The following is a 114,532-nucleotide window of genomic DNA, read 5'->3' as shown; positions in this document are numbered from 1 at the left end:
GAAACGCACCGGCTGGCCGTCGTCGTCGCCGTACTGCTTGATGGCGAAGGCCGTCAAGCGCTCGCGGATCTGGCGCGCCGCATCCTGCGCCGCCTTGCCGTTCAAATCCGCACCGGTCGACGCCGCCGTGGCCGACGTGTTCGACACCTTGCTGGTATCGGTCGCCGTGGCGCGGACGTGTTCCATGTCCACCCCCAGTTCATGCGCCACCACCTGCATCACCTTGGTGTTGATGCCCTGCCCCATCTCGGTGCCGCCGTGATTGACCAGCACCGAACCATCGACATACACATGCACCAGCGCGCCGGCCTGGTTCAAGTGCGTGACGTTGAAGGCGATGCCGAACTTCAGCGGCGTCAGCGCCAGCCCCTTCTTCAGCACCGGGCTGTTCAGGTTGAACGCCTCGACGGCGGCGCGGCGCGTGCGGTAGGCGCTGGTCAGCTCCAGCTCCGCCGTCAGCGCCTCGATCACGTTGTCGACGATCTCCTGGCCGTAAGGCGTGACATTGCGCTCGGTCTTGCCGTAGAAATTCAGGCGGCGGATATCCAGCGCATCGCGCCCCAGGTTGCGGGCGATTTCATCGACGATGTACTCGATCGCGATCGCGCCCTGCGGACCACCGAAGCCACGGAAAGCCGTATTCGACTGGGTATTGGTCTTGCCGCAGCCGGCGCGGATATCCACGTCCGACAAATAATAGGTGTTGTCGAAGTGGCAGACCGCGCGCGTCGCCACCGGGCCGGACAGGTCGGCCGAGTAGCCCGCGCGCAGCGTCATGTCGACCTTGGCGGCCAGGATCCTGCCGCTGTCGTCGTAGCCGACTTCATACTCATAGAAGAAGCAATGGCGCTTGCCGGTGACCAGCATGTCGTCATCGCGGTCCGCGCGCAGCTTGACCGGACGCCGCAGCTTGGCCGCCGCGATGCCGGCCGACGCCGCCCACAACGCCGACTGCGATTCCTTGCCGCCGAAGCCGCCGCCCATGCGGCGGCACTCCACCTGCACCTTGTGCGAGTGCACCCCGATCGCATGCGCCACCACGTGCTGCATCTCGCTCGGATGCTGGGTCGAGCACTGCACCAGCATGCCGTTGTCCTCCTTCGGCGTCGCATAGGCGATCTGGCCTTCGAGGTAGAACTGCTCCTGGCCGCCGACGAACAGCTGGCCCTTGAGCACGCGCGGCGCCATGTCGAACGCGGTCTGGTAGTCGCCGCGCTTGAGCTGCATCGGCGGCAGCACATACGACTGCGCCGCCTTGGCTTCCTGCGGCGTGAAGATCGCCGGCAGCTCGTCGTAGGCGATGACGGCGCGGCGCGCGGCGCGGCGCGCGTTGTCATGGCTGTCCGCGACGACGATGAAGATCGGCTGGCCGACGTACAGCACCTCGCCCTCGGACAGGATCGGATCGTCGTGGATGATGGGACCGCAATCGTTGGTGCCGACGATATCCTCGGCGGTGTACACCGCGACCACGCCGGGCGCGTTGCGCACCGGCGCCAGGTCCATCGAAGTGATGCGCGCGTGCGCCTTCGACGACAGCCCCAGCGCGGCGTGCAGCGTGCCTTGCAGTTCCGGGATGTCGTCGGTGTAGGTGGCTTGGCCCAGCACGTGCAGCTCGGCCGATTCATGCTTGCGGCAGACGCCGACCGCCTTCCATTCCTGGGCGGCGACGGTTGCGGGAGCGATAGGCTGATTCATGACGGCTCCTTTAAACGCGGCAAGCGAAGGCGTTGACGGCATCGGCCGCGAGCGGCGCGTCGGCGCGGGTTTCGAACCAGAAGCGGCGCAGCAGGTTTTGCGCGGTCTGCATGCGGTAGCCGCTGGAGGCGCGCATGTCCGACAGCGGCGCGAAGTCCTGCGCCAGCAGGTCCATCGCGGTGCGCAGATTGGCTTCGCTCCAGCGCAAGCCGGTCAACGCGGACTCCGCGCGCGGTGCGCGGCGTGACGTGGCCGCCATGCCGCCGAAGGCGATGCGCGCGTCGACGACGGTGTCGCCGTCCAGCGTGAACGCGAACGCCGCGCACACCGCCGAGATATCCTGATCGAAGCGCTTGGCCAGTTTGTAGGTCCGGAACTGCACGTCGGCGCGCGGCAGCGGCACGCGCACGGCGGCGACGAATTCGTCCGGCCGCATATCCTTCTTCTGATAATCGAGGTAGAACGCTTCCAGCGGCAGCACGCGCCGGCCGGCGGCCGATTGCAGCACCACCTCGCTGCCCAGCGCGATCATCCACGGCATCGAGTCGCCGATCGGCGAGCCGTTGGCGACGTTGCCGCCCAGCGTGCCGGCGTGACGGATCGGCAGCGACGCGAAGCGCTGGCGCATCTCGCCCAGCTGCGATGGATAGTGGCCGCACAAGGCCTGGTATGCCTCATCGAGCGATACGCCGGCGCCGATTTCCAGCATGCCGTCCTGCTCGCGCATGGTCTGCAGCGCGGCGACGTGGCCGAGATAAATGATGTCGCCCAGTTCGCGCATCTGCTTGGTGACCCACAGGCCGATGTCGGTGGAGCCGGCCAGCAGCGTCGCCTTCGGATGGGCGGCGCGCAGCGCCACCAGCTCCTCCAGCGTGCGCGGCGCGTGGAACGATGCGCCTTGCGCCGTATAGGTCGCGCCTTCGGTGCGCCGCAATGCCTGCAGCTGGCTGGTCAAGCCGGCGCGGTCGAAGCCGACCTTCGGCAATTCGGTCATGCGGTGCGCGGCGTCGATGATCGGACGGTAGCCGGTGCAGCGGCACAGGTTGCCGGACAGGCAGTCGTCGACCTCCTTGCGCTGCGCGGGTTGGCCTTCCTTGTCGAGATACATGCCCCACAGCGACATGACGAAGCCCGGCGTACAGAAGCCGCATTGCGAGCCGTGGCATTCCACCATCGCCTGCTGCACCGGGTGCAGCGCGCCGTCCGGCTGTTGCAGGTCTTCGACGGTGAACAGCGCCTTGCCGTCCAGCGTGGGCGCGAACTGGATGCAGGAATTGACCGCCTTCATTTCCAGTTCGCCGTGCGCGTTCAGGCTGCCTACCACCACCGTGCAGGCGCCGCAATCGCCTTCGGCGCAGCCTTCCTTGGTGCCGGTGCAATGCAGGTCTTCGCGCAGGTGCTGCAGCACGGTGCGGGTCGGCGCGGCGGCGGAGATTTCCTGCACCGCGCCACGGTAGTAAAAGCGTATAGGTTCGGACATCGTGGCCTCAATCTGCAAACGGGTGCGTCGTGCGCCAGTGTTCGGCGATATCGACGCGGCGGGTGATCCAGACCTTGTCGTGCTGTTGCACGTAGTCGAGGAAGCGCGCCAGCGCGGCGGCGCGCGCCGGCCGGCCGACGATGCGGCAGTGCAGTCCGACCGACAGCATCTTCGGCTGGTTCAGGCCATCCGGATCGCCCTCGGCGTACAGCACGTCGAAGGCGTCCTTCAGGTAATCGAAGAACTGCGTGCCGGAGTTGAAGCCCTGGGCGGCGGCGAAGCGCATGTCGTTGGTGTCCAGCGTGTACGGCACGATCAGCTGCGGCGTGACGACCGGCTTGCCGTCGGCGTCGGCGTGTTCGACCTTTTGCCAGAACGGCAGGTCGTCGCCGTAATGATCGGCGTCGTAGCGGAAGCCGCCGTGCTCCATCACCAGCCGGCGCGTCTGCGGCGAGTCGCGGCCGGTGTACCAGCCTTGCGGCGCGGACCCGGTCAGCTCGCGGATGATCTCGACCGCTTCCTGCATGTGGGCGCGCTCGGTGGCCTCGTCCATGTTCTGGTAGGTGATCCAGCGCAGGCCGTGGCAGGCGATTTCGTGGCCCAGCTGCTGGAAGGCGGCCACCGCCTCCGGATGCCGCTTCAGCGCCATCGACACGCCGAACACCGTCAACGGCAGCTTGCGCTCCTCGAACATGCGCAGCAGCCGCCACAAACCGGCGCGGGAGCCGTATTCGTACAGCGACTCCATGCTCATGTGGCGGTTGCTGAACGAGGCCGCACCGATGATCTCGGACAGGAAGGTTTCCGAGCCGGCGTCGCCGTGCAGCACGCTGTTTTCGCCGCCCTCCTCGTAGTTGAGGACGAACTGCAGCGCCACGCGGGCCTGGTTCGGCCACTGGGCGTGGGGCGGCTTCGGGCCGTAACCGATCATGTCGCGCGGGTAGTTGTCGTAAGTGGTCATGGGCGCGGTGTCTATGGAAGAGCGGTCTATGGGGAATATATCTGTAATCATATATGCGTCGGGCCGCGCCGGTATATGATTTGTACAATAGATACTTATCACCCACAGATATAGGACCAACCATGGGCAAGCTCAGTACCCACGTTCTTGACATCACCGCCGGCAAGCCGGGGGCCGGGGTCAGGCTGGCGTTGTATGCGGTGGGCCCGGCGGGCCGCGTCCTGCTGAAAACCGACGTCACCAACGCCGACGGCCGCTGCGCCGCGCCGCTGCTGGAGGGCGACAGCATGCAAGCCGGCAAATACGAGCTGGTGTTCAGCGCCGGCGACTATTTCGCCGCGCAGGGCGTGGAGTTGCCGGAGCCGCGCTTCATCGACGAGGTCACGCTCGCCTTCGGCATCGCCAGCGCGGAGCAGAATTATCATGTGCCGCTGGTCGTCTCGCCGTGGGCGTATTCGACCTATCGCGGCAGCTGATCAGCGCGGCTTGCCCAGGTATTTGGCGAAGAAGGTTTCCAGCCGGCGGTAGACTTCGGCCTGGTTTTCGGTGTCGTAGAAGCCATGGCCTTCGTAGTCGACGTAGTACCACTCCGGCGGATGCCTGGCTTTTTCCAGCGCTTCCTTCATCAGAAACGCGTGCTCCTTCGGCGCGGTTTTATCCTTGCCGCCGTGGATCAGCAGCACGCCGGCCTTGATGCTGTCGGCGTGCAGGTGCGGCGAGTAGCGCGCCCATTCCGCCTTGTCCTCGCCGAACGCACGCTTGTTCCATGCGATCCTGCGGCTGTTGCCGGCCACGCCCTCCTCGGTCTGCATCAGCGCGATGTCGTACACGCCGGCGTAGCCGACCGCGCACTTGAACAACTCCGGTTCGCGCGAGGCCAGCATCAACGCCGAATACCCGCCGAAACTGACGCCGTACACGCACATGCGCGAGCCGTCGACTTCGCCCTGCGCGGCCGCCCATTTCACGCCGTCGACCAGGTCGTCCATGATCTTGCCGCCCCACTGGCGATAGCCGGCTTTCTGGAAAGCGCTGCCGCGTCCGCTCGAACTGCGGAAATTCACCTGCAGCACGGCATAGCCGCGGTTGGCCAGGAATTGCACGTCCGAGTCGAAATACCAGGTATCCCGGAAGCCGTAAGGGCCGCCATGCGGGATCAGGATCAGCGGCGGCTTCTGCGCCGTCTTGAAAGGCGGCAGGGTCAGGTAGCCGTCGATGGTCAAGCCGTCGCGTGATGTAAAGCTGATCGGACGACGCTTGGCCATGTGCTCCGGTTCGATTTCGTCCATCGACGCGAACAGCATGTCGGCCTTGTTGGTCTTGCGGTCGTACAGATAATAGGCGCCGGGATCGCTGTCGCTGAGCACCCAGAACATGATCTTGCTGCGGTCGGTGGTCTGGTTGATCAGCGAGACGGTATGCTCGGGGAACTGGCGGCTCAGATCCTGGAGCAGGGCCGTATCCGGATTGGCCTGGTCCAGATAGGTGATCCGCGGCCGTCCGACCTGGGAGAAAACGGCGAACGGCGCGGACCCGGGAAGGCTGTCCAGCACCGTGCCCACATCGCCGAGCGCGTCCTCGGCCAGTACTTTGCGTTCGCCGGTCGCCATATCATGGCTGATCAGCGAGACCTTTCCACCATCCTTCGCCGACCAGGCATAAGCCTTGCTGTTGTCGGTGGAGAAGCCGTATGGCGCAAAGAGCGCGCCTTCCTTTCCCTGGCTGAACAGATCCCAGGACGTCGTGGCGGCATTGAAGCGCCACGTCGAACTGTAGCCTTCCTCGTCGGTGCCCTTGGCGAAGCGCGGCTTGCCGTCGTTATCCATGACGAAGGTGGCGTGCGGCGACTTCAGATTGGTCACCAGCTTGCGCACGCCGCTGCGGGTATCGAAATCGTACAACGCGCTCTGGTCCAGGTCCCACTGGAAGGTACCGACCAACAGATGGTCGTTGCCCTCCTTGTACACGTAGACCGGATAGGCGTAACCCTCATCGCGCCCGTAACGCGCGCCCCTGGCGCCGTAGGCCGCGATATCCCAGCCGAACAGGTAGTCCTGGCGCGTGCCGTCGAAATCCATCGCCAGCAGTTCGCCGGTCAGCTGCGGCTTCTCGCGCGAGCCGACCTCGATGCCCTTTTGCACCACCAGGCGCCGGTTGCTGACCCAGACGTAATCGGCCGGCACTTCGAACGCCTTCATGCGCACCGTGCTTTCCAGCTTCAGATCGGGCAAGCTGAAGAAGGAGACCATCGGCACCGTGCGCGGGCCGACCGGGGTGCGCACCGTCACCGCCAGGTGCTTGCCGTCCGGCGACATCAGCGGGTTGTAATACTGGTCGGCCTTGGCGAAGCTGGCAATCGGAACCAGCGGCGGCGTGGCAAGCTGTGCCAGGAGCGGCAAGGGCAAGGCAGCCAGCAGCAATGGAGCAATCAGTGGTAGGCGCATGGCGGCTCGTATAGTGATGTTGTAGGAACATTAACACGTTCAGCCGCTATCCTCAATTGCAACATTTGGAGAGAATTCGGCAAGCACGGCGCGCATCGGCTAAGATGCGCACACGATGAGTACACTATGAGCGCGACACTTACAGCATCCTTTTTGCAGCAGGCGGTGGAACTGCACCAACAGGGCCGGCTCGAACCCGCGCAGGCGCTGTATCGCCAGGTGCTGGAACTCGACCCGCGCCAATTCGACGCGCTGCATCTGCTGGGCGTGATCGCGCGCCAGCAAGGCGACGTGACCGCGGCCATCGGATTGATCTCGCAGGCGATCGCGGTCGACGGCGCGCAGGCCAACGCCCACTGCAATCTCGGCGTCGCGCTGCTGGACGCCGGCCGCGCCGAGGACGCGCTGACCAGCCACGAACGCGCGATCGAACGCAATCCGGCCTACGCGCTCGCCTGGAGCAATCGCGGCAACGCCCTGCGCGCGCTGGCGCGGCCGGACGAGGCGCTGCTCAGCTATCGCCGCGCGCTGGAGATCCAGCCGAATTACGCCGAGGCACACTGCAACCGCGCCATCGTGCTGCAGGACCAGGGCCGCTATCTCGACGCGCTCGGCGCGGCCGAGGATGCGCTGAACATCAAGGACCGCTACGCCGACGCCTGGTTCGCACGCGGCAACGCGCTGCACTGCCTGCGGCTGCTGCCGGATGCGGTGGAGAGCTTCGACCGCGCCATCCATCTGCGGCCGCAATGGGCCGAAGCCTACAGCGCGCAGGGTTCGTCCTTGCAGCGGCTGGGCGAATTCGACGCGGCGCTGGACAGCTACGACCACGCCTTGCGGCTCAAGCCCGGCTACGCGCTGGCGCACTACTATCGCGGCAACGCGCTGCGCTCGATGGCGCGCAACGACGAAGCCATCGCCGCCTACCGCGCCGCGCTGGCGCATGGCGACAATCCGGAGACCATCGCCTTCGCGCTGGCGTCGCTGGGCGTGGGCGAGACGCCGGCCGTGCTGCCGGCGGAATATGTGCGCTCGCTGTTCGACCAATACGCCAATCACTTCGACCGGCATCTGACGGAAGTGCTGGGCTACCAGACCCCGGCCTATCTGGACGCCATGCTGCGCCGCGTGGCGCCGGCGTCGGATCTGGATACGCTGGACCTGGGCTGCGGCACCGGGCTGTGCGCGTCCTACCTGAAGGCTTACTCGCGCAGCCTGGCGGGCGTCGACCTGTCGCAGCTGATGCTGGACAAGGCGGCGGAACGCGGCCTGTACGACCAGCTGGCGTGCGCCGACCTGACCGCCTATCTGGACGGCCGAAACGAAGTCTGGGATCTGGCGGTGGCGGCCGACGTCTTCGTCTACATCGGCGACCTGGCGCCGGTGTTCGCCGGCGTGTGGCGCGCCTTGCGGCCGGGCGGCCGCTTCTGCTTCTCGGTGGAGGCGGGCGATGGCGCCGACTACACGCTGCGCCCTTCCAACCGCTACGCCCATTCCAGCAGCTATCTGGAACGGCTGGCCGCCGACTGCGGTTTCGCCATCCTGGCCGTCGACGCCGTGGAAGCCCGTCAGGAAAACGGCGCGCCCATCGCCGCCCTGGCGCTGATCCTGTCCAAACCTTTCTAAACACGCAATGTTTTCCTATCCTTTTGGATAGGATGATATTTCTGTGTGGAAATTAGATAGAATTTATCGCATCCCCTCAAGCGCCCTAGCCTCTGCCGCCTGAAACCGAACAGGTTTTACCATCCAGGAGCATGCAATGAAAATCGATAACTTTAAAATTGGCTCGCGCCTGATCGCGGCGTTCGGCATCGTGCTGTTGATGCTGGCGGTGGTGGCAACGGTCGGCGTCAGCCGCATGGCCGCGATCCAGGCCGCCATGGTCGACATCACAAAAGGCAACAACGTGGAATCGGGCCTGGCGTCCGACATGCGGGTCAGCGTCGACGACCGGATGATCGCGCTGCGCAACATCGTTCTTTTGGACGATGCCGCGCAGATGCGCGAGCAGGTCGAGCGGGTCCGCGTCCAGGCGCAAAACTACGCCGATGCGGAAAAGCAGTTGCGCGCCACCTTCGCCGCCTACGGCATTCAGGACGATGAGAGCAAGCTGCTGGCCGACATCCAGCAGCAAAGCGCGCTGGCCCAGCCGCTGATCGAACGGATCCAGTCGCTTGGGCTGGAAAACAACAATGCAGCGGCGAGCAAAGTGCTGATGGGCGAACTGCGCGCCGTGCAGCGTAAATGGCAGGCCGGTCTTGCGGCGCTGAGCGCCAGCGAGAAGAAGCAGAACGAAGAAGCCACCATCGCCGCCGATGCGACCTACGTCTTCGCGCGCAACCTGATGCTCGGCATGAGCGCCGCCGCCGTGGTGTTCGGGGTCGCCCTCGCGCTGGTCATCACCCGCAGCATCACGCGGCCGATCAACCGCGCCGTGGCCATCGCGCAGACCGTCGCGGCGGGCGATCTGACCAGCCGCATCGAGGTGCATGGCAAGGACGAGACCAGCATGCTGCTGACCGCGCTGCGCAGCATGAACGCCAGCCTGGCGCAGATCGTCGGCCAGGTACGCGCGGGCACCGATACGATGTCCACCGCATCGCAGGAAATCGCGGCCGGCAATCTGGATTTGTCGTCGCGCACGGAGGAGCAGGCCAGCTCGCTGGAGGAAACCGCGTCGTCGATGGAAGAAATGACCAGCACCGTCAAGCAGAACGCCGACAACGCGCGGCAAGCCAACAGCCTGGCGGCGTCGGCGTCCGAGATCGCCGGCAAGGGTGGCGCGGTGATCGCCGACGTGGTCGGCACCATGGGCGCGATCCAGGAATCATCGAAGAAGATCGTCGAGATCATCGGCGTCATCGACGGCATCGCCTTCCAGACCAACATCCTTGCCTTGAACGCGGCGGTCGAAGCGGCGCGCGCCGGCGAACAGGGTCGCGGCTTCGCGGTGGTCGCCACCGAAGTGCGCAACCTGGCGCACCGCAGCGCCGCCGCAGCCAAGGAAATCAAGACGCTGATCGGCGATTCGGTGGCCAAGGTCGAATCGGGAACGCAGCTGGTCGATCAGGCCGGGACGACCATGAGCGAAGTGGTCGACAGCGTGCGCCGCGTCAGCGACATCATCAGCGAGATCACCGCCGCCAGCCGGGAACAGAGCATGGGCATCGAGCAAATCAACCAGGCCATCATGCAGATGGACAGCGTGACGCAGCAGAACGCCGCGCTGGTCGAAGAGTCGGCGGCCGCCGCCGAATCGCTGCAGGGCCAGGCGACGCAGCTGGCCGAGGTGGTCGGCAGGTTTGTGCTGGATCCGGCCCTACAGCAGGTGGACCGCAGCGGCGGCCGCCAGTCCTTGCAACGTGGTGTAGTGCCAAATCATCGCGCAGTTGTCCAGCGTGGCGCGGCTGGCCGGGGTCAGTTTGCCGCTCCATGAGCGCGCGCACAGATACAGCGCCAGGATCGTCAACACCACCACGTGCAAGCCTTGATAGGCCAGCATCGCGGCGACCGTCGCACCCCAGGCGTGCGCGGTCGGGTCCAGCCCGGCCAACCGCTGGCCGTACAGGTCGGCCCCGAACGAGAGCAGCATGCAGGTCATCGCGATCAGGATCGCCAGCCGCTGCGGGCCGACCCATTGCTTGCGGCGACGTACCCATTCCACCAGCATCGATCCCGCCAGCAGCAGCGCGCATGACAGCAGCGGCCAGCTAGCCTCCGGCAGGCGGCTGCCGGGCGGCGGGCAGATCTCCAGCCGCATCGCGGTGTGGATGTAGGCGAACATGAACGCCAGGAAGATGCTGGCGTCGACCACCAGCATGATGATGGTGGCCCACCACGAGTGCGACGCCGGGCCGGTGGCGCCGACCGGCAGCGTGACCTGGTCCGATACCTTGGCGGTGCGCTGCAACGGCGCCTGGTCGGTCTGCCACATCCACGCCAGCACCGCCGCCACCGATACGATGCCGCACACCCAGGCGATCAGCGTCAGCTTGATCGTCAGCAGCAGGAAGAAGCCGGCGGTGCCGACGGCGGCGACGAACGGCCACCAGCTGTCGCCCGGCAGCACTTGCAGATACAGCGGGCGCGCCAGCACCGGGCTGGTGACGATGGTTTCGCGCCGCCCGGTCGCGCTGCCCGGCAACCAGTGTCTGCCCTGCTCCACTTCCTCCGACAATTGCGGATGGTCCCACAGCGGATCGACCGACGCCACGTTGGGGATGCTGCGCGTGGCGTAGTCTTCGGCCGGCAGCCATTCCAATGTCGACGCGCGCCATGGATTGCCGGCTTCGCGCTTGGCCAGGCGCAGCACGCGCACCGCGTCCACCAGGAACAGCAGGATGCCGAGCGCCAGCACGAACGAGCCGACGCTGGAGATCAGGTTGAGCAGATCCCAGCCCATTTCGCTATCGTAGGTGTAGACGCGGCGCGGCATGCCGAGCAGGCCGGTGAGGTGCATCGGGAAGAAGGCGACGTTGAAGCCGCCGAACATCAGGCCGAAGATCCAGCGCGCCAGCCGCTCCGACATCTTGTGCCCCTTCACCAGCGGCATCCAGTAGTACATCGCGGCGAACATCGGGAACACCAGGCCGCCGATCAGCACATAGTGCAGGTGGGCGACGATGAAGTAGGTGTCGTGCACCTGCCAGTCGAACGGCAGCACCGCGACCATCACGCCGGTCAGGCCGCCCAGCACGAAGATGAACATGAAGCCGAGCAGGAACAAGGTCGGCGCGACGATGCGCACCTGGCCGCGCCACAGCGTCGCGATCCAGGCGAACACCTGCACCGAGGTGGGTATCGCCACCGCCATGCTGGCCGCCGATACCAGGCTGGTTTCCAGCAGCCCCAGTCCGGCGGTGAACATATGGTGCGCCCACAAGGCGAAGCTGATGAAGCCGACCAGCGCCAGCGCCACGATCAGCGCGCGCCGCCCCACCAGCGGCGTGCCGGCCAGCGCGGGAATCATGGTCGACACCAGTCCGGCCGCCGGCAGGAAGATGATGTACACCTCGGGATGGCCGAAGAACCAGAACAGGTGCTGCCACAGTATCGGATCGCCGCCACGTGCGGCGATGAAGAACGGCCAGTCGTAGGCGCGCTCCAGTTCCAGCAGCGCGGTGCCGGCGATGATCGCGGGGAAGGCGAACACGATCATCACCGCGACGATCAGCATCGCCCAGGCGTAGACCGGCATGCGGGCCAGCGTCATGCCGGGAGCGCGGGTGAACAGGATGCCGACGATCAGTTCGATCGCGCCGGCGATGGCGGAGATTTCGATGAAGCCGATGCCGAGCAGCCAGAAGTCGGCGTTCAGGCCGGGCGAGTATTCCTTGCCGGTCAGCGGCGGGTACATGAACCAGCCGCCGTCCGGCGCCAGTCCGGCGAACAGGCTGAGAAAGAAGCCGATGCCGCCGATGGCGTAGGCCCAGAAGGCGTAGGCGGACAGGCGCGGGAACGGCAGGTCGCGCGCGCCCAGCATGCCGGGCAGCAGAAACACGGAGATCGCTTCCACCACCGGGATCGCGAACAGGAACATCATCACCGTGCCGTGCATGGTGAATACCTGGTTGTAGGTCGAGGCGCTGAGCAGGGTGTTGTCCGGCAGCGCGAGCTGGGCGCGGATCATCAGGCCGAGGATGCCGGCCAGCAGAAAGAACAGCAGCGCGGTGCCGATGTACAGCAGGCCGATGTTGGTGTTGTTGACCGTGGTGAGGAAAGCCAGCCCGCGCGGCGTGCGCCAGATGCGCTCCAGTTGCGGCAGTTCGTCGGCGGGACGCGGCAGGGAACTTGGCAGCGGCTGCGCGGGCTGCGGCTGCGGTTGCGGTTGCGGCTGCGGCTGCGGCTGCGCGGGCTGCGGCTGCGGCTGCGGCTGCGGTTGCGGTTGCGGTTGCGGCTGCGCGGGCTGCGGCTGCGGCTGCGGTTGCGATTGCGGCTGCGCGGGCTGCGGTGGCGGCTGCGGCCCGCGCGGCGATGGGTCGGGCAGCGGATGTGGCGAGGCGGGCGTCATTTGAGCTGCTCCAGATAGGCGGCCAGCGCGCGCAGGGTGGCGCCGTCCATGTCGGCGCTGGCCGGCATGCGGACGCCGGGCTTGACGGCATGCGGATTGGCGATCCAGGCTTCCAGCGCGCCCGGCTGGTTGCGCAGCGTGCCGGCGCCCAGATACAGGCGGCTGCCGACATGCGTCAGGTCCGGCGCAATCCCGGCGGGCATCGCCTCGATGGCGGCGGCGGCGCTCGCGTCGCGTATCGTGTGACACGCGGCGCAGCGCTGTTCGGCGAAGGCGCGGCGGCCTTGCGCGATGACGGGATCGGCGGCGGCGACGTCGCGCGCCGGCCGCGCCTGCGCCGCGAGCCAGGCGCGGAATTCGGCCGGCGGCTGCGCCACCACGTGCAGCGCCATCCGCGCATGCTGCTCGCCGCAGTATTCGGCGCACTGGGCGCGATAGACACCGGCGCGATCCGCCTGCAACGTCATGCCATGCAGACGCCCCGGCACCATGTCCACCTTGCCCGCCAACGCCGGCACCCAGAAAGCGTGAATCACATCCCCACTGCTCAAGCCCAGATAAACCGGCTGCCCGACCGGCAAGCGGATCTCATTGGCCAGCACGATGTCCTCGCCGCCGTCGGGATTGGTATAGCGCACCTCCCACCACCACATGCGCGCGATCACCGCCACCTTCAGCGTATGCCGCGACGAAGGCTGGCTGAGTTGCGCGCTGCGCCAGATGCCGAACGCCAGCAAGGCGCCCAGCACCACCAGCGGCAGCAGCACGCCGGCGCCGACGATCCACACCCTGGTCCGCACCGGCCTGCCCTGCCGCAGCGCCAGCGCGCAGGCCAGCATCACGCCGACGAACACCACCCCGCCACCGATGAACAAGATCCAGCCCAACTGCGCGATGATCGCCGCATCCGGCCCGGCGGGATGCAAGGCCGATTGAGAAGTGACCGTAACGATGCTCGTCATTTGAGCGAGTACAGATAAGCCGCCATATGCCGCGCGTCCTCCGCCGACACGCCCATGGCCGGCATCGCCGTCCCCGGCTTGAGCGCCGGCGGATCGACGATCCAGCGCACCAGCGCATCGGGATAGTTCGGCAGAAAGCCCGCGACATAGCTGCGCCGGCCAAAGACATCGAGGCCCGGACCAACCATGCCGCGCGCGTTGTCCACACCGGGGATACGATGACAGGCGCCGCACTGGTACTGAGCGAGCAGCAGGCGGCCGCGCGCGACGTCGCCGCCCGCGACCCGAGGCTGCACCGGCGCGTCCGAATCGACGCAGCCGCCCAGCGCCGCCGCGCACGCGAACAGCCACCACGCCGCGCATCTGCGGGCTAGGACCGGGGCCTGCTGGGAACGGGGGAACACGCGCACGATTGAACCTGTTCAAACTGGTTGAATCGATATAATACTTGAAACATTTATTCGTTAATTTTCAATAGAACGCATGTCCACACACTCCACCCGCCTCGTCGTCAAGACCGTCGCCGCCACGCTGGCGGTGCTGGCGCTGGGGGCGGCGGTCGTGGGCGCGATCGTGCTGGAGGGCGGCTACTATCACATCGGCGCCACCAAGCAGCACTTCCAGATTGTGCACACGCTGCTGGAGAAAGGCATGCACCAATCGGTGCTGCGCCACGCGCGCGAGGTGACGCCGCCGGCCGGCTTCGAGCAACCGACGCCGCAGTTGCTGCGGCGCGGCGCCGGGCTGTATCGCGACCATTGCGTCGCCTGCCACGGCGCGCCGGGCGTGGCGCCATCGGACATCGGCAAGAGCATGCAGCCGGTGCCCGGGCCGCTGGTGGACGCGGCGCGTCACTGGTCGCCGCGCGAGCTGTATTGGATCACCCGCCACGGCATCAAGATGAGCGGCATGCCGGCGTGGGAGTATCGCCTGAGCGACGCCGACCTGTGGGCGGTGGCGGGCTTCGTCGGCAAGCTGCCGCAGTTGTCGCCGCCGGCCTACGCCGCGTTGGCCGAGGAAGCGGGTGCGCAAGCTCCGGCCGCGATGCCGTCGCGGATCGACGCCGACGCGCGGCGCGGCCAGCGCGCGCTGACGCAATACGCCTGCCAGGCCTGCCATCTGATTCCCGGCGTGACCGGACCGGAGACCTATGTCGGGCCGCCGTTGAAGGACCTGGCCGGCCGCAAGTTCATCGCCGGCAGCCTGTCCAACAACGCGGACAATCTGGCGCGCTGGATCCGCGACCCGGCCAGCGTCCACCCGCTCACCGCCATGCCGAAGATGAACGTCACCGAGTCCGACGCGCGCGACATGGCGGCCTACCTGCTCACCCCAGGTGTCAGTGCCGACATTCGGACACGAGCTGAGCCGTAATGGCCATTACGGCTCAGCTCGTGTCCGAATGTCGGCACTGACACCTGGGCCAAACTTGCATGTAGCTCATCATTGCCTTAGAATTCAAGGCTGTCGCTCTGCGCCGGCGCCGTGATGGCCGACCAGTTTCCCACGCAAGATTCTTTACGGTGACCCTTGGATACCGTGCCTTTTTGGGTGCAATTTCTTGCACTCGCCCTGCTGATCCTCTGTTCGGCCTTCTTCGCGATGGCGGAAACCGCCCTGATGGCGGCCAATCGCTATCGGCTGCGCCACCTGGCCAAACGCGGCAGCCGTGGCGCGATCACCACGCTGTGGCTGCTCGATCGCACGGATAAACTGCTGTCGCTGGTGCTGATCGCCAACACGCTGTTCAACGCCGCCGCCACCGCGCTGGTCACCTCGATCGCGATCCAGACCTTCGGCCACGACGACAACGTGATCACCGTCTCCACCGGCGCCGTGGCCTTCCTGCTGATCGTCTTCGCGGAAATCTCGCCGAAGGTCATCGGCGCCACCTTCCCGGAAAAGATCGCGCTGCCGACCGCCGTCGTGCTGAAACCGCTGATGGCGCTGTCCAAGCCGATGATCTGGTTCGTCAACCTGTTCGTCACGCTGGTGCTCAAGCTGTTCCGCATCAAGGCCGGCGCCCACGTCCACGAGGCCCGCCTGTCGCCCGAGGAACTGCGTTCGATCGTGCTCGAGGGCGGCAACTTCATCCCGCAAAAGCACAAGAGCATCCTGCTCAACCTGTTCGACCTGGAAACCATCACGGTCGAGGACATCATGACGCCGCGCTCGCAGGTCGAGGCGCTGAACCTGGAACTGACGGTCGAGGAACTGACGCGCGAGCTGACCACCTGCTACCACAACAAGCTGCCGGTCTACGAGGGCGAGATCAACCGCATCATCGGCATCCTGCACGTGCGCAAGGCGATGGCGCTGTTGCATCAGGAAGAGGAGATCACCATCGACCACTTCCGCGCGCTGCTGACCACGCCCTACTTCATTCCGCAGGACACGCGCTTGTTCACCCAGTTGCAGTACTTCCAGGAAAACAAGGAACGCCTGGGCATCATCGTCGACGAATACGGCGAGGTGCAGGGCCTGGTGACGCTGGACGACATCATCGAGGAGATGATCGGCGAATTCACCACCTCGACCCCGGCCGCCGCCCGCGCCGACACCTTCGACTGGACCGACCAGGGCGAATGCCTGCTGGAGGGCGCGACCGCGCTGCGCGACGTCAACAAGCGCCTCGGCCTGAGCTTCCCGCTGGACGGCCCGAAGACGCTGAACGGCATGCTGCTGGAATTGTTGCAGGAAATTCCAGACGCGCCGATCAGCCTCAAGGTCGGCCAGTGCATCATCGAAGTGGTGCAAGTCCACGACCAGGCCATCAAAGTCGTCAAATTGATACGCCCGGGCAGCAAACGCAGCGCCTGATACACTGCAATCGCGTGTGCTTACGCAACATTGCGGGGTACAATCGTTTCTTGGCGGCGACAAACGGCTTTACAAAAATAGTGCCTGAGAGCATTATTCCGGGATCCGCCCTCCTCCCTCGTGATTGACGCTTTTATGGCAGCTGTCCTACCCAACGCCGCGCCAGGCGCCCCGATGCCGGGGCTGGCACGGGCATTGATGCAAGCCGGCCGGCTCTCCGCGGCCCAGGCCGACACGCTGCAAAAAAAATCCATCGCCGACAAACAAGCCTTCATCGACGTGCTGCTGGCCAGCGGCGCCATCGATTCCAGGGCGCTGGCCGCGTTCTGCGCCGAGACCTTCGCCTATCCGCTGCTGGACGTCGGCGCGCTCAACATCGACGCGCTGCCGGCCAAGATCATCGACAACAAGCTGATGCAGGCGCAGCGCGTGATCGCGCTGGCCAAGCGCGGCAACAAGATGTCGGTGGCGATTTCCGATCCGACCAATCTGCAGGCGCTGGACCAGATCAAGTTCCAGACCGAGTCCAGCGTCGAGCCGGTGGTGGTGGCGCACGACGCGCTGCTGGCGCTGCTGGCGCGCATCAACAAGAGCAGCGAGCAGAGCGTCAGCGACCTGGCCGGCGACGAATCCGACATCCAGTTCGCCGAGGAGGAGGACGCCAACGCGGCGGCCAACGCGGCGGCGGCCGAGGCCGGCGCCAACGAGGTCGAGGACGCGCCGGTGGTGCGCTTCCTCAACAAGATGCTGATGGACGCGGTCAACATGGGCGCCTCCGACTTGCACTTCGAACCGTTCGAGAAATTCTACCGGGTACGCTTCCGCGTCGACGGCGTGCTGATGGAGCACGCCCAGCCGCCGATCTCGATCAAGGAAAAGCTGGTGTCGCGGATCAAGGTGCTGGCCAAGCTGGACATCTCGGAAAAACGCGTGCCGCAGGACGGCCGCATGCGCCTGATCGTGTCGCCGACCAAGACCATCGACCTGCGCATCTCGACGCTGCCGACGCTGTTCGGCGAAAAGACCGTGATGCGGATTCTGGACGCCACCCAGGCGCAGATGGGCATCGACGCGCTCGGCTACGATCCGGACCAGAAGGAATTGCTGCTCGACGCCATCCAGCGCCCGTACGGCATGGTGCTGGTGACCGGCCCGACCGGTTCGGGCAAGACGGTGTCGCTGTACACCTGCCTGAACGTGATCAACAAGCCCGGCATCAACATCTCCACCGCCGAGGATCCGGCCGAGATCAACCTGCCGGGCGTGAACCAGGTCAACGTCAACGACAAGGCCGGCCTGACCTTCCCGGTGGCGCTGAAATCGTTCCTGCGCCAGGATCCGGACATCATCATGGTCGGCGAGATCCGCGACCTGGAGACCGCCGACATCGCGATCAAGGCGGCGCAGACCGGGCACATGGTGTTCTCCACGCTGCACACCAACGACGCGCCGTCGACGCTGACGCGGCTGATGAACATGGGCGTGGCGCCGTTCAACATCGCCTCGTCGGTGATCCTGATCACGGCGCAGCGGCTGGCGCGGCGGCTGTGCACTTGCAAGCAGCCGGTCGACATCTCGCGCGAGCTGCTGCTCAAGGCCGGCTTCAAGGAAGATGAACTCGACGGCGGCTGGAAACCCTACGGCCCGGTCGGCTGCGAGCGCTGCAACGGCGGCGGCTACAAGGGCCGGGTCGGCATCTACCAGATCATGCCGATCACGCCGGCGATCGAGGCGCTGATCCTGGCGCACGGCAACGCCATGCAGATCGCCGCCCAGTCCGAGGCGGAGGGCGTCAAATCGCTGCGCCAGTCCGGCCTGGTGAAGGTCAAGAACGGCCTGACCAGCCTGGAAGAAGTGCTCGGCTGCACCAACGAATAGGACATACACTCATGGCTACATCCGGCAACGCGGGCCACCAGGTCAAGGAATCGATCTTCGCCTGGGAAGGCAAGGACAAGACCGGCAAGACGGTGCGCGGCGAACTGCGCGCCGGCGGCGAGGCGGTGGTCAACGTCACCCTGCGCCGCCAGGGCATCATGGTCACCAAGGTCAAGAAGAAGGCCTACCGCTCCGGCAAGAAGGTCACCGACAAGGATATCTCGCTGTTCACGCGCCAGCTGGCGACCATGATGAAAGCCGGCGTGCCGCTGCTGCAATCGTTCGACATCGTCGGCAAGGGCCACTCCAACCCGTCGGTCTCCAAGCTGGTGATGGACCTGCGCGCCGACATCGAGACCGGCACCAGCCTGAACCAGGCGTTCCGCAAGTTCCCGCTGTACTTCGATCCGCTGTTCTGCAACCTGGTCGGCGCCGGCGAGCAGGCCGGCATCCTGGAGGACTTGCTGACCCGGCTTGCCATCTACAAGGAAAAGACGCTGGCGATGAAGGCCAAGATCAAGTCGGCGCTGATGTATCCGGTGTCGATCCTGGCGGTGGCCTTCATCGTCACGGCGGTGATCATGATCTGGGTGGTGCCGGCGTTCAAGGAAGTATTCACCAGCTTCGGCGCCGACCTGCCGGCGCCGACGCTGTTCGTGATGGCGATCTCGGAATTCTTCGTCAAGTGGTGGTACGTGATCTTCCTCGGCTTGTTCTCCTCGATCTACTTCTTCTTCCGCGCCTGGCAGCGCTCGCTGCAAATGCAGCGCTTCATGGACAAGCTGCTGCTCAAGTTGCCGGTGTTCGGCGACGTGATCCGCAAGGCCACCATCGCCCGCTGGACCCGCACGCTGGCGACCATGTTCGCCGCCGGCGTGCCGCTGGTCGAGTCGCTCGACTCGGTGGGCGGCGCGGCCGGCAACGCGGTCTACCTCGACGCCACGCGCAAGATCCAGAACGAGGTCAGCACCGGCACCAGCCTGACGGTGGCGATGCAGAACGCCGACGTGTTCCCCAACATGGTGACGCAGATGGTCGCCATCGGCGAGGAGTCCGGTTCGCTGGACGCGATGCTGGGCAAGGTGGCCGACTTCTACGAGGAGGAAGTCGACGAGGCGGTCGGCGCGCTGGCCAGCCTGATGGAACCGGCGATCATGGTCATCCTGGGCGTGCTGATCGGCGGCCTGGTGGTCGCCATGTACCTGCCGATCTTCAAACTGGGCGCGGTGGTGTAGGTCGCAAGCCCGCTAGTCGCCGACCTCGGTGCGCGCCAGCCAGGCGCTCAGGCGGCGCCAGCGGCCCCGGCTCGGCGCCTGGTAAACCAGCTCGCCGGGCACTTTCAGGATCACCTCGGTGCCGCGCTCCGGCAGGCTCAACACTTCGATGTTGCCGCCCATGCGCTCGGCGCGTTCGCGCATGCCGGCCAGGCCGCGATAGCCGGCGCCTCCGGCCGCCGGCGCGTCGGCCATGCCACGGCCGTCGTCGCGCACGTACAGCGTGAGGAACTCGCAGCCGTACACCAACTCCAGCTCGATATGTCCGGCCTGCGCGTGCTGGAAGGCGTTGTACAGCGCCTCGCGCGCGATGCCGTAGATCTCTTCGCTGCGGTCGCCGTCGACCGCCACCGGCCGCGCCGTGACGATCATGCGGAACGGTGTGTTGAAACTTTCCTCCAGCGACTGGCCGACCGCCGCCAGGGCCTGGCTCAGGTTGTCGCCGTAAACCACCGGCATGCGCAGCGCCAGGATCTGGTGCCGGCCTTCGGCCAGCACCTCGTCGGCCTGGTCGAGGATGGCTTCGATGGTGGCGCGCTCCGGGCTGCCCTGCGGCAGGCGGTGGCTGACGCCCTGGAAGCGCAGGATCATGCCCTGCATGCTTTGCAACAAGGTGTCGTGCAGGCCGGTGGCCACGCGCTCACGCTCGGCCAGTTGCCGCAAGCGGAATTCGTAGCGGTGCCGGACGCGGCGCAAAGCAACAAAAAATACACTGGCGAACAAGGCACAGGCGGTGAGCAAGCCCAGCATCAGATACAGCGGCATTGGCGAATAAGACGACAAGAGCGGTCTCCGAGCGGAAAGCAATGGGTTCATCTTGTCATAAACTCAATACGCTTCCAATCTCCCCGACGAGAGAGAAGGTCCGAAAAACCATCCCGCAATGTTGCTGTAATGCTTTAATATGGGCCCGTGACCATCCACCTGTGCTGATTCCTCTATGTCGCAATCGACCCTGCTGTTCGCCGCCGCCGGCGACCTGCCCATCGCCCTGATCGCCGGCTTGTTCGGCTTGCTCTTCGGCAGCTTCCTCAACGTCGTGATCCACCGCCTGCCGAAAATGATGCAGCGCGAATCGGACAACTACGTCGCCGAGGAAAGCGGCAAGCCGCTGCCGCACACCGACCGCTACAACCTGATGGTGCCGCGCTCGGCCTGTCCGCACTGCAAGCACCAGATCACGGCGCTGGAGAACATCCCGGTGGTCAGCTACCTGGTGCTGCGCGGCCGCTGCAGCAACTGCAAGGCGCCGATCTCGGCGCGCTATCCGGCGGTCGAGGCGCTGACCGGCGTCTTGTCGGCGCTGGTGGTGTGGAAGCTCGGCAGCGGCTGGGCCGGGCTGGCCGCGCTGTTCTTCCTGTATGCGCTGATCGCGATGACCTTCATCGACTTCGACACCCAGCTGTTGCCGGACGATCTGACCTACCCGCTGCTGTGGGCCGGATTGCTGATGAACGTCAACGGCACCTACGTGCCGTTGCAGGAGGCGGTGATCGGCGCGGCGGCCGGCTATCTGGTGCTATGGTCCATCTATTGGCTGTTCAAGCTGGCGACAGGCAAGGAGGGCATGGGCTATGGTGACTTCAAATTGCTGGCCGCGTTGGGCGCGTGGATGGGCTGGACCATGCTGCCGACCATCATCCTGCTGTCGTCGGTGGTGGGCGCCGTGGTCGGCATCGCGCTGATCGTGTTCGCCAAGCATGGCCGCAACAACCCGATCCCGTTCGGTCCCTACTTGGCGGCGGCCGGGCTGATCGCCATGCTGTATGGCGCGCCGCTGTCCGCCTTCACCCTGAGTTTCAGCCGATAACATGACCGCTGCAGCGCCGCTTCCGCCCTTCTCCATCGGCCTCACCGGCGGCATCGGCAGCGGCAAGAGCACCGTGGCCGACCTGTTCGCCGCGCGCGGCGCCAGCATCGTCGACACCGACCTGATCGCCCACAGCCTGACCGCGCCGCACGGCGCGGCGATGCCGGCCATCGTCGCCGCCTTCGGCCCGGCGTTCGCCGACGCCGCCGGCGCGCTGGACCGCGCCCGCATGCGCAGCCTGGTGTTCGCCGACACCGGCGCCAAGGCCAGGCTGGAAGCCATCCTGCATCCGCGCATCCGCGACGCCGCGCTGGCCGCCGCCGCCGCCGCCACCGGCAGCTATGTGATCTATGCGGTGCCGCTGCTGATCGAATCCGGTACCTGGCGTGAGCGGGTCACGCGCATTCTTGCGGTAGACTGCCCGGAGGAAGTGCAAATCGCGCGCGTCATGGCGCGCAACAATTTACCGGAAAGCCAGGTCAAAGCCATCATGGCGGCGCAGGTCGGCCGCCAGGCGCGGCTCGACGCGGCCGACGACGTGATTGAAAACAGCGCCGGAATCGAGGCCTTGACGCCCCAAATCGACCGTTTACACAATTTATATCTGGCATTTTCAAAAAGAACGGCGACAATACCTTCGCAACGTTTGTAATTTTGCTTGGCTTGCTTCAAAATCACGAGAATTAATCGCGGGTCTACAAATAGAGGGATGTTATTTTGATTGTCTACGAATATCCTTTCAACGAGCGCATACGCACGTTGTTGCGATTAGAGGATCTGTACGAGAAATTCAAGTTCTTTGTGCATCAAGAACATCCTATGCAGCACCATGTCGCGCTGGCGACCATCTTCGACATGCTGGAAGTGGCCGGCCGCGCCGATCTGAAATCCGATCTGCTGCAGGAACTGGAACGCCAGCGCCAAAGCCTGCTCGGCTATCGCATGAATCCCAACGTCCAGGCGGAAACGCTGGACGCCATCCTGGCCGAACTCGACGGCGTCAGCAGCGCGCTGGTCGCGGCCCAGGGCAAGACCGGCCAGAACGTGCGCGACAACGAATGGCTGATGAGCATCCGCGGCCGCACCATCATTCCGGGCGGCGCCTGCGAATTCGATTTGCCGTCGTATTACGCCTGGCAGAAGCGCCCGGCGGAGCAGCGTTTCAACGATATCGCGACCTGGTTCGCGCCGCTGGCGCCGCTGTTCGACGCGCTGGGCCTGGTGCTGCGGCTGCTGCGCGATTCCGGCGGCCCGGTCAAGATGATCGCGGCGGCGGGCAGCTATCAGCAGATGTTGCAGGGCAAGGTCTATCAGATGCTGCGTTTGACGCTGGACGAGTCGATGGGCGCGATTCCCGAAATTTCGGCCAACAAGTACATGCTGTGGGTGCGCTTCACGACCCAGGGCGGCGACCTGAAACCCAAGCCGCTGGAAGATGATGTACCATTCGAGCTCACGCTTTGTAACTTCTAAGATTCAAATTATGGCCACCGTAGTTGACTGCCCTACCTGCTCCAAGAAAGTGGAGTGGAAGGAAGAAAATAAATACCGCCCGTTCTGCTCGGAACGCTGCAAACAGATCGACCTCGGCGCCTGGGCCGAGGAAAAATACGCGATCCCCGCCGCGCCGCCGAAAGATCCGCTCGAAGAAGAATAACCCACATCGGTGTCAGTGCCGACATTCGGACACGAGCTCAACCGTAGCGTACGCTACGGTTGAGCTCGTGTCCGAATGTCGGCACTGACACCGCTGGTTGTTACATCACCTTGACCGCTTTGCCGATGTAGAGCACCGGCCCGGTCGGTCTGCCGGTCGGAGAGCCGGTCGCCGGTTCCAGCGTGATTTCAAATAATTGATCCGGCTCCACCGGCGGCAGCTGGTCCAGTGCCAGCTTGCGCGCGCGGTCGGGCGCCACCAGCCCGAGCGATACCGGGCCATTCCAGTTCGTCCCCTTGGTCCAGAATTGCAAGGCTTTGCGGTCGGGCACGATGGTGCCGTGCAGCGGGGTCAGCGTCAGCTTGCGGTCGAGGCTGGCCTGCACCACCCAGCCGGCGCCCTGGTCCTGCGGCGCGGACAGCACCACCATGTAGGCCGGGCCCGGCGTTTCCGGTTTCACCAGCAGCAAGGCCGCCAGCACCAGGCTGGCCGCCACCGCGCCGCCGGCAAGGCCGCGCCACAGCCGCAGATCGTCCCACCAGCGGCGCCAGGCGTCGACCGTGTCCACCGCGACGGCCGGCGCGCCGCCCACTGCGGCCGCGCGCTGCATGCTGCCGTCGATGCGCGGCCATAGTCGGGCTGACGGCTCGACCGGCGGCGCCAGCTCGGTCAACGGCAGCAAGCGGCGCTCCCACGCGTCGACCTCGGCGCGCAGTTGCGGCTCGTTTGCCAAACGCTGTTCAACCTCGCGCCGCATGGCGGCCGGCAAGGTGCCCAGCACGTATTCGCCGGCCAGCTGCTGCAATTGTTCCAGCGATTCATTCATCCCATGCACTCCCGCAAAGCGGCGAGGCCGCGCTTGAGCCAGGCCTTAACCGAGCCGAGCGGCGCGTTCAGCCGCGCCGCGATTTCGCTGTGGCTGCAACCATCGACATAGGCGCAGATGATGCTGTTGCGCTTGGCGCTATCCAGGTTTTCAAGGCAGTCCTGCAAGCGCCCCATACTGGCCTGCAGTTCGAATTGTTCGGCCACCGTATCGGCGGTGTTGCCCGCCTGCGCTTCCTGCAGCGCGTCGAGCGTATCGGCGTCGGCCTGTACTTCGCGTTCGCTGCCGCGCAGCGCGTTCAACGCCTGGTGCCGCACCACGCTGAAGATCCAGCCGCGCGCCGCGCCGCGTGCGGCGTCGAAGCTGGCGGCCTTTTGCCAGATGCTGACGAAGGCGTCGTGCAACACGTCTTCGGCCATGTCGCGCCGCCGCACGATGCGCAGCGCGACGCCCAGCAAATGCCGCCCGTCCTGTTGATACAGGCGATGCAAAGCCTGCTGCTCGCCCTGGGCGCAGGCGCGCAGCACAGCATCGTAATCAAATCCGTCGGAAGCGTTGGGCATCGGCAGGTGGGTGGGTAGGGCCGCGCCCGGATGAGCGTCCGGCCGATTATAGCCGATCGCCCTGCCGTGCCGGCCTGCCCTCAGGCTGCTTTCCAGAAGATGTAGTCGGCCTGGTACTGGACCTTCTGCTTGCTGCCGGCATTGGCCGCCGCACAGGCCGAGGCCGGCGCGACGCCGCCCTTGGTGGCGACGCGCTGGATGTAGCTGACGCCGCTCATGGCGCCGCTGCCCATGGCCGGATTGGCCTTGACCAGCTGGCTCGGGATATTGCCGGCGCCGGCCGGCGCGACCGCGACCTGGGTGGCGGTGACCTTGGAGCCGTCGTTGTTCTGCCAGGTGGCCGGTGGGCCGAAGTATTTGCCGACGGCCTTGCCGCCGCGATCGCTCAACACCGCGTCCGGGCCGATGAAGGTCCATTCGAACTGGTCGGCGCTGTCCTTCTTCAGCTTGCATTCATAGGTGATGTCGCCGGCGCCGACGGTTTCCATGGCGACGCTGTGGCCGGCGGGCACCTGCACGGCGGCCGGCAACGCTTGCTGGCTGAACATGGGCGCGCTGGCGCAGGCGGACAACATGACGGCGCCGGCGACGACTACGGCGGATGGGATGATTTGCATGACGGGCTCCTGGTCGGTGGTAAGGGATCGGACAGCGAAATGGCTGCCGATACCTGTACTACCCGCCAGCGCGCCGTTTGGATGCAGCGCGATGCAAATATTTTACGGCGGGGTCAGTTCCGGCATCGTGCCACGAGCTCTGCCGTAGCGTACGCTACGGCAGAGCTCGTGGCACGATGCCGGAACTGACCCCGCCTTTAATCGCCGTAGCGCACCAGGTCCAGCCACTCCAGCAGCGGGATGGTGGCCGGCAGCAGCGGCTCGACGCCGACCGCGCCCTGCCAGGCGAAGGCCTGCCCCTCCAGGCTTTGCGGCTCGCCGCTCCAATCGCGGCTGATGTAAAAGTGCAGCCGCACATGCGCGTGCGGATACACGTATTCGACGCCGCACCATTCCTCGGCGCTGTTGATGGTCAGACCCAGCTCTTCGACGAATTCGCGCTTCAGCGCTTCCAGGATGGTCTCGCCCGGATCGACCTTACCGCCCGGGAATTCCCAATAGCCGTCGTACGGCTTGCCGGCCGGACGCTGGCCCAGCAGCACGTCGCCGTTCGGCTTCATCAGGATGCCCACCGCGACATTGACCGGCGCGGTCACAGCTGCTTTCCCGCGTAATCCTTGGCGAACTGCCAGGCCACGCGGCCCGAGCGCGAGCCGCGCTGCAAGGCCCAGCGCAAGGCGTCGGCGCGCGCCGCTTCGATCTGCGCCTCGCTGCAACCGAGCGACGACAGCCAGTGGCCGACAATCGCCACATAATCGTCCTGCTTGAACGGGTAGAACGTCAGCCACAGGCCGAAGCGCTCCGACAACGAAATCTTCTCTTCCACCGTCTCGCCCGGATGCAGGTCGCCGTCCTCGTCGTGCTTGTAGCTCATGTTGTCGGACATCCGCTCCGGCATCAGATGGCGGCGGTTGGAGGTGGCGTAGATCAGCACATTGTCCGACTGCGCCGAGATGCTGCCGTCCAGCGCCACCTTCAGCGCCTTGTAGCCGCTCTCGCCTTCTTCGAACGACAGGTCGTCGCAGAAGATGATGAAGCGCTCCGGCCGCCCGGCGACGATGTCCACGATGTCCGGCAACTCGGCCAGGTCGGCCTTGTCGACTTCGATCAGGCGCAGCCCGTCCTTGCCGAACTGGTTCAGGCAAGCCTTGATCAGCGACGACTTGCCGGTGCCGCGCGCGCCGGTCAGCAGCACGTTGTTGGCCGGCTTGCCCTGCACGAACTGGCGCGTGTTCTGTTCGATCTGCTCCTTCTGCGGACCGATGTGCTGCAAGTCGTCCAGCGCGATCGGCGAGACGTGCGCCACCGCTTGCAGATAGCTGGCGCCGCCGCCGTTGCGCTTGCGCCAACGGAACGCGAAGCCCAGCTTCCAGTCCGGCTCGCGCGGCGCCTGCGGCAGCACCGCTTCCACGCGCGCCAGCAGGGCCTCGGCGCGCACCAGGAATTGTTCGAGTGGCGTCGCCATGTTACGAACGGTAGTCGGCGTTGATGGTCACGTACTCATGCGACAGGTCGCAGGTGTAGATGGTGGCGGAGGCGTCGCCGCGCGCCAGCTTGACGCGTACGCCGATTTCGCTCTGCTGCATCACGCGCTGGCCGTCTTCTTCCTTGTAGTCCGGATTGCGGCCGCCGTTCTTCGCCACCCACACATCGTCCAGGTACAGGTTCAGCTTGCTGACGTCGAGGTCGTCGACGCCGGCGTAGCCGATCGCCGCCAGGATGCGGCCCAGGTTCGGGTCGGACGCGAAGAACGCGGTCTTGACCAGCGGCGAATGGCCGATCGAGTAGGCGATCTTGCGGCACTCTTCGACGCTGGCGCCGTCTTCGACGGTGATGGTGATGAACTTGGTGGCGCCCTCGCCATCGCGCACGATGGCCTGCGCCAGGAACAGCGACAGTTCGGTGACGGCGGCCGCCAGTTCGGCGTACTCCGGCGAATCGACCGAGTTCACTTCCAGCCCGCCGGCGCCGGTGGCGATCAGCATGAAGGAATCGTTGGTCGAGGTGTCGCCGTCGATGGTGATGCAGTTGAAGGTCTGGTCCGCCACCTGCTTGACCAGCACGTCCAGCACCGGCTGCGCCACCTTGGCGTCGAACGCCAGGTAGCCAAGCATGGTCGCCATGTTAGGCTTGATCATGCCGGCGCCTTTGCTGATGCCGCTCATGGTGACCGCGTGGCCGCCGATGCTGACCGTGCGCGAGCCGGCCTTCGGCTGGGTGTCGGTGGTCATGATGGCTTCGGCGGCGTTGAACCAGTTGTCGGCCTTGAGGCCGGCGATGGCTTGCGGCAAGCCGGCGATGACCTTGGCGGCCGGCAGCGGTTCAAGGATCACGCCGGTCGAGAACGGCAGGATCTGCGCCGCGTCGCAGCCCAGCTGCGCGGCCAGCGCGACGCAGGTCTCGTTGGCCAGCGCCAGGCCCAGCTCGCCGGTGCCGGCGTTGGCGTTGCCGGTGTTGACCAGCAGCGCGGCGATCGGCTTGCCGCTGGTCTTGGCGGCGGCCAGGTGCGCCTTGGCGACCTGCACCGGCGCGGCGCAGAAGCGGTTCAGCGTGAATACGCCGGCCACGGTGGCGGTCGGCGCGAGTTTCATGACCAGCACGTCCTTGCGGTTCGGTTTCTTGATGCCGGCTTCGGCGAAACCGATTTCGATGCCCGCGACTGGCTTCAGGGCGGAGGCGACGGGCAGAGGGGAATTGACGGCCATAGTAGTGATCTCGTGGGTGGAAAGTGGGAGCCGCTATTGTAATACCTCAACGCCCACTTGGCGCGGCCCGGCGCTGCCGGACTTGCGGTGACTTGTAGTTGCTGTATCAATCCACAAATTTGCTTAAAAACTACCGCAAGGAAGTCGTACAAGCCCCTGAATTCATGGAGTTTTTTGTATAAAAGCCACACATTAAACTTTTGTATTTCATGCCGCTTGGAAATTAGTCTAAGGTGAAGCCATATGCCCCAGCCCCGCATGTCGTAGACAACTCCCCCATTACACTTAGAATAAACTCAGGACTCTCCACATATGAAAAAGCAACTTTTAGTAGCTGCCGTGCTGGCGGCCACGGCCGCGATGCCGGCGCGGGCCGGCATCATGGACGACGGCGACCTCAGCATCAGCGGTTTCGGCACGCTGGGCGTGGCCAAGAGCAACAGCGAGCAGGCGCAGTTCGCCCGCTACAACCAGGCCGAAGGCGTGGCCGACAAGGCCCGCATCGGCCTCGACACCAACCTCGGCCTGCAGGCCACCTACAAGTTCAACGACTGGCTGTCCGGCACCGCGCAGGTGCTGACCCGCAAGAACACCAGCCCGACCTTCACCACCGACCTGACCTGGGCCTTCCTCAAGGCGCGCATCAACGACGAGACCAGCGTGCGCGTCGGCCGCGTGGTGATGCCGATCTTCCTGATCTCCGATTACCAGAACGTCGGCTACGCCAACACCATGATGCGGCCACCGATCGAGATGTACGCCCAGGCGCCGATTGAAAACGTCGACGGCGCCGACATCAACTTCCAGCGCGCCTTCGGCGATTTCAACTTCACCACCCAGGCCTTCGTCGGCGTCAGCCGCGGCAAGCTGTTCATTCCGACCGGCGGCGGTTCGGTCGCGACCTATCGCGCGCCGGCGGCCGGCATCAGCGTCGGCGGCGAATACGGCCCGTTCACGCTGCGCGTGGCGCACGCCCGCGCCGATCTGAAAAGCAACGACATCACGCCGATCAACAGCCTGACCACGACGCTGAAGACGGTCGGCTTCGCCCAGCTGGCCAACGACATCAGCCTGGTCGACGGCAAGAAGATCGCCTTCACCTCGATCGGCGCCACCATGGACTGGAACAACATCGTGGCCCAGGCCGAGTACGCCCAGCGCCGCGCCAAGGAGGCGGTCTACATTCCGGACACCAACGCCTGGTACACGATGGTCGGCTACCGCATCGGCAAGGTGCTGCCCTACTATTCGCACGCCTCGTACAGCGACGCCGGCCATTCGATCGCGCTGCCGGCCGCCTTCCCGAAAACCGGCGTGCTGGCGGCCACCGTCAACAACGTGCTGGCCTCGGCCGAGCAGACCTCGGACCTGATCGGCGTGCGCTGGGACTTCGCCAAGTCGGTGGCGCTGAAGGTGCAGGTCGACCGCATCAAGCCGGGCGCCAAGTCGGGCGCGCTGATCTTCGCGCCGGCCGCCGGCGTCAAGAGTAATGTCACCGTCGTGGCCGCCGGCCTCGACTTCGTATTCTGATCCGGGAGACAGCATGAAACATCCGATGTCCACCCTGGCACTGGCCCTGGCCGCCATCGCCGCCGCCACCGTCACCACCCGCGCCTCGGCCGAAACCGTCGTCATCGTCAGCCAGAAGAATCCGGCCACGCGCATGTTCTCGGAACAGGCGTCGCAATTTTTCCTCGGCAAATCCAACCTGTTCACGCCGGTCGACCAGCCGGAAAGTTCGCCCATCCGCGCCGACTTCTACCGCAAGGTCGCCGACAAGGATCCGGCGCAGGTAAAGGCGCTCTGGTCCAAGCTGGTGTTCACCGGCAAGGCCACGCCGCCGAAGGAATACGCCGGCAACGCCGAGGTGAAGAAAGCAGTTGCTGCCGATCCGAAGGCGATCGGGTATATTGACAAGTCGGCCGTCGACGACACCGTCAAGGTCATACTTACCCTGCCGTAATCCTCCGGTAGCCCTGACCGCCAACCGCCCTATCCGGGCGGTTGGCGCATGCGCTCCCCGCATCGCCACAAGGAGTGCACGTTTTGAGCTTATCGCTACGCGCGAAGTTTCTGCTGCTGAGCGCCGTGATCCAGGCGCTGATGATCGGCTTGCTGATCTGGAACAGCCTGCGCCTGATGGACCACGCCGTCAGCACCAACGCCGAGCGCGTGGCGCAGGAATACGCGGTCACGCTGAACGTGTCGCTCAGCCCCTACGCCACGCGCGGCCGCCTGCCCGAATTGAACAGCTACCTGGCCGAGATGCTGTCCGACCCGGACGACAGCTTCCTGCGCTATCTGACCATCCTCGACCAAAACGAACAACCGATCATTGCCGTCGGCAAGCGCGACAAGCCGCTGCCGGCCGTGCTGCGGCAAAGCGGCAAGGCCGGCGTCGCCAGCTTCCGCGGCGTGCGCACCATCATCAGCGATTCGACGCTGCACGCGCGCTCGCCGCTGCTGCTACGCGACAACCAGATCGGCTCGATCAACTTCGGCCTCACCACCAAGGACCTGAAGCAGGCGCGCGACGAGGTGATGTGGCAGGGCGGCGTGATTTCGCTGTTCGGCTTCGCCATCGGCTTGCTGCTGTTCTATGCGTTTACCCACGGCATCGGCCGCCGCCTGGAGGCGCTGACCGAGCAGTCGCAACAGATGGCGCTGGGCGACTACAGCCAGACCTTGCCGGTGCAGGGCGACGACGAGATCGCCGTGTTCGCGCGCGCGCTGAACTCGATGAGCCGCGCGCTGTGCGACCGCATCGGCCAGCTGGAGCAATCGCAGCGGCTGCTGTCGGAATCGGAGGCGCGCTTCAAGACGCTGTTCGACATGGCGCCGCTGCCGCTGACGGTGTCGGACCGCGACGGCCGCATCATCGCCGCCAACCGCGCCGTGACCTACGCCTTCGGCGTCTCCGCCACCGGCCTGATCGGCAAGCGCAGCGACCAGGTGCCGTTCTGGGCCAGCCGGCTGGAGTGCGACCGCATCTGGCGCATCTACCAGACCGAAGGCGGCGTGCACGGCTCGATCGCCGGCGTGCTGATGCACGACGGCAGCGTCGGCAGCGCGTCGATCTGGACCTCGTCGCTGACCTTGGACGGCCACGACGCCATCATCTGGGCGTTCCTCGACCTGACCGAGGAGCTCAACGCCAAGCGCGAGCTGAAGGATTTGAACGTGTCGCTGGAGAGCCGGGTCAGCGAGCGCTCGGCGGCGCTGGAACGCGCCAACGCCGACCTCAGCGCGGCGCTGGAGACCTTGCAGCGCACCCAGGACGAGCTGCTGGCGTCGGAGAAGATGGCGTCGCTGGGCTCGCTGGTGGCGGGCATCGCACACGAGCTCAACACGCCGATCGGCAACAGCCTGCTGGCCTCGACCTCGCTGCGCGACCGGGTGGTGGAGTTCGACCGCCACGTCGCGGCCGGCGCGCTGCGGCGCTCGGAGCTGATGGCGCATCTGGAGGAGGTGCGCCTGGTCAGCGAGCTGATTTCCGGTTCGCTGCACAAGGCGGCCGAGTTGATTTCCTCGTTCAAGCAGATCGCGGTCGACCAGACCAACGACCAGCGCCGCCAGTTCGACCTGTTGGCTGCGGTGCAGGACACGGTGTCGACCTACACCCCGCGTCTGAAGCGCGCGCAGTGCGAGACGGTGCTGAAGATTCCCGCCGGACTGACCTTCGATTCGTATCCGGGCGGCTTGTACCAGATCCTCAACAACCTGGTGAACAACACGCTGAGCCACGCATTCGAGCAAGGCAAGGGCGGCGTGATCACGGTGTGCGCCGAGACGGTGGACGAGGCGACGGTGGAGCTGACCTTCAGCGACAACGGCGTCGGCATGGCGGAGGATGTGCTGCGGCGGGTGTTCGATCCCTTCTTCACCACCAAGATGGGCCAGGGCGGCACCGGGTTGGGGATGAACATCGTCTACAACATCGTCACCGGCGTGCTGGGCGGACGCATCAGCATCGAGTCGGCGCCGGGCGACGGCACCACGGTGCGCATGCTGCTGCCGCGCAGCGCGCCGCAGCGCACATGAAACCGGGGTCAGTTCCGGCATCGCGTCACGAGCTCAACCGTAGCGATTGCTACGGTTGAGCTCGTGACGCGATGCCGGAACTGACCCCGGTTTTTATGCCAGCTTGCCGTGGCAGGCTTTGTACTTCTTGCCGCTGCCGCAAGGGCATGGATCGTTGCGGCCGACCTTCAGGCCCAGCTCCATCAGCTGCTCGCCGCTCAAGCCTTGCAGCTCCGGCGGCAGGCCCGAGCCTTGCGCCGGCGCCAGCAATTCTTCCGGCGCCGCGTTCGGGTTGAAGTCGGCGTGCTGGTAGCTGACGTTCTCGACGTGCGACTGCTGCATCGCCGCTTCGGCCGCGTCGATCTCTTCGCGCGACTGGATGCGCACCGTCATGATCAGCTTGACCACTTCGTTCTTGATCATGTCCAGCATCTGGCCGAACAGCTCGAACGCTTCGCGCTTGTACTCCTGCTTCGGATTCTTCTGCGCATAGCCGCGCAGGTGGATACCCTGGCGCAGGTGGTCCAGCGCCGCCAGGTGCTCGCGCCAGTGGCTGTCGACGCTTTGCAGCATCACGTTGCGCTCGAAGCCGCCGAACGATTCCTTGCCGACGATGTCGATCTTGGTCTGGTACAGCGCGTCCGCCGCGGCGATCACGCGTTCCAGGATGTCTTCGTCGTTCAGGTTCTGCTCCGACTCCAGCATCGCGCGCAGCGGCAGGTCGATTTGCCACTCGGCGGCCAGCGCCGCTTCCAGGCCCTTGATGTTCCACTGTTCCTCGACCGATTCGGCCGGCACGTATTCGCGCACCAGGTCGGTGAAGGCGCCGTGGCGCAGCGACTGGATCAGCTCCGAAATATCGGTCGCTTCCAGCAGCTCGTTACGCTGCTGGTAGATCACTTTGCGCTGGTCGTTGGCGACGTCGTCGTATTCCAGCAACTGCTTGCGGATGTCGAAGTTGCGCGCTTCCACTTTGCGCTGCGCCGACTCGATCGAGCGCGAGACGATGCCCGCTTCGATCGGTTCGCCTTCCGGCATCTTCAGGCGGTCCATGACGGCGCGCACGCGGTCGCCGGCGAAGATGCGCAGCAGCTGGTCGTCCAGCGACAGGAAGAAGCGCGACATGCCCGGATCGCCCTGGCGCGCGGCGCGGCCGCGCAGCTGGTTGTCGACGCGGCGCGATTCGTGGCGCTCGGTGCCGACGATATGCAGGCCGCCGGCGGCGACCACCTGCTCGTGCAGCGCCTGCCAGCCGTCGCGCAGCGCCTGCGCCTTGGCGGCTTTTTCAGCGTCGCTCAGCGCCGGATCGGCGTCGATGAACTTGATCTGGCTTTCGACGTTACCGCCCAACACGATGTCGGTACCGCGACCGGCCATGTTGGTGGCGATGGTGATCGCTTTCGGCGAACCGGCCTGGGCGATGATTTCCGCTTCGCGGGCGTGCTGTTTCGCGTTCAGGACGTTGTGCGGCAGGCCGCCCTTGGTCAGGATGGACGACAGCAGTTCCGAGTTTTCAATCGAGGTGGTGCCGACCAGCACCGGTTGGCCGCGCTCGTAGCATTCGCGGATTTCCAGCATCATGGCGTTGTACTTCTCGGCCGACGATTTGTAGACCTGATCCTGGCGGTCCTTGCGCTGCAACGGACGGTTGGGCGGGATCACCACGGTTTCGAGGCCGTAGATTTCCTGGAATTCGTAGGCTTCGGTGTCGGCGGTGCCGGTCATGCCCGCCAGCTTGGCGTACATGCGGAAGTAGTTCTGGAAGGTGATCGAGGCCAGCGTCTGGTTCTCGTTCTGGATCTTGACGCCCTCTTTCGCTTCGACCGCCTGGTGCAGGCCGTCCGACCAGCGGCGGCCCGTCATCAGGCGGCCGGTGAATTCGTCGACGATCACCACTTCATTGTTCTGCACCACGTAGTGCTGGTCCTTGAAGTAGAGCGCGTGCGCGCGCAGCGCGGCGTACAGGTGGTGCACCAGCGTGATGTTGGCCGAGTCGTACAGCGAGGCGCCTTCCGGCAGCAGGCCCATCTTGGTGAGGATGGCCTCGGCCTTTTCGTGGCCGGCTTCGGTCAGCAGCACCTGATGGGCTTTTTCGTCCTTGGTGTAGTCGCCCGGGACGTCGACCTTGCCTTTGCCGTCCGGGGTTTCTTCGCCGACCTGCTGCGTCAGCAGGCGCGGCACTTCGTTGATCTTGTAGTACAGGTCGGTATGATTCTCGGCCTGGCCGGAGATGATCAGCGGGGTGCGGGCTTCGTCGATCAGGATCGAGTCGACTTCATCGACGATGCCGAAGTTCAGCGCGCGCTGCACGCGGTCGCGGGCTTCGAACACCATGTTGTCGCGCAGGTAGTCGAAGCCGAATTCGTTGTTGGTGCCGTAGGTGATGTCGGACGCGTACGCCTGCTGCTTGGCGCCGTGCTCCATCTGCGACAGGTTCACGCCGCAGGTCAGGCCCAGCCAGCCGTACAGCTTGGACATGGTCTCGGCGTCGCGCTGCGCCAGATAATCGTTGACGGTGACGATGTGCACGCCCTTGCCCGACAGCGCGTTCAGATAGGCCGGCAGGGTCGCGGTCAGGGTCTTGCCCTCGCCGGTGCCCATTTCGGCGATCTTGCCGTAGTGCAGAACCATGCCGCCGATCATCTGCACGTCGAAGTGGCGCATCTTGAATACGCGCTTGCTGGCTTCGCGGCAGACGGCGAACGCTTCCGGCAACAGCGCGTCGATCTCTTCGCCGTTGGCGATGCGCTCCTTGAAGGCGGGCGTCTTTGCTTGCAGCTCGGCATCCGACAGTTTTTCCATCGCCGGCTCGAGCGCATTGATCTCGCGTACCGTTTTTTGGTATTGCTTGAGCAGCCGCTGGTTGCGGCTGCCGAAAATCTGGGTCAGTAATGACATGCTTGAATTCTTGAAAAAACGCCGTTAAAAAAAGCCTCTGTAGGGGCGAAACGCCTTACCGCACGGAGTTCGACTATGGCAAAAGACGGTGATTTTATCACGCGCCCGGGTCTACATTGGGTTATTGGCCGGTTTAACAATAGCCGTAGCGTGAACAATGTCACAAAACCAACCTATTTTACCCGTTGCTGACGTTTTTTTTCCGCTGTGCTATGGTTCGCGCATGCGATTCAACTCCTCCAACATCTCGATCACGCGCCGCACGGCGGTCGGCGCCACCGACTTCCTGCGCCGCGACGCCAAGATGGCGGCGCTGCTGCCGGCGATCCAGCGCATGGCGTCGCTGCAGAAAGACTGCGCGGCGGCCTTGCCGGCCATGTTCAAGTATTGCGAGATCCTGGCGTTCGAGGACGGCCAGCTGACCTTGTCGCTGCCCAACGCGGCGCTGGCGGCCAAGCTCAAGCAGCAGATCCCCAAGCTGCAGGAGACGCTGGCGCGGCGCGGCTGGCAGGTCGCGGGCGTGAAATTGAAGGTGCAGATGACCAAGCCGGCCGAGATCAGGGAGCCGATGCGGGTCCTGGCGCTATCGGAAGCGGCGGTCGCGGCCTTCGACCAGCTGGGGGCCGACCTGGAGCAGACGCCGCAGAACGCCACCCTGATCGCGGCGCTGCAGGCCATGGTGGCGCGCCGCCGCAAGCCGCCCGAGCAGACCTAAGTTAGCGCCCACTCGCGCGCCATCTGGCGCACATACGATTGCGGGGCGAGGTCGTTGTCCTCGAAGGTGACGATTTCGTAGGCGTCCGGATGCTTGAGCAATTCCAGCAGCAGCTGGTTGTTCAGCGCGTGGCCGGACTTGTGCGCCTCGTAGCTGGCCAGCAGCGGATGGCCGACCAGGTACAGGTCGCCGATCGCGTCGAGGATCTTGTGGCGCACGAACTCGTCGTCGTAGCGCAGACCGTCCGAGTTGAGGATGCGGTACTCGTCCATCACGATGGCGTTTTCCAGCGAACCGCCGCGCGCCAGGCCGATGCCGCGCAACATTTCCACGTCCTGCATGAAGCCAAAGGTGCGCGCGCGCGCCACGTCGTGCACATACGAGACGTCGCCGAAGTCGACATGCGCGCGCTGCTGCGTGCCGTCGACCGCCGGGTGGTTGAACTCGATGAAGAAGTCGAGCTTGAAACCGTCGTGCGGCAGCAGGCGCGCCCATTTTTCCTTGTCGCCCGTACCTTCGCGGATCTCGACCGGCTTCAGCACGCGGATGAATTTCTTCGCCGCCGGCTGTTCCAGCACGCCCGACTGTTGCAACAAATATACGAAGGACGAGGCCGAGCCGTCCATGATCGGGATTTCCTCGGCGCTGACCTCGATGTACAGGTTGTCGATGCCGAGGCCGGCGCAGGCCGACATCAGGTGCTCGACGGTGGAGACGCGGGCGCCGTCCTTGACCAGCACCGAGGCCATGCGGGTGTCGCCGACCGCCATCGCGCTGGACGGAAACTCGACCATCGGCGACAGGTCGACCCGGCGGAACACGATGCCGGTATCCGGCGCGGCCGGGCGCAGGGTCAGTTCGACCTTGGTGCCGGAGTGCAGGCCCACACCGGTGGTGCGGACCAGTTCTTTAATAGTGCGTTGTTTTAACATCCGGCGATTATAGCGAAGTGTGGTCAAGGGTGCTCGGCTTCGGCATGGACCGCTTCACGCCGCACCAGGTAGATGCCGCTGGCGATGATGATGCCGGCGCCGAGCAGTGTGTAGCCGTCCGGCAGCACCTGCCACAGCAGCCAGTCGATCGCGACGCCCCAGGCCAGCGCCGAATACTCGAACGGCGCCACCACCGAGGCCTTGCCGGAGCTGAAGGCGCGGGTGATCGCCAGCTGGCCGAAGAAGCCGGTCAGCGCCAGCGCCAGCAGCACCCAGCCGTCCTCGGCGCGCACCGCCACCCAGCCCTGGGCCGACATCGCCAGGCCGATCAGCGCCATCAGCAGCAGGTACCAGAACATCATCGACTCATTGCTGTCGGCGCGCGCCAGCACGCGGCTGGTGATCGCCGCGCCGGCGTAGCAGCAGGCCGAGCCGAGGATGGCCAGCCCGCCGAGCGACAGCATGCCGGCGCCTGTCGGCCGCAGCACCACCAGCACCCCGGCCAGCGCCACCGCGATCGCGATCCACTGGCCGGCGCCGACTTTCTCCTTCAGCACGAACACCGACAGCGCGGTGATCAGCGCCGGCGCGATGAAGAAAATCGAATACGCCTCGGCCAGCGACAGCGCCTTGAGGCCGAAAGCGAACGAGGTCAGCATCGCGATCCCGAGCGCGCTGCGGAACAGGTGCAGCGGCCAGCGCACGCGGAAGATGCCTTTGAACGCGCCGCGATACAGCATGTAGCAGATCAGCAGCGGCAGCGAACTGAGCGCGCGCATGGCGGTGACCTGGGTGGCGGGATAGTGGGCCGACAGCAGTTTCATGCTGGTGTCCATCAGCGAGAACATGGCGACGGCGACCAGCATCGCATAAATGCTGCGCAGGTTTTCTTGTCTGGAAATGGAAGTCAGAAGAAGCTCCTTGACGACAGGTCCGGGGTGGACCGCTGGGAACGTCATCATGGCGACGTCCGGAGCCAGGACGGCGCGCGGCGCCATCGAGCGTCATTATAGCAAGCTGATAATTTCCCCGCAGCACCAGCAAGCGGGAGGACACGTGGAGCGGGTGAGGGTATACGTCCCTCGCCTATTTTGTACTGATCTCGCCTATATGATGCCTATTTTTTCGGGGCCTCCCAAGGCTACACGGCCTGAAATTATAGGCATACCATAGGCATAACCAGTACAAAATAGGCGTGAGCCGTATACCCTCACGCCATCTCATGCCGCTGACGCGGAAAGCAACATCACCAGCTTCAGGTCGTGGCGCTTGGCCAGATGCAGCGTCACTTGATTGAAGCTCAGTTCGCCCAGGCGGGGATGCTGAAAGCGGCGCAGTCCGCCTTCGCGGCCGACCACATCCTGCAAGCTCCACAGCCGGCGGAACTCGTCGCTGCCGGCGGACAGTTCGGCGATCAGGCTGGCCAGCGCCTGGTCGCCGGCGTGCTTGCCGATGTCGGCGCGGAACTCCGCCGCCAATCGCTGGGCGCGGTCTTCCCAGCCGACGATCAGTCCGCGCGCCGCCGCCGAGCGGAACATGAAGCGCAGCAGGTTGGGCTTGACCGCCGCCTCGCTGTCCACATCCAGCCAGCCGCCGAACAGCGTCGCCGCCGGCGCGTTCCACGCCACCGCGTTCCACTGCCGGTCAAGCACATAGGCCGGCGCGTCGATCGCCGCGACCATCGACTCCAGCGCCTCCCCGGCGCCACCGTCGTCGTCGGCATGATGCGGATCGAGCCGCTCCGCCAGGCTGAACAGATAAGCGCGCTCGGCCGAGCTGAGCCGCAGCACCTCGGCCAGCCGCGCCAGCATCTTGCCCGACGCCGACACGTCCCTGCCCTGCTCCAGCCACGTCAGCCAGGTCGGACTGACGTCGCACAACTGCGCCAGCTCCTCGCGCCGCAGGCCGGGCGTGCGGCGCCGTCCGCCGCCGGGCAGGCCGACGCTGTCAGGGCTGACGCGCTCGCGATGCGCGCGGATGAATTCACCGAGTTTGCTTTGCATGGCAGTTCTTATACCAGGATAAATTATGGTCTTGTTACAGGATATAAACCCGCCTATTCTGCCCTGACCCGCCGCTCTTTTGGAGAAAATCATGCAGCAACAAGCCGTCGTCGCCAAGCAGTTCGGCAATACCGCCAGCACCTACCTGACCAGTGCCGTGCACGCGCAGGGCGCGGACCTGAGCGCGCTGCGCGATATCGCCGCCGCGCTCGGCAAGCCGCCGGTGGTGCTGGACCTGGGTTGCGGCGCCGGCCACGCCAGCTTCGCGGTGGCGCCGGTGGCGGAATCGGTGACCGCCCTCGACCTGTCGCCGCAGATGCTGGAGGTGGTGGCCGGCGCGGCACGCGAACGCGGCCTGAACAACATCAGCACGCGGCAAGGCGACGTCGGTCGGCTGCCGTTCGGAGACGCATCGTTCTGCATGGTCGTCACGCGCTTCTCGGCGCACCATTGGCTCGACGTGCCGGCCGCGCTGCGCGAAGTCAAGCGCGTGCTCAAGCCGCGCGGCGTGTTCATCGTGATCGACATCACCGCGCCGGAAGTCCCGCTGCACGACACCACGCTGCAAGCGGTCGAACTGCTGCGCGACGGCTCGCACGTGCGCGACTACCGCCCAACGGAATGGAGCACGATGCTGGCGGGCGCCGGCTTTAAAAGCGAGCGCGTCAGCGACTGGAAACTGGAAATGAAATTCGACGAATGGACCGCCCGCATGCGCACGCCGCCCGAGCGCATCACCGCGATCCGCAGCCTGCTGCGCAGCGCCCCGGAAGAAACCCGCAACTACTTCGCGGTCCAAGGCGACGACTCGTTCATCATCGACTCGACGCTGTTCAAAGCCAAGCACGATTTCGGCGAGATCTACTGAACGAAAATTACGGATAACGCTTTCGCGTATGAATGATATTTAGCGCTGTTATCTCCGTCGCGCTCTCCAAAAAAATAACCACGTAGTTCTTATGCGCCACCAGTTCAAAAGTGCCGCTTACGCGGCCACGGCGACGGGGGAAATAAGGATCGCCGAGTTGCTCGACCTGATCGTCCACATGTAGGCAAAGACTCGCTGCGGCTTGAGGATTATTGCGGGCGATGAAGCGTTCAATGTCGTCCAGATCAGCGAGATAACTCATCGTCCGGACCACCGGCTTCATATTTTTTTCCTGCTCCAACCTCTCTGAGCTCGAATTTCCGCCCACTCGTCTGGCGAATAGGTCTTATTTGTACCATCACGCAGGCCGGCTAATGAGGCCGCTACTTTTGCCTTAACCCATTCGTCATATGCCGATTCGCTCTCCGGTTGCCATCCAGAGATATCCACCTGAACAGAATGGACTCCCAGTTCCTTCAGCAGCAACAACGCTTCCCCCGAGTCCCTGAAGCGGCGGCCATTGGTGCCCCCGCCGTCCGCAAGTCTGGCGACGCCTTGTGCGGAAGTCCAGCGCACCTCGAACGCCGCATCAACGGCGTGCAACGCAACCGATGAGACATCTCCAGCCAGATAACTTGCCTGCAACGTCGCTGTATCGAGAAGTTTCATATTCGCCTCCGCGTCAAGTTCCACCCATGATACCTTGCTTGCCTTGCAATGCAAAACGGCGCCGAAGCGCCGTTTTGTAGTGCATCAAACTGCGCTGATGATTACAGCTGGCCCAGCAGCGTCTCGGCGTTCGAGACTTCGAACTTGCCGCCCTGCTCGACGTTCAGCTGCGTGACCACGCCGTTGTCGACGATCAGCGAGTAGCGCTGCGAGCGGGTGCCCATGCCGAACTTGCTGAAGTCGGCGTCCAGTCCCAAGGCCTTCGAATACGCGGCGTTACCGTCGGCCATCATGCGCACCACGCCGGTGGCTTTCTGGTCGCGGCCCCACGCGCCCATGACGAACGCGTCATTGACCGAGATGCACCAGATTTCATCGACGCCCTTGGCTTTCAGATCGGCCGCGTGCTTGACGTAGCCCGGCACATGCTGCGCCGAGCAGGTCGGGGTGTAGGCGCCCGGCAGGCCGAAGATCGCGATCTTCTTGCCCTTGACCAGGTCTTCCACTTTGAACGTGTTCGGGCCGAGCGAGCAGCCTTCGGTTTCGGTTTCGATGAATTCCGACAGGCTGCCTTCCGGCAGGGTATCGCCGATCTTGATGGTCATGGATGACTCCTTTTAAAAATACGAATGTAAAAAAGCCGCGCCGAGGCGCGGCCTTCCCCGGATATGAACCGGAAGTATGCCTTAATCGGCTTGCTTGCGCAGGAATGCCGGAATGTCGTAGGTCTCCATGCCGTTCTTTTCCATCGCGCGCACCTGCTCCGAGGCCGACTCGCGACGCCATACCGCCGGCGCCTTCATGCCGTCGAACGCCGGCGACGCGCCGCCGCCCATGCCGCCGGTCGCGCCCATCGACATGCCCGCCGCCGCCGCCGCGCCGCCCAACGCCGCCGATGGGGTCATCGGGCCGTTGTGGGTGCCGGTGCGCAGCATCTGCTGCGGCACCAGCTGCACGTGCTTCTTGGCCTTGCCCAGGCCGGTCGCCACCACGGTGACGCGGATCGCGTCGCCCATGCTGTCGTCGTAGGCGATGCCCTGGGCGATCGAGGCGTCCGGCGCCGCGAACGCGCGCACGGCGGCCATGACTTCCTTGATCTCCTTACCCTTCAGGCCACGCGACGCGGTCACGTTGACCAGCACGCCGCGCGCGCCCGACAGGTCGACGCCGTCCAGCAGCGGCGACGCCACCGCCTGCTCGGCCGCGATGCGCGCGCGGTCGACGCCGGCGGCGGTCGCGGTGCCCATCATGGCCTTGCCCTGCTCGCCCATGATGGTCTTGACGTCGTTGAAGTCGACGTTGATGTGGCCCGGCACGTTGATGATCTCGGCGATACCGGCCACCGCGTTGTTGAGCACATCATCGGCGTGCTGCAGCCACTCGATCAGCGATTCGTCTTCGTAGATCTCTTCCAGCTTCTCGTTCAGGATCACGATCAGCGAATCAACGTTGGCCGACAGCTGCTCCAGGCCCTCATCGGCGATGTCCATGCACTTCTGGCCTTCGTGCGAGAACGGCTTCGACACCACCGCCACCGTCAGCGCGCCCAGCGACTTGGCGATTTCCGCCACGATCGGCGCCGCGCCGGTGCCGGTGCCGCCGCCCATGCCGGCGGCGATGAACACCATGTGCGCGCCGCGCAGCGAGTCTTCGATGCGCTGGCGCGATTCCTCGGCCAGCTTGCGGCCGACTTCAGGTTTCATGCCGGCGCCCAGACCGGTCTCGCCGATCTGGATCACGTTGTCGGCCTTGGAGGTCGCCAGCGCCTGCGCGTCGGTGTTGGCGGCGATGAACTCGACGCCGACCATGCCCTTGTTGATCATGTGTTGAACTGCGTTGCCACCTGCTCCGCCGACTCCGACGACCTTGATGACGGTACCCAAAGCTGCGTTATCGACCATATCAAACTCCATGATGTACTCCCTATCAGAATGCGGTTTTCAAGCGCCAGTCCTCATATTTTTAGAAGAACTGGGGATTGAAAACTGCGGTTTCAATATTAAAAAAAACGTCGCGTTTGTACTTCAGAATTTCAGAAATTACCGAGGAACCATTCCTTCATGCGCTGCCATACCGCCTTCACCGAACCATCCTGCCGCGTGACGATGTGGCCACGCAGGTACTGCTTTTTCGCTTCCAACAACAGGCCAAGCACGGTCGCGTAGCGCGGACTGCGCACCACGTCGGCCAGCTGGCCACGGTAGTCCGGCGTGCCGAGGCGCGCCGGCTTGAGGAATATGTCTTCCGCCATCTCGACCATGCCCGGCATGATCGCGGTGCCGCCGGTCAGCACGATGCCCGACGACAGCACGCCTTCGTAGCCGGACTCGCGCACCACCTGGTGCACCATCGCGAACAGCTCCTCGACGCGCGGCTCGATCACCGCCGCCAGCGCCTGGCGCGACAGGTTGCGCGGACCGCGGTCGCCCAGGCCCGGCACTTCCAGCGTCTCGCCCGGATCGGCCAGCACCTGCTTGGCGACCCCGTAGCGGATCTTGATTTCTTCGGCTTCCGAGGTCGGCGTGCGCAACGCCATCGCGATATCGTTGGTGATCTGGTCGCCGGCGATCGGGATCACCGCCGTGTGGCGGATCGCGCCGTCCGAGAACACCGCCACGTCGGTGGTGCCGCCGCCGATGTCGATCAGCACCACGCCGAGTTCCTTCTCGTCCGGCGTCAGCACCGCGTCGGCCGAGGCCATCGGCTGCAGGATCAGGTCCGACACTTCCAGTCCGCAGCGGCGCACGCACTTGACGATGTTCTGCACCGCCGACACCGCGCCGGTCACGATGTGCACCTTGACTTCGAGGCGGATGCCGCTCATGCCGATCGGCTCGCGCACATCCTCCTGGCTGTCGACGATGAATTCCTGCGGCACCGTATGCAGCAATTGCTGGTCGGTCGGAATGTTAACCGCCTTTGCCGTTTCAATGACGCGCGCCACGTCGGTCGCCGTCACTTCCTTGTCCTTGATCGCCACCATGCCGCTGGAGTTGAAGCTGCGGATATGGCTGCCCGCGATGCCGGCGTAGACATTGCGGATCTTGCAGTCGGCCATCAGCTCCGCTTCTTCCAGCGCGCGCTGTATCGATTCGACGGTCGCTTCGATGTTGACCACCACGCCCTTCTTCAGGCCTTTCGACTCGTGCTGGCCCAGGCCGATCACTTCGTGGCGTCCATCGCCCATCACCTCGGCCACCACGGCCACCACTTTCGAGGTGCCGATGTCGAGGCCGACGATCAGGTTTTTCGCGTCTTTAGTCATGTCTTTCTCTGCCTACTGTATTTTCTTGATCGGTTTAACGGCCGCTGGTTTCTTTTTTGGCTTGGCTCCCTCGGCCGGAATCTTCAATCCCGCCGAACTCAGTGCCAGCCCGTTCTGGTAACGCATGTCTATCGTGTCGATGTTCTGCAAATGTTCCACCAGCTGCGGATAAATCCCGGTCAGCCGGTCCACCCTTTCCTTCAACGTGGTGCTGGTCTGTTCCCGCCCCAGCGCCACGCTCATGCCGTTGTCCAGCCCTACCGTCCACGCATAGCGGCTCGACAGCGACAGCGACTGCGGCACCAGCTTCAGCGGCGCGAACCACGCGCGCAGCTCGTCGTAACGCGACAGCACTTCCTTCTCGCTGCCGTCCGGTCCATCGAACTCCGGCAGCGCGTGATCCTCTTCCGCCTCGGCCAGGTTGGCGGTGAACACATCGCCCTTGGTCGACAACAATCGACCGTCCTCGCCCCACGTGCCCAGCGCCTCATGCTCCTCCAGCGCCACGATCAGCTGGTCCGGCCATTCGCGCCGCACCGTCGCGCGCCGCACCCAAGGCACCGATTCGAACGCCTGGCGCACCGCGTCCAGGTTGGTGGTGAAGAAGTTGCCCTTGATGCGATACAGCGCGTTGTTACGCAGGGTCAGGTGGTTCACATGCTTCAACTCTTCCTGCGCGATGCTCTCGATGCGGATGGTGCGCAGGTTGAACATCGGCCGCTGCGCCACCCACCAGACGCCGGCCGCGATGCACGCCAACAGCGTCAGCACAAAGATGCCGCTGGCGCTCGCGTTCAAGGCTTTAACGTCTTGCCACATGTACCGCTCAACCCTTCATCTTCAAACTCGCCGTGCGCAGGATTTCCACGCACAGTTCCTCGTAGCTCATGCCCTCCGCGCGCGCCGCCATCGGCACCAGCGAATGGGTGGTCATGCCGGGCGAGGTGTTCGCCTCCAGCAGGAACGGCTTCTGGTCGCGCTCGCGCAGCAGCACGTCGACCCGCCCCCAGCCCTGGCAACCCAGCGTGCGGTAGGCCTGCACCGCGATGCGGCGCATCTCTTCGCTCAGCGCGTCCGGCAGCACCGCCGGGCAGTGGTATTTGACGTCGTCGGTGAAGTACTTGTTCTGGTAGTCGTAATTGCCCTGCGGCGCCACGATCTCCACGATCGGCAGCGCGCGCGCGGTCGCGCCGGTGCCGAGGATGGCGACCGTGAACTCGCGGCCGGTGACGAATTCCTCGGCCAGCACCGAGTCGTCCAGCGCGGCGGCGATATCGTAGGCGGCCTTGAACTCGCCGGCGGCGTTGACCTTGGTGATGCCGATGGTCGACCCCTCATGCGGCGGCTTGACGATCAGCGGCAGGCCCAGGCCGGCGGCGACTTGCGCCAGGTCGGACTGCGCATCCAGCACCGCGTAGTTCGGCGTCGGCAGGCCGGCGGCCAGCCACAGGATCTTGGTGGTGATCTTGTCCATCGCCACCGAGCTTGGCATCACGCCGCTGCCGGTGTAGGGAATGCCCAGCAGTTCCAGCGCGCCCTGCAGGCTGCCGTCTTCGCCGAAGCGGCCGTGCAGCGCGATGAACACGCGGTCGAATTTTTCGTCGGCCAGTTCGGCCAGCGAGCGCAGTCCGGTATCGAAGGCGTGGGCGTCGATGCCCTGGCTCTGCAGCGCCTGCAGCACGCCGGTGCCGGACATCAGCGAAACATCGCGTTCGGCGGAACGGCCGCCGAGCAGCACGCCGACCTTGCCGAAAGCTTTTGCGTCAGGAGGAGTAAGGTGATTCACGTTCAGACCTTTGGGTAATTAGTCAGTTTTGCAGGGACGCCGCTGATCGAGCCCGCCCCCATGGTCATCACGACGTCGCCGTCGCGCACCACGTTCATGATGGTTTCCGGCATATCGCCGATCGCCTCGACAAAAATCGGTTCCGTCTTGCCGCGCGCGCGCAGCGCATGCGCCAGCGCGCGGCCGTCGGCCGCCACCACCGGCGCTTCGCCGGCGGCGTAGACTTCCGCCAGCACCAGCACGTCCGGCGCGCCCAGCACCTTGACGAAGTCCTCGAACAGGTCGCGGGTGCGGCTGTAACGGTGCGGCTGGAACGCCAGCAGCAGGCGCCGGCCCGGATAGGCGGCGCGCGCGGCGGCCATGGTCACGTCCATCTCCAGCGGGTGGTGGCCGAAATCGTCCACCAGCGTAAAGGTGCCGCCGCCGGCGCTGTCGGGAATGGCGACTTCGCCGTATTTGGTGAAGCGGCGTCCCACGCCGGCAAAACCGGCCAGACCGGCCTGGGTCGCGCTGTCGGCGATGCCGATTTCGCGCGCGATGGCGACCGCCGAGCAGGCGTTCTGCACGTTGTGCAGGCCCGGCTGGTTCAGCACCACGTCCAGGTCCGGATAGCCTTCCTGTATGACGGTGAAATGCATCTCGACGCCGACCGCGCGCGCGTTGACCGCGCGGACTTCGGCATCTTCGGCGAAGCCGTAGGTGGTCACCGGCTTGGTCACCTGTGGGATGATCGAGCGCACATGCGGATCGTCGATGCACAGCATGGCGCGGCCGTAGAACGGCAGGCGGTGCGTGAAGTGGACGAAGGCCTGCTTGAGCTTCTCGAAATCGTGCTCGTAGGTTTCCATGTGATCGGCGTCGATGTTGGTGATGACTTCGATCATCGGCGTCAGGTTCAGGAACGAAGCGTCCGACTCGTCGGCTTCCGCCACCAGGTACTCGCCGGTGCCCAGCTTGGCGTTGGCGCCGGCGCTGGTCAGGCGGCCACCGATGACGAAGGTCGGATCCAGCCCGCCCTGCGCCAGCACCGACGCCACCAGGCTGGTGGTGGTGGTCTTGCCGTGGGTGCCGGCGATGGCGATGCCGCGCTTCAGGCGCATCAACTCGCCCAGCATCACCGCGCGCGGAACGATCGGAATCTTGCGGCTGCGCGCCGCCACCACTTCGGGATTGTCCTGCTGCACGGCGGTCGAGGTCACGACCGCGTCGGCCTTGCCGATGTTTTCCGCCGCGTGGCCCTGGAACACTTGCGCGCCCATGTCGACCAGACGCTGGGTGACGGCATTGCTGCCCAGGTCCGAGCCGGACACGCTATAGCCCAGCGTCAGCAACACTTCCGCGATCCCGCTCATGCCGCTGCCGCCGATGCCGACGAAGTGTATGTTTTGTACTTTATGCTTCACGGCTTAACCTTTGCCAGTTGTTCCAATACGCCCGCGATGGCGTCGTTCGAATCGCGCTTGCCGACGCCGCGCGCGGCCTTGGCCATCGTCAGGCAGGCGGTGCGGGTCAGCGTTTCCAGCAGCGTCGCCACACTCTGCGCGCTCAATTCCGTTTGCGGCATGTGGATCGCCGCGTTCTGTTTCGCCATCCACTGCGCGTTGTCGCGCTGGTGGCTGGTGGTGCTGGCCACGAACGGCACCAGCACGCTGGCCACGCCGGCGGCGGTCAGCTCCGACACCGTGATCGCGCCGGCGCGGCAGATCACCAGGTCGGCCGCGCTGTAGGCGGCGGCCATGTCGTCGATGAAGTCGACCACGTTCGCCTCCACGCCGGCTTGCGCATACGCCGCGCGCAGCGCATCGATATTCTTCTTGCCCGACTGGTGCGTCACCAGCGGACGCTGCGCCGCCGGGATCAGCGCCAGCGCCGCCGGCAGGCTGTCGTTGAGCGCCTTGGCGCCCAGGCTGCCGCCGACCACCAGGATGCGCAGCGGACCTTCGCGGCCGGCGAAACGCAGCGCCGGCTCGGGCACGTCCAGGATCTCCTTGCGCACCGGATTGCCGGTGACCACCGCCTTGCCGGCCGCGCCGCCGAAGTCCGCCGGGAAGCCGAAGCACACCCGGTCCGCGAACGGCACCAGCGTCTTGTTCGACAACAGCAGCGCCGCGTCGGCGTTGACCAGCATCAGCGGCACGCCGCGCATGCGCGCCATCAAGCCGCCCGGCACGGTGACGTAACCGCCCATGCCCATGATGACGTCCGGCTTGCGGCTGCCGATGTAGCCGAAACAGGCGGCGAACGCCTTGACCATCTTCAGCGCGCCGCCGAGCGAGTGCTTCAAGCCCTTGCCGCGCATGCCGGTGAAGTCGATGCTGTCCATCGCGATGCCGTGTTTCGGCACCAGCTCCTGTTCCATGCCGGAGGAGGTGCCCAGCCAGCTGACATCCCAGCCGCGCGCGCGCATGGTTTGCGCGATCGCCAGGCCGGGGAAAATATGACCGCCGGTGCCGGCCGCCATGATCATTAGTCGTTTCATAGTCTGCCACCACGCATCAGCACCCGGTTCTCGTAGTCGATCCGGAGCAGGATCGCGAGGCCGATGCAGTTAATTACAACACCCGTACCGCCATAGCTCATCAGCGGCAAGGTCAAACCCTTGGTCGGCAGCAGGCCAAGGTTGACACCCATATTAATAAACGTCTGCACCCCGATCCAGATGCCGATGCCCTTGGCCGTCAGGCCGGCGAAGGTCTGGTCGATGGCGATCGCCTGGCGGCCGATGTCGAAGGCGCGCTTGACCAGCCAGTAGAACAGCGCGATCACCACCAGCACGCCGGCCAGGCCGAGTTCCTCGCCGATCACCGCCATCAGGAAGTCGGTGTGCGCTTCCGGCAGGTAGTGCAGCTTTTCCACGCTGCCGCCCAGGCCGACGCCGAAGATCTCGCCGCGTCCGAATGCGATCAGCGAGTGCGTCAGCTGGTAAGCCTTGTTCAATGCGTTGTCCTCTTCCCACGGATTCAGGTAGGCGAAGTAGCGCTCGCGGCGGAACTTCGACAGCGCGATGATCGAACCGAAGATCGCCACCAGCACCAGGCCGATGCCGCCGAACCAGATGGCGTTGATCCCGCCCAGGAACAGGATGCCCATCGCGATGCAGACGATCACGCCGAAGGCGCCGAGGTCGGGCTCCAGCAGCAGCAGCAAGCCGACCACGCCGACCGCCGCCGCCATCGGCATGAAGCCCTTGGTCAGCTTGTGCATGTATTCCTGCTTGCGCACGGTGTAGTCGGCGGCGTACAGCACCGCGACCACCTTCATCAGTTCCGACGGCTGGATCTTGATCACCACCAGCGACAACCAGCGACGGCTGCCGTTGACCACCGAGCCCAGGCCCGGCACCAGCACCAGGAACAGCATCACCAGGGTGGCGGTGAACAGATACGGCGCGGCCTTCTGCAAATCCGCGATGCGGATGCGGAACACGAACAGGCCGGCGATGAGCGAGATGCCGATGAACATCGCCTGGCGCTGCACGAAATAGGTGTTCTGCCAGCGGACGTAGTTGACGTACTTCGGCGAATCCGGCAGCGAGATCGAGGCCGAGTACACCATCACCATCCCGAGCAGCATCAGCAGCAGCGTGACCCAGACCAGCGGCTGGTCGTACTCCATCATCTTCGACTGCCGCGCGCGGCTGTCCATCGACGGTGTCGTCGATTTCGAGCCAAAGCGGAACGGCATCTGGAAGGCCATCAGAGCTCCTGTCCCGCGTCGAGCGCGATATCGCGCACGGTGTCGATGAACACCTGGGCGCGATGCGCGTAGTTCTTGAACATGTCCATGCTGGCGCAGGCAGGCGACAGCAGCACGGCGTCGCCGGCTTGCGCCAGTTCGCTGGCGCGCTTGACGGCCTGCGGCAGGTCGGTGCCGCAGTCTTCGAGCGCATAGGACAACTGCGCGCCGGATGGCTCCAGTGCGGCGCGGATCAGCGCCGCGTCGCGGCCGATCAGCAGCACCGCGCGCACGTGGCGCGACACCGGCTCGGCCAGCGGCGTGAAGTCCTGGCCCTTGCCGTCGCCGCCCATGATCACCACCAGGCGCTGGTTGGCGCCGGTGAAGGCCTTGCCCAGGCCGTACAGCGCGGCCACGGTGGCGCCGACGTTGGTGCCCTTGCTGTCGTCGTAGTATTCGACTTCATTGATCGCGCTGACCAGCTCCACCCGGTGCGGCTGGCCGCGATACTCGCGCAGGCCGTGCAGCAGCGGCGCCAGCGGCAGGTCGATGGCGCGGCACAGCGCCAGCGCGGCCAGCGCGTTGGCGGCGTTGTGCACGCCGCGAATCTGCAAGGCGTCGGCCGGCATCAGGTTCTTGACCATGCACTCGACCGGCGGCGGAGGCGGATCGTTCTTCTTGCGTTTCTTCGGTTCGGCTTCTTCCTCGGCCGGGATGGCGGTGGCCAGCCACAGTACGCCGCGCTCGTTGTTCAGGCCCAGGTCGTCGCGCACGCTCGGCGCATCGGTGCCGAAGGTGACGTTGTGGCCGGTGGCGCTGGCCATGCGCATCACGGTCGCATCGTCGCGGTTCAACACGCGCACGGTGTCGGCCGCGAAGATGCGGTGCTTGGCGGCGGCGTAGGACGGCATGTCGCCGTGCCAGTCCAGGTGATCCTGGGTCACGTTCAGCACCGTGGCGGCGTGCGCCTCCAGCGTGAAGGTGGTCTGCAGCTGGAAGGAGGACAGCTCCAGCACCCAGATCTCCGGCAGGCGCGCCGGCTGTTCTTCCGTGCCTTCGGGCGCGGCGGGGGCATCCAGCACGTCGCGCAGCACGTCTAGCGCGGCGGGGCTGATATTGCCGGCCACGCGCACCGACTTGCCGGCGCGCTCGCACAGCTGGCCGACCAGCGTGGTGACGGTGGTCTTGCCGTTGGTGCCGGTGATGGCGATCAGCTTCGGCTCATAGCCGCGCTCATTCTTCAGCGCTTCCAGCGCCTGCGCGAACAGTTCGATTTCGCCCCAGACCGGGATGCCGGCGGCGCTGGCGGCCGGGTTGATCTCGGCCAGCTCGCGGTACGGCGCCAGGCCCGGGCTGACAGCGACGAAGTCGACGCCATCCAGCAGCGCCGCCGTCAGCGGGCCGGCGATGAACTCGGCCTCCGGCAGCGACGCGCGCAGGGCCGGCAGACGGTCCGGCGATTCACGGGTATCGGCAACGCGCACGCGCGCGCCGCTGCGGGCGAGCCACAGCGCCATCGCCAGACCGGATTCACCCAGTCCAAGTACCAATGCGTTTTTGCCGTCGTAGATCATCAGCGCAGTTTCAAAGTAGAGAGTCCGACCAGTACCAGCATCATCGTGATGATCCAGAAGCGCACGACGACCTGGGTCTCTTTCCAGCCTTTTTGTTCAAAGTGGTGGTGCAAAGGCGCCATCAGGAACACGCGGCGGCCGACGCCGAAGCGTTTCTTGGTGATCTTGAACCAGCCCACCTGGATGATCACCGACAGCGTCTCCGCGACGAAGATGCCGCCCATGATGAACAGGACGATTTCCTGGCGCACGATCACGGCGATGGTGCCCAGCGCGCCGCCCAGCGCCAACGCGCCGACGTCGCCCATAAACACTTGCGCCGGGTGCGTGTTAAACCACAGGAAGGCCAGGCCAGCGCCGGCCAACGCGCCGCAGAAGATAATGAGTTCGCCCGCGCCGGGAATGTGCGGAATGAACAGGTAACGCGAATAGGTGGCGCTACCGGTCAGGTAGGCGAACAGGCCGAGCGCCGAACCGACCAGGATGGTCGGCATGATCGCCAGGCCATCCAGGCCGTCGGTGAAGTTGACCGCGTTGCTGGTGCCGACGATGACGCAGTAGGTCAACGCGATGAAGCCCCACACGCCCAGCGGATAGCTGATGGTCTTGAAGAACGGCACGATCAAGTCGGCCTTCGGCGGCAGATCCAGCTCGAAGCCCGACTGCACCCAGGCAAAGAACAGCTCGAACACCTTGCCGGCGCTCGGCTCCGACACCGACACCGAGAACGCCAGGTACAGCGCGGCGGACAGGCCGACCAGCGACTGCCAGAAGTATTTTTCCGCCGAACGCATGCCCTCGGGATCCTGGCGCACCACCTTGCGGTAGTCGTCGACCCAGCCGACCGCGCCGAAGCCCAGCGTCACCACCAGCACCGGCCAGATCAGGCGGTTCGACAGGTCGCACCACAGCAGCGTGGAAACGCCGATGGAGATCAGCAGCAGCACGCCGCCCATGGTTGGGGTACCGTGTTTTTTCAAGTGGGTCTGCGGACCGTCGGTGCGCACGGCCTGGCCGTACTTCATGGCGGTCAGCTTGCGGATCACGGCCGGGCCGGCGGCCAGGCCGATCACCAGCGCGGTGATCGTCGCGAACACCGCGCGGAAGGTGATGAAACTGAACACGCGGAGCGGTCCGACGTCTTGTTGAAAATAGTGTGCGAGCCAAAGCAGCATGATTAGTGACTTTCCTTGTTAGCTTGTTGCGATCCAATCAAATGCTGCACGACCCGTTCCATTTTCATGAAGCGGGAGCCCTTGATTAATACGGTTGCATCCGGCGTCACGGCTGCATCGACAGCAGCCAGCAGATCGCCGAAGTTTTCAAAATGACGAACCGACGCGCCCACCATGTGCGCGGCCAGTTCGCCGGTGACCAGCACCTGTTCGATGCCTTTGCTCTGCGCGTAAGCGCCGATCTCTTCGTGGAACTCGCGGCCCTGCGTGCCGACTTCGCCCATGTCGCCCAGCACCAGCACGCGCGGCGCGGCGGCCTTGGCCAGCACGTCGATGGCGGCGCGCACCGAATCCGGATTGGCGTTGTAGCTGTCGTCGATGACGACCGCGCCGTTGGTCGCGGCCTTCTTCTGCAGACGGCCGCTGACCGGCGCGAAGGTGTCGAGTCCCAGCTTGATTTTTTCGAGCGCGATGCCCGCCGCGTACGTGCAAGCCACGGCGGCCAGCGCGTTGCGCACATTATGTTCGCCCGCCGCTTGCAGGTTGACGAAGAACTGCTGCACATCGGCCTCGGCTTCGCCGATGGTGACGAACATCTCGCTGCCGAAGTCGCCGGCGCGGAAGGTGCAGCTCACTTCCGCATCCTTGGTCAGCCCGAAGCGCAGCGCGCGGCGGCCGGCGGACAGTTCTTCCCACACCGGCGTGAACTCGTCGCCATGCGGGAACACGGCGACGCCGTCGCCCGGCAGCGCGGCCAGCACGGCGCCGTTTTCGCGCGCCACCGCTTCCACCGTGTGCATGAATTCCTGGTGTTCGCGCTGGGCGTTGTTGACCATGGCGATGCCCGCTTCGGCGATCGCGGCCAGGCGGCCGATCTCGCCCGGATGGTTCATGCCCATCTCGATCACGGCCGCTTCCTGTTTCGCTTCCATGCGGAACAGCGTCAGCGGCACGCCGATTTCGTTATTCAGGTTGCCGCGCGTGGCCAGGCGGCCTTCGTCGCCGTGGGCGGCGGCCAGGATCGCGGCGATCATTTCCTTGACCGTGGTCTTGCCGTTGCTGCCCGTGACGCCGATCACCGGCATCGCGAACTGGCGGCGCCAGTAATTGGCGATCTGGCCCAGCGCGACCAGCGTGTTCGGCACGACGATCGCAGGCAAGGTCCAACCCTCGGGCAGCTCTTCCACCACGACGGCGGCGGCGCCCTTCTCCGCGACTTGCGCCAGGAAGTCGTGGGCGTCGAACACCTCGCCGCGCAGCGCGACGAACAGCGAACCTGCGAAGACATTGCGGCTGTCGGTCGACACGCCATTAAATACAGCGTCACCGTCGCCAATCAATGTGGCGCCGGTGATCGAAGGCAGAATTTGTGCGAGTGCAGCGCGCATCAATTCGTCCTCATCATGGTTAAACGGGCCGACAGCGCCAGTTGCGCGTGATCGGCGTCGGAGAACGGCAGCTTCTTGCCCTTGATTTCCTGGTATGGCTCATGGCCTTTACCGGCCAGCAGGATCACGTCCGGCTTGGCGGCATGCTTGATCGCCGACAGGATGGCGGCGGCGCGGTCGTCCAGCGCCTGCACCGTCGATGCCGGATTGGCGCGGTCCATGCCGGCCAGGATCTGCTCGATGATCGAATGCGGCTCCTCGCTGCGTGGATTGTCGCTGGTGACCAGCACATGGTCGGCCGCCTGCGCGATCTTGCCCATCTGCGGACGCTTGCCCGGATCGCGGTCGCCGCCGCAGCCGAATACGCACCACAGCTGGCCGCCGCGATCGGTCGCGACCTGGCGCAGCGCGGCCAGGGTTTTTTCCAGCGCGTCCGGCGTGTGCGCGTAATCGATGACGATCATCGGCGCATCCTGGCCGCCGACCTGCTGCATGCGGCCCGGCGCCGGGTGCAGCGCTTCGACCGCGTCGATGGCGGCGCGCAGGCGCAGGCCCTTGGCCAGCATCGCGCCCATCACGCCCAGCGCGTTGCTGATGTTGAAGTTGCCGACCAACTGCGTCTTGACCTGCGCCACGCCGAGCGCGCACTCCAGATGGAATTCGGTGCCGGTGTTGCGGCTGCTGCGGATCTGGCTGGCGCGCAGCATCAGCACGCCGGCGATGTCGGGCCGCGCGGCCGCGTCGTGCAGCGTGTAGCCGATCAGCGGAATCGCGCCGGCCAGCGCCGGCTTGGCTTGCAGGTGCGCGATCAGGCGCGCGCCCATCGGATCGTCCAGATTGACCACCGCCGTCTTCAGGCCGGGCCAGTCGAACAGCTTGGTCTTGGCGGCCTCGTAGGCCTCCATCGTGCCGTGGTAGTCCAGATGGTCGCGCGTCAGGTTGGTGAACAGCGCCACGTCGAAATGCATGCCCGCCACGCGGCCCTGTTCCAGGCCGATCGACGAGACCTCGATCGCCAGCGAGGCAGCGCCCTGCTCGCGCAGATCGGCCAGCGTGCGCGCCAGCAGCACCGCGTCCGGCGTGGTGTAGCCGGTGACGTTGTATTCCACGTCGCCGCGCGCGCGGAACACGCCGACGCCCAGCGTGCCGATCACGGCGGCCGCTTCGGTGCCGCGCGACAGCGCCTGACCCAGCCACACGGCGCTGGAGGTCTTGCCATTGGTGCCGGTCACGCCGACGGTGAACATCGCCGCATCCGGCTGCTGATAGAAAGCGTGCGCGATGGCGCCGGCGTTCTGCTTCAGGCTCGCTACCGTCAGGTAAGGCACGGTCCAGCCGTCGTTCCAGCTGAAGTCCGTAGGATCGAGCACCACCAGCGCCGCGCCCTGCTCGATGGCGCCGTCGATAAAGCTGCGCCCATCGCCGGCGGCGCCAGCGTCGGCTGCAAACGCAAAGAAAACATCGCCCGGCTTGATGCGGCGCGAATCCGAAGCCAGGTGCGCCGTCGGCGCCAGCTTGCGGATTGCGGCTGCTATCGTTGGAACATCAGCCATTGGGTCGAATTGAGAAGTCGTCACATGTTCCCCTGTGCTGCTGATTCAGGAATGATGATATGGGTCAGGTCCGAGTCCGGAGCGATGTTCTTGGCGCGCAGCGCCTGGGCGGCCAGCGCCGAGAACACCGGACCGGCCACGTCGCCGCCGACGTGCACCGGACCACCCGGTTCGTCGATCATGACGGCGATGATGAAGCGCGGATCCGACATCGGCGCCATGCCGACGAAGTTACCGATGTATTTGGTTTGCGAGTAGCGGCCGTTGAGGAACTTCTGCGCGGTCCCGGTCTTGCCGCCGACGCGGTAGCCCGGCACCTGCGCCTTGACGGCGGAGCCGCCCGGCAGCGTGACCATCTCCAGCATCTCGCGCATCTCGGCGGCGGTCTTGGCGCTGACCACCTGGGTGCCGTGCGGCGCCTCGTGCAGCTTCTGGAACGACAGCGGAATGATGTCGCCGTCGCGGGCGTAGATCATGTAGGCGCGCGCCAGCTGGATCAGCGAGACCGAGATCCCCTGGCCGAAGCTCATGTTGGCCTGCTCGATCGGACGCCACGATTTGTACGGACGCACGCGGCCGGCCACCGCGCCGGGGAAGCCCCATTTAGGCTGCTGGCCGAAGCCGACCTTGGTGAACATTTCCCACATGTCCTCGGCCGGCATGCCCAGCGCGATCTTCGAGGTGCCGATGTTGGACGACTTCTGGATGATGGTCTGCACGTCGATCAGGTAATGCGGATGGGTGTCGTGAATCACACGGTCGGCGATCACCATGGCGCCGGCGCCGGTATCGAACATGGTGTGCGGCGTGACACGCTTCTCGTCCAGCGCCAGGCCGACCGTGAACGGCTTCAGCGAGGAACCCGGCTCGAAGGTATCGGTCATGACGCGGTTACGCAGCTGCTCGCCGGTCAGCTTGGAGCGGTCGTTCGGATTGTAGGTCGGCCAGTTGGCCAGCGCCAGCACTTCGCCGGTGTGCACGTCCAGCACCACGGCGGCGCCGGCCTTGGCGTGGAACTTCTCCACCGCGTCCTTGATCTGGGTGAAGGCGATGTACTGGATCTTGCTGTCGATCGACAGCGCCAGGTCCTTGCCGTCGTGCGGCTCGCGCACCGATTCGATGTCCTCGACGATGTGGCCCAAGCGATCCTTGATCACGCGGCGGCTGCCCGGCTGGCCGACCAGGGTCTTCTGCTGCGCCAGCTCCATCGATTCCTGGCCCATGTCCTCGACGTTGGTGAAGCCGACCACGTGGGTCGTCACTTCGCCCTGCGGGTAGAAGCGCTTGTATTCCTTGCGGGTCTGGATGCCCTCGATCCCCAGCTTGGTGATCTGGTCGGCGACATCCTGCTCGACCTGCCGCTTGAGGTAGACGAAGCCACGGTCCGAATCGAGTTTTTTCTGCAGGTCGGCGTCGCTCATGCCCAGCAGTTTCGCCAGCTGTTTCAGCTTGGCCGGCGCGGCTTCCTGCACGTCGTCGGGAATCGCCCAGATGGCCTTGACCGGCACCGACGACGCCAGCACCTGACCGTCGCGATCGGTGATCTTGCCGCGCGTGGCCGGCAGGTCCAGCGTGCGCGCATAACGGATCTCGCCCTGCTTTTGCAGGAACTGGGTCGACAAGCCTTGCAGCCACAGCGCGCGCGCGGCCAGTCCGGCGAAGGCGGCGAACATGACGAACAGCACGACGCGCGAACGCCATACCGGCAGACGCACCGCCAATACGGGGTTCTTCGAGAACGGCACGCCCTTGGAGCGGGCCACGCGCGAGGTGTTCACATTGCCGCCACGGCTCATTTCGATGCCTCCGGCGTCAGGTACTGCGTGCGCGCGGAGGTCAGCGGCGTCATGTTCAGGTCGCGGCGCGCGATCTCTTCGATGCGCGCGTGCTTGCCCAGCGTCGACTGGTCGAGCTGCAGCTGCGCCCATTCGATATCGAGCTGGCGTGCCTGCGACTGCGTGCGTTCCAGTTCGATGAACAGATGGCGCGCCTGGTATTGCGCGTTAACCAGCGACAGGCCGCAAGCGACCAGCAACGCCGTCAACACCGCGTTGATCTTGCCGCTCACGCGCCCTCCGGAATCGGTAGCCGGCGCGCCACGCGCATCACCGCCGAGCGGGAACGCGGATTGGCGTCGATCTCGGCGTCGGACGGCTTCATCTTCGAGATCAGCTTGAGCTCCGGCTGCGGCAGGTCGACCGCGCGGATCGGCAGGCGCCGGTCCGGCTGTTCGACATTGGCCTTGGACGCGAAGAAGCGCTTGACCATGCGGTCTTCCAGTGAATGGAAGCTGATGATGGCGATGATGCCGCCCGGCGCCAGGCTGTCGTAGGCCTGGGTCAGTACGGCTTCGAGGTCTTCAAGCTCTTTATTGATGAAAATCCGGATAGCCTGAAAAGTGCGGGTTGCCGGATCCTTGCCCTTTTCCCGAGTCTTGACCGCGCCTGCCACGATGCCGGCAAGCTGTCGTGTGGTTGAAATTGGCTCGACTGCCCTGCGAGCAACAATCGCCTTTGCAATCTGAAAAGCAAACCGTTCTTCCCCATATTCTTTAATCACCTTTTCCAGTGTCTGTTCGGTTTCCGTGGCAAGCCACTCCGCCGCCGACATGCCGCGCGTGGTATCCATGCGCATGTCGAGCGGGCCATCGTTGCGGAAGCTGAAGCCGCGCGCGGCGTCGTCCACCTGCGGCGACGAGATGCCCAGGTCGAGCAGGATGCCGTCCACCTTGGACGCGTCGCGCTCGGCCAGCGCCGCGCGCATGGTGGCGAAGCTGTCGTGCACGATGGTGAAGCGCGGGTCGTCGATCTGCTCGGCGGTGGCGATCGCCTGCAGGTCCTTGTCGAAGGCGATCAGGCGCGCCTTGGCGCCCAGCTTCGACAGGATCAGGCGCGAATGGCCGCCGCGGCCGAAGGTGCCGTCGACGTAGACGCCGTCGGCGCGCGCGCCGGCCAGCGCCAGCGCATCGACCGCTTCGTCTAGCAGCACCGTACGATGCTGAAATTCCGGCACCGCTGTTGTTGTCATGGCGGGACCTTAGAAAGAGAAATTGGCGAGTACATCAGGGGTGCCGGCATCCATCGCCTGCTGCTCTTTTTCCGCCATCTTGGCGGCGTCCCAGATTTCGAAGTGGGAGCCCATGCCCATCATCATGACCTCGCGCTCGATGCCTGCGGCGGCGCGCAGTTCCGGCGAGACCAGGATGCGGCCGGCGGTGTCCATTTCGACGTCGGTGGCGTAGCCAAGGAAAATACGTTGCCAGGCGCGGGCCTGCATCGGCCAGCTGGAAATCTGTTGACGGTGTTGTTCCCACACGGGACGGGGGAACAGCATGACGCAGCCGTCGGGATGGCGCGTCAGGGTGAGGCGGCCTTCGCATTGGATCGAAAGCGCGTCACGGTGCTTGGCGGGGATAGACATCCTGCCTTTGGCATCGAGATTGAGTGCGGACGCGCCTTGAAACACGGGATTACCTTTGACCTCAGTATGATTAGCGGAGCATGAAAACCGACTTCCCTGTTTCATCTCCCCCGCCGCTAAGTCGGGTGAAATTTCCCACAAAAAGACACTTTTTCACACAGATGCCCACTTTAGTGGATGCAAGAATAGTGGTCAAGCGGTTTCAGCCAATCGAAACGGGGATTTTATTAATGAAATTAAGGACTTAGCGTGATTCCTTGAAGCCGGGTAGAAATAAAATAGTCCGATAAATTAAGTACTTATGTCAGACTATGAATGTGCAACCTCATCTATGCACATGTGTTTAGCCATGAAAATGACTTAAATAAAATAGTGAAATAAAAGCATATAGTTGCAGATCGCCAACATTGCAGTAGCAAATCGACAACGGTCGAGGTCGCTGGTGCGGGGAGCGAAAAATCGGGATTTTGGGGAGGATAGTGCCAGTATGTCGCGCCGATAGCGCAATTACGCGGAATGAGAACCTTCAGAAAACCTTTAACAACCATGCCTAACTTCACCTGCTTTAATGCTGCGGCGGACGACTTGTCTATACAAATTATAGGCCATCGCCCGCACTGAAGCCACTATTATACGCCCATCAAAACTAGGATTTCGAGCGTTCGACGGCGCGCGCCCATCGCTCCAGCAGCGCGGCGCGCTGGTCGGGGCCCATGGCGGGTTCGAAGCGGCGCTCGCAGGCCCATTGGGCGGCGATTTCCTCCTGACTGTCCCAGAAGCCCACCGCCAGCCCGGCCAGGTAGGCGGCGCCCAGCGCGGTGGTTTCGGTCACCTGCGGCCGCAGCACCGGCACGCCCAGCAGATCGGCCTGGAATTGCATCAGCAGGTCGTTGCGGGCGGCGCCGCCGTCGGCGCGCATCTCGATCAGCGGCAGCGAGCGGTGCGACGCCTCGACATCCTTCTGCATCGCCGCCATCAGCTCGGCGCTCTGGTAGGCGATCGCCTCCAGCGCGGCGCGCGCGATGTGGGCGCGGTTGCTGCCCCGGCTCAGTCCCGTCAGCGAACCGCGCGCGTACGGATCCCAGTGCGGCGCGCCAAGGCCGACGAAGGCCGGCACCATGAAGACGCCGCCGCTGTCCGGCACGCTGGCGGCCAGCGCCTCGACGTCGCTGGACTTGGCGATGATGCCCAGTCCGTCGCGCAGCCATTGCACCGTGGCGCCGCCCATGAACACGCTGCCTTCGAGCAGGTAACCGGTGGCGCCGTCGACCCGCCAGCCCACCGTGGTCAGCAGCCGGTTGTGCGACGCCACCGGATGGCCGCCCAGCTGCATCAGCATGAAACAGCCGGTGCCGTAGGTGTTCTTGGCCATGCCCGGCTTCAGGCAAGCCTGGCCGAAGGTGGCCGCCTGCTGGTCGCCGGCGATGCCCGCCACCGGAATCGCCGCGCCGAACAGCGACGCCCTGGTGGTGCCCACCTCCTCGCTCGACGACACCACCGTCGGCAGCATCTCCTCGGGGATGTCGAACAGATGCAGCAGGTCGATGTCCCAGCGCATCAGGTGTATGTTGAACAGCATGGTGCGCGAGGCGTTGCTGACGTCGGTGACGTGCTCGCCGGTCAGCTTGAACACCAGCCAGCTGTCGACGGTGCCGAAGGCCAGCTCGCCCTTGCGCGCCCGTTCGCGCGCGCCGGGCACGTGGTCCAGCAGCCATTGCAGCTTGGTGGCGGAAAAGTAGGCGTCCAGCTCCAGGCCGGTGATGTCGGTGATTTTTTTGGCCTTGCCGGCGGCGCGCAGCGCTTCGCAGGTGTCGGCGGTGCGGCGGTCCTGCCAGACGATGGCCGGCGCGATCGCCTCGCCGGTCGCGCGGTCCCACACCACGGTGGTCTCGCGCTGGTTGGCGATGCCGATGGCGAGGATCTGGTTGCTCTCTATATGGTGGTCCAGCAGGACTTTGCGCGCCACGGCGAGCTGGCTGTGCCAGATCTCATCCGGGTCGTGCTCGACCCAGCCGGGCTGCGGGAAATATTGGGGGAACTCTTGCGCCGCGCTGCCGAGGATCCGTCCCTGATGATCGAACAGGATGGCGCGCGAACTGGTGGTGCCTTGATCCAAGGCCAGTATGTATTTTTTCATCGGCGAAGTCCCCGGTCGACGCAGCGTGCGCTTCGATCCGGCGGCCGCCGCGAAATCATTATTAGTTGAAGCAAGCCGATAGGCCGGATTTTGTTACGGCGCAGGCGAACCTGCGCTATGACAGCCATTCCTCTAGGCGCTGGATTACTCCAGCGCTCAAGCTTCCTACCCGCACGCTCCGCGAGCAGCATCATCGCGTGCCTATTTGGAATTGCACCAGGTGGAGGTTACCGCGTTTCACCGTAACTTAATACGCTCGTCTCTGTGGCCCTATTCCTCGCCTTATACCCCGAAAGGCTTTCAGCGGACGGCCGTTAACCGTCACCCCGCTCTATGGAGTCCGGACCTTCCTCCCGCCAGGCATTACGCGCTGGCCAGCGGCTGTCTGGCTTGCTTCAGGCGGTATTGTAACAGATGCCCTCACCCGCAAGGCGGCCGCAGGGGTCGGACCCTTTGGGTCCGACCCCACGTCTCCGGTTTGCGGGGTGGCGCGCCCGCTAAATCTGTAATTTGGTGTCGCCATTTGAAAAGCTCCACCTTCGCCCCCGCCTTAGAATGACGCATACCTCACCCGATAAGGCCTGCACCATGACGCAACCATCCCGCTCCGGCGGCCAGATCCTGGTCGACGCCCTGAAGATCCACGGCGTCGACACCGCCTTTGGCGTGCCCGGCGAGAGCTACCTGGACGTGCTCGACGCGCTGCACGATTCCGACATTCGCTTCATCATCAACCGCCAGGAAGGCGGCGCCGCCTTCATGGCCGACGCCTACGGCAAGATGACCGGCAAGCCCGGCATCTGCTTCGTCACCCGCGGCCCCGGCGCCACCAACGCATCGATCGGCGTGCACACCGCCTACCAGGACTCGTCGCCGCTGATCCTGTTCATCGGCCAGGTCGGCAACGACTTCACCGACCGCGAGGCGTTCCAGGAAATCGACTACCGCCGCATGTACGGCCAGATGGCCAAGTGGGTGGCGCAGATCGACCGCGCCGACCGCATTCCCGAATACCTGGCGCGCGCATTCCAGGTCGCCACCAGCGGCCGGCCCGGCCCGGTGGTGCTGGCGCTGCCGGAGGACATGCTGATCGAGCAGGCAACGGTGGCCGACACGCGCCGCTACCAGGCGGTGCAAGCTTCGCCGGCCGCCGCGCAGATCGACACCGTGCGCGCCATGCTGGCCGGCGCGAAACGCCCGCTGGTCCTGCTGGGCGGCGGCGGCTGGAACGAACAGGCCTGCGCCGACCTGCAGCGCTTCGCCGAAGCCAACCAGCTGCCGGTCGCCTGCGCCTTCCGCTTCCAGGATCTGCTGGACAACGCGCACCCGAACTACATCGGCGATGTCGGCATCGGCATCAATCCGAAGCTGGCCGCGCGCGTGCGCGACGCCGACGTGATCCTGGCCATCGGCCCGCGCCTGGGCGAGATGACCACCGGCGGCTACACGCTGATCGCCGCGCCGGTGCCGGCGCAACGCCTGATCCACGTCCACGCGGACGCCGAGGAACTGGGCAGCGTGTATCAGGCGGAGGTGATGATCAACAGCGGCATGCCGCAAGTGGTGGCGATGCTGGCGGCGATGGAACCGGTCGACGCGTCGGCCTGGGCCGGCGCCATCGCCGAAGCGCGCGCCGAGTACGCGGCATGGCGGGAACAGCCGGCCATCTTCAAGGACGGCAAGGCGCCGCTGGACTTGTGGCAGGTGGTGCGGCAGATCGACAAGATCGCGCCGCACGACACTATCATCACCAACGGCGCCGGCAACTACGCCACCTGGGCGCACCGCTTCCACAGCTACGGCGGCATGCGCACGCAGCTGGCGCCGACCAGCGGCGCGATGGGCTACAGCGTGCCGGCCGGCGTCGCCGCCAAGATCATCGCGCCGCAGCGCACCGTGATCACCTTCGCCGGCGACGGCGAGTACATGATGAACGGCCAGGAGCTGGCCACCGCCGTGCAGTACCAGGCCGGCGTGGTCATCATCGTGTTCAACAACGGCATGTTCGGCACCATCCGCATGCACCAGGAGCGCGACTATCCCGGCCGTGTCTCCGGCACGGAGCTGCATAATCCGGATTTCGCCGCGCTGGCGGCGGCGTATGGCGCGCATGGCGAGGTGGTGACCGCGACCGAACAATTCGGCCCGGCGCTGGAACGCGCGCTGGCGCACGCCAACGGCAAGAATTTGCCGGCACTGATCGAGCTGCGCTATGACGGCAACCTGATCACGCCCGGCGCCACGCTGGACACCATCCGCGATAACGCGCTGGCGGCGAAGGCCGCCAGATAAGGCGCGGCGGCCGCCGGCCTACAGGCTGGCGGTCGTATTCGGTTCGTTGTCGAGCAGCGGCTTGTCCGTCTTTTCTTCTTTTTTCTGTTTCGGCTCGGGGCAGGCGCGGCAGGTGCCGGCCTTGCGGCCGTAGTCGACCACCAGCGGCAGCCGCATCGGCACCGCCTCGTCGCCGCAATAACCGCCATCGAGCACCAGCGTTTTGCCGCCGTCGGCCAGCTTGCCGCTGATGGTGCGCTCATCCTCGTCCGGCGGACGCACCGTGAAATACAGCTGCTGCCCGCGCGGATCGATGTTCACGTCGCTGGCCACCACCGGCCAGCTCAAGCCGCCGGCCGTGTATTCATACAACACCGTGTCGACTTCGGCGAAGCGCTGCAGCGTGATGCGCTGGCCGCCGTATTCGCCGCTGTCGTTGTGGATGCAGAGATCCGAAAACACCACCATGCCATAGCGCGGCAGGCTGGCGGGCTTGCGCACCGTCTTCTTGGGCGCGGCCAGCACGGCGCAGGATATCAGCAGGATCGCGCCTGCAAACAGGGCATGTCGTGTCTTCGTCATGGATGTCGGCTTTCAGAAATGAACAACGGCTGCACCAGGCAGCCGTTGTTGATTCTAACTCTGAATGATCAGATTAGAACGAGTGCTTCAGACCCAAGTTGAAGGCCTTGTCGCCCGTACCGCCTTCGCTGTTGTTACCAACAGTGTAGCCGGCGCCGTTCTTGTTCTTGATCTTGGCGTAAGCAACGTAGGTGCTGGTACGCTTCGACAGCGCGTACGAGTAGCCGATTGCCCACTGGTCAGCATCGCGGTTGAATTCTTTGTCGTCCTTGCGGATGTAAGAAGCCATCACGGTGCCGGCGGTGTCGCCAACTGGTGCGGTCAGACCCAGCAGCGCGTCGCTGCTGTCTTTGCTGGCGATGAACGGGGTGGTGCTGTAGGCGGTAGCTGGACCGTTCAGCGGCGCGCTGTTCAGGCCTTTGTCTTTGCTGTAAGCGCCGAACACTTTAACGACTTTGAAGTCGTAGTTAGCGGCGATCAGAGCGTTGTGGCCGATGCCGTTGGTTTTCACGGTGGCGGTGTCGTTGTTTTTGCTGTTGTAAGCAACTGCAACGTTCAGAGGACCGTTGTTGTAACCCAGCGATGCGCCGACTTGACGGTTAGCGGTGGTGTCGCCAGCGGTTTCGCCCAGGCTGTACGAAACAGCGCCGGTGAAGCCTTGCAGGTTAGGGGTTTTGTAGACAACAGCGTTGTCGTTACGGGTCATGAAGCTGGCCACTGGGAACAGATTCTTGGCGGTACCGGCATAGCCCATGGCGAACGGGTCACCCACGTCGCGCAGGGTTTCGTAGTACGGAGTGTACTGACGACCCAGGGTCAGGGTACCAGCGGTCTTCGACGACAGACCGACATAGGCTTCACGGTTGAACAGCACGTTGTTGGTGTTGTCCAGGGCGCCGGTGTCGATACGCGCGCCGGTTTCCAGTTTGAAGATTGCGCTCAGACCGCCACCCAGATCTTCGGTGCCTTTGAAGCCGATACGGGAAGCCGAAGCCGCGCCGCTCGTTACTTTGGTGGTGGTGCCGGCTGCGCCGCCGCGCTCGCTAACGATACCGGCGTCCAGGATACCGTAGATCGTTACGTTCGATTGCGCGAACGCTGCGGAGCTCATTGCGCCCAGTACGGCAACAGCGATAAGGGATTTTTTCATTATGTATTTCCTTCAGTTTGTAATGCTAAAAAGTAAAGCTAGTATGGCGGCTTAATTCGGTGCTTATCGGCGCCATCAAGGCGCCGTCTGTGCGTGAGGGCAAACTCCCCAGCTGCCACGTTGCGATCCCAACCTTGGGACGCATTCACTTAAGTTGCGGCCGATTTCATCGTCGCCGGCTTTATCGCGACGCTTCGTGAGCGTCGGAGGCGGCACTATACTGATGCTTCGCGTCTCCATCAAGTGTAAAAGCGTTCATGTTGACCGCGCTTGCGCTTGTTAGATTTTCAAAACAGCGGCATTTTACCGCATCGCAATATTTCCTGCCGATCAAGCGAAAACCAGCTCAAGTTTCCGAACGGTGCGACCGATTTTTGTTCGCTCTGCCACACCGTCGTCGGACCAAGTAAAAATAGCCACATTGCTATTTCTGACGCCATTGTATATCGAACCTCCGGGAACCCCGCCTCTACCAAATGGTAATAAGCTTACAACTACGCGCGTGGGGCTCTTCCTTTTTCGCACCAAAAGCGGGCTTAAACCAACTTTGCCCCTAGTGAGGGCCCCTAATTTGTGCAATAAATTTGGCGTCGCATGCAAGGTGTTGCCTCGCATTACGCATTTGTAAGAAAATGCTACCTGTGGTTTTTTGGCCACATTTTACACAAATAATATTGCAAATCCCGGCAAGATCCGGTCGAACGGACGCGCTGCGTTCGCTTGCATCGCATGAATTCAACTAATAAATCAGGCCCGGCGGCGTATCTCCACGCGCGGCGGCGCGATCGCCGTCACCTGGCGGGCGCCGCCGGCGACCACGCGGAGCGGCCTGGCCTGCTGGCCGCCCAGCTGAAACACCGACACCAATTGCGCCAGCGCGGCGGCCTGCTCCTGCATGCTGTGCGAAGCGGCGGTGGCCTCTTCCACCAGCGCGGCGTTCTGCTGGGTGACGGCATCCATATCGGCCATGGCGGCGTTGACCTGCTCGATGCCGGCGCTCTGCTCGTGGCCGGCCGAGGTGATCTCGCCCATGATATCGGTCACGCGGCGCACGCTGACCACCACTTCCTCCATGGTGGTGCCGGCCTGCGCGACCAGCTTGCTGCCGGTCGCGACCTGGCTGACCGAATCGTCGATCAAGCCCTTGATTTCCTTGGCCGCCGCCGCCGAGCGCTGGGCCAGGCTGCGCACTTCGGTCGCCACCACCGCGAAGCCGCGTCCCTGTTCGCCGGCGCGGGCCGCCTCGACCGCCGCGTTCAGCGCCAGGATATTGGTCTGGAAAGCGATGCCGTCGATGACGCCGATGATGTCGACGATCTTGCGCGACGAGTCATTGATCGAGCCCATGGTGTCGACCACCTGCGACACCACCGCGCCGCCCTTCTGGGCGATGGCGGAGGCGTTCAGCGCCAGCCGGTTGGCTTCGCCGGCGCTGGCCGAGTTCTGCTTGACGGTGCTGGTCAGCTGCTCCATCGAGGCGGCGGTTTCCTCCAGCGAACTGGCCTGCTGCTCGGTGCGGACCGACAAATCGGTGTTGCCGGCGGCGATCTGTTCCGAGGCGCTGGCGATGGTGTCGGTGCCGGCGCGCACCTGGCCGACGATCTGGGCCAGGCTGCCGCGCATCGATTTCATCGCGAACAGCACGCTGCTGCGGTCGTTCGGCGCGGTGCGCACATCGACCGACAACTGGCCGGCGGCGATCTGGTTGGCGATCTCGACCGCGTAGTCGGGTTCGCCGCCGAGGCGCTTGACCAGCCAGTTGGTGATCAGCGCGGCCCCGAGCGCGCCGAGCACCACGCTGCCGGCCAGCAGGCCGATGATCCAAACGCGGGCCGACGCATAGGTGGCGTTGCCGGCGGCGGCGGCGGCGATGCCGCCGTCGCCGTACAGTTTGACCAGCTTGTCGACCTGGCCGCGCAGCGACACGATCAGCTTGTTCGATTCGCCACGGATCAGCGCCTTGGCGGCCGCGTCGTCGTCATCGCGCGCGGCTTTGCGGATCTTGGCGTCCTCCGCCATGTAGCGGTCCCACATGCTCAGAAACTCGTCGTACATCGCGCGCTCTTCCGGCGTGCGAATCAGTTTGGTGTATTCGGCCTGCATCCTGGCCAAATCCACCAAGTCGTTGGCGATGACCTTGTCGTACTTGTCCATTTCCAGTGGATCGCTGGAAATGATGTATTGGAATTCGCGGGTGCGTACCCGGGCGATTTGCGATTTCAGATCCTGCACCACGCGGGTGGCCGGCATCCAGCGTTCGCTGAGTTCGGTCGCGGTGGCATTGACTTGGGCCAGCTTGGCGATCGAAAACAGACCGACGATCGCGGTCAGCAGTAGTACTACGGTAAAAGCCAAGCCGAGCTTGGTCGCCAGCTTCAGCTGTTGTAACCATTTCATGATAACTATTCCTATAAAGAGGGCGCTCAGTTGAGCAAGGGCTGGGCGCATCCGTGTGCGAGCCCTCAAGGGGATTGCCGGAAATGCAAGTGGTATGTAGTTTCCACAAGGAAACGAATACTAATGCATTGCAATATTTTTTGCTGGCGGTGACTAAATATCGCTTATCCGCCCCGTCCGGCGCTTCCCGGGGCCGCGTCTGCACAGGGAAAACCGGGAATTGGCATTGCCGAATAAACAGCATCTTCTTTGCCATCTTGCACACACTTTACGGAACATCTACGTAGTTTCCTTAGAGACATATTTGTTATAAGAACGTCAGGCGAAAGATTCTTTGGTGTTAAAGAAGTTTCATAAACCTGTCAAAAGTCCATGGTTTTCATAGACGAATACCTTACTTCTTAACCAAAACCGTAATGCTGCATTGCAATATTTCCTATTGATTCCTTGGCCGAGTTGGGTAACTATGCGCAACTATTTTTCCATACGGCAATATTTTCAAGGAACGCACCATGCTTGCAATGCTCAACCACCCGCAACCCGCCGTCGTCGTGGCGGCACGCGATTTCGCCTGGGGCGACGACCTGGCCGCCATCGTCGCGCTCGTGGCACGCTACTTCAGCGACTTCAATGGCAACGGCTTTTATCCGCACCCGCACGAGGTGCGTCTGCAACAGGAGCTGCAGGCGGTGCCCGCGCTCGGCAAGCTGGTCCGCATGATCGGCCGCCGCGACGCGCGCGGCATGGCCATCACCAACCTCGGCCTGGCCGGCCTCGATGAAGCGCGACGCAACGCGGTGCTGTACGCGATCGCGCTATGCCTCGGCTTCCCGACCTCGACCGACCAGCGCACCAAACGTGTCGCCTGGGATGTGCGTGCCCGGCCGGACAGCGGCCAGCAATCGCGCTTCGTGACCTTTTCCGAGCGCGTCGGCGGCGCCGACATGCATACCGACTCTTCGTTCTATCCGATGCCTGAAGAGCAGTTTCTGCTGTACGTGGTGGCGGCCGCCCGCTGCGGCGGCGGCGAATCGCTGCTGATCGACGTCGACGACATCTACCGCGCCCTGCACGCCAGCGACGCCGGCCGCGCCGCCTATGCGCTGCTGAGCGCGACGCCGCTGCCGTTCCGCGTGCCGTCGGTGTACGCCGCCAACGACGACCAGATCGAAGTCCAGCTGGCGACCGTTTTCCACCGCCCGGCGCAATTCGACAGCGGCCTGGCGATGCGCTGGCGCTACGATTCCATCCTCAAGGGCCTGACCGCGCGCCCGGACCTCGACACCGCGCCGGTGCGCGCCGCGGTCGAGCTGCTCAACGAGGTGATCGAGCTGCGCGCCCCGCGCTTCAAGCGCCAGCTGCCGGACGACACGCTGCTGTGGGCCGACAACCAGCGCACGCTGCACGGCCGCGCCAAGTACACCGATCCGCAGCGCCACCTGATCCGCATCCGCATCTCGGACGCGCCGAACGCGGAGCGCATCGGCCCATCCGGCATCGCGGCGGATTGAGCATGCTGGCCGCCATCCTCCCCGTCTTCCTGATCATCGTGCTGGGCGTGGCGATCCGCCGCTACCAGTGGCTGCCGGAAGAATTCTTCCCGTCGATCGAGAAGTTCTCGTACAACATCGCCTTTCCGGCGCTGCTGTTCGCCGGCACCGCGCGGCTCGATTTCCACTCGGCCAAGGTCGGCGAGCTGGCGCTGGCGACGCTGCTGCCGACGGCGCTGGTGACCGTCGCCTCGGTGCTTGGCCTGCTGCTGACCCGCGCCCTGCCCGACGCTTCTCGGTCGTCGGTGGTACAAGGCGCGGTGCGGCCCAACACCTATTTCGGCGTCGCTGTGTCGGCGCTGCTGTTCGAGCCGCCGACGGCGGCGCTGGTGATGCTGTCGCTGGCCTTGTGCCTGCCGGCGGTGAACGTGATCTCGGTGATCGCGCTGTCGTGGTGGAGCGGCACGCCGGTCAACGCGGCGCGCGTCGCCGCCACGCTGGCGCGCAATCCGATCATCCAGTCGACGTTGGCCGGCGTGGGGTTCAGCCTGTCCGGGCTGGCGCTGCCGGCGCCGTTGATGAACACTCTCGACATCCTCGGCCGCGCGGCGCTGTGCCTGGGCCTGATCTGCGTCGGCAGCGGTCTGGTGTTTTCGATGCAGGGGCTGCGGCCGGTGGCGCTGGGCTTCACCTCGGTGCTCAAGCTGTTGGCGCTGCCGCTGTTCGCGGCCAAGGTGTGCCTGATGTTTGCGGTATCGGCGCCGGTGGCGCTGGCCGCCTGCTTCTACTGCGCGCTGCCGACCGCGCCCAACGCCTACATCATGGCGCGGCAGATGGGCGGCGATACGCGTCTGATGGCGGCGCTGATCACGCTGCAAACGGGGTTGGCGGCGCTGACGGTGCCGCTCAGCCTCGGCTTCATGCGGTGGCTGGCCTGATTACAGCCGTGTGACCTTGGCGATCAGCCAGAAGTACAGCCGGTACGGCAGCAATCGCGCCAGCCGCAGGCTGTTGGTGAATTTCCTTGGGAAGTGGATGTGGAACTCGCCGCGCTCCATGCCGCGTATCAGTTGGTGCGCGGCGTCCGGGGCCGTCATCAATTCCGGCATCGGAAAGTCGTTGCCCTTGGTGAGCGGCGTGTCGACGAAGCCGGGGTTGATCTGATACACCGCGATGCCTTTGGGCCGCAGGTCGAAGTACAGCGATTCGGTCAGGTTGATCAGGGCGGCCTTGGTCGGGCCGTACACCAGCGCTTTCGGCAAGCCGCCGTAGCCGGCCACCGAGCCGACGATGCCGATGCCGCCGCTGCCCCGCTTCAGCAGCATCGGCAACACCGCGTCGAGGCAGTTGAAGACGCCGCGCAGATTCAGGTCGATCAGCCGGTTGGCGGCGGCCAGGTCGAAGCTGTCGGCGCGCATTTCGTTGTAGCCGCCGGCCACCAGCAGCACCAGGTCGATGCGCGGCCATGCGGCCAGAATGGCGTCGCGCGCCGCGAGCACGCTGGCGTGGTCGGTCACGTCGAGCGCCAGCGGTAGCATGCGTGACTGGGACAGTTCCTCCAATGCCGCCTGGCGCCGCGCCGATATCGCCACCTGCGCGCCTTTGCTCTGCAACTCGTTCGCGGTGGCGGCGCCGATGCCGGTGGAGGCGCCGATGATCCATACGTATTTGCCGGCCCAGCTGCCGACGACGGGATTCATGCTCATTGCGGCACCTGCGCTTCGCGGCGGTTGAAGGCGACCGTCAGGCTGCCGAGGCCGAAGCCGAACTTGCTCATCGAGGCGCGGTTGAGCATCACGCGGTCGTCGATCAGGTACAGCCAGTCGTCGAAGTCGACGTTGTACACCTTGTCGTCGACCGGCAGCGCCAGCACGTAGCGCAAGCGCATGGCGTTGCCGGCGACGTCCACGCTGGCTTCGCCCACCACGTCGGGCGCGGTGCCGGTGTAGCGGCCGGGGGCGGTTTTACGCAAGGTCCAGACGCGGCGCTGTTTGCTGCCGTCGGAGTAGCTGAATTCTTCGTCCAGCGTGCCGACGTCGCCGTCCCAATGGCAGCGCATCAGGACCGTGAAGCGCTTTTGCACCGTGCCGCTGCGATCCTGGAACATGCCGTGCACGTCGAGCGTGCCGTTGAAGTAGCGCTGGATATCCAGCTTGGGCGATTGCTGCGCGTAGTGTTCCGGTTGCACCGGGGTTGCGCAGCCGGTCAGCAATGCTGCGGCGATCAATATGGCGGCGCAAAGGCGTGGTGGGTTCATGGTCGGCTCCTGTTCAACAATCGCGCAAGGGGGCGCGCCACAGCAGTGCGGCGGCCAGCAGTTTCAGACAGCAGGGCAGCAAGGCGTAGGCGAACGATAGCGCGCCCAGTCCTTGCCCGGTGCCGGGCACGTAGCCCAGCCATTCAAGCGTGGGCAGCACGACGCCGGCGGCCAGCGCCAGCGTCATTTGCACGCCCCAGTTCCAGACGCCGAAATAGGCGGCTTCGCGCTGGCCGCTGTCGCCGGCGCGGGCGATGACGCCGGCCAGCAGCGCCGGCGGCAGTGCGAGATCGGCGCCCAGCGCCAGGCCGGAGAGCAGGCAGATGATGGCGTAGGAGATCGCGTCGCCAGGGCCCAGGCCCCAGGCCCAGATGAAGACCACGGCGGTCAGCAGCATGCTGCCTGCCCAGGCGCGCGCTTCGCCGACGCGCTGCGCGATCGCTGGCCATGCGGCCATCGAGGCGGCGGCGCTGGCGAAGTACGCCAGCAGGAACAAGCCGGCGTTTGCGCCCAGTTTCAGGCGGTCTTCAGCGAAGAACAGGAACAGCGTGGCCGGGATGGAGGCGGCGACGCCGTTGATCATCAGGACCAGGAACAGCACGCGAAAGCGGCGCTGACTGAACGGCGCCAGCGCGGCGGAGAAGCCAAGTCGCACGCCGGCGGCTGCGTGGTCGGCCGCGTTCGCGTCGGCGTCGGCGTGGGCGGCGGCGACGGCGGCGGGGCCCGCAACGACGCGGGCGGCGGCAGCGGCGGCGGCGGCGGCGTGGGCGGCGGGAGTGGCGAAGGCGCGCGGTGGGCGCGGGGCCTTGCGCAGCAGGAGCGCGGCGGCGGCCAGCAGCACGACGGCGAAGGTCACGCTCAATACGTCGTAGCCGAAGACGGCCGGCACCGCGGCCGCCGTCATCACCCCGAGCAGGCCGCAGCTCTCGCGCACCGCCGCCACGCGCGCGCGTTCTCCCGGTTGCTGCGTCAGCGCCGCACCCCAACTTTGATGCGCGATGGTTGCCAGGCTAAAGCCCGTGTACACCAACATCAGCGCCCCCAGAAACCAACCCAGCGCAAGCCCGCCAGCCAGCACCGGCGGATGAAACAGCGCCGCATACCCTGCAAGCAGCAACGGCAACGCGATCAGCACAAACCTCGGATACGCCCCACCCGACCGCGTGATCCACCACCCCAACAACGGATCGACGAACGCCGCCGCCGTGCGCGCCGCCAGCAGCGCCGCACCGATCACGGCCAGCGTCAGCCCGCCGCGCTGCGCGTAAAACTGCGGAACATACACATAGATCGGCAGCGCCAGCATCGCCAACGGCATGCCGAACACGCCGTAAAAAAACATCGCAGCCCGCGCCAGCGGCCTCACGGCCTGGGCGCCGCGTCGCGCAACAGCGCCGCGCGCAGCTTCGGCGCGCTGGTCGCGGGATCGAGCCAGATGCCGACGAAGGCCTGCGCGAAGGCCGGATCGGCCACCATCGCCAACTCCTTGCCGTCACGGTAGAAGCGCATGCCCTGCCCCGGCAGGAACACACCGCTCAAGCGACTGCCCTCCTGCACATCCGGGAAAATCGCCTTCATCTTCTGCAACCACGCGGCGCGCTGCGCCTCGCTGCCGGCGCCGGTCTTCTCCATCTGATCGACGCTGGCCTCGGCGATCTTGCGGCCGCTCAGCGAGCGCGCATAGCGCAGGTCCAGCACCAGCGGCGCGGTCGCGCTGTACCCCTGCGGCCCCACCCACAACTCGGCCGAATAAATCGTCAAGCCGAACCAGGTAAAAGTACCCTGTCCCGACAAACGCGGATTGCCCAACTCCTGCGTCACGTAATCCGGCGCAGCATGCAATGGCCCCGAAGCCAGCAGCAACGCGCACAGACACCACCGCAGCAACGCGCGCACGGCTAGTCCTTGACCAGGGTGAACTGCATCACATCGGTATTCCCGGCGCGGAAAGCCGCCTCGCAATACGCCAGATAGAACTCCCAGGTCAGCATGAAGCCCTGATCGAAGCCCTGCTCCGCCACCGCCTCGCGCTGCGCCAGGAAACTGCGGCGCCATTGCAGCAGCGTGTCCGCGTAATCGATCCCGAAGCGGAACTCATCTGCCACGCGCAAACCGTGCAGGCCCGCCATGCGGCGGAACTCCGACGGCGACGGCAGCATCCCGCCCGGGAAGATGTATTGCTGTATGAAGTCGGTCCCCTTCCGATAGCGCTCGAACAAACCATCGTCGATGGTGATGGTCTGGATGCAGGCGCGCCCGCCCTGCTTCAGGTTGCGCGCCACGCACTCGAAATAGCTCGGCCAATAACTCTCGCCAACCGCCTCGAACATCTCGATCGACGCGACGGCATCGAACTGCCCCTCGCAATCGCGGTAATCGCACAGCCGCAGATCGGCCGACGCGGCCAAGCCGGCTTTCGCCAGCCGCTGCTGCGCATACGCCAGCTGCTCGGTCGACAAGGTCAACCCCGTCACATGCGCCCCCGCCTCGCCCGCCGCCGTCTCCGCGAAACCGCCCCAGCCGCAACCGATCTCCAGCACCCGCGCACCCGGCTGCAAATCCAGCTGGCCGACGATGCGGCGATACTTCGCCATCTGCGCCGCCGCCAGGTCGCCGCCGTCGCCGTGGCGGAAGATCGCGCTGGAATACGTCATCGTCGGATCCAGCCATAGCTGATAGAACGCATTGCCGATATCGTAGTGTGCATGGATGTTCTTGCGGCTGCCGGCGCGCGAATTGCGGTTCATCAGATGCTTCAGCCGATACAGCAGGCTGCCCCACCAGCTGCCATAGACCAGTTGCTCGATCTCGTCGCGGTTGCGGATCAACAGCTCGATCAGCCCCACCAGGTTATCGGTCTTCCAGTCGCCCGCGATGAACGATTCGGCGAAACCGATATCGCCCGAACGCATCGCCGCGCCGCACAGCTTCCAGTTCTTCAGCTCCAGCACGATCGGAAACGAACCGTCGCCGAACAGCTGATACGCGCCGTCCGGCCGTTGCAGCAGCAGCGCGCCATGCTTCAAGCCTTGCAGCATCTTGATGATCAAGCGCGCGGAGGCGGGCGGCTTGGCCGCTGTGTGGTTCGCCATCGGCGTCATGGCGCCCAGGGATTTGGTATTCATCGTGACACCTTCTGTTCAGGCGGTACAGGTTTGGAAAAGAACGGCACGCGGCGCAGCCACAGCTTGAGCGCCTGCCAGTGGATGCGCGCCATCACGCCGAACGTCATCAGCGGGAACGTGAAGAAAGCGCGCATCGCATTGCGGTCGTTGAGCGGCGTGGCGCGGCCGGACAGGCTGGTCTCCAGCAGCGGCCCGTCGCCGTCGTCGTAGTCGATGCAGGCCAGCGTCTGCTCGCTGCCGGCGTGCGGCCCTGCGCTGCGCCGGCCGGCGAAGAAACGGAAGCGATAGCCGCCACGCACTTCGCAAAACGGCGACACATGAAAAATCTTGCGCGCCGCAAGCTCCTCGGCGACGCCGATCGCGCCGCCCGTCTCCAGCAGATAGCAATGGCGTTCGCCGAAGGTGTTGTGCACATCGGCGACGATGGCGCGCAGCGCGCCGTCGCGGCGGTGGCAAAACCAGAACGACACCGGATTGAACACATAGCCCAGCACGCGCGGCATGGTCTGCAGCCAGATTTCGCCGTCGGCGTCGTGCACGCCTTGCGCCGCCAGCAGGCCGTCTATCCATTGCAGCAAAGGCTGGCGGCCGTCGCCATGATCGCTGTCGTGGAAGGACAGCAGGTTGCGGCGGTTGCGCGAAAAAAAACGGCAGCCGAAATCGCCGGCGCCCAGGCTGCGCAACGGTAGCCGGATGAAATACATCCCATAGCGGAAGCCGTGCCGCACCGGCCGCAGACGCAGATGCCGCACCTGGCCGAAGCACAGCTGCGGCGCAGGCGAAGACGCGATGGCGTCAGGCCGCACGGGCCACCCGCTGACGCGCGGCGATGGCGTCGGCCACCGCCAGGCCGGAACGCAGGCCGTCCTCGTGGAAGCCGTAACCGGTCCATGCGCCGGCGAACCAGATCTTGTTGCGGCCCTGGATATCGTGCAGGCGCTGTTGCGCCGCCACCGCCGCCGCATCGAACACTGGATGCGCATACGAAAACTCGCGCAGCACGCTGCCCGGCGCCGGCTCGGTCAAGGGATTCAACGACACGATCACCGGCTGCTCGAACGGCAAGGGCTGCAACTTGTTCAACAGGTAGTGCACGCACACGCGCTGCGGTCCGTCGCCGTCGCCGCTGCCCTGGTAGTTCCACGCCGACCACGCCTTGCGCTCGGCCGGCAGGCAGCCGGTGTCGGTGTGCAGCACCGCGCGGTTGGTCTGGTAGCGCACCGATCCCAGCACGCCGCGCTCGAAGCCGTTGGCGTCGGCCAGCAAGGCCAGCGACTGGTCGCTGTGACAGGCCAGCACCACTTCATCGAAGCGCTGTTCGCCGTAGGCGGTGGTCAGCAGCACGCCCTGCGGGCCGCGCGCCAGCGCCAGCACCGGCGTATTCAGATGACGATCCGGTATCGCCTGCAGCATACGTTCGACATAGCGGCGCGAACCGCCGAGCACCGTATGCCACTGCGGCCGGTCGTTCACTTGCAGCAGGCCATGGTTATGGCAGAATTGCACGAAGCTGGCCAACGGAAAAGCGAGCATCTGCTCGGAGGGGCAAGACCAAATGCACGCCGCCATCGGTAATAAATACCAATCGCGGAACTGGCTGCTGTATCCTTGTTCCAGCAGATAAGCACCCAGGCTCATCTTCGGCGTCCGGCCCCGCGCCAGCGCGGTGGCGGCCTGGTTGAACCGAAGAATATCGCGCAGCATGCGCAGGAAAGCCGGACGGAACAGATTGCCGCGTTGGCAGAACACCTGGTCCAGATTGCCGCCGGCCCACTCCAGCATGCGCCCGCCCGTCGGCAACTTGACGGAGAAGCCCATATCACTGGGCGCCGTGCTGACATCCAGTTCCTCGAACAAGGCGGTCAGGCGCGGATACGTTTGGTGGTTGAACACCAGGAATCCGGTGTCGACCCCATGCGTGATGCCATCGAAAGTCACGTCGACGGTATTGCTGTGGCCACCGAAGTAGCTGCCGGACTCGAACAGGCTGACCTGATGGCCCGCCTCCACCAGACGATAAGCGCAGGACAAACCCGAAATTCCGCTACCTACAACAGCTATCTTCATTATTTTTCACCTGGTTGAAATAATTTTGTCCTGGACAAAACTAGGGCAAAGACGATAATCAGTTAATTAGTTCTAGATGTCAACTGTGTGTCGTGGACAAGCTCCTAACCGAAAGTTATACGCAACAAAGTCGGTATCGGATGCAGTAACTTTCACAGTCGAAACGAATGTAAAATGCAGGTCGCGCCAAGACGCAATGGTCGAAAACGCATGTGCACCCGGACCCCGTGCCAACCCCTCGCGACTGCCCAAAACAGCAGCCGTTTAATGCCTGATGACAACTAAAGCTTCCTTACAACCAGTATCCAGCACGATCAGCGACGTCGAGCGCGATACCGGCGTGGCCAAGGAAACGCTGCGCGTCTGGGAGCGTCGCTACGACTTCCCGCAACCGCTGCGCGATCCGAATGGCGAGCGCGTCTATCCCATCGACCAGGTCCACAAGCTGCGCCTGGTCAAGCGGCTGATCGACCTCGGCTTCCGTCCCGGCAAGGTGATCAAGTACAGCGCCGACGAATTGCAGGCGCTGACCGGCAAGGCCACCGGCGCCGCCAACGGCACGACGGCGGCCGCGCCCGAGCTGCAAACTTATCTGGAATTGTGCAAAAGCCATCAAATGGAAGCGCTGCGCCGCAAGCTGTCGCAGGCCTTGCTGATGATGGGCTTGAAGAGTTTCGTCACCGAGCTGGTGGCGCCGCTGACCGCGCTGGTCGGCGAAGCCTGGGCCAGCGGCGCGCTGGCCACGTTCGAAGAGCATTTATATACGGAGTCGCTGACGGTGGTGATGCGCAGCGCGATCTTCGCCATGCCGCAAGCGAGCAGCAGCAACGCCGGCGCGCCGCGCATCATGCTGACCACCCTGCCGCAGGAGCGTCACGGCCTGGGCCTGCTGATGGCCGAGGCGATGTGCGTGGCCGAAGGCGCGCACTGCATCTCGCTGGGCGTGCAGACGCCGCTGCTCGACATCGTCGAAGCGGCGCGGGTGCAGCGGGTCGACATCATCGCGCTGTCGTTCTCGGTGGCGATGAATCCGCGCCAGGCGCTGGACGGGCTGGCCGAGCTGCACACGCGGCTGGCCGGCGGCGCCGAACTGTGGGCCGGCGGCGGCAACGCCGCGCTGAAGCGGCGGCGTCCGCCGTTCGTGCGGGTGTTCGCGCTGGCCGACATCTCCGGCGCCATCGCCGAATGGCGCATGCGCCATGTGAACGCCGCCGCCGGCTGACCACCCCGCACGGCGCTCAGCCCAGGGTCAGACCCCGTACGGGGTCTGACCCTTCCGGTTGGGGGTGCGGGTTAGCGCTCTGGTAAAATACCAATCTTTCCCCGTGTCCGGCGCTGCCGGGCATCAGCTTGAAGCGCCCCCAACCACACATCCATGTTTAGTTTCTTCAAGAAAAAACCCGTCGCCCCCGAAGTGCCCGAGGTCATCGCCCCGGCGTCCGCCCCCACTCCCGCGCTGCCCGCTTCGTCCGATCCCGAGCCGCTGTTCGCCATCGAAGAGCCGGCGCAGAAGCAATCGTGGATGTCGCGCCTGAAGGCCGGCCTGTCGAAAACCTCCAGCAACCTGTCGATCCTGTTCGTCGGCGCCAAGATCGACGAGGCGCTGTACGAGGAACTGGAAGCGGCGCTGCTGATGTCCGACGCCGGCATCGACGCCACCGAATACCTGCTCGACGCGCTGCGGCAAAAGGTCAAGGACGACAAGCTGCTCGACGCCGCCGCCGTCAAGGCCGCGCTGAAGCAACTGATGATCGACCTGCTGTCGCCGCTGGAACGCAAGTTCGAGCTGGGCCGCCACCAGCCGACGGTGATGATGATCTCCGGCGTCAACGGCGCCGGCAAGACCACCACCATCGGCAAGCTCGCCAAGCACATGCAGTCGCACGGCCAATCGGTGCTGCTGGCCGCCGGCGACACCTTCCGCGCCGCCGCCCGCGAGCAATTGATGGTCTGGGGCCAGCGCAACAACATCACCGTGATCTCGCAAGCGTCCGGCGACCCGGCCGCTGTCTCGTTCGATGCGGTGCAGTCCGGCAAGGCCAAGGGCCTGGACGTGGTCATGATCGACACCGCCGGCCGCCTGCCGACCCAATTGCACCTGATGGAAGAGCTGAAGAAAGTCCAGCGCGTCATCGGCAAGGGCATGGACGGCGCACCGCACGAAACGCTGCTGGTGATCGACGGCAATACCGGGCAAAATGCGCTGGCGCAGGTGAAAGCCTTCGACGACGCCCTCAAGCTGACCGGCCTGATCATCACCAAGCTTGACGGCACCGCCAAGGGCGGCGTGCTGGCGGCGATCGCGCGCGTGCGGCCGGTACCGGTGTACTTCATCGGCATCGGTGAAAAGATTGAAGACCTGCAGCCTTTCGTGGCTGCCGAATTTGTTGAAGCCCTGCTCGGATAAGCCCTCTATGATTGAATTCCGGAACGTCTCGAAACAATACTCCCCCGACGCGATGGCGCTGCGCGACGTCTCGTTCACGGTGGAGAAAGGCGAACTGGTCTTCCTTGCCGGCCCATCCGGCGCCGGCAAATCCACGCTGTTGAAAATGATCGCCGCCATGGAGCGCCCCAGCGCCGGCCAGGTGATCGTCAACGGCCAGGACATCGCCAAGATCAAGTCCAGCGCCGTGCCCTTCCTGCGCCGCAACCTCGGCCTGATCTTCCAGCAGCAGCGCCTGCTCACCGACCGCAACATCCTGGCCAACGTCATGATGCCGCTGCTGGTGACCGGCGCCTCGCGTCACCAGGCCGAGCAGCGCGCCCGCGCCGCGCTCGACAAGGTCGGCCTGCTCGACCGCGCCGACTCGCAGCCGCTGGCCCTGTCGGGCGGCGAGCAGCAGCGCGTGTCGATCGCGCGCGCCATCGTCAACCGGCCGCAAGTGATCCTGGCCGACGAGCCGACCGCCAACCTCGACCGCGCCAGCGCCAACAAGGTGCTCGACGCGCTGAAGGCCTTCCACTCGGTCGGCGTCACCTGCCTGATCTCCAGTCACGACGAGCAGATGCTGGACGCCGCCGCGCGCGTCATCCATCTCAAGCACGGCCAACTGGAGGTGGCGGCATGACGTACTGGTTCCGCCAACACCGCTACGCGCTGGCCGCCGCGCTGGTCCACCTGCGCCGCTCGCCGGGCGGTTTCCTGTTCAATATCCTGGTGGTGGCGATCGCGCTGGCGTTGCCGTTCACCGGCGTGACGCTGCTCGACAACGTGCGGCCGATGTCGGAGCAGCTGTCGGTCGATCCCGAGATCAGCGTGTTCCTGAAGCAGGACACGCCGCGCGAGCAGGCCGAAGGCATGGCCGTGCTGCTGCGCCAGACAGTCAAGGACAAGCAGGCCAAGATCGTCTTCACGCCGCGCGAAAAAGCGCTGGACAACCTGAAAACCAAAAGCGGCCTGGCCGACGTGCTGACCACGCTGGGCGAGAACCCGCTGCCGGACAGCTACGTGCTGAAGCTGGACGCCTTCCGCAACGCCCAGGCCGGCGGCGACGTCGACCAGTTGGCCGAAGAGATCCGCGCCCTGCCCGGCGTCGACACGGTGCAGGTCGATTCGGCCTGGGTCAAGCGCCTGGCCGCGCTGATCAATGTGCTGCGGCTGGCGCTGTTGCTGCTGGCGGCGACCTTGGGCACGGTGGTGATCGCCGTCATCTTCAACACCATCCGCCTGCAGGTGATGACGCAGCGCGAGGAAATCCTGGTATCCAAGCTGATCGGCGCCACCGACAGTTTCATCCACCGCCCGTTCTATTACACCGGCGCGCTGCTGGGCCTGTGCGCCGGCGGCCTGGCGCTGGGCGCGGTGACGCTGGCGCTGCGCCCGCTGAACACGGCGATTGCCGAATTTGCAAGATTGTACGCCTCCGAATTCCAGCTGGCGCCGCTGCCGCCGCTGGCGATGGGCGGCCTGCTGGCGCTGTCCGCCGGCCTCGGCCTGATCGGCGCCTTGCTGTCCGTGCAACGCCACCTGTCCAAACTGAACTAGTCCCCTCCACCCTTCGGTGCGTCCACGCACGGAAGGGCTCCCTTCCCCGGCCTAAGATTAAGTCAGGCCTAAGCTCCGGCGCGCATGCTGTTTAAAAGAAGCCATGATGCCTAGAAACCCCATAGTATTTTCACTATCGGGCCTATAGATTTTTGGTGATTGGCACTCAACGAAGGAGAGTGCTAATATACTTGAACTGAAGAGCAATAGAGTTCTCTGCAGCAACAGTCATACATCGAGCGAAGGAATGATAATGAACGCACCGACCGCGCTGGTACCTAGCAACAATAGTGCTTTGGGACTCGGGTTCACTGGCAACCTGGGCAACCTGGACGCCTACATTTCGGCCGTCAACCGCCTGCCGATGCTGACGCACGCCGATGAAATGTCGCTGGCGAAGCGTCTGAAAGAAAACAACGATCTGGGCGCCGCCCAGGAAATGGTGCTGTCGCACCTGCGCCTGGTGGTGTCGATCGCCCGCGGTTACCTGGGCTATGGCCTGCCGCACGCCGATCTGATCCAGGAAGGCAATATCGGCCTGATGAAAGCCGTCAAGCGTTTCGACCCGGACCAGGGCGTGCGCCTGGTGTCGTACGCGATGCACTGGATCAAGGCCGAGATGCATGAATACATCTTGAAAAACTGGCGTCTGGTCAAAGTGGCGACCACGAAGGCACAGCGCAAGCTGTTCTTCAACCTGCGCAGTCACAAGACCGGCCTGGACGCGATGACGCCTGCACAAATCGACCAATTGGCCAAGACGCTGGACGTCAAACGCGAAGAAGTGATCGAAATGGAAACCCGTCTGAGCGGCCGCGACATCGCCCTGGAATCGCCGAACGACGATGAAGACGACAAGTTCGCCCCGATCGCCTACCTGTCGTCGGATCTGAGCGAGCCGACCCGCGTGCTGGAAGCCGAACAGGTGACCCGTCTGCAATCGGAAGGCTTGGAGCAGGCGTTGGGCAAGCTGGATCCACGTTCGCGTCGCATCGTCGAAGCGCGCTGGCTGGCCAACGACGACGGCTCCGGCGCGACGCTGCACACGCTGGCGGACGAGTTCGGCGTATCGGCCGAGCGCATTCGCCAGATCGAATCGGCCGCGCTGAAGAAAATGAAGGGTTCGCTGGCAGCGTTCGTTTAAAAACCGGGGTCAGTTCCGGCATCGTGCCACGGGCTCTGCTGTAGATGCGCTACAGCAGAGCCCGTGGCACGATGCCGGAACTGACCCCGGTTTATTTTGTTTTAGGTTGCCAGGCCCTTGGCCAGCAGCTCGGCTACCAGCTGGTTCATATCCAGCTCGCGCTCTTTGGATTGCGTGTGCAGTTGCTGCACCAGATCGCCGTTCAGCTTGACCGCGAACGGCACCAATCCCAATTCCTGATCACGCTTGCGTTGCTCTTTTTTGTCGACGACGTCGGCCGCCTTGCCGAAACCCGCTCCTGGGGCGATCATCTTGCCCATCAGTTTCTTGGCGTCACTTTTCGCCATGCCGGTTTTTTTCATGATATGTCCTGGTTGATTCAAAGCAGACATTCTACGCAGCTTGGGCAAGGTGCGCGGACTTAGTTTGATGCGGCGCTGCAAGCACGCGGTTCGTGCGCCGCCGACGTGATCTTTTTGTTAAGCTTGCTTCCACTTCGAGGGAGGACTATCGTGAAAAAAACAATATTGCGGCAACTGATCGTGCTGCCCTTGCTAGCCGCCATCATGGCCATGCTGTACGCCTGCGGCGCCGCCACCGGCGCCGGTCGCCAGGCCAGTGTCGCGCCTGTGCGCTTCAGCAATAACTACGTGTTGCGCCAGGGCGGCAGCGTCGCCATCACGCCGGCCACCACGTCACCCGCAGCACCCGCCCTGGCGGCGACCGCGCCGGTGGTGCGGCTGGAACGCGTCAACGACAGCCGCTGCCGCACCGGCGATGTCTGCGTCTGGGCCGGCTATATCAGCTACAGCTTCACGCTGACCAAGCCCGACGGCGCCAACAGCAGCTTCGTGCTGTCCGACAGCATGCCAAACGGCAAACCCAGCGTCACGCTGGAAGGACTGACCTTCACCTTGGCCGGCGTCGAACCGCAAGAAGTGCCGGCAAAAAATCAACCTGCGCCGGATTATCGGGTAAGCTTAAAGGTGAGCAATATTTCATCACCTTAAATAGACGCCCACATGACACCGATCCGCTCCGCCCGCACCGTCCTCGTCTCCTCCATCATCCTCTCGCTGTCCTTCCCCGCTTACGCCAAGACACCGGTCGCCACCGGCACCGGCGGCGCGGTCGCGACCATCAGCGAGCCGGCCTCGAAAGCCGCGCTGGCCATCCTCAACAAAGGCGGCAACGCCATCGACGCGGCGGTCGCGGCGGCGGCCACGCTGGGCGTGACCGATCCGTTCAGCTGCGGCATCGGCGGCGGCGGTTTCATGGTGATCTACCTGGCCAAGGACAAGCGCGTGATCACCATCGATCACCGCGAAACCGCGCCGGCCGCGTTCACGCCGGCCGTGTTCCAGGAAAACGGCAAGGCTATGGATTTCGAGACGGCGGTCGCCAGCGGCCGCTCGGTCGGCGTGCCGGGCACGGTGCGCGGCTGGCACGAGGCGCTGGACCGCTACGGCTCGATGTCGTTCAAACAGGTGCTGGCGCCGGCGATCGCGGTCGCCAGCGACGGCTTCAAGGTCAACGATAATTTCTCGCATCTGGTCGAAGGCAACGTCGGCAAGTTCAGCAAGTTCCCCGCCACCGCCGCGCTGTATCTGAAGAACGGCAAGGCGATCGCGGCAGGCACCACCTTGCGCAATCCCGATCTGGCCAAGGCGTATCGCGATTTGGCGGCCGGCGGCGTCAAGGCCTTCTATCAGGGCAAGATGGCGAAGGCGGTGGCCGACGCGGTGCAGGCCAACGGCGGCAAGGTCACGCTGGCCGATCTGTCCAACTACGAAGCGCGTCTGCGCCAGCCGGTGCACAGCACCTATCGCGGATATGATTTATACGGTATGCCGCTGCCGAGCAGCGGCGGCGTGGCGGTGGCCGAGGCGCTCAACATCCTCGAAGGCTACGATCTCAAGTCCATGCCGCGCGAGAAAGCGGAACACCTGTACCTGGAGGCCAGCCGCCTCGCCTTCGCCGACCGCAACGCTTATCTGGCAGACCCGGAATACGTCGAAGCGCCGGTGGCGGGCCTGATCAGCAAGGAATACGCCGCGCGCCGCCGCGAGTTGATCAATCCGGCCCAGGCCAGCGTGCAGGCGCCGGCCGGCGATCCTTATCCGTTCCAGAACGACGTCAGCTATCCATTGCGCCCCAACGCCAACAAGCTGCTGGCCGAAGGCGCGCACACCACCCACCTGACGGTGTCGGACAAGGACGGCAATATCGTCTCCTACACCTACACCATCGAATCGTGGGGCGGCAGCGGCATCGTGGTGCCGGGCTACGGCTTCCTGCTGAATAACGAGATGACCGACTTCGATTTCTCCGGCCCGCATCCGAACGTGCCGGAAGCCGGCAAGCGCCCACGCAGCAGCATGTCGCCGACGCTGGCCTTCAAGGACGGCAAGCCGGCGTTCTCGGTCGGCAGCCCAGGCGGCGCGACCATCATCACCACCGTGCTGCAGACGATCTTCAACTACGTCGACCTGGGCATGTCGATGGCGGATGCGGTCAACGCGCCGCGCCTGTCGGAGCGCAACGGCATGGCGACCGATGTGGAGCCGGGATTCGTCGGCAGCGCGCAGGCCAGGGCGCTGGAGAAAACCGGTCAGCATTGGGATCAGAATCCGGAGGAGATCGGCGCTGCCAATGCGCTGGTGTTCAACCCGGACGGCACCGTCACGGCGGTCAGCGAGGGCAAGCGCCACGGTGTCGGCAGCGCGCTGGTGCAGAAGAGCGCGCACTAGACGCCAAGGCGGTGGCTGAACAGCGGCATGCGCACGTCGGGGGAATCGCGATAGGTCCATGTCAGCTGCTGCAGCCAGGTTTGCAGCGACAGCGCCTTGTGCTGGTCGCGCATCAGCGATAGCAACGCCTCCAGCGCGCCGGCGGCCAGTGCGCAGGCCAGCGCGTAGTGCGGGCAGTCCGCCGCGCCGGCCCCGTGCCCTTGCCCATGCCCGTACCCCAGGCCGTACGCGCGGCCGCCGCGCAGGTCGCGGCTGGCGGCGGCCAGCACCAGCAGTATTTCCTGTCCCGTCTTTAACGATGCGCCGCCGAGCTCGCAGTCGCGCATGACGACGCGGCGCGTGTTTTGCACCGGCGGATCGAAACGGCTGACCGCCTGCACCAGCGCGTCGGCGTCTTCGGGGCCGCAGCGTTCATCCTCGGGTTCGCGCAGCAGCGCCAGCACGCCGTTGCCGATCAGGGCGCTGGCCGCTTCATAGACCAGCGTCGGCAAGGCCGCGTGGCCAGCGCCGGCCAGGCTCACCATGGTCAGCTCGGGTACACAGATCATCCACTGCGCCAGCCTGTCGCGGCGCCATAGGCGGCGGCCGATCAGCTGCGCCAACGCGCGCGCCTTGGATGCGTCGACGCCGGCCGCGCCGGCGGCGGCGGTCGCCGGCGCGCGGCAGCATGGATGCCGCATCACCTCATCAACGCCGGCCGCGCTGGCCGCGACCCACATCTGCAGGCATGCGTCGAAATGCCAGCCACGCCTTGCGGCCAGCTGGTCGTAGTAGCCATACGGATCCGCATGGCTGACGGCGGCCACTGGATGTCCCGGACCTGGATGCGTCAGCGGCAAAGGCAGATCGTAGGGTTTCATCGTCGCTCCGCGGCTAAGCCATGATTAAGAATCTGCTCACAATATACAGTTGGCCAAACGGCCCCGCCATCACTCACATGGGAGATAAAATGAAAAACTGGATGCGCGCCAACAAGGGCTTCTTGATGTTCCTGATGCTGTTCGGGATCTTCCGCACCGCCGTCGCCGACTGGAATCCCATCCCGTCGGCGTCGATGCACCCCAACCTGCTGGAGGGTGACGTGGTGTTCGTCAACCGCCTGGCTTACAACGTCAAGGTGCCGTTGACCGACATCGTGCTCGGCCAGACCGGCGAACCGCAGCGCGGCGACATCGTCACCTTCTCCTCGCCCGCCAACGGCATGCGGCTGATCAAGCGCGTCATCGCGCTGCCGGGCGACCGCGTCGAAATGCGCAACGAGCAGCTCATCATCAACGGCAAGCAGGCCGGCTACGCCACCATCGACCGTGCCACCGAATCCATCAAGGGCGTCGGCGACATCGCGGCGGTGCGCCTCGGCGAATCGCTGGGCGACCGCAGCCACGCCATCCAGGTGATGCCGCAGTTGCAGGCGCGCCGCGATTTCGCCGAGCTCACCGTGCCGCCCGGCCAGTACATGATGTTGGGCGATAACCGCGACAACAGCGAAGACTCGCGCTACATCGGCATGGTGCCGCGCGCGCTGCTGATCGGCCGCGCCGAGCGCGTGCTGGCGTCGGCCGACATCATGGGCAACTGGGCGCCGCGCACCGAGCGTTTCGGCATGAGCCTTTACCCGTGATTTACGGCGCCGGCGATGCTATGATGACTGGCACAATTCATAACATTTCCGGCGCCAACCATGATCGAATTCCAGGGACTGTCCAAAGTCTATGGCGGCTTTAAGGCCGTCAAGCCGCTGACCTTGTCGGTGCGGCGCGGCGAGGTGTTCGGCTTCCTCGGCCCCAACGGCGCCGGCAAGACCACCACCATCCGCATGATGATGGGCATCCTGGTGCCCAGCGCCGGGCAGGTGCTGATCGACGGCCTCGATTGCCACGCCGAGCCGGCCGAGGTCAAGCGCCGCGTCGGCTACCTGCCCGACACCCCGATCTTCTACGACTACCTGCGCGGCCGCGAGATCCTGCAATTCGTCGCCGAGATGCACGGCTATCCGCGCGCCGAAGCGGCCGAACGCGGCGCGCGCCTGCTGGCGGAATTCGGCCTGGAGGAAGCGGCCGAGGACTACGCCGTCAACTACTCGCTGGGCATGAAGAAGCGCCTCGGCCTGGCCTGCGCGCTGATCCACGACCCGGCGGTGCTGATCCTCGATGAGCCGATCAACGGCCTCGATCCGCGCGCCTCGCGCGAGGTGCAGGAACGCCTGCTGGCGGCGGCCGCGCGCGGCGTCACCATCTTCGTCTCCACCCACCTGCTGGCCATGGCGGAAAAGCTGTGCGACCGCGTCGGCATCATCCATCATGGCCAGCTGGTCGCCACCGGCACGCTGGACCAGCTGCGCGCCGATGCATCGGCCAGCGGCTCGCTGGAGGATGTGTTCCTGAAGATCACCAGCGAAGCCGAGCGCGAGACCGAGCAATGATGCGGCAGCCGACGCCCATCCGCGCCATCTGGCTGATGACCCGGATGCGGCTGACGCGCCAGTACAACCTGCTGAGCAACGGCTTGTTCCGGAAGTCCCGCAAGAAGAAAGCGCGCGACGGCGGCGCCGGCAAGGGCGGCAGCCAGTGGATCCTGACCATGGTGGTGGCGCTGTTCATGCTGTTCTCGGTGGCCAGCCTGTCGAACGGCGTGGTGCTCAACATGCAGTGCCAGCTCGATCCCGCCAGCGAATGCCGGTGGAGCGACAAGCACGGCGAGCTGCGCACCGATCTCGAAACGGCGGCCGACGAGCTGGCGACCGCGCCCTTCACGCCGGCGCTGGTGCAGGGCCTGACGATGGAGCTGTCGATCCTGTTCGTCATCGCGGTGCTGCTGCCCTTGGGCAGCAAGGAATTGGCGCAGCCGGACTGGGACCTGGAGTGGCTGGTCACGATGCCGGTGCGGCGCTCGACGCTGTTGTGGGGACGCGTGCTGGAACGCAGCGCCAGCAACATCACCGGCATGTTCGCGCTGGCGCCGGCCTACGGCATGATCGCCTGGCATTCCGGCTTCGCCTGGAGCGCGCCGCCGATCGCGCTGCTGGCCGCTGTCGTGCTGCTGCCGCTGGCCGCGCTGCTGCACACGCTGACCGACACCGGCTTGCGCATGTGGCTGCCGGCGTCGCAGCTGCGCAATCTGCAAGCGGTCGCCGGCCTGTTCAATCTGCCGCTGATCTACTTCGTCATGGCGCTCGGCATGCCGCAGGCCAGCAGCTTCGCGATGGAATGGGCACGTGGCTTCCCGGCGTGGGTCGGCTGGACGCCGCCCGGCCTGGTGCTGCAAGCGATACAGGCGCAGGATGCGCGGCAGTTGCTGACGGCGGCCGGCCTGTTGCTGGCGCAGACCGCGTTGCTGCTGTGGGGCGGCGTCGCGCTGCTGCGCCACCAGCTGCGCAACGGCGTGGTCGGTTCCGGCGTGCGCGAGAGCGCGCGGCGCAGGCCGACGGCCAACGCGGCCGCCAGCACGAAGCACAGCGGCTGGCTGTCCTCCGCTCTGTCGCCGGTCAAGCGCCGCGAGCTGCGGCTGCTGAGCCGCGACCGCAACTTCCTGTTTCAAACGCTGCTGCTGCCGGTGATTATCGTCGGCAGCCAGATGGTCTTCAACGGCAAGCTGAATAGCCTGGCCGAGCTGGGCGAGCACCACGCGATGGCGGCGGCCATCGCCTTCGGCATCGGCGTCTACGTGCTGATGCTGTCCGCCTTTCAGACGCTGAACAACGAAGGCCAGGCGCTGTGGCTGCTGTACACGGTGCCGCGCTCGATCGACAGCGTGTTGAAGGAAAAGGCGCAGCTATGGGGCGTGCTGACGATGGCCTACCCGCTGATCGTGATCGGCATCAGCGCCTGGTACACGGTGAACTTCGACTGGAGCATGCTGGTGCTGCTGCTGTCGGTCGCCGCCGGCATACCGATCTACTCGATGATCGCGGTCTCGCTCGGCGTATTCGCCTGCGACCCGCTGGCGGTCGAAGCGCGCAGCCGAGTGAAGCCCACCTACGTCTATCTCTACATGCTGCTGGCCAGCTTCTACACCTGGTCGATCTACGCCAACGCATGGTCGCAGAAACTGGTGGTGGTGGTGCTGACCGCATCGCTGTCGCTGGCGCTGTGGCAGAAGGCGCGCGACGCCCTGCCCTACCTGCTCGATCCGGCCACCGCGCCGCCGGCGCGCGTCTCCACCTCGGACGGCCTGATCGCCGCCACCGCCTTCTTTATTTTGCAAGGCATCGCGACGCTGATCCTCAGCGGCGATCCGAAGAAGATCGACATGCCGGCGGTGACCATCGCCTTCGGCCTTGCCGGACTGCTGGTGTATGGCCTGATGCGATGGGTCTACTGGCGCGCCAAGACCAGCGGCGTGCCGGCGATCCTGCGCGGCGTCGATCCATGGCTGTCGCTGCGCGCGGCGGCGCCGGCGGCGCTCGTCGCCTGTGCGGCGGGCCTGGCTTACATCACCGCCTTGCAGCACTCGTCTCTGTGGACCGAGATCGCCAAGGCCGCGACGGTGGCGGCGCACCAGCGCGGCTGGGTGGTCGCACTGGCCGTGGTGGCCGCGCCGCTGTGCGAGGAATTCATATTCAGGGGATTGATCTACGGCGGGCTGCGGCGCTCGATGCCCGCGCTGCCGGCCATGCTGGCCAGCGCCGCGATCTTCGCGGTGATCCATCCCCCGCTATCGATGCTGCCGGTGTTCGTGCTGGGGCTGTGCACCGCATGGACCTATGAGCGCAGCAAAACCCTGCTGGCGCCGATGCTGGTGCATGCGGTGTATAACGCGGCGGTGCTGGCCTGGCAGGCTCAGTCCTTGTAGCGGATGTCGGCCAGCGCGAAGGCGCCGCCGTGATAGGTGACGGCGTCGTTCGGCGGCGGATAGGCGCCGGTGTCCGGGAACATGGCGGCGAATTGCTTCGAGCTGTCCTTCGGATTGAAACCCAGGTGCGACGCCTTGCTGTTGTTCCACCACTTGGCCTCGTTGTTCGAGGCGCCGAACAAGATGGTGAAGCCGACGCGCGGCGTGAACAGCGAGCAGCGCAGCGCCTCGACCAGATCGTCGTAGCTGAGCCACGTCACCATCATGCGCGCGTTGGCCGGCTCCGGGAACGAGGAACCGATGCGCAGGCACACCGTCTCCAGACCGGTGCGGTCGTAGTAATAGCTGGCCAGCTGCTCGCCGAAGCACTTGCTGACGCCGTAGAAGCTGTCCGGACGCGTGCGCGCATCGGCGTCGATGTAATCGGTGTTGCGGTAGAAGCCGACGGTGTGGTTCGAACTGGCGAACACGATGCGCTTGGCGCCGTGCTTGTGCGCCGCCTCGTACAGGTTGGCGGTGCCGATGATGTTGGCCTGCACGATATTCTCGAAAGTGTTTTCGGTCGAGATGCCGCCGAAGTGCAGCACCGCCTCCACGCCTTCCAGCAGCTTCATGACCGCCGCCTTGTCGGCCAGGTCGCATTGGACGATCTCTTCGCCCTCGCGCGCCTCGCCCATGTCGGCGATATCGGACAGCACCACCACATCGGCCCACGGCTTGATGCGGTCGCGCAGAATTTTACCCAGGCCGCCGGCGGCGCCGGTCAGCAGCAAACGTTTGAATGGCTTGGTCATATTCGTCTCTTTATTTATTCTCAGGTCACCGGCGCCGGATTGAACAGTACCAGTGCGTTATGCAGTTTCCATTTTTCGGCCCAGGTCTCGCGGCCGCTGGCGACGTCCAGCATCAGCTGGAACATCTCCCAGCCGACATCGGCGATCGTGGCTTCGCCGCTGGCAATGCGGCCGGCGTTGATGTCCATCAGATCGTGCCAGCGCGCGGCCAGGTCGTTGCGGGTGGCGACTTTAATCACCGGCACTTCGGCCAGGCCGTACGGCGTGCCGCGGCCGGTGGTGAAGATGTGCAGGTTCATGCCGGCCGCCACTTGCAGCGTGCCGCAAATGAAATCGCTGGCCGGCGTGGCGGCGTAGATCAGGCCTTTCTGTTTCAGCTTGTCGCCCGGCGACAGCACGCCGGAGATCTGGCTGCTGCCCGACTTGACGATGGAGCCCATCGCCTTCTCGACGATGTTCGACAGGCCGCCCTTCTTGTTGCCGGGCGTGGTGTTGGCGCTGCGGTCGACGCCGCCGCGCGTCAGGTATTCGTCGTACCAGGCCATCTCGCGGATCATGGCCTCGGCCACTTCCGGCGTCGAGGCGCGCGAGGTCAGTTGATCGATACCGTCGCGCACTTCGGTGGTCTCCGAGAACATCACGGTGCCGCCGGCGCGCACCAGCAGGTCGGTGGCGAAGCCCACGGCCGGGTTGGCGGTGACGCCGGAGAAGGCGTCGCTGCCGCCGCACTGCACGCCGACCACCAGCTCCGAGGCCGGCACGGTTTCACGGCGGCGCTTGTCCAGCGCGATCAGGTTGATCTCGGCCTGCTTCATGATCGAATCGATCATCGACATGAAGCCGACGTGTTGCGCATCCTGCAGGCACACCAGCGCCGGATCGGCCCCGCCGCCGTTCTGGATCGGGATCGAGCCTTTCGGGAACAGGCGGGTCGGCTGCAGCTTCTCGCAACCGAGGCTGACGGTCATCGCCTGGCCGCCGAAGTTCGGGTTCAGGGCGATGTTGCGCACGGTGCGGATCGGGATGTTGGCGCCCGGCGCGTCGATCGCCACGCCGCAGCCATAGGTATGCTCCAGGCAGACCACGTCGTCGACGTTGGGATACTTCGGCAGCAGTTCCTTCTTGATGCGGTCCACCGCGAATTCGACCACGCCCGATACGCACTGCACGGTGGTGGTGATGCCGAGGATGTTGCGGGTGCCGACGCTGCCGTCCGGATTGCGGTAACCCTGGAAGGTGTAGCCTTCCAGCGGCTCGGCCGGCGGCGGCTTGATGGTGGCGATCGGCAGGCCGACCAGCTCGCGCGCGGCCGGCATCTCGACGTTTTGTTCGTTGACCCAGCTGCCGGCGGCGATATCGGTCGCGGCGAAGCCGATGGTGACGTTGTAGCGGGTGACCGGATCGCCCTTGGCCAGCGCGACCAGCGCCACCTTGTGGCCTTGCGGGACCGCTTCCAGCAGCGTCAGGCCGCTGGCGAAGACCGCGCCGGCCGGCAAGCCGCCGTCGTTGACGACGATCGCGACGTTGTCGTTGTCGTGCATGAGGATGTAGCGCGGTGTGTTGGCGCTGGCTGGTGTGCTCATCTGGCTGTCCTTTTCCGGGTTCGGGGCCCGGCAAACGTTGTTTTTTTGGTGCTTCAAAGTGGTCAGGCCACTTCTGTTATCTGGTCGGCCAATCCAGTTTGTGGCCTGCGCGCCACAGCCCGTAACCCGCATGTTTCCGTGGTGTCTCCCCTGAAAACCTTGTCTGCGGACGGCTGCTCGACGATTTTAGTATGACAGCTAAAAATTAATTTGGCTAGTCCACATTGCGTATTTGGTCTGACCACCTTAGAATGGCCTGACCAGATGGCCATAGCAAAGCCACCATAAAATAATACGAGACACGCACCAGACCTATGCTGAAAAAATCCTCCGGTCCTGTCGACGGCCAGGCCCACGAACCGCGTTTGTACCGCGTCGTGGCCGACCGCATCCAGGAACTGATCCGCAACGAACACATCGCCGCCGGCGAGCGCCTGCCGTCCGAGCGCGATCTGGCCACCAAGCTCAGTGTCAGCCGCGCCTCGTTGCGCGAGGCGCTGATCGCGCTGGAACTGGGCGGCGTGATCGAAGTGCGCGGCGGCTCCGGCGTCTATGTCAGCGAACTGCCGGAACCGGCCGCCGCCGACCTGCCGGAAGCCGGACCGGGTCCGTTTGAAGTGCTGTCCGCGCGCCGCCTGATCGAATCCGAGATCGCCGCCATCGCCGCCCGCGTCGCCACCGACAGCGCCGTCGACGCGATCCTGCAGGCGGTGGTCGAGATGGAACAGAACCACGCCAACTATTCGAGCAACGAGCAGGCCGACCGCAACTTCCACCTGGCCATCGCGCGCGCCACCGGCAACAGCGCCCTGGTCGGTTCGCTGGATTATCTGTGGAACCAGCGCGGCCGCCTGTGGCACAAGCTCAAAGAACACTTCCAGACCGAGGAACTGCGTCAGGAAACGCTGAAGGACCACCGCCGCATCCTGGAGGCGATCGCCGCCCACGATCCGGCCGGCGCGCGCAAGGCCATGCGCGCCCACCTTGAACGCGTGACCCGCACCTTCTCCCGAGGATAAGCAAACAATAAACATATGTAGTACATAGTGCCGCAGGATCGGCCTTGATGCCGGTCCGCGAATAAAACAATCAAGTTATTGACCGTCTGCGACCTCGGCCTGTGCACGCACAGCGACCCTCGTCTCAGCGGCACGGAGTACGCGAGGTGCTCCACTCACGTCCAGTGCTGTTCCAGCACGGCGTATAACTTTATTCAAAAAGACGAAGGAGACACGCATGAACAAGTCCGAACGCTCGGTCGAGCACCGTTCCGCCCAACCCCGCCTGCTGCTGACCGCCATCACGATCGCCGTGATGACGCTGGCCAACCAGGCGGCCGCACAACAGGCGGAAGAAGCCCCGATGACCCGCATCGAGGTGACCGGTTCCAGCATCAAGCGCCTGGCCACCGAAGCGTCGCTGCCGGTCAGCACCGTCAAGGCCGAGGACCTGGTCAAGCAGGGCATGACCACGCTGGCCGACCTGATGATGGCGCTGCCGCAATCGGCCTCGCTGCTGCCGTCCAACGCCGGCTCGGGCACCAACATCAACCTGCGCGGCCTGGGCGTCAACCGCACCCTGGTGCTGCTGAACGGCCGCCGCCTGGCCAACGAGGCGATCGCCGACGGCTACGCCAACCTGGACGTGATTCCGATGAGCGCGATCTCGCGCGTCGAGATCCTGCGCGACGGCGCGTCGTCGATCTACGGCTCCGACGCCATCGGCGGCGTGGTCAACTTCATCACCCGCACTTCGTACGAAGGCCTGGAATTGACCGCGCAGGCGGTCGAAGTCGGCCGTCGCGGCGGCGGCGACGAGCAGCGCGCCACCGTCACCTGGGGCAAGGGAAACCTCGAACGCGACGGCTGGAGCGTATGGGGCACGCTCGACGCGCACCAACGCTCGGCGCTGGCCGCGCGCGACCGCGCCAATCTGAGCTCGAACGAACTGCTGACCAGCATCGGCCGCTCGCCGACCCTGGGCACCGGCGGCAACGCCACCCCGGCCAACTTCACCACCGCCGCCAACAAGACCGCGCGCAATCCCTACGCCGCCACCGGTTGCCAGGCGCCGTACTCGATCGTGGGCAAAGCCAGCACCTGCGTGCTGGACGCGAATGAATACGGCAACGCGCTGTACGAAAACCAGCAGGTGACCTTCTACGCCCGCGCTTCGAAGAAGCTGGGCGAGGACCACACGGTCTCGATCGACTACTCGCGCGGCGAAGAGCACATCATCGGCACCCGCAACCCGACCAACGCGCTGGCGGTCAACGGCGTCCAGCCGGCACTGCCGTCGACCAGCAAATGGTATCCGGGTAACGCCGGCGGCGTGCCGGCCATGTCGGGCCTGAACGGCGCGACGCTGATCCCGACCTGGGCGGTCGCCGACTACGGCGCGGCCGCCACCAAGGACGTGCAGCTGAACCAGCGTGTCGCCATCTCGCTCGAAGGTGTGGCGCAAGGCTGGGACTACAAGACCGGCCTGGTGATCGGCATCTCCAACCGCGACAACTACTACGACAACGGTTACTTCACCGGCCAGGGTCTGCTGGACGGTTTGAAAAACGGCCAGCTCAATCCATTCGGCCTGCAGGACGCCGCCGGCCTGGCCTACCTGAAGAGCATCAACGTCGACGGCCAGAAGAACCGCGAATCGAAGAGCACCTACACCGGTATCGACTTCACCGCCAGCCGTCCGCTGATGGAACTGGCCGGCGGTTCGCTGGCCCTGGCGGTCGGCGCCGACTTCCACCGCGACACCACCGAAGACCGTAAACTGGCGATCGTGAGCCAGGTGACCTACGCCAACGCCAGCCCGTCGTTCGGCGAAGGCGGCCGCAACGTCGCCGCGCTGTTCGCCGAGCTGGATGTCCCGATCACCAAAAAGCTGGACATCAACGTCGCCGTGCGGGACGACCATTTCAGCGACTTCGGCAACACCATCAATCCGAAGGTCAGCTTCCGCTACGAGGCGACCAAGCAGCTGATGTTCCGCGGCTCGGCCAACACCGGCTTCCGCGCGCCGACGCTGTTCGACCGTTACGGCTACCGCCTGCCGGGCGCCACCGGCCTGACCTCGGCCAAATGGGATGATCCGGTACTGTGTCCAGGCGGCCGTCCAGGCGTCGCCGGCAGCGGCACCGCGCTGCCGGGCTATGTCTCTTCCGCCGTCTGCAATGTGCAGCTGCCGAAGCAGACCGGCTCCAACGCCGACGTGCAGCCGGAAAAATCGAAGGGCTACACCTTCGGTACCGTGTTCGAGCCGACCAAGTCCTCGATGGTGTCGATCGACTACTGGAACATCCGCATGACCGACATGCTGGCGAACTTGCCGGAGCAGGTCTACTTCCTCGATCCGGTCAAGTATGCGGCGGACTTCGTGCGTAACGCGGACGGCACCATCAACTACATCCGCAACACCATCGAAAACCTGGGTGGCCAGAAAGCGGCCGGTATCGACATCTCGGCGTCGTATGCCTTCCCGCGCAGCAGCTACGGCGATTTCAAGCTGTCGCTCGACACCACCTACCTGACGCAGTTCGACAATCAGCTCGACAACGGCAGCCCGTACGTCTCGAACGTGGGCCGCTTCGGCCTGGCGTCGAACGGCACCACCAGCAGCTTCCCGATCATCACCTATCGCTGGAAGGGTACGGCCAAGTTGAACTGGGCGATGGGCAACTGGAACAGCACACTGACCCAGAACTTCACCTCGAAGTACGAAGACCAGAACCTGGTGGCGCAGCAGTACTGGCGCGACATCAACTCGTACAAGAACTGGGCCTGGACCACGACCTACAGCGGCATCAAGAACATGCAGATCACCGCTGGCGTGACCAATCTGTTCGATTCCAAGCCGCCGGTGACCAACAGCAGCCAGTACAGCTTCGGTTATCTGAGCAGCGCCGCCAGCCCGATCGGCCGCGCCTTCAACGTCCGCGCCACCTACAAGTTCTATTGATGAATTTGTCGATGCCAACTGACGCTTGATCCACGGCGCCGGACCGCAGCAATGCGGCCGGCGCCATTTTTTTGCCGGGACACTCTCATGAAACCTATCATCAGCCTGATCGCCGCGACGGCGTTATCGATGGCCGCGCATGCCGCGCAAGCCGCAGACGCGGTGCCCGTCAAACCGGTGCGCTTCATCCTGGTCGGCGACTCGACCATGGCCAACAGCAGCGGCTACGGCGACGCCTTCTGCGCCCGCGTCAACCGCGCCAACACCTGCATCAACCTGGCCAAGGGCGGCCGCAGCTCCGGCAGCTTCCGCGCCGAGGGCCGCTGGGACGAAGTCGAAGGCCTGCTGCGCGGCGCCGCCGCCTACCGCGCCACCTATGTCCTGATCCAGTTCGGCCACAACGACCAGCCGGGCAAGCCGGGCCGCTCGACCGATCTGAAAACCGAATTCCCCGTCAACATGGCGCGCTACGCGCAGGAAGTGAAAGCGCTCGGCGGCGTGCCGGTGCTGATCACGCCGCTGACCCGCCGCACCTTCAAGGACAAGGTGGTTGAAAACACCCTGCTGCCATGGGTCGACGTGATCCGCGCCACCGCCGCCGCGCAAAAGACGCCGCTGCTGGACCTGAACGCGGAGAGCTACGCCGCCGTGCAGGCCATGGGCGAGGACGAAGCCGATACGCTGGCGATGGCGCCGCGTCCCGACAAGGCCACCGAGGCCGCGATCGCCGCCGGCAAGGTGGAAGTGGCCGGCGCCGCCAAGTCCGCGTTCGACCGCACTCACCTGGGCGCCAAGGGCGCGGCCTTCTTCTCGCGCATGGTGATGGAAGAGATGAAGCGCGCAATTCCGGAAGTCGCCGGCCAGTTCAAGCCGGAGAGCGAACAGTGAAACGCATCGCAGCCCTGGCGCTGCTGGCGGCCGTCGGTGTCGCCCACGCGCAGCAACTGACGGCGGAACAGGCCAGGCAATTCTCGTACGGCGAAGTGCTGAAGTATGTCGGCGCGGCCGGCAAGGAAACCGTCGATCCGTGGGATCCGCTGTCGGACCCGCTGGCCAAGGGCGTCGCCTTCGCGCCCGATTACATCGTCGACACGGCGGCCAAGGCCGATGGCGTACGCGTCTTCAACACCATCCAGCAGGCCGTCGACCGCGCCGTCGCGGACAGCGCGGCGGCACCCGCCAAGCGCCTGTACCTGTTGCTGAAGCCGGGCATCTACAAGGAGCTGGTTTACATCCCGGCCTCCTCCGCGCCGATCACCATGTATGGCGAAGGCAAGGATGCCGCCGCCACCAAGGTCACCGCCAAGCTGGACGCCTCCACCACCGGCGCCCAGTACGACGCGCTGCATGGCGCGCAATTCGCCAACGCCGCGCCGGACGCGCAAGCGATGTACGCCACCATCAAGGATCGCGCGCAGATCGGCACCTTCGGCACCGCCACCGTCTGGGTGCAAAACAACGGCTTCCAGGCGCGCAACCTGACCTTCGAAAACGGCTATAACAAGGACATCGGCAACGCGCGCGCCGAGGCCCTCCCGAACGTCAACAATGTGCACCACCAGGCGTTGGCGCTGCAGGTCGACGGGGCCGACAAGGCGCAGTTCGAGAACATCCGCCTGATCGGCTTCCAGGACACGCTGTACCTGAAGTCGCCGCAAATCGGCAGCAGCTCGCGCAGCTTCTTCAACCGCGTCTACATCGAAGGCGATGTCGACTTCATCTTCGGCGACAGCACCGCCTACTTTTATCGCAGCGAGATCAAGTCGCTGGGCGATCGCGGCCTGTCCTACGTCGCCGCGCCGGATACGCACGTCAAGTCGAAGTACGGCTTCGTCTTCGACCAGGTCCGCTTCACGCACGACGGCTCGGCCAACGCTTTGGGCGAGACGTTCTCGCTGATGCGTCAATGGTTCCACAGCTCGCGCTGCACGCCCTACGCTCCCGTCCTGGTCGACGGCTACAGCTGCACCTACGGGCCGGAAAACGGCTACAAGGCGCCGACAGGGACGGTGGCGCGCGTGTCGCTGGAGGCGGTCGGCAAGATGGTCGTGCTCAACTCGCGCATCGGCGCGCATATCAACAAGAAGAGTCCATGGTCGGACTGGAACCGCAAGGGCGTGCTGTCGTTCCGTCCCGCGCAATATAACTCCGACGACTACTGGAACAACCTGACCAAGGCCGGCATCGATCCCGTCAAGGATCTCGGCTACACCAAACGACCATCGCCGCCGGACATCTTTGTCGGCGAGTTCAATAATTCAAATGATTAAGGAGCACCGCATGACCATCAATTCCCAGCGCCGCAGCCTGATGAAAGCCCTGCCGGCCGCCGGCCTGTCGTTCAGTGTTCCCGCCCTCGCCGCCACCGCGCCCGATCCGTGGCTGCAAGCGCAGGCGATCATCGACCATGTGTCGAAGCCGCTGAAATTCCGCAAGCAGGATTTCGTGGTCACCACTTACGGCGCCAAGACCTGCAAGCTGACCAAGGTCAAGGCCTGGATCTCGTTCGAAGAACAGGACACCATCGATACCCCGGTCGCGGGTTCGCCGGACTGCTACGCCGCGATCAAGGCCGCCATCAAGGCGTGCAGCGACGCGGGCGGCGGCCGCGTCGTGATTCCGAAGGGCGACTGGTACTGCGCCGGCCCTATCGTGCTGCTGTCGAACGTGAATGTGCACCTGAGCGCCGGCGCGCATGTCTACTTCAGCAACAACCCGGCCGACTACGCCAAGTACGGCGACATCGATTGCGGCAAGGCCGGCAAGCTGTCGATCTCGCGCTGGCAGAGCAACGACTGCCTGAACTACTCGTCGATGATCTACGCCTACGGCCAGGACAACATCGCCCTCACCGGCGACGACTGGACCGCGATCGTGGACGGCCAGGGCGGCCTGCCGTTCAACGAGGAAGGCGATTGCTGGTGGACCTGGAAGGGCAAGCAGAAGACCATCAACTCCATCGGCCAGGGCACGACGCCCAACTTCAAGGCCGGCAAGATGTCGGAGAACACCGAGAACCCGCTCAACGCGATGTCGCTGGCGACCGTGTCGCCGCAACTGACCGAAGCGGAACGTCTGCTGATCCAGGGCGAAGGCCAGCGCTGGCGCGCGGATGCGCAGTATCTGCCGGCGCTGTCGGAAGCGGGCGTGCCGCTGTCGAAGCGCGTGTTCGGCATCGGTCACTATTTGCGTCCGCCGATGATCCAGATTATCGGCTGCACCAATGTGCTGTTGCAGGGCTATCACGTCAAGCGCACGCCGTTCTGGATGCACCACCCGGTCCATTGCCGCAATATCGTGATCCGCAAGGTTCACTGCGAGAGCCATGGCCCGAACAGCGACGGCTTCGATCCGGAAGCCTGCGATCATGTGCTGGTCGACGGTTGCGTGTTCGATACCGGAGACGATTGCATCGCCATCAAGGCGGGCAAGGATCTGGATACGCAGTACGGTCCTTCGCAGAACATCGTGATCCAGAACTGCACCATGCATAGCGGTCATGGCGGGGTGACCTTGGGCAGCGAGATGGCGGGCGGCATTCAGAACGTGTTTGCGCAGAACCTGGTGTTCGAGAACGCCAACTGGGCCACCAATCCGCTGAATACGGCGATTCGCATGAAGACCAATATGAATCGCGGTGGCTACCTGCGTAATTTCTACGTGCGTAATTGCACGGTGCCGAACGGGGTTCAGATTTCGCCGTCGTTCTATGCGTCGCTGCCTGGATCGCCGATTCAGTCGAAGACGGTGGCCACGGCGGCCGGCGCCATCGTGACCTTCGATTGCGATTACACGCCGATCAGCGACAACGTGCGCACGCGGCCGCCGGTGGTCAGCAATATTCACATCTCCAACATCAAGGTCGGCAATATCACCAAGGATGGCAAGACGGCGTCGTGCTATCAGGCGATTGTGATTCTGGGGCCGGTGGCGTCGGACTACAATGGTCCGCAGCCGATGCCGCCGGTGGTGCCGGTGACCGACGTGTTCATCACCGATTGCGACTTCGGCACGCCGGTGAACGCGGCGCAGCCTTGGTTCCTCTACAACGTCAAGGGGCTGACGCTGAAGAACGTCACCATCGCAGGTAAGGTGCACGATACCAAGCTGGATGCCTGATATGCGCGCGCTCCCGCTTACGGGCCTCGCAGCCGTCGCCGCGCTCGTCGCCCTTACCGCGTCGGTCCCGGCCAGCGCGGCGCACGGCGCAACGGCCCCGGTCAGCGCAGCGCGTGGCGCGGTGGCGCTGCTGCCCGCCAGCGGGGCGCAGCGCGTCAATCCGGACGCGCATCTAGTGCTGCGCTTCGACCAGCCGCCGGTGCTCGGCAGCTCCGGCCAGATCCGCATCTACGACGCGGCCACCGACCGCCTGGTCGACACGCTGGATATGAGCATTCCCGCCGGCCCGACCGAACGCACCAAGCTGCCGGCCGCACCTTACTTGTCGACGCCCTACGCGTACGCCGACGGTCCGCGCGCGACCAACGCCGACACCAAGCCCGGCACGCCATCGGCCGGCGCGGAAGCAGGCGGCAACAAGTTCCAACTCACCATCATTGGCGGCTTCACGGACGGCTTCCACTTCCACCCGGTGATCGTGCGCGACAAGACCGCGACAATCTACCCGCACAACAACCTGCTCGACTACGGCAAGCGCTATTACGTGCAGATCGACCCCGGCGTCATCACCGGCTTCGAGGGCATCAGCGGCAAGCAGGGTTGGCGCTTCAGCACCAAGCCGAAAGCGCCGCGCGCGGATGCCGAGCGCGTCGTGGTCAGCGCTGACGGCACGGGCGATTTCAACACCGTCCAAGGCGCGCTCGACTTCGTGCCGGACCATCCGGCCAAGCGCACCACCATCTACGTGCACAACGGCGACTACGAGGAGATCGTCTACTTCCGCAACAAGTCGAACCTGACGATACAGGGCGAGCAGCGCGACAAGGTACGCATTCACTACGCGAACAATGAAGCCTTCAATCCGCACCCGCCCAACATCAGCACCAACGAGCAACCGGGCACCTTCCCCTCACGCCGCGCCGCCTTCGCCGCCGACAACGTCAAAGCCGTACACCTGCGCGACCTGGCGCTGGAGACCACACTGCAAGGCCAGGCCGAGGGCCTGCTGATCACCGGCGAGGAAAACATCGTCAGCAAGGTGACGGTGATCGGCTCCGGCGACGCGCTGCAAGTCAACGGCAGCACCTATCTGCCGGACGTGAAGGTGATCGGCCACGGCGACACGATACTGGGCCGGGGGCCGGCCTTCTTCGAGCGCTGCGAGATCCAGTCTGTGGGCGCCTTCATGTGGATACGCAATCCATCCACCAACCACGGCAACGTGTTTGTCGATTGCAGCTTCAAGACCCTGGGCGGCGGACAGACCGAACTGGCGCGCCTGCCGGCCAACAAGGGCAAGAACTATCCGCATGCCGAAGCGGTGCTGATCAACGCCACGTTAAACGGCATCAGCCCAGCCGGCTGGGGGCCCGTCGACGGCGACGCGACGCACGTGCGCTTCTGGGAATACAACAGCCGCAACGCCGACGGCACGCCGATCGACGCCGCACAGCGCCATCCCGCGTCGCGACAACTGGACAAGGTGAAGGACGCGGAGACCATCGAAAACTACCGCAAGCCGTCGTTCATCCTCAACGGCTGGCAGCCTTAGTTGGCATATACTGACGACACATATTCAGGGAGGTCCGTCATGCGTCCGTTGATCTTGTCGTTGCTGCTTTGTTCCGCTGCCGCACAGGCCGCGCCGATTGACGCCTTGAAGCCGATGGCTTTTCTGGCGGGGCATTGCTGGAAGGGTGATTTCCCGGGTGGGAAGCAGAGCGACGAGCATTGCTTCCAATGGGCTTACGAAGGCAATGTGCTGCGCGACGTGCACACGGTGCGCTCGCCGGGCAAGCCTGACTATGTCGGCGAGACCATCTACTACTACGATTCGGCGGCGAAGACGGTCGCGTATCTGTATGTGGAAAACGGCGGCGGCTACAGCCGCGGCACGATGACGCCGACCGCCACCGGCCTGGATTTCCCGGAGACGCAATACGTCGCCGACGGCAAACCCCTCACCTACCGCAGCCGCTGGACACCCTCCGGCCCCGATGCCTACGAAGCCCTCAGCGAAATGTACCTCAAAGAGAAATGGGTCACCCAGTTCAAGCTACTGTTGAAGAGGCAGTGATCACTTCCGAGTGCCGTTGGAAAAATAGAACGAGATCACCAAGGTCGCCAGCGGCAGCGCGCCGATCTTAATCATTTCGGTCAGCGCGACCAGCGCCTTATTGTCCGGGTAGCAGGCATAGCCTGCCATGACGGCCGAGCTGATGATCGCCAAGCCAAGCACCACTTGCCTGGCAAAATTATACTGCTGCGGGATCGGCAATTCGTTTGATGCAGGCCAATCAAACCAGCCGTCAATCGGGCGTGACGCGGAAGTGGTCGATGTCAATGTGGCCTACGGCGGCGGCGCCGTTCGATGCACTGAACAGGCCCATTTGCGCGCCGACCCAGCGGCCCATGGCGGCGGTGAACGGCGCGCCGATCGGCGTGTAGGCACGGTCGTCGTAGCTGTAGGAGAAGCGCGTCACGCCGCCGACGCGCACTTGCATGCGCAGCCAGACTTGCGGCGATGTCAGCGCCACGCCGGCCTCCTCGTTCTCGCGGCACTTGGCGTTCGCCTTGTGGCAGTTGACCAGCGCGAGCCGCGACTTGCCGTCGGCGCGGCGCACGCCCAGCCATGCGTAATCGAGGCCGTACATAACCAGGCCCGCATCGCCGCCATCGGCCATGCCCGACACGTCTAGCTTCGTCGTCACCGTGAAGGATTCCGCCGGCAGCTTTTGCAGCAGCAGCGACGGCACGTCCCACAGATTGCCGGCGCGGGGCTGGCCGAACAAGCGTAATCGGCCGCCATCAAGCGCATACCACTCCGGCCGCCAGTTGGCGTTCCACTGCCATTGCAGGCCAAGCGCCGCGCCGTCGAATTCATCGCTGGTGGCGGGCGCCGTCGATGCGTAGCCGGCCACCGGCTTGCGATGCCGCGCCACCGGCTGCCCGGTGCCGCTGCCTGCGACATCCTCGCCGATCACCGGCCAACCATCGCGCCAGCGCATCGGCTGCAAATGCACCACGCGGCCATACGCGCGCTTGTCCTGGAAGTGGAAGAACCAATCCTCGCCTTGCGGCGTCTGCACCCACGCGCCCTGGTGCGGACCGTTCACCGCCGACGCGCCCTGGGCCAGCACGATGCGCACCTCGTACGGCCCGTCGATGCTGCGCGAACGGAACACCGACTGCCAGCCCTGCTCCACGCCGCCGGCCGGCGCGAACACGTAGTAGTAACCGTCGCGCTTGTAGAACTTCGGCCCTTCCAGCGTCGTGTAGCCGGGCAGCTTGTTGGCGTCGATGACCACGCGGCCAGCATCGTCCAGCATGCCGCTGGCGTCCGGCTTCATGCGCCGCAGCGTCAGTACATTGTTGAAGCCCGCGCGGCTCTTGGCTAAGGCGTGAAGTAGATAAGCCTGGCCGTCGTCGTCCCACAGCGGCGTCGGATCGATCAGGCCTTTCCCCGCCAGCAGCAGGCGCGGCGCGCTCCACGGACCGGCGAACGAAGTCGCGGTGATCACATAGATGCCGAAATCCGGATCGGGATAGAAGATCCAGAACTTGCCGTCGTGGTAGCGCAGGCAAGGCGCCCACACGCCCTTGCCATGCTGCGGCAACGCGAACACGTCCAATGGCACCTGCTGCGGCAGGGCGTGGCCAACCAGCGTCCAGTTGACCATGTCCGGCGACTCCAGCAGAGGCAAGCCGGGCGCGCTATTGAAACTCGATGAAACCAGATAGTATTTGTCGCCGACACGGATCGCATCGGGATCGGAATAATCGGCGTGCAGTATCGGATTGCGATACTCGTCGTCGGCGGTCGGCGCGACGCCGCACGCGGCCAGCAGGGCCGCAAAGAAAAAGGGCAGACACCTGATCAGCATCCGCCCTCTCATCACGCGCCGAACGGCGTTTCCGCCAGTCCCTTGACGCCGGGACGCAGCATCACCACCGTACCGCCCCACTCCGCGTCCTCCGACTTGCCGGAGACGATGGAGGTCACCAGCAGCGTGTCCAGATCCTTGCCGCCGAAGGCGCACATGGATGGCTTCAGCATCGGCACGTCGACGCGGCGATCCAGCTTGCCGTCCGGCGTGAAGCGCATGATGTAGCCGCCGTCGTTACCGCAGACCCAATAGCAGCCATCGGCATCGACCGCCGCGCCGTCGGGACGGCCCACCTGGGTGGTCAGATCGGCGAACACGCGCCGGCCCGACGGCACGCCGTCGGCGATGTCGTAGTCGAACGCCCACACCATGCGCCGCGACGGATGCGAGTCCGACAGGTACATGGTGCGGCCATCCGGCGAAAACGCCGTGCCGTTCTGCGTGATCAGGTCCGACACCATCGGCGCCGAAATGCCGCGCGCCGCGTCGTAGCGATACAGCTGCCCGACCGGACGCGCCGCGCCCATGTCCATGAACATGGTGCCGCTCCAGAAGCGTCCCTGACGGTCGCAACGGCCGTCGTTGAAGCGCATGCCTTCACCCAGGCCGGACGCCGGCGCCGCCAGCCGGGTCTGGACCGAAGCTTGCGCCGCGCCCAGTTCCAGGCTGAAGATGCCGGTCTCCATGCCCGCGATCAGGCCGCCGCCCTGCTTGGCCGCCACACAGGCGACCATCTCGGACTGCTCCCAATAACGGGAAGCGCCGGTCGAACCATCCAGGCGCCAGACACGCTTGGCCGGAATGTCGACCCAATACCAGGCGCCTTCCTGCGCGCTCCACGTCGGGCTTTCGCCCACCGTGCAGCTGACGCCATCGACGCGAGTTACGCCTTCCATGCCAGGTCGCCGTTGACGACGCGCGGAATGTTTTGCGGATTGGCGTCGCTCAGCGATTCAGGCAGCAGATACGCCGGCACGTCTTGGTAGCAAACCGGGCGCACGAAGCGGTCGATGGCCGAGGCGCCGACCGAGGTCGAACGGCTGTCCGACGTCGATGGGAACGGGCCGCCGTGCACCATCGCGTGCGAGACTTCGACGCCGGTGCCGAAGCCGTTGAACAGGATGCGGCCCACTTTGCGTTCCAGCACAGGCAACAGGCGGGCGGCGGTTTCGCGGTCTGCCTCGGTGGCGTGGACGGCGGCGGTCAGCTGGCCTTCCAGGTGCTCGGCCACGGCCAGCATCTGCGCCACGTCGTCGCATACCACCAGCAGCGAGGTTGGTCCGAAGATCTCGCCTTCCAGCGCGGCGTCGGTCAGGAAGCGCTGCGCGTCGACCTGGTACAGGAAGGCTTGCGCGGCGCATGGCGCGTCGGTGGTCTGGCCCGCGGCCACTTGCGTGACGCCTTCGACGCCGGCCAGGCTGCCAACGCCGTTGACATAGGCTTTATGGATGCCAGGGGTCAGCATGGTCGATGCGCCCTTGCCGCCGATGGTGCCGGCGGCGGCGTCGACGAAGGCTTGCAGCTTGTCGCTTTTCAGCGCGATCAGCAGGCCTGGATTGGTGCAGAACTGGCCGGCGCCCAGGGTCAGCGAATCGGCGAACGATTGCGGCAGCTTGGCGTTGTCCAGCGAGCCCGGCAGCAGGAACACCGGATTGATCGAGCTCATTTCGGCGTACACAGGGATAGGCTCCTTGCGTGCGGCGGCGGTTTTCATCAGGGCGATGCCGCCGGCGCGCGAACCGGTGAAGCCCACCGCTTTGATCGCAGGATGGCTGACCAGATTCTGGCCGATGGTCTGGCCGGAGCCGATCAGCATCGAGAACACGCCTTCAGGCATATCACACTCTTGCGCGGCCTTGGCGACGGCCTTGCCGACCAGTTCCGAGGTACCCAGGTGGGCCGAGTGGGCCTTGACGATCACCGGGCAACCGGCGGCCAGGGCCGAGGCGGTATCGCCGCCGGCCACCGAGAACGCCAGCGGGAAGTTGGAAGCGCCGAACACGGCGACCGGGCCGAGGCCGATTTTACGCAGGCGCAGGTCGCTGCGCGGCGGGGTGCGCTCAGGCAGCGCGCTGTCCAGCGTGGCGGACTGCCAGCGGCCGTCGCGCACGACTTTTGCGAACAACTTCAGCTGGTTGCAGGTGCGACCGCGCTCGCCTTCGAGGCGGGCTTGCGGCAGGCCGGTTTCCTGCATCGCGCGTTCGATCAGCGCCGGACCCAGGTCCATGATGCGGTCGGCGATGGTTTCCAGGAACTTGGCGCGGGCTTCCAGGCCGGTGGCGCGGTAGACGTCGAAGGCCGCATCGGCCAGCTCGGCGGCGCGTTGCAGGTCGGCGGCGCCGGCCAGGCCGAACGCCGGTTCGATTTCCACGTTGCGCGATGGATCGATCGCTTTCATCGTGCCTTCTTTACCGACGACCGCGCTGCGGCCGATGATCATTTCGCCAGCTACTTGCATATGAACTCCTTAGATGTGTGAAAAGCGCGGACCAGCCGCGCTTGTATTTTGTGACCGACAGCTTAGCGGATTACTGCGCGCCTTGCTTGAGGATCAGCGTATTGAGCATGTCGCATTCGGCTTCGGTCAAATCGGTCAGCGGTGCGCGCACCGGACCACCGTCGTGACCGACCAGGCGTGCGCCGGCCTTGACGATCGATACCGAGTAGCCGGCCTTGCGGTTGCGAATCTCCAGGTACGGCAGGAAGAACTCGTCCAGCATGCGGTTCTGTTCGGCGTGGTTGTCCGAGGCGACGGCGTGGTAGAAGTCCATCGCCAGTTTCGGCATGAAGTTGAACACGGCCGACGAGTACACCGGAGTGCCCAGCGCTTTGTACGCTGCGGCGTAGACTTCGGCGGTCGGCAGGCCGCCCAGGTAGCTGAAGCGGTCGCCCATTTTGCGCCAGATCGACACCATCAGTTCGATGTCGCCGATGCCGTCCTTGAAACCGATCAGGTTAGGGCAACGGTCGGCCAGCTTGGCCAGCGAGTCCGGGGTCAGGCGGCAGTTGGCGCGGTTGTACACGACCACGCCCAGGTTGGTGGCCTTGCAGACTTCGGCCACGTGTTCGATCAGGCCGTCCTGCGACGCTTCGGTCAGGTAGTGCGGCAGCAGCAACAAGCCTTGCGCGCCGGCTTTCTCGGCTTCTTTGGCGTAGGCGGCGGCCATGCGGGTCGGACCACCGACGCCGGCCAGGATCGGCACCTGGCCGCGGCAGGTGTCGACGGCGGTCTTGATGATTTCAGGGTATTCCTGCGGGGTCAGCGAGAAGAATTCGCCGGTGCCGCCGGCGGCGAACAGCGCGGTCGCGCCGTACGGCGACAGCCATTCCAGACGTTCGATATAGGACGATTTGCGGAAATTGCCTTCAGCGTCGAAGTCCGTGATCGGGAACGACAGCAGGCCGGAGGAAAGGATTTTTTTAAGGTCATTCGGGTGCATATTGTCTCCAATAATCGATGTCTGATATGTGAATGGGAAAACACCGGCTGCTTATCGCCGCCTGTTGTATGACATCGTACAACCATATCCGGATGAGGGCAAGCGATTTAGCGAAAAGCCGCGAATCGCCGGCGTCGGCCGCTTGACTGTTGCTTTTAAGTCAGCCGCCGGCGGCGATGCCCTCTTGCGCGCGGCGCAGGCGCTCGCGGCTGTTGCTGAGGTGGGTGCGCATCGCGGCGCGCGCCGCCTCGGCGTCCTTGCGCAGGATGGCGTGGTAGATATCGTCGTGCTCGCGGTTGACGCGTTCCTGGTAGGCGATCGGGTCGTCGTGCGCCAGCTGCGCCGAATCGACGCGCGCGCGCGGAATGATGGTGTTGCCCAGGTCGCTGAGGATGTCGACGAAATAACGGTTGCCGGTCGCCTGCGCGATCAGCAGATGGAAGGCGACGTCCGACTCCACCGAGCCGGGACGGGTCTGCGAATCCTGGATGCGCTTGAGCACCGCGCCCATTTCGCGCGCCTGCTCGTCGCTGCGGCGGGTGGCCGCCAGCCAGGCCGCCTCGGTCTCCAGGCTGATGCGCAGCTCCAGGATAGCCAGCACGTCGCCGATGGTGCGGATGGTGTCGGATGAGATGCGCAGGTTGGCCGGCTGCGGCTCCAGCACGAAGGTGCCGATGCCGTGGCGCGTCTGCACCAGCCCGGCCGCCTGCAGATGCGAGATCGCCTCGCGCACCACGGTGCGGCTGACGCCGTGCATTTCCATGATGACCGACTCGGTCGGCAGTTTTTCGCCCGGCTTCAGCGTGCCGGCCTGGATGCTGGTGGTGAAGCCCTCGACCACGCCTTGGGCGAGGTTGCGGTGCTTTTTCTTCGGCATCAGGACGGGGGCGGCGGCGGCGGAAACGGTTTGATTCATGGCAGGTATGTTGTTGTATGACGTCTCACAGCATCTTATCAGACTTGTCAGACTAAAAGCGCGGCGCTCATGGAGGCGGCTTCCTCGGCCGACTCGGCCAGCATCTGCTGCAGCGCCGCGTTGTCGTCGATGAAACCGGCCAGGCTGGGGCTGTCGGCGCCGCACGCCAGCGGCGAGGCCACCGGCGCCAGATGCTTGGCGATCAGCAGCGTGTCGCGCAGGCCCAGCGGCGGCGGCGTCAGCGTGGCGCCGCGCAGCGAGACGATGGCCAGGCTGACCGGCTCCGGGATCGCCAGCTTCTTCATCATTTCGCGCGAGAGGATTTCCTGCGCCGCGCCCAGCCACTCGCCCGCGCCGTCCAGCAGTCCCGGGATCTCGTCGGCGCGCGACAGCAGGTAAAAGCCGCCGGCTTCGTGCACGATGCCGGCGAACAGCGCGGTGTCGGGGTCGGTGGCGGTCAGCTTGCGGGCGATCACATGGGCCAGCGCCGCGACGTGGGCGGTGTGGCGCCACAGCTGCTCGGCCTGGGCGCGCAGCGCGGCGTCGCGGATGCGGCTGCCGAACTGGCGCACCACCATCGCCGCCGCCATCGAATACAGGTTGCGGTAGCCGACCCGCGCCACCGCCGCGCGCACGCTGGTGACCGGGGTGCCGCCGCGGTTGAACACCGCCGTGTTGGCCAGCGCCACGGTGCGCGCCGCCAGCAGCGGCTCGGCCAGCACCTTGCGGATCACGTCGTCGGTTTCGCAATCGGGATCGGCCAGCGCCAGTTGCAGCCGCAACGCGGCGTTGACGCTGGTGGGAAAGACCAACTCGCCGCGCGCGGCTTGCGTCACTATCAGCGAGAGGTCTTTGAGTTTTTCCATTGCAACATTATAGCCTCAAGCCTTGCTGACCTGCGCGCCGGCTGCCGGATCGAGCCGTAAAGCGTCGGCTAATCCCAACAGGCTGACCAGCGCCACCAGCAGAAACGCCAGGCGGTAGTCGATCGCCGGCCAATCGGCGATGCCGAGTTGGCGCGCGCTCCAGTGTCCCAGCCGCACCCCGGTGGCGCCCAGCGCGATGCCCAGTCCGAGCGCGACCTGGAAGGCGGTGCTGAACAGGGTGTTGGCCGCCGCCATGCGCGGCTGCGGCACGTCGGCGAAGGCGATGGTGTTGAGCGCGCTGAACTGCATCGAGCGGGTCAGGCCGCCGACAAACAGCACGGCGGCGATCAGCCACACCGGCGTGGCCGGCGACAGCAGCGCGCACGCCGCCAGCGAGGCCACGTTGGTCAGGCCGTTCACCAGCAGCACCGGCTTGAAGCCGAAGCGGCGCAGGATCGGCGTGGTGGCCGGCTTCATCATCAGGTTGCCGGCGAAGACGGCGATCACCAGCAGGCCGGAGTGGAAGGCGTCGAGCCCGAAGCCGAGCTGGAACATCAGCGGCAGCAGGAAGGGCACGGCGCCGATCGCCATGCGGAAAAGCGAGCCGCCGATGATGGTGATGGAAAACGTCGGGATCGCGAACGCCGCCAGGTCGATCAGCGGATGCGCGGCGCGCTTCAGGTGGCGGCCCAGCGCCCACAGCAGCGCGGCGCCGGCGGCGATGCAGGCTACCGCCTCGGTCCAGTCCGGATCCTGGCCGCCGCACACCTCGGCGCCCCAGGTCAGCAACAGCAAGGCGCCGCCGCTGAGCAGGAAGCCCGGCAAGTCGAACGGCCGCCTGGACGTGGCGCGCTGGTCCGGGATCAGCCGCCACGCCAGCAGCAGCGCGACCAGGCCCAGCGGCAGGTTCAGATAAAAGATCCAGCGCCACGACGCGTAGCTGGTGATGAAGCCGCCGACCGGCGGTCCCAGCACCGGCGCCACCAGCGCCGGCCAGGTCAGGGTGGCGATCACCGAGATCAGCTTTTCCTTCGGCGTGCTGTTGAGCACCACCAGCCGGCCGACCGGCACCATCATCGCCCCGCCCGCCCCTTGCAGCATGCGCAGCGCGACAAATTCGGCCAGGCTGTCGGCCAGGCCGCACAACACCGAGGCCAGGGTGAACAGCGCCAGCGCGGCGGCGAACACGCGGCGCGCGCCGAAGCGTTCGGCCACCCAGCCGCTGATCGGGATCAGCACGCCCAGCGTCAGCAGGTAGGCGCTGACGCCGATGTTGAGCGCCAGCGGTGCGACGCCGAAGGAACGCGCGATATCCGGCACCGCCGTGGTGATGACGGTACCGTCCAGGTTTTCCATGAAGAAGGCGCCGGCCACCAGCAGTGCGATCCACTTGCTGCCGGCCTGCGCTTGAGGCGTGCTGTGCATAGCCGCCATTCTAGCCCGGCCACAATAGCATCGTGCAACTGTTGCAATTTGGGTACGCCACGCCGCGTTATCGCCAACAGAACGCGCGCTCGGTAACAAACTTCACGTTGCGCCCGCGACACTGATTTACACTCGAATCACCGAACACAGCCGCGTAGACGGCCATCGGCACATGCAGCACCCACTATAAAATCAGGAGACACATCAGATGAAGAGAACCGCCGCATCCGCAGCGTGCTTGTCCGCGCTCGCCCTCATCGCCGGCCACGCCTGCGCCCAATCCTCGGTCACCATCTACGGCACGCTGGACGTCGGCATCGACCGCGTTGAAAAAGGCGAAGGCAATGTACAAGGCACCCTGTTCGGCGTGCGCGGCACCACCCCGATCCCGAACGCCATCGCTTCGCCGGAGAGCACCTCGGTGCGGGTCAGCCCGTCGCATACGCGGCAGAGCAATATCGGCTTCAAGGGCGTCGAGGATCTGGGCGGCGGGTATCGCGGCTTGTTCGTGCTGGAAGGTGGCATCACGCTGGACAACGGCGGTCTCGCCAACGACGGCCGCCTGTTCGGCCGCCAGGCGTATGTCGGCCTGACCACGCCGGTCGGCGAAGTCAAGCTCGGGCGCCAGGCCAGCCCGATGCTGATCGCCTACTACCTGGTCACGCCGGAAGCGCTTGGCAGCACCGACCTGTTCGGCGCCGGGCTGGTGGTCAACACCTTGCAAACCTTCCAGGACAACCAGATCAGCTACGCCGTCAAGCAAGGCCCGTGGACCGCGATCCTGTCGTACGCCACCAACGCCGGCGTCGGCAGCGGCATCAGCGCCGCGCGCGCCGCCGCCACCGCTTCGACCCCGGTGGCCAGCGGCACCACCGGCCAGATCATCGGCGGCGCCACCGCCGGCGCAGAGACCGCCGATGGACGCGGCAAGGCCGCCGGCGCGATGCTGGCCTACCGCAGCGACAACCTGACGGCGCTGGGCTCGTTCCACCGCAATAACTTCGGCGACGTGCCGGTGGGCGTGGTGTCGGGCACCACGCTGGTGCCGCTGTATGTGGCGGAAAGCTTCCGCTCCTACATGGCCTCGGTCAAGTACATCGTGCCGGGCACCGGCACCACGCTGGCGGTGGCCGGCCACCAGGGCAAGTTCGACCTGCGCGGCAACGCCGATCCGAAGGTGCGTACCTGGACCGCCACGCTCAAGCAAGCGGTCGGCCTGGTCGACCTGAGCCTGGTGCTGCTGGACACCCGCTTCACCAACTTCACCCGTGGCCGCGACCGCGGCATCATGCTGGGCGCCGACTACAACTTCTCCAAGCGTACGGCGTTCTACTCGCGGGTCGGCGGCGTCAACGACAAGCGCGGCAACATCATCGCCGGCAGCGTCACGCCGCTGCCGTTCGCCGGCGGTCCGGGTGCGATCCTGGTACCGCTGGGCTCGCAGGAAGTGCCGCTGTTCTCCGGCGCCGGGCAGAACGTCGACGCCCGCACCACCATCGTCAGCCTCGGCGTGCGCCACGCCTTCTGACGAAAAAAAAGCGGAACACCGCCGGTACGGTGCTCCGCTTTTCCACTACGCTTGAAACTTGTTACAGGTGCTGGGCGATCTGCGGCAGCAGGTCGTCGAAGGTGCGGCCATTGCCGTTTTCGCCGATCGCATGCATCTTCCATTCGCCGTTATGGCGGTACACCTTGGCCATGATCTGCGCCGAGTGCGGACCCTGCACCGACAGGTTGAAACGCGCCACTTCCTTGCCGCTGCCGGCGTCGACCAGGCGGCAGTAGGCGTTCTCCACCTGCGCGAAGGTCTGGCCGGTGAAGCTGTTCACCGTGAACACCAGGCTCTTGACCTGCGCCGGCACCGCGTTCAGATCGACGTTGATCTGTTCATCGTCGCCGTCGCCGGCGCCGGTGCGGTTGTCGCCGGTGTGCACGATGCTGCCGTCCTTGCTTTTCAGCTGGCGGAAATAGATCACGTCGACCGGCGCGCCGGACTCGTTGAACATCACGCACGAGGCGTCCAGGTCGACCGCCTCGGTCTTGGAACCGAAGCCGAGGAAGCCCTTGGTCTTGATCGCATCCCAGCCCAGGCCCATGGTCACGCGACCCAGTGCGCCGCCGGCTTCTTTTTCCAGAGAGATTTTCTGGCCCTTGCTCAAATTAACTGACATATGCTTGCTCCTTGTTGGTTATTGTGCCCCCGGGCGCTGGGCCCAGGCCTTGAATGCCGCGCCGTTGCGCGAGCACACCAGGATTTTTCCGCTGCCGGAAAAACGCAGCACCATGCCTTCGCCGCTGGTCTGGCTGTTGACCAGATTGCTCAGAAAGCCGCTGCTACCGCCGGTGGTGACCGAGATTTCATAGCGCAGCCGGTTGTCCCACGCCACCACATGCGAGTTATCGATGATCACGTCGTTACCCGGCGTCACATCCAGTTGCGACATCGAACCGAAGCCCGACACCGCGACCTGGCCGATGCCGCTGGTCTCGGTGATGAAGAAGCCGCCGCTCTGCGCGAACAGCGCGTTGCCCAGGCTTTGGGTGCGCACCTTCAGCTCGACGCTGGAGGTGGCGGCGACGAAGGCGCCGTCGCTCAGCATGTACTGCTGCTGGCCGACGTCGAGCACCTGCATCGCGCCGGGCAGCGTCGGCGCCAGCAGGCAATCGCCGCCGCCGCGCACCGCCTCGATGTGCTGCTGGAAGAAGGACTCGCCGTTGGCGAAGCGGCGCATGATCGCCGCGCCGATGCCGCCGGTGACCTTGCCCTTCAGATCGAGCGCCGCTTCCATCATCACCATCGCATCCGATTCGCAGTAGATTTTTTCTCCCTGCGCCAACGAAACATGCAGGAAGGGATCGACGTCACCGGTGATCGAAAATTTAGGCATGATATGAGTCCTTTTTTAGTGGGTTAAACGCCTACGCCAAACGACGCGGCGAGCGGGCCGAGACCGCCTTTGAAGCCCTGGCCGACGGCCTTGAACTTCCAATCGCTACCGTTACGATACACCTCGCCGAACACCATCGCCGATTCGGTCGAACCGTCTTCGGACAAATCGTAGCGGGCGATCTCGGCGTTGCCGCCGGCGTTGACGGTGCGGATGAAGGCCTTCTGCACCATACCGAAGTTTTGCTTGCGGCTTTCGCCTTCGTGGATGGTGACGCAGATCGCGATGCGTTCGACGTCGGCCGGCACCTTGGTCAGGTCGATGGTGATGCTTTCATCGTCGCCGTCGCCGTCGCCGGTGCGGTTGTCGCCGGAATGGCTGACCGACTGGTCGGACGACTTCAGGTTGTTGTAGAAGATGAAGTCGTTATCGGCGCGCACTTTGCCGTCGGCTTTCAACAGGAAGGCCGAGCCGTCCAGGTCGAAGGCGTTGCCGTCGGTGGTGCGGACGTCCCAGCCCAGGCCGACCACGATTTTCGACAGGCCCGGAGCTTCCTTGCTCAGATTAACGTTACCGCCTTTTTGCAGACTGATTGCCATGATGTGATACTCCTATCTAGAGAACCGGACTTGGTACTACCGAGCGGCGCGCCGTGTCCGTATAAAACGGCGCGCCGTGTTCTTTGCTGACTTGCCTTACGCCGCGATGGCGGCCACCGTCTCCTGCTTGCGGCGATGGCGTACCGACGACCACACCGAGGCACCGATGAAGGCTACGCCAATCAGGCCGGTGAAGATTTCCGGTACGTGGTACTTCATGCTCGCCAACATGATCGCGGCCAGGATACCGATCGCATAGTGCGCGCCGTGCTCCAGGTAGACGAACTGGTCCAGCGTGCCCTTGCGCACCAGGTAGATGGTCATCGAGCGGACGAACATCGCACCGATCGCCAGGCCCAGCATGATGATCACGACGTCGGTGGTGATGGCGAACGCGCCGATCACGCCGTCGAAGCTGAACGACGCATCGAGCACTTCCAGGTACAGGAAACCGCCGATACCGCCCTTCTTGACCATGTCGCCGACACCGCTGCCGCCCTCCTCCTCCTTCTCCAGGAAGCTGCTGATCGAATCGACGCCGACGTAGACCAGGATGCCCCACAGACCGGAGATCAGCACCACCAGCTTCTGCGCTTCGGTCACCAGCGACAGGCTGCCGAGCAGCACGCCGAGGGCGATCATCACCGCGATCGAGGAAACCTTGCCCAGCGCGCCGAGTTTCTTCTCGAAGTTGCCCAGCCAATGCGTTTCCTTCTCATCGTCCAGCAGGAAGTTGAGGAACACCAGCAGCAGGAACATGCCGCCGAAGGCCGCCACTTCCGCGTGGTGGTTGGTCAGGTGCATCGAATACGTCTTCGGATCGTTCAGCGCCAGCGTCCACACATCCATGATGCCGATGTCGGCCGCGACCGCCACGATCACCAGCGGGAACAACAGCCGCATGCCGAACACCGCGATGATGATGCCGACGCCGAGGAACAGCTTCTGCCAGAATTCATTCCAGTTCTTCAGCACGGAAGCGTTCACCACCGCGTTGTCGAAAGACAGCGAAACTTCCATGGCCGCAAGAATCAACGCCACGCCGAAGGCCGACAGCGCACCGCTCCAACCGCCCAGCTCGTAGCCCCACCAGCCGGCCACCGCAAGGCAGACGATGCTGACGAGGAATGACACTCTGAAGTGTTTCATCTTTTTCTCTCATGGTTATGAATCAATGTCATGCAGTGTAGAGATAAACCGTGATTTAAAAAATAGAAGATAATTGAAGTATTACTTCCGAAAACTCGAAGGGTTAATGCGATGAAAACCAGCGGATTGAATTTCCGGCACCTGTATTTCTTCTGGATGGTGGCCAAGGAAGGCGGCGTCACGCGCGCCGCCGAGCGGCTCGGGCTGGCGGTGCAAACCGTCAGCATGCAGCTGGCCTCGCTGGAGCAATCGGTGGGCAAGCAGCTGCTGGAACCGCAGGGACGGCGGCTGGTGCCGACCGAGGCCGGCCGGCTAGCGCTGACCTATTGCGACCAGATCTTCCTGCTGGGCGACCAGTTGCAGGACGCGCTGGAAGAGGCCGACAAGGGCAAGATGCGGCTCACGGTCGGCATCTCCGACTCGCTGCCGAAGCTGATCGCGTTCCGGCTGCTGCAAGCGACGCAGACGATGGCGACGCAGGTGCGGCTGGTGTGCATGGAGGACGAATTCGAAAACCTGCTGGCCGATCTCGCGCTGGGCAAGCTGGACGTGGTGCTGACCGACCGCGCGGTGCACGCCGGCGGCAGTCTGAAGGTGTTCAGCCACTTGCTGGGCGAAAGCGATATGAAGTTGTTCGGCGTGCCGAAGCTGGCGAAGAAATACCGGCGCAACTTCCCGGCCAGCCTGCACGGCGCGCCGCTGCTGCTACCGACGCGCAACAACGCGCTGCGCGGCCGCATCGACGCCTGGCTGGTGCAGCACGAAGTGCGGCCGGACATCGTGGGCGAGTTCGAGGACAACGCCATGCTGAACACCTTCGGCCGCAACGGGCTGGGGCTGTTCTTCGCCCCGTCGGCGCTGGCGCACGACCTGGAAGACCAGCTGGGCGCGGTGCTGGTGGGCGACGCGCCGGAATTGCGCGAGCACTTCTACGCCATCTCCAACGCCCGCAAGATCAGGCATCCGGCGATCGAAGCGATTCTATCGACAGTGCACAGCGGCCCGTTCTCCTAACTCCGGGGTCAGAGCTAAAAACTGGACACGGGCTCTACCGTAGCGACCGCTACGGTAGAGCCCGTGTCCAGTTTTTAGCTCTGACCCCGGA

The 114,532-nt window shown here is 64.9% G+C and carries 101 protein-coding genes and 1 other RNA gene (1 of these 102 cut by a window edge); 38 read left to right on the top strand and 64 right to left on the bottom strand.

The genetic code is table 11. The features are described from left to right. The 3 genes in view from xdhB to puuE are tightly spaced (at most 10 nt apart) and all read right to left on the bottom strand, a layout consistent with a single transcriptional unit that may run on beyond the window. On the bottom strand, positions 1-1,698 hold the 5' portion of the coding sequence (gene xdhB, locus GW587_RS16450) for a xanthine dehydrogenase molybdopterin binding subunit (RefSeq protein WP_166105170.1). Its footprint begins 636 nt before the window's first position; only the first 1,698 of its 2,334 coding nucleotides appear in the window; it begins with the start codon at positions 1,696-1,698; its stop codon lies beyond the left edge, outside the window. 10 nt (positions 1,699-1,708) lie between these two features. Continuing rightward, the gene (gene xdhA / locus GW587_RS16445; protein ID WP_166105169.1) at positions 1,709-3,178 is read right to left on the bottom strand and encodes a xanthine dehydrogenase small subunit; all 1,470 of its coding nucleotides are present in this window, start codon (positions 3,176-3,178) and stop codon (positions 1,709-1,711) included. Between the two features lie 7 nt (positions 3,179-3,185). Then, positions 3,186-4,139 carry an allantoinase PuuE gene (puuE, locus tag GW587_RS16440; protein WP_166105166.1) on the bottom strand — a complete coding sequence of 318 codons (954 nt, stop codon included), beginning with the start codon at positions 4,137-4,139 and terminating at the stop codon, positions 3,186-3,188. Positions 4,140-4,261: 122 nt separating this feature from the next. Between puuE and uraH the strand changes: the two genes are divergently transcribed. Then, positions 4,262-4,615, top strand: coding sequence for a hydroxyisourate hydrolase (uraH, locus tag GW587_RS16435; protein WP_166105162.1), 354 nt, complete (start codon positions 4,262-4,264; stop codon positions 4,613-4,615). Here the strand turns inward: uraH and GW587_RS16430 are convergent, their stop codons facing one another. Then, a complete protein-coding gene (locus tag GW587_RS16430; protein WP_166105159.1) occupies positions 4,616-6,583 on the bottom strand; it encodes an alpha/beta hydrolase family protein in 1,968 nt (655 codons plus the stop codon). It lies immediately after the preceding gene. A 126-nt stretch (positions 6,584-6,709) separates the two neighbouring features. Here GW587_RS16430 and GW587_RS16425 point away from each other — a divergent pair, with 126 nt between their 5' ends. Both GW587_RS16425 and GW587_RS31760 read left to right on the top strand, forming a co-directional pair. Next, positions 6,710-8,209, top strand: coding sequence for a tetratricopeptide repeat protein (locus GW587_RS16425; RefSeq protein ID WP_166105156.1), 1,500 nt, complete (start codon positions 6,710-6,712; stop codon positions 8,207-8,209). A 136-nt stretch (positions 8,210-8,345) separates the two neighbouring features. After that, positions 8,346-10,022, top strand: a complete 1,677-nt coding sequence (locus GW587_RS31760; protein WP_166105153.1) for a methyl-accepting chemotaxis protein — start codon at positions 8,346-8,348, stop codon at positions 10,020-10,022. Here the strand turns inward: GW587_RS31760 and ctaD are convergent. The 3 genes from ctaD to GW587_RS16405 are packed head-to-tail and all read right to left on the bottom strand — an operon-like array spanning position 9,906 to position 13,854. Then, complete coding sequence (gene ctaD, locus GW587_RS16415; RefSeq protein WP_166105150.1) at positions 9,906-12,596, bottom strand: cytochrome c oxidase subunit I; 2,691 nt, start codon at positions 12,594-12,596, stop codon at positions 9,906-9,908. The two genes, GW587_RS31760 and ctaD, sit on opposite strands and share 117 nt — an antisense overlap. Next, the gene (locus GW587_RS16410) at positions 12,593-13,558 is read right to left on the bottom strand and encodes a cytochrome c oxidase subunit II (RefSeq protein WP_166105147.1); all 966 of its coding nucleotides are present in this window, start codon (positions 13,556-13,558) and stop codon (positions 12,593-12,595) included. The genes ctaD and GW587_RS16410 overlap by 4 nt, the downstream gene beginning before the upstream one ends. Beyond that, complete coding sequence (locus GW587_RS16405) at positions 13,555-13,854, bottom strand: c-type cytochrome (RefSeq protein WP_371875604.1); 300 nt, start codon at positions 13,852-13,854, stop codon at positions 13,555-13,557. Before GW587_RS16405 ends, GW587_RS16410 begins: the two co-directional genes overlap by 4 nt. A gap of 187 nt (positions 13,855-14,041) precedes the next feature. On the opposite strand from GW587_RS16405, the gene GW587_RS16400 reads away from it, so the two are divergent. The 4 genes from GW587_RS16400 (at position 14,042) to GW587_RS16385 (ending at position 19,491) form a co-directional block, all read left to right on the top strand. Continuing rightward, positions 14,042-14,932 (top strand): c-type cytochrome, encoded by an 891-nt coding sequence (locus GW587_RS16400; protein WP_166105145.1) that lies wholly within the window; start codon positions 14,042-14,044, stop codon positions 14,930-14,932. A gap of 156 nt (positions 14,933-15,088) precedes the next feature. After that, positions 15,089-16,378, top strand: a complete 1,290-nt coding sequence (locus GW587_RS16395) for an HlyC/CorC family transporter (protein ID WP_166105143.1) — start codon at positions 15,089-15,091, stop codon at positions 16,376-16,378. Positions 16,379-16,513: 135 nt separating this feature from the next. Continuing rightward, positions 16,514-18,256 carry a type IV-A pilus assembly ATPase PilB gene (gene pilB, locus GW587_RS16390; protein WP_166105140.1) on the top strand — a complete coding sequence of 581 codons (1,743 nt, stop codon included), beginning with the start codon at positions 16,514-16,516 and terminating at the stop codon, positions 18,254-18,256. 11 nt (positions 18,257-18,267) lie between these two features. Continuing rightward, on the top strand, positions 18,268-19,491 hold the full coding sequence (locus GW587_RS16385; RefSeq protein ID WP_166105137.1) for a type II secretion system F family protein: 1,224 nt from the start codon (positions 18,268-18,270) through the stop codon (positions 19,489-19,491). A gap of 12 nt (positions 19,492-19,503) precedes the next feature. Here the strand turns inward: GW587_RS16385 and GW587_RS16380 are convergent, their stop codons facing one another. Continuing rightward, positions 19,504-20,313, bottom strand: a complete 810-nt coding sequence (locus GW587_RS16380; protein WP_166105134.1) for a sensor histidine kinase — start codon at positions 20,311-20,313, stop codon at positions 19,504-19,506. Positions 20,314-20,470: 157 nt separating this feature from the next. Between GW587_RS16380 and GW587_RS16375 the strand changes: the two genes are divergently transcribed. The 4 genes from GW587_RS16375 to yacG all read left to right on the top strand — a co-directional run bounded on the left by GW587_RS16375 (position 20,471) and on the right by yacG (position 22,997). Continuing rightward, positions 20,471-21,340 (top strand): prepilin peptidase, encoded by an 870-nt coding sequence (locus tag GW587_RS16375; protein WP_166105131.1) that lies wholly within the window; start codon positions 20,471-20,473, stop codon positions 21,338-21,340. A 1-nt stretch (position 21,341) separates the two neighbouring features. After that, positions 21,342-21,992, top strand: coding sequence for a dephospho-CoA kinase (gene coaE, locus GW587_RS16370; RefSeq protein WP_166105128.1), 651 nt, complete (start codon positions 21,342-21,344; stop codon positions 21,990-21,992). Positions 21,993-22,057: 65 nt separating this feature from the next. Beyond that, positions 22,058-22,813, top strand: a complete 756-nt coding sequence (zapD, locus tag GW587_RS16365) for a cell division protein ZapD (protein WP_166105126.1) — start codon at positions 22,058-22,060, stop codon at positions 22,811-22,813. 10 nt (positions 22,814-22,823) lie between these two features. Further along, positions 22,824-22,997: a DNA gyrase inhibitor YacG gene (gene yacG / locus GW587_RS16360; RefSeq protein ID WP_166105123.1), complete on the top strand. Its 174-nt coding sequence runs from the start codon at positions 22,824-22,826 to the stop codon at positions 22,995-22,997. Between the two features lie 100 nt (positions 22,998-23,097). On the opposite strand, the gene GW587_RS16355 is transcribed toward yacG, so the two are convergent. The 6 genes from GW587_RS16355 to argJ all read right to left on the bottom strand — a co-directional run bounded on the left by GW587_RS16355 (position 23,098) and on the right by argJ (position 27,708). Then, positions 23,098-23,823 carry an anti-sigma factor gene (locus tag GW587_RS16355; protein WP_166105120.1) on the bottom strand — a complete coding sequence of 242 codons (726 nt, stop codon included), beginning with the start codon at positions 23,821-23,823 and terminating at the stop codon, positions 23,098-23,100. Next, the gene (locus GW587_RS16350) at positions 23,820-24,386 is read right to left on the bottom strand and encodes a sigma-70 family RNA polymerase sigma factor (protein WP_166105116.1); all 567 of its coding nucleotides are present in this window, start codon (positions 24,384-24,386) and stop codon (positions 23,820-23,822) included. Before GW587_RS16350 ends, GW587_RS16355 begins: the two co-directional genes overlap by 4 nt. Positions 24,387-24,466: 80 nt before the next feature. Continuing rightward, positions 24,467-25,003: a DUF3455 domain-containing protein gene (locus GW587_RS16345; protein WP_166105114.1), complete on the bottom strand. Its 537-nt coding sequence runs from the start codon at positions 25,001-25,003 to the stop codon at positions 24,467-24,469. 197 nt (positions 25,004-25,200) lie between these two features. Continuing rightward, positions 25,201-25,599, bottom strand: coding sequence for an NUDIX domain-containing protein (locus tag GW587_RS16340; RefSeq protein ID WP_166105111.1), 399 nt, complete (start codon positions 25,597-25,599; stop codon positions 25,201-25,203). Beyond that, complete coding sequence (locus GW587_RS16335; protein WP_166105109.1) at positions 25,596-26,468, bottom strand: ATP-binding protein; 873 nt, start codon at positions 26,466-26,468, stop codon at positions 25,596-25,598. The genes GW587_RS16340 and GW587_RS16335 overlap by 4 nt, the downstream gene beginning before the upstream one ends. A 1-nt stretch (position 26,469) precedes the next feature. Beyond that, the gene (gene argJ / locus GW587_RS16330) at positions 26,470-27,708 is read right to left on the bottom strand and encodes a bifunctional glutamate N-acetyltransferase/amino-acid acetyltransferase ArgJ (protein WP_166105106.1); all 1,239 of its coding nucleotides are present in this window, start codon (positions 27,706-27,708) and stop codon (positions 26,470-26,472) included. A gap of 312 nt (positions 27,709-28,020) precedes the next feature. On the opposite strand from argJ, the gene GW587_RS16325 reads away from it, so the two are divergent. From GW587_RS16325 to GW587_RS16315, 3 genes are all read left to right on the top strand, one after another. Further along, positions 28,021-29,238 carry a porin gene (locus GW587_RS16325; protein WP_166105104.1) on the top strand — a complete coding sequence of 406 codons (1,218 nt, stop codon included), beginning with the start codon at positions 28,021-28,023 and terminating at the stop codon, positions 29,236-29,238. Positions 29,239-29,263: 25 nt separating this feature from the next. Further along, positions 29,264-29,671, top strand: a complete 408-nt coding sequence (locus GW587_RS16320) for a type 2 periplasmic-binding domain-containing protein (RefSeq protein ID WP_166105582.1) — start codon at positions 29,264-29,266, stop codon at positions 29,669-29,671. 83 nt (positions 29,672-29,754) lie between these two features. Further along, positions 29,755-31,749 (top strand): ATP-binding protein, encoded by a 1,995-nt coding sequence (locus GW587_RS16315; protein ID WP_166105101.1) that lies wholly within the window; start codon positions 29,755-29,757, stop codon positions 31,747-31,749. Positions 31,750-31,842: 93 nt separating this feature from the next. Here the strand turns inward: GW587_RS16315 and secA are convergent, their stop codons facing one another. Continuing rightward, on the bottom strand, positions 31,843-34,626 hold the full coding sequence (gene secA / locus GW587_RS16310; RefSeq protein WP_166105098.1) for a preprotein translocase subunit SecA: 2,784 nt from the start codon (positions 34,624-34,626) through the stop codon (positions 31,843-31,845). A gap of 223 nt (positions 34,627-34,849) precedes the next feature. On the opposite strand from secA, the gene GW587_RS16305 reads away from it, so the two are divergent. Next, positions 34,850-35,341 (top strand): DciA family protein, encoded by a 492-nt coding sequence (locus tag GW587_RS16305; RefSeq protein WP_166105095.1) that lies wholly within the window; start codon positions 34,850-34,852, stop codon positions 35,339-35,341. On the opposite strand, the gene lpxC is transcribed toward GW587_RS16305, so the two are convergent. The 3 genes from lpxC to GW587_RS16290 form a co-directional block, all read right to left on the bottom strand. Then, entirely contained in the window at positions 35,338-36,273 is a 936-nt protein-coding gene (gene lpxC / locus GW587_RS16300) for a UDP-3-O-acyl-N-acetylglucosamine deacetylase (RefSeq protein WP_166105092.1), read from the bottom strand. The genes GW587_RS16305 and lpxC overlap by 4 nt on opposite strands. A 23-nt stretch (positions 36,274-36,296) precedes the next feature. After that, positions 36,297-37,139 (bottom strand): DMT family transporter, encoded by an 843-nt coding sequence (locus GW587_RS16295; RefSeq protein WP_166105580.1) that lies wholly within the window; start codon positions 37,137-37,139, stop codon positions 36,297-36,299. A gap of 354 nt (positions 37,140-37,493) precedes the next feature. Continuing rightward, entirely contained in the window at positions 37,494-38,276 is a 783-nt protein-coding gene (locus GW587_RS16290) for a helix-turn-helix transcriptional regulator (protein WP_166105089.1), read from the bottom strand. A 91-nt stretch (positions 38,277-38,367) separates the two neighbouring features. Between GW587_RS16290 and GW587_RS16285 the strand changes: the two genes are divergently transcribed. Then, on the top strand, positions 38,368-39,144 hold the full coding sequence (locus GW587_RS16285) for a class I SAM-dependent methyltransferase (RefSeq protein WP_166105086.1): 777 nt from the start codon (positions 38,368-38,370) through the stop codon (positions 39,142-39,144). A gap of 7 nt (positions 39,145-39,151) precedes the next feature. On the opposite strand, the gene GW587_RS16280 is transcribed toward GW587_RS16285, so the two are convergent. From GW587_RS16280 to rnpB, 20 genes are all read right to left on the bottom strand, one after another. Then, positions 39,152-39,427, bottom strand: coding sequence for a type II toxin-antitoxin system RelE/ParE family toxin (locus GW587_RS16280; protein WP_166105083.1), 276 nt, complete (start codon positions 39,425-39,427; stop codon positions 39,152-39,154). Then, a complete protein-coding gene (locus GW587_RS16275; RefSeq protein ID WP_166105081.1) occupies positions 39,424-39,813 on the bottom strand; it encodes a hypothetical protein in 390 nt (129 codons plus the stop codon). Before GW587_RS16275 ends, GW587_RS16280 begins: the two co-directional genes overlap by 4 nt. A 101-nt stretch (positions 39,814-39,914) precedes the next feature. After that, complete coding sequence (locus GW587_RS16270) at positions 39,915-40,418, bottom strand: peroxiredoxin (RefSeq protein WP_166105078.1); 504 nt, start codon at positions 40,416-40,418, stop codon at positions 39,915-39,917. A gap of 81 nt (positions 40,419-40,499) precedes the next feature. Further along, positions 40,500-41,726 (bottom strand): cell division protein FtsZ, encoded by a 1,227-nt coding sequence (gene ftsZ, locus GW587_RS16265; RefSeq protein WP_166105076.1) that lies wholly within the window; start codon positions 41,724-41,726, stop codon positions 40,500-40,502. Positions 41,727-41,845: 119 nt separating this feature from the next. Continuing rightward, entirely contained in the window at positions 41,846-43,078 is a 1,233-nt protein-coding gene (gene ftsA / locus GW587_RS16260) for a cell division protein FtsA (RefSeq protein WP_008445439.1), read from the bottom strand. A gap of 12 nt (positions 43,079-43,090) precedes the next feature. Then, the gene (locus GW587_RS16255) at positions 43,091-43,897 is read right to left on the bottom strand and encodes a cell division protein FtsQ/DivIB (RefSeq protein WP_166105073.1); all 807 of its coding nucleotides are present in this window, start codon (positions 43,895-43,897) and stop codon (positions 43,091-43,093) included. Positions 43,898-43,904: 7 nt separating this feature from the next. Further along, a complete protein-coding gene (locus tag GW587_RS16250) occupies positions 43,905-44,864 on the bottom strand; it encodes a D-alanine--D-alanine ligase (RefSeq protein WP_166105071.1) in 960 nt (319 codons plus the stop codon). Positions 44,865-44,866: 2 nt separating this feature from the next. Further along, the gene (gene murC, locus GW587_RS16245; RefSeq protein ID WP_166105069.1) at positions 44,867-46,267 is read right to left on the bottom strand and encodes a UDP-N-acetylmuramate--L-alanine ligase; all 1,401 of its coding nucleotides are present in this window, start codon (positions 46,265-46,267) and stop codon (positions 44,867-44,869) included. Next, entirely contained in the window at positions 46,264-47,343 is a 1,080-nt protein-coding gene (murG, locus tag GW587_RS16240; RefSeq protein WP_166105066.1) for an undecaprenyldiphospho-muramoylpentapeptide beta-N-acetylglucosaminyltransferase, read from the bottom strand. The genes murC and murG overlap by 4 nt, the downstream gene beginning before the upstream one ends. Further along, positions 47,340-48,560, bottom strand: coding sequence for a putative lipid II flippase FtsW (ftsW, locus tag GW587_RS16235; RefSeq protein WP_166105063.1), 1,221 nt, complete (start codon positions 48,558-48,560; stop codon positions 47,340-47,342). The genes murG and ftsW overlap by 4 nt, the downstream gene beginning before the upstream one ends. Continuing rightward, on the bottom strand, positions 48,560-50,113 hold the full coding sequence (gene murD, locus GW587_RS16230; RefSeq protein WP_166105060.1) for a UDP-N-acetylmuramoyl-L-alanine--D-glutamate ligase: 1,554 nt from the start codon (positions 50,111-50,113) through the stop codon (positions 48,560-48,562). The genes ftsW and murD overlap by 1 nt, the downstream gene beginning before the upstream one ends. Next, a complete protein-coding gene (gene mraY, locus GW587_RS16225; protein ID WP_166105057.1) occupies positions 50,113-51,288 on the bottom strand; it encodes a phospho-N-acetylmuramoyl-pentapeptide-transferase in 1,176 nt (391 codons plus the stop codon). The genes murD and mraY overlap by 1 nt, the downstream gene beginning before the upstream one ends. Positions 51,289-51,290: 2 nt before the next feature. Further along, complete coding sequence (locus GW587_RS16220) at positions 51,291-52,676, bottom strand: UDP-N-acetylmuramoyl-tripeptide--D-alanyl-D-alanine ligase (RefSeq protein WP_166105055.1); 1,386 nt, start codon at positions 52,674-52,676, stop codon at positions 51,291-51,293. Next, positions 52,676-54,229 (bottom strand): UDP-N-acetylmuramoyl-L-alanyl-D-glutamate--2,6-diaminopimelate ligase, encoded by a 1,554-nt coding sequence (locus GW587_RS16215; RefSeq protein ID WP_166105052.1) that lies wholly within the window; start codon positions 54,227-54,229, stop codon positions 52,676-52,678. The genes GW587_RS16220 and GW587_RS16215 overlap by 1 nt, the downstream gene beginning before the upstream one ends. A gap of 20 nt (positions 54,230-54,249) precedes the next feature. Then, complete coding sequence (locus GW587_RS16210; RefSeq protein ID WP_166105049.1) at positions 54,250-56,025, bottom strand: peptidoglycan D,D-transpeptidase FtsI family protein; 1,776 nt, start codon at positions 56,023-56,025, stop codon at positions 54,250-54,252. Next, positions 56,022-56,297, bottom strand: a complete 276-nt coding sequence (ftsL, locus tag GW587_RS16205) for a cell division protein FtsL (protein ID WP_166105046.1) — start codon at positions 56,295-56,297, stop codon at positions 56,022-56,024. Before ftsL ends, GW587_RS16210 begins: the two co-directional genes overlap by 4 nt. Next, positions 56,294-57,256 carry a 16S rRNA (cytosine(1402)-N(4))-methyltransferase RsmH gene (gene rsmH / locus GW587_RS16200; protein ID WP_166105043.1) on the bottom strand — a complete coding sequence of 321 codons (963 nt, stop codon included), beginning with the start codon at positions 57,254-57,256 and terminating at the stop codon, positions 56,294-56,296. The genes ftsL and rsmH overlap by 4 nt, the downstream gene beginning before the upstream one ends. A 9-nt stretch (positions 57,257-57,265) precedes the next feature. Beyond that, the gene (gene mraZ / locus GW587_RS16195; RefSeq protein ID WP_166105040.1) at positions 57,266-57,694 is read right to left on the bottom strand and encodes a division/cell wall cluster transcriptional repressor MraZ; all 429 of its coding nucleotides are present in this window, start codon (positions 57,692-57,694) and stop codon (positions 57,266-57,268) included. Positions 57,695-58,295: 601 nt separating this feature from the next. Further along, positions 58,296-59,786 carry a glycerol kinase GlpK gene (gene glpK / locus GW587_RS16190; RefSeq protein WP_166105037.1) on the bottom strand — a complete coding sequence of 497 codons (1,491 nt, stop codon included), beginning with the start codon at positions 59,784-59,786 and terminating at the stop codon, positions 58,296-58,298. A gap of 63 nt (positions 59,787-59,849) precedes the next feature. After that, positions 59,850-60,183, bottom strand: an RNA gene (gene rnpB / locus GW587_RS16185) — RNase P RNA component class A. Positions 60,184-60,374: 191 nt separating this feature from the next. Here rnpB and GW587_RS16180 point away from each other — a divergent pair. Then, positions 60,375-62,078: a thiamine pyrophosphate-binding protein gene (locus GW587_RS16180; protein WP_166105036.1), complete on the top strand. Its 1,704-nt coding sequence runs from the start codon at positions 60,375-60,377 to the stop codon at positions 62,076-62,078. An 18-nt stretch (positions 62,079-62,096) separates the two neighbouring features. Here the strand turns inward: GW587_RS16180 and GW587_RS16175 are convergent, their stop codons facing one another. The 3 genes from GW587_RS16175 to GW587_RS16165 all read right to left on the bottom strand — a co-directional run bounded on the left by GW587_RS16175 (position 62,097) and on the right by GW587_RS16165 (position 66,186). Beyond that, on the bottom strand, positions 62,097-62,639 hold the full coding sequence (locus GW587_RS16175; RefSeq protein ID WP_166105034.1) for a hypothetical protein: 543 nt from the start codon (positions 62,637-62,639) through the stop codon (positions 62,097-62,099). Between the two features lie 73 nt (positions 62,640-62,712). Then, a complete protein-coding gene (locus GW587_RS16170) occupies positions 62,713-63,789 on the bottom strand; it encodes a porin (RefSeq protein WP_166105033.1) in 1,077 nt (358 codons plus the stop codon). 747 nt (positions 63,790-64,536) lie between these two features. Further along, the gene (locus tag GW587_RS16165) at positions 64,537-66,186 is read right to left on the bottom strand and encodes a methyl-accepting chemotaxis protein (RefSeq protein ID WP_166105031.1); all 1,650 of its coding nucleotides are present in this window, start codon (positions 66,184-66,186) and stop codon (positions 64,537-64,539) included. Between the two features lie 512 nt (positions 66,187-66,698). Here GW587_RS16165 and GW587_RS16160 point away from each other — a divergent pair. Both GW587_RS16160 and GW587_RS16155 read left to right on the top strand, forming a co-directional pair. Next, the gene (locus tag GW587_RS16160; RefSeq protein WP_166105030.1) at positions 66,699-67,697 is read left to right on the top strand and encodes a TauD/TfdA family dioxygenase; all 999 of its coding nucleotides are present in this window, start codon (positions 66,699-66,701) and stop codon (positions 67,695-67,697) included. A 2-nt stretch (positions 67,698-67,699) separates the two neighbouring features. After that, entirely contained in the window at positions 67,700-68,614 is a 915-nt protein-coding gene (locus GW587_RS16155; protein ID WP_166105029.1) for an AEC family transporter, read from the top strand. On the opposite strand, the gene GW587_RS16150 is transcribed toward GW587_RS16155, so the two are convergent. From GW587_RS16150 to GW587_RS16120, 7 genes are read right to left on the bottom strand one after another with little or no spacing between them, the layout of a single operon-like run. Then, a complete protein-coding gene (locus GW587_RS16150; RefSeq protein WP_166105579.1) occupies positions 68,615-69,376 on the bottom strand; it encodes an SDR family NAD(P)-dependent oxidoreductase in 762 nt (253 codons plus the stop codon). A gap of 2 nt (positions 69,377-69,378) precedes the next feature. After that, the gene (locus GW587_RS16145; RefSeq protein ID WP_166105027.1) at positions 69,379-69,933 is read right to left on the bottom strand and encodes a DUF3833 domain-containing protein; all 555 of its coding nucleotides are present in this window, start codon (positions 69,931-69,933) and stop codon (positions 69,379-69,381) included. 13 nt (positions 69,934-69,946) lie between these two features. Then, the gene (locus tag GW587_RS16140; protein WP_166105026.1) at positions 69,947-71,275 is read right to left on the bottom strand and encodes an MFS transporter; all 1,329 of its coding nucleotides are present in this window, start codon (positions 71,273-71,275) and stop codon (positions 69,947-69,949) included. 20 nt (positions 71,276-71,295) lie between these two features. After that, positions 71,296-71,829 carry a chalcone isomerase family protein gene (locus tag GW587_RS16135; protein WP_371875603.1) on the bottom strand — a complete coding sequence of 178 codons (534 nt, stop codon included), beginning with the start codon at positions 71,827-71,829 and terminating at the stop codon, positions 71,296-71,298. A gap of 2 nt (positions 71,830-71,831) precedes the next feature. Beyond that, positions 71,832-73,058, bottom strand: a complete 1,227-nt coding sequence (locus tag GW587_RS16130) for an SAM-dependent methyltransferase (protein WP_166105025.1) — start codon at positions 73,056-73,058, stop codon at positions 71,832-71,834. Continuing rightward, positions 73,055-73,864 carry a DUF1365 domain-containing protein gene (locus tag GW587_RS16125; RefSeq protein WP_166105023.1) on the bottom strand — a complete coding sequence of 270 codons (810 nt, stop codon included), beginning with the start codon at positions 73,862-73,864 and terminating at the stop codon, positions 73,055-73,057. The genes GW587_RS16130 and GW587_RS16125 overlap by 4 nt, the downstream gene beginning before the upstream one ends. Next, complete coding sequence (locus tag GW587_RS16120) at positions 73,854-75,125, bottom strand: NAD(P)/FAD-dependent oxidoreductase (protein WP_166105021.1); 1,272 nt, start codon at positions 75,123-75,125, stop codon at positions 73,854-73,856. Before GW587_RS16120 ends, GW587_RS16125 begins: the two co-directional genes overlap by 11 nt. A gap of 274 nt (positions 75,126-75,399) precedes the next feature. Between GW587_RS16120 and GW587_RS16115 the strand changes: the two genes are divergently transcribed. The 5 genes from GW587_RS16115 (at position 75,400) to rpoH (ending at position 80,257) form a co-directional block, all read left to right on the top strand. After that, positions 75,400-76,347, top strand: coding sequence for a MerR family transcriptional regulator (locus tag GW587_RS16115; RefSeq protein ID WP_166105018.1), 948 nt, complete (start codon positions 75,400-75,402; stop codon positions 76,345-76,347). Between the two features lie 153 nt (positions 76,348-76,500). Beyond that, positions 76,501-77,532: a signal recognition particle-docking protein FtsY gene (gene ftsY, locus GW587_RS16110; protein WP_166105015.1), complete on the top strand. Its 1,032-nt coding sequence runs from the start codon at positions 76,501-76,503 to the stop codon at positions 77,530-77,532. 7 nt (positions 77,533-77,539) lie between these two features. After that, entirely contained in the window at positions 77,540-78,196 is a 657-nt protein-coding gene (gene ftsE, locus GW587_RS16105) for a cell division ATP-binding protein FtsE (RefSeq protein ID WP_166105013.1), read from the top strand. Beyond that, a complete protein-coding gene (ftsX, locus tag GW587_RS16100; protein ID WP_166105010.1) occupies positions 78,193-79,113 on the top strand; it encodes a permease-like cell division protein FtsX in 921 nt (306 codons plus the stop codon). Before ftsE ends, ftsX begins: the two co-directional genes overlap by 4 nt. A 253-nt stretch (positions 79,114-79,366) precedes the next feature. Continuing rightward, a complete protein-coding gene (gene rpoH, locus GW587_RS16095; protein ID WP_207393520.1) occupies positions 79,367-80,257 on the top strand; it encodes an RNA polymerase sigma factor RpoH in 891 nt (296 codons plus the stop codon). 101 nt (positions 80,258-80,358) lie between these two features. On the opposite strand, the gene GW587_RS16090 is transcribed toward rpoH, so the two are convergent. Further along, complete coding sequence (locus tag GW587_RS16090; RefSeq protein WP_166105007.1) at positions 80,359-80,619, bottom strand: hypothetical protein; 261 nt, start codon at positions 80,617-80,619, stop codon at positions 80,359-80,361. A gap of 150 nt (positions 80,620-80,769) precedes the next feature. Here GW587_RS16090 and GW587_RS16085 point away from each other — a divergent pair, with 150 nt between their 5' ends. Together GW587_RS16085 and ggt are read left to right on the top strand one after the other, a co-directional pair. Further along, a complete protein-coding gene (locus GW587_RS16085; RefSeq protein ID WP_166105005.1) occupies positions 80,770-81,267 on the top strand; it encodes a hypothetical protein in 498 nt (165 codons plus the stop codon). A 12-nt stretch (positions 81,268-81,279) separates the two neighbouring features. Further along, positions 81,280-83,007: a gamma-glutamyltransferase gene (gene ggt / locus GW587_RS16080; protein WP_166105002.1), complete on the top strand. Its 1,728-nt coding sequence runs from the start codon at positions 81,280-81,282 to the stop codon at positions 83,005-83,007. On the opposite strand, the gene GW587_RS16075 is transcribed toward ggt, so the two are convergent. Next, entirely contained in the window at positions 83,004-83,867 is an 864-nt protein-coding gene (locus GW587_RS16075; protein ID WP_229259486.1) for a cytochrome P450 family protein, read from the bottom strand. The two genes, ggt and GW587_RS16075, sit on opposite strands and share 4 nt — an antisense overlap. An 89-nt stretch (positions 83,868-83,956) precedes the next feature. On the opposite strand from GW587_RS16075, the gene lepB reads away from it, so the two are divergent. Genes lepB through GW587_RS16060 form a run of 3 tightly spaced genes read left to right on the top strand, consistent with a single transcriptional unit; the run spans position 83,957 to position 87,798 of the window. Next, a complete protein-coding gene (gene lepB / locus GW587_RS16070; protein WP_166105000.1) occupies positions 83,957-84,628 on the top strand; it encodes a signal peptidase I in 672 nt (223 codons plus the stop codon). Positions 84,629-84,688: 60 nt separating this feature from the next. After that, positions 84,689-85,429, top strand: a complete 741-nt coding sequence (locus GW587_RS16065) for an ABC transporter ATP-binding protein (RefSeq protein ID WP_166104997.1) — start codon at positions 84,689-84,691, stop codon at positions 85,427-85,429. After that, the gene (locus GW587_RS16060) at positions 85,426-87,798 is read left to right on the top strand and encodes a CPBP family intramembrane glutamic endopeptidase (RefSeq protein WP_166104995.1); all 2,373 of its coding nucleotides are present in this window, start codon (positions 85,426-85,428) and stop codon (positions 87,796-87,798) included. The genes GW587_RS16065 and GW587_RS16060 overlap by 4 nt, the downstream gene beginning before the upstream one ends. Here the strand turns inward: GW587_RS16060 and GW587_RS16055 are convergent. Together GW587_RS16055 and garD are read right to left on the bottom strand one after the other, a co-directional pair. Continuing rightward, positions 87,786-88,592: an NAD-dependent epimerase/dehydratase family protein gene (locus GW587_RS16055; protein WP_166104992.1), complete on the bottom strand. Its 807-nt coding sequence runs from the start codon at positions 88,590-88,592 to the stop codon at positions 87,786-87,788. The two genes, GW587_RS16060 and GW587_RS16055, sit on opposite strands and share 13 nt — an antisense overlap. A 20-nt stretch (positions 88,593-88,612) precedes the next feature. After that, on the bottom strand, positions 88,613-90,175 hold the full coding sequence (gene garD, locus GW587_RS16050; RefSeq protein ID WP_166104989.1) for a galactarate dehydratase: 1,563 nt from the start codon (positions 90,173-90,175) through the stop codon (positions 88,613-88,615). A 314-nt stretch (positions 90,176-90,489) separates the two neighbouring features. Here garD and GW587_RS16045 point away from each other — a divergent pair, with 314 nt between their 5' ends. The 7 genes from GW587_RS16045 to GW587_RS16015 all read left to right on the top strand — a co-directional run bounded on the left by GW587_RS16045 (position 90,490) and on the right by GW587_RS16015 (position 100,334). Continuing rightward, positions 90,490-91,194, top strand: a complete 705-nt coding sequence (locus GW587_RS16045) for a FadR/GntR family transcriptional regulator (RefSeq protein WP_166104986.1) — start codon at positions 90,490-90,492, stop codon at positions 91,192-91,194. A 217-nt stretch (positions 91,195-91,411) separates the two neighbouring features. Beyond that, a complete protein-coding gene (locus GW587_RS16040) occupies positions 91,412-94,138 on the top strand; it encodes a TonB-dependent receptor plug domain-containing protein (protein WP_166104983.1) in 2,727 nt (908 codons plus the stop codon). Between the two features lie 87 nt (positions 94,139-94,225). Then, positions 94,226-95,026: a rhamnogalacturonan acetylesterase gene (locus tag GW587_RS16035; protein WP_229259485.1), complete on the top strand. Its 801-nt coding sequence runs from the start codon at positions 94,226-94,228 to the stop codon at positions 95,024-95,026. Further along, positions 95,023-96,408: a pectinesterase family protein gene (locus GW587_RS16030; protein ID WP_166104976.1), complete on the top strand. Its 1,386-nt coding sequence runs from the start codon at positions 95,023-95,025 to the stop codon at positions 96,406-96,408. Before GW587_RS16035 ends, GW587_RS16030 begins: the two co-directional genes overlap by 4 nt. Positions 96,409-96,418: 10 nt before the next feature. Beyond that, positions 96,419-98,257 carry a glycoside hydrolase family 28 protein gene (locus GW587_RS16025; protein WP_166104973.1) on the top strand — a complete coding sequence of 613 codons (1,839 nt, stop codon included), beginning with the start codon at positions 96,419-96,421 and terminating at the stop codon, positions 98,255-98,257. Position 98,258: 1 nt separating this feature from the next. Continuing rightward, positions 98,259-99,809, top strand: coding sequence for a pectinesterase family protein (locus GW587_RS16020; RefSeq protein ID WP_166104971.1), 1,551 nt, complete (start codon positions 98,259-98,261; stop codon positions 99,807-99,809). Positions 99,810-99,848: 39 nt separating this feature from the next. Next, positions 99,849-100,334, top strand: coding sequence for a hypothetical protein (locus tag GW587_RS16015; RefSeq protein WP_166104969.1), 486 nt, complete (start codon positions 99,849-99,851; stop codon positions 100,332-100,334). Here GW587_RS16015 and GW587_RS16010 read toward each other — a convergent pair whose 3' ends face one another. The 8 genes from GW587_RS16010 to GW587_RS15975 form a co-directional block, all read right to left on the bottom strand. Continuing rightward, entirely contained in the window at positions 100,335-100,487 is a 153-nt protein-coding gene (locus GW587_RS16010) for a hypothetical protein (protein WP_166104966.1), read from the bottom strand. It lies immediately after the preceding gene. 79 nt (positions 100,488-100,566) lie between these two features. Continuing rightward, complete coding sequence (locus GW587_RS16005; RefSeq protein ID WP_229259482.1) at positions 100,567-102,141, bottom strand: glycoside hydrolase family 43 protein; 1,575 nt, start codon at positions 102,139-102,141, stop codon at positions 100,567-100,569. 11 nt (positions 102,142-102,152) lie between these two features. Next, complete coding sequence (locus tag GW587_RS16000) at positions 102,153-103,040, bottom strand: SMP-30/gluconolactonase/LRE family protein (RefSeq protein ID WP_166104961.1); 888 nt, start codon at positions 103,038-103,040, stop codon at positions 102,153-102,155. After that, on the bottom strand, positions 103,028-104,602 hold the full coding sequence (locus GW587_RS15995; protein ID WP_166104959.1) for an aldehyde dehydrogenase (NADP(+)): 1,575 nt from the start codon (positions 104,600-104,602) through the stop codon (positions 103,028-103,030). Before GW587_RS15995 ends, GW587_RS16000 begins: the two co-directional genes overlap by 13 nt. Before the next feature lie 70 nt (positions 104,603-104,672). After that, positions 104,673-105,584: a 5-dehydro-4-deoxyglucarate dehydratase gene (gene kdgD, locus GW587_RS15990; RefSeq protein WP_166104956.1), complete on the bottom strand. Its 912-nt coding sequence runs from the start codon at positions 105,582-105,584 to the stop codon at positions 104,673-104,675. A 160-nt stretch (positions 105,585-105,744) separates the two neighbouring features. Continuing rightward, positions 105,745-106,500, bottom strand: coding sequence for a FadR/GntR family transcriptional regulator (locus tag GW587_RS15985; RefSeq protein WP_166104953.1), 756 nt, complete (start codon positions 106,498-106,500; stop codon positions 105,745-105,747). A gap of 47 nt (positions 106,501-106,547) precedes the next feature. After that, the gene (locus GW587_RS15980; RefSeq protein ID WP_166104950.1) at positions 106,548-107,366 is read right to left on the bottom strand and encodes an HDOD domain-containing protein; all 819 of its coding nucleotides are present in this window, start codon (positions 107,364-107,366) and stop codon (positions 106,548-106,550) included. A 15-nt stretch (positions 107,367-107,381) separates the two neighbouring features. Then, a complete protein-coding gene (locus tag GW587_RS15975; RefSeq protein ID WP_166104948.1) occupies positions 107,382-108,791 on the bottom strand; it encodes an MFS transporter in 1,410 nt (469 codons plus the stop codon). A gap of 208 nt (positions 108,792-108,999) precedes the next feature. Between GW587_RS15975 and GW587_RS15970 the strand changes: the two genes are divergently transcribed. Then, on the top strand, positions 109,000-110,319 hold the full coding sequence (locus GW587_RS15970; RefSeq protein WP_166104946.1) for a porin: 1,320 nt from the start codon (positions 109,000-109,002) through the stop codon (positions 110,317-110,319). Between the two features lie 61 nt (positions 110,320-110,380). On the opposite strand, the gene GW587_RS15965 is transcribed toward GW587_RS15970, so the two are convergent. From GW587_RS15965 to GW587_RS15950, 4 genes are all read right to left on the bottom strand, one after another. Further along, entirely contained in the window at positions 110,381-110,962 is a 582-nt protein-coding gene (locus tag GW587_RS15965; protein ID WP_166104944.1) for a TerD family protein, read from the bottom strand. An 18-nt stretch (positions 110,963-110,980) separates the two neighbouring features. After that, positions 110,981-111,679 carry a TIGR00266 family protein gene (locus GW587_RS15960; protein WP_166104942.1) on the bottom strand — a complete coding sequence of 233 codons (699 nt, stop codon included), beginning with the start codon at positions 111,677-111,679 and terminating at the stop codon, positions 110,981-110,983. Positions 111,680-111,702: 23 nt separating this feature from the next. Continuing rightward, entirely contained in the window at positions 111,703-112,278 is a 576-nt protein-coding gene (locus GW587_RS15955) for a TerD family protein (protein ID WP_166104940.1), read from the bottom strand. A gap of 96 nt (positions 112,279-112,374) precedes the next feature. Further along, positions 112,375-113,427, bottom strand: a complete 1,053-nt coding sequence (locus tag GW587_RS15950; protein WP_166104938.1) for a DUF475 domain-containing protein — start codon at positions 113,425-113,427, stop codon at positions 112,375-112,377. Between the two features lie 111 nt (positions 113,428-113,538). Here GW587_RS15950 and nhaR point away from each other — a divergent pair, with 111 nt between their 5' ends. After that, on the top strand, positions 113,539-114,441 hold the full coding sequence (gene nhaR, locus GW587_RS15945) for a transcriptional activator NhaR (RefSeq protein WP_166104936.1): 903 nt from the start codon (positions 113,539-113,541) through the stop codon (positions 114,439-114,441). Positions 114,442-114,532 lie beyond the last annotated feature (91 nt).

Source organism: Duganella aceris, assembly GCF_011090165.1.
Lineage (GTDB): Bacteria > Pseudomonadota > Gammaproteobacteria > Burkholderiales > Burkholderiaceae_D > Rugamonas > Rugamonas aceris.
Note: the sequence above shows the minus strand (reverse complement) of the source record. Positions and strands in the feature narration are given on the sequence as shown.

Bases quoted from the DNA above. Each gene is read 5' to 3' on its own strand.
- xdhA (WP_166105169.1), bottom strand. From the start codon at position 3,178: ATGTCCGAACCTATACGCTTTTACTACCGTGGCGCGGTGCAGGAAATC.
- puuE (WP_166105166.1), bottom strand. From the start codon at position 4,139: ATGACCACTTACGACAACTACCCGCGCGACATGATCGGTTACGGCCCG.
- uraH (WP_166105162.1), top strand. From the start codon at position 4,262: ATGGGCAAGCTCAGTACCCACGTTCTTGACATCACCGCCGGCAAGCCG.
- GW587_RS16430 (WP_166105159.1), bottom strand. From the start codon at position 6,583: ATGCGCCTACCACTGATTGCTCCATTGCTGCTGGCTGCCTTGCCCTTG.
- GW587_RS16425 (WP_166105156.1), top strand. From the start codon at position 6,710: ATGAGCGCGACACTTACAGCATCCTTTTTGCAGCAGGCGGTGGAACTG.
- GW587_RS31760 (WP_166105153.1), top strand. From the start codon at position 8,346: ATGAAAATCGATAACTTTAAAATTGGCTCGCGCCTGATCGCGGCGTTC.
- ctaD (WP_166105150.1), bottom strand. From the start codon at position 12,596: ATGACGCCCGCCTCGCCACATCCGCTGCCCGACCCATCGCCGCGCGGG.
- GW587_RS16410 (WP_166105147.1), bottom strand. From the start codon at position 13,558: ATGACGAGCATCGTTACGGTCACTTCTCAATCGGCCTTGCATCCCGCC.
- GW587_RS16400 (WP_166105145.1), top strand. From the start codon at position 14,042: ATGTCCACACACTCCACCCGCCTCGTCGTCAAGACCGTCGCCGCCACG.
- pilB (WP_166105140.1), top strand. From the start codon at position 16,514: ATGGCAGCTGTCCTACCCAACGCCGCGCCAGGCGCCCCGATGCCGGGG.
- GW587_RS16385 (WP_166105137.1), top strand. From the start codon at position 18,268: ATGGCTACATCCGGCAACGCGGGCCACCAGGTCAAGGAATCGATCTTC.
- GW587_RS16375 (WP_166105131.1), top strand. From the start codon at position 20,471: ATGTCGCAATCGACCCTGCTGTTCGCCGCCGCCGGCGACCTGCCCATC.
- coaE (WP_166105128.1), top strand. From the start codon at position 21,342: ATGACCGCTGCAGCGCCGCTTCCGCCCTTCTCCATCGGCCTCACCGGC.
- yacG (WP_166105123.1), top strand. From the start codon at position 22,824: ATGGCCACCGTAGTTGACTGCCCTACCTGCTCCAAGAAAGTGGAGTGG.
- GW587_RS16355 (WP_166105120.1), bottom strand. From the start codon at position 23,823: ATGAATGAATCGCTGGAACAATTGCAGCAGCTGGCCGGCGAATACGTG.
- GW587_RS16350 (WP_166105116.1), bottom strand. From the start codon at position 24,386: ATGCCCAACGCTTCCGACGGATTTGATTACGATGCTGTGCTGCGCGCC.
- GW587_RS16345 (WP_166105114.1), bottom strand. From the start codon at position 25,003: ATGCAAATCATCCCATCCGCCGTAGTCGTCGCCGGCGCCGTCATGTTG.
- GW587_RS16335 (WP_166105109.1), bottom strand. From the start codon at position 26,468: ATGGCGACGCCACTCGAACAATTCCTGGTGCGCGCCGAGGCCCTGCTG.
- argJ (WP_166105106.1), bottom strand. From the start codon at position 27,708: ATGGCCGTCAATTCCCCTCTGCCCGTCGCCTCCGCCCTGAAGCCAGTC.
- GW587_RS16325 (WP_166105104.1), top strand. From the start codon at position 28,021: ATGAAAAAGCAACTTTTAGTAGCTGCCGTGCTGGCGGCCACGGCCGCG.
- GW587_RS16320 (WP_166105582.1), top strand. From the start codon at position 29,264: ATGTCCACCCTGGCACTGGCCCTGGCCGCCATCGCCGCCGCCACCGTC.
- secA (WP_166105098.1), bottom strand. From the start codon at position 34,626: ATGTCATTACTGACCCAGATTTTCGGCAGCCGCAACCAGCGGCTGCTC.
- GW587_RS16305 (WP_166105095.1), top strand. From the start codon at position 34,850: ATGCGATTCAACTCCTCCAACATCTCGATCACGCGCCGCACGGCGGTC.
- lpxC (WP_166105092.1), bottom strand. From the start codon at position 36,273: ATGTTAAAACAACGCACTATTAAAGAACTGGTCCGCACCACCGGTGTG.
- GW587_RS16295 (WP_166105580.1), bottom strand. From the start codon at position 37,139: ATGCTGGTCGCCGTCGCCATGTTCTCGCTGATGGACACCAGCATGAAA.
- GW587_RS16290 (WP_166105089.1), bottom strand. From the start codon at position 38,276: ATGCAAAGCAAACTCGGTGAATTCATCCGCGCGCATCGCGAGCGCGTC.
- GW587_RS16285 (WP_166105086.1), top strand. From the start codon at position 38,368: ATGCAGCAACAAGCCGTCGTCGCCAAGCAGTTCGGCAATACCGCCAGC.
- GW587_RS16280 (WP_166105083.1), bottom strand. From the start codon at position 39,427: ATGAAGCCGGTGGTCCGGACGATGAGTTATCTCGCTGATCTGGACGAC.
- GW587_RS16275 (WP_166105081.1), bottom strand. From the start codon at position 39,813: ATGAAACTTCTCGATACAGCGACGTTGCAGGCAAGTTATCTGGCTGGA.
- GW587_RS16270 (WP_166105078.1), bottom strand. From the start codon at position 40,418: ATGACCATCAAGATCGGCGATACCCTGCCGGAAGGCAGCCTGTCGGAA.
- ftsZ (WP_166105076.1), bottom strand. From the start codon at position 41,726: ATGGAGTTTGATATGGTCGATAACGCAGCTTTGGGTACCGTCATCAAG.
- ftsA (WP_008445439.1), bottom strand. From the start codon at position 43,078: ATGACTAAAGACGCGAAAAACCTGATCGTCGGCCTCGACATCGGCACC.
- GW587_RS16255 (WP_166105073.1), bottom strand. From the start codon at position 43,897: ATGTGGCAAGACGTTAAAGCCTTGAACGCGAGCGCCAGCGGCATCTTT.
- murG (WP_166105066.1), bottom strand. From the start codon at position 47,343: ATGAAACGACTAATGATCATGGCGGCCGGCACCGGCGGTCATATTTTC.
- ftsW (WP_166105063.1), bottom strand. From the start codon at position 48,560: ATGGCCTTCCAGATGCCGTTCCGCTTTGGCTCGAAATCGACGACACCG.
- murD (WP_166105060.1), bottom strand. From the start codon at position 50,113: ATGATCTACGACGGCAAAAACGCATTGGTACTTGGACTGGGTGAATCC.
- mraY (WP_166105057.1), bottom strand. From the start codon at position 51,288: ATGCTGCTTTGGCTCGCACACTATTTTCAACAAGACGTCGGACCGCTC.
- GW587_RS16220 (WP_166105055.1), bottom strand. From the start codon at position 52,676: ATGCGCGCTGCACTCGCACAAATTCTGCCTTCGATCACCGGCGCCACA.
- GW587_RS16215 (WP_166105052.1), bottom strand. From the start codon at position 54,229: ATGGCTGATGTTCCAACGATAGCAGCCGCAATCCGCAAGCTGGCGCCG.
- GW587_RS16210 (WP_166105049.1), bottom strand. From the start codon at position 56,025: ATGAGCCGTGGCGGCAATGTGAACACCTCGCGCGTGGCCCGCTCCAAG.
- rsmH (WP_166105043.1), bottom strand. From the start codon at position 57,256: ATGACAACAACAGCGGTGCCGGAATTTCAGCATCGTACGGTGCTGCTA.
- glpK (WP_166105037.1), bottom strand. From the start codon at position 59,786: ATGAAAAAATACATACTGGCCTTGGATCAAGGCACCACCAGTTCGCGC.
- GW587_RS16180 (WP_166105036.1), top strand. From the start codon at position 60,375: ATGACGCAACCATCCCGCTCCGGCGGCCAGATCCTGGTCGACGCCCTG.
- GW587_RS16175 (WP_166105034.1), bottom strand. From the start codon at position 62,639: ATGACGAAGACACGACATGCCCTGTTTGCAGGCGCGATCCTGCTGATA.
- GW587_RS16170 (WP_166105033.1), bottom strand. From the start codon at position 63,789: ATGAAAAAATCCCTTATCGCTGTTGCCGTACTGGGCGCAATGAGCTCC.
- GW587_RS16165 (WP_166105031.1), bottom strand. From the start codon at position 66,186: ATGAAATGGTTACAACAGCTGAAGCTGGCGACCAAGCTCGGCTTGGCT.
- GW587_RS16160 (WP_166105030.1), top strand. From the start codon at position 66,699: ATGCTTGCAATGCTCAACCACCCGCAACCCGCCGTCGTCGTGGCGGCA.
- GW587_RS16155 (WP_166105029.1), top strand. From the start codon at position 67,700: ATGCTGGCCGCCATCCTCCCCGTCTTCCTGATCATCGTGCTGGGCGTG.
- GW587_RS16150 (WP_166105579.1), bottom strand. From the start codon at position 69,376: ATGAATCCCGTCGTCGGCAGCTGGGCCGGCAAATACGTATGGATCATC.
- GW587_RS16145 (WP_166105027.1), bottom strand. From the start codon at position 69,933: ATGAACCCACCACGCCTTTGCGCCGCCATATTGATCGCCGCAGCATTG.
- GW587_RS16140 (WP_166105026.1), bottom strand. From the start codon at position 71,275: ATGTTTTTTTACGGCGTGTTCGGCATGCCGTTGGCGATGCTGGCGCTG.
- GW587_RS16130 (WP_166105025.1), bottom strand. From the start codon at position 73,058: ATGAATACCAAATCCCTGGGCGCCATGACGCCGATGGCGAACCACACA.
- GW587_RS16120 (WP_166105021.1), bottom strand. From the start codon at position 75,125: ATGAAGATAGCTGTTGTAGGTAGCGGAATTTCGGGTTTGTCCTGCGCT.
- GW587_RS16115 (WP_166105018.1), top strand. From the start codon at position 75,400: ATGACAACTAAAGCTTCCTTACAACCAGTATCCAGCACGATCAGCGAC.
- ftsY (WP_166105015.1), top strand. From the start codon at position 76,501: ATGTTTAGTTTCTTCAAGAAAAAACCCGTCGCCCCCGAAGTGCCCGAG.
- ftsE (WP_166105013.1), top strand. From the start codon at position 77,540: ATGATTGAATTCCGGAACGTCTCGAAACAATACTCCCCCGACGCGATG.
- ftsX (WP_166105010.1), top strand. From the start codon at position 78,193: ATGACGTACTGGTTCCGCCAACACCGCTACGCGCTGGCCGCCGCGCTG.
- rpoH (WP_207393520.1), top strand. From the start codon at position 79,367: ATGAACGCACCGACCGCGCTGGTACCTAGCAACAATAGTGCTTTGGGA.
- GW587_RS16090 (WP_166105007.1), bottom strand. From the start codon at position 80,619: ATGAAAAAAACCGGCATGGCGAAAAGTGACGCCAAGAAACTGATGGGC.
- ggt (WP_166105002.1), top strand. From the start codon at position 81,280: ATGACACCGATCCGCTCCGCCCGCACCGTCCTCGTCTCCTCCATCATC.
- GW587_RS16075 (WP_229259486.1), bottom strand. From the start codon at position 83,867: ATGAAACCCTACGATCTGCCTTTGCCGCTGACGCATCCAGGTCCGGGA.
- lepB (WP_166105000.1), top strand. From the start codon at position 83,957: ATGAAAAACTGGATGCGCGCCAACAAGGGCTTCTTGATGTTCCTGATG.
- GW587_RS16065 (WP_166104997.1), top strand. From the start codon at position 84,689: ATGATCGAATTCCAGGGACTGTCCAAAGTCTATGGCGGCTTTAAGGCC.
- GW587_RS16060 (WP_166104995.1), top strand. From the start codon at position 85,426: ATGATGCGGCAGCCGACGCCCATCCGCGCCATCTGGCTGATGACCCGG.
- GW587_RS16055 (WP_166104992.1), bottom strand. From the start codon at position 88,592: ATGACCAAGCCATTCAAACGTTTGCTGCTGACCGGCGCCGCCGGCGGC.
- garD (WP_166104989.1), bottom strand. From the start codon at position 90,175: ATGAGCACACCAGCCAGCGCCAACACACCGCGCTACATCCTCATGCAC.
- GW587_RS16045 (WP_166104986.1), top strand. From the start codon at position 90,490: ATGCTGAAAAAATCCTCCGGTCCTGTCGACGGCCAGGCCCACGAACCG.
- GW587_RS16040 (WP_166104983.1), top strand. From the start codon at position 91,412: ATGAACAAGTCCGAACGCTCGGTCGAGCACCGTTCCGCCCAACCCCGC.
- GW587_RS16035 (WP_229259485.1), top strand. From the start codon at position 94,226: ATGAAACCTATCATCAGCCTGATCGCCGCGACGGCGTTATCGATGGCC.
- GW587_RS16025 (WP_166104973.1), top strand. From the start codon at position 96,419: ATGACCATCAATTCCCAGCGCCGCAGCCTGATGAAAGCCCTGCCGGCC.
- GW587_RS16020 (WP_166104971.1), top strand. From the start codon at position 98,259: ATGCGCGCGCTCCCGCTTACGGGCCTCGCAGCCGTCGCCGCGCTCGTC.
- GW587_RS16015 (WP_166104969.1), top strand. From the start codon at position 99,849: ATGCGTCCGTTGATCTTGTCGTTGCTGCTTTGTTCCGCTGCCGCACAG.
- GW587_RS16005 (WP_229259482.1), bottom strand. From the start codon at position 102,141: ATGCTGATCAGGTGTCTGCCCTTTTTCTTTGCGGCCCTGCTGGCCGCG.
- GW587_RS16000 (WP_166104961.1), bottom strand. From the start codon at position 103,040: ATGGAAGGCGTAACTCGCGTCGATGGCGTCAGCTGCACGGTGGGCGAA.
- GW587_RS15995 (WP_166104959.1), bottom strand. From the start codon at position 104,602: ATGCAAGTAGCTGGCGAAATGATCATCGGCCGCAGCGCGGTCGTCGGT.
- kdgD (WP_166104956.1), bottom strand. From the start codon at position 105,584: ATGCACCCGAATGACCTTAAAAAAATCCTTTCCTCCGGCCTGCTGTCG.
- GW587_RS15985 (WP_166104953.1), bottom strand. From the start codon at position 106,500: ATGAATCAAACCGTTTCCGCCGCCGCCGCCCCCGTCCTGATGCCGAAG.
- GW587_RS15980 (WP_166104950.1), bottom strand. From the start codon at position 107,366: ATGGAAAAACTCAAAGACCTCTCGCTGATAGTGACGCAAGCCGCGCGC.
- GW587_RS15975 (WP_166104948.1), bottom strand. From the start codon at position 108,791: ATGCACAGCACGCCTCAAGCGCAGGCCGGCAGCAAGTGGATCGCACTG.
- GW587_RS15970 (WP_166104946.1), top strand. From the start codon at position 109,000: ATGAAGAGAACCGCCGCATCCGCAGCGTGCTTGTCCGCGCTCGCCCTC.
- GW587_RS15965 (WP_166104944.1), bottom strand. From the start codon at position 110,962: ATGTCAGTTAATTTGAGCAAGGGCCAGAAAATCTCTCTGGAAAAAGAA.
- GW587_RS15960 (WP_166104942.1), bottom strand. From the start codon at position 111,679: ATGCCTAAATTTTCGATCACCGGTGACGTCGATCCCTTCCTGCATGTT.
- GW587_RS15955 (WP_166104940.1), bottom strand. From the start codon at position 112,278: ATGGCAATCAGTCTGCAAAAAGGCGGTAACGTTAATCTGAGCAAGGAA.
- GW587_RS15950 (WP_166104938.1), bottom strand. From the start codon at position 113,427: ATGAAACACTTCAGAGTGTCATTCCTCGTCAGCATCGTCTGCCTTGCG.
- nhaR (WP_166104936.1), top strand. From the start codon at position 113,539: ATGAAAACCAGCGGATTGAATTTCCGGCACCTGTATTTCTTCTGGATG.